This is a genomic window from Altericroceibacterium xinjiangense, from assembly GCF_003958635.1.
GTDB classification, from domain to species: domain Bacteria; phylum Pseudomonadota; class Alphaproteobacteria; order Sphingomonadales; family Sphingomonadaceae; genus Altericroceibacterium_A; species Altericroceibacterium_A xinjiangense.
In genome coordinates, this window is sequence record NZ_RSEK01000004.1 from 221627 (window position 1) to 302978 (window position 81352).

The 81352-nt window shown below is 65.4% G+C and carries 86 protein-coding genes and 1 tRNA gene (1 of these 87 only partly in view); 48 read left to right on the top strand and 39 right to left on the bottom strand.

What is annotated here, in order from left to right:
- From yidC to ELY13_RS06655, 6 genes are all read left to right on the top strand, one after another.
- Window positions 1–894, top strand: partial view of a membrane protein insertase YidC gene (yidC, locus tag ELY13_RS06630; RefSeq protein WP_126173098.1) — the 3' portion only. The gene continues 864 nt to the left of window position 1, outside the view; only the last 894 of its 1758 coding nucleotides appear in the window; its start codon lies beyond the left edge, outside the window; it ends in the stop codon at window positions 892–894.
- Complete coding sequence (gene yihA, locus ELY13_RS06635; protein WP_126173099.1) at window positions 891–1529, top strand: ribosome biogenesis GTP-binding protein YihA/YsxC; 639 nt, start codon at window positions 891–893, stop codon at window positions 1527–1529. The genes yidC and yihA overlap by 4 nt, the downstream gene beginning before the upstream one ends.
- Before the next feature lie 106 nt (window positions 1530–1635).
- On the top strand, window positions 1636–2730 hold the full coding sequence (locus tag ELY13_RS06640; protein ID WP_126173100.1) for an extracellular catalytic domain type 1 short-chain-length polyhydroxyalkanoate depolymerase: 1095 nt from the start codon (window positions 1636–1638) through the stop codon (window positions 2728–2730).
- 111 nt (window positions 2731–2841) lie between these two features.
- On the top strand, window positions 2842–3510 hold the full coding sequence (locus ELY13_RS06645; protein WP_126173101.1) for a glutathione S-transferase family protein: 669 nt from the start codon (window positions 2842–2844) through the stop codon (window positions 3508–3510).
- Window positions 3507–4640 (top strand): succinyl-diaminopimelate desuccinylase, encoded by a 1134-nt coding sequence (gene dapE / locus ELY13_RS06650; RefSeq protein ID WP_241233574.1) that lies wholly within the window; start codon window positions 3507–3509, stop codon window positions 4638–4640. The genes ELY13_RS06645 and dapE overlap by 4 nt, the downstream gene beginning before the upstream one ends.
- Complete coding sequence (locus ELY13_RS06655; protein WP_241233575.1) at window positions 4637–5947, top strand: dicarboxylate/amino acid:cation symporter; 1311 nt, start codon at window positions 4637–4639, stop codon at window positions 5945–5947. The genes dapE and ELY13_RS06655 overlap by 4 nt, the downstream gene beginning before the upstream one ends.
- Here the strand turns inward: ELY13_RS06655 and ELY13_RS06660 are convergent.
- From ELY13_RS06660 to dapB, 3 genes are read right to left on the bottom strand one after another with little or no spacing between them, the layout of a single operon-like run.
- A complete protein-coding gene (locus ELY13_RS06660) occupies window positions 5944–6363 on the bottom strand; it encodes a hypothetical protein (protein ID WP_126173103.1) in 420 nt (139 codons plus the stop codon). The genes ELY13_RS06655 and ELY13_RS06660 overlap by 4 nt on opposite strands.
- 25 nt (window positions 6364–6388) lie before the next feature.
- Window positions 6389–7072, bottom strand: coding sequence for an endonuclease III (gene nth / locus ELY13_RS06665; RefSeq protein ID WP_126173104.1), 684 nt, complete (start codon window positions 7070–7072; stop codon window positions 6389–6391).
- 10 nt (window positions 7073–7082) lie between these two features.
- Window positions 7083–7811: a 4-hydroxy-tetrahydrodipicolinate reductase gene (gene dapB, locus ELY13_RS06670; RefSeq protein ID WP_126173105.1), complete on the bottom strand. Its 729-nt coding sequence runs from the start codon at window positions 7809–7811 to the stop codon at window positions 7083–7085.
- Window positions 7812–7915: 104 nt separating this feature from the next.
- Between dapB and ELY13_RS06675 the strand changes: the two genes are divergently transcribed.
- Window positions 7916–8638, top strand: a complete 723-nt coding sequence (locus ELY13_RS06675) for an NAD-dependent deacylase (RefSeq protein ID WP_126173106.1) — start codon at window positions 7916–7918, stop codon at window positions 8636–8638.
- A gap of 19 nt (window positions 8639–8657) precedes the next feature.
- Here ELY13_RS06675 and ELY13_RS06680 read toward each other — a convergent pair whose 3' ends face one another.
- From ELY13_RS06680 to mutM, 4 genes are all read right to left on the bottom strand, one after another.
- Complete coding sequence (locus ELY13_RS06680; protein WP_126173107.1) at window positions 8658–9425, bottom strand: HesA/MoeB/ThiF family protein; 768 nt, start codon at window positions 9423–9425, stop codon at window positions 8658–8660.
- 24 nt (window positions 9426–9449) lie between these two features.
- Window positions 9450–10910, bottom strand: a complete 1461-nt coding sequence (gene dnaA / locus ELY13_RS06685; protein ID WP_206436002.1) for a chromosomal replication initiator protein DnaA — start codon at window positions 10908–10910, stop codon at window positions 9450–9452.
- Window positions 10911–11354: 444 nt separating this feature from the next.
- Entirely contained in the window at window positions 11355–11615 is a 261-nt protein-coding gene (gene rpsT, locus ELY13_RS06690; RefSeq protein WP_126173109.1) for a 30S ribosomal protein S20, read from the bottom strand.
- A gap of 187 nt (window positions 11616–11802) precedes the next feature.
- Window positions 11803–12618 carry a bifunctional DNA-formamidopyrimidine glycosylase/DNA-(apurinic or apyrimidinic site) lyase gene (gene mutM / locus ELY13_RS06695; protein WP_126173110.1) on the bottom strand — a complete coding sequence of 272 codons (816 nt, stop codon included), beginning with the start codon at window positions 12616–12618 and terminating at the stop codon, window positions 11803–11805.
- A 104-nt stretch (window positions 12619–12722) separates the two neighbouring features.
- Here mutM and ELY13_RS06700 point away from each other — a divergent pair, with 104 nt between their 5' ends.
- From ELY13_RS06700 to ELY13_RS06730, 7 genes are read left to right on the top strand one after another with little or no spacing between them, the layout of a single operon-like run.
- Window positions 12723–13661, top strand: a complete 939-nt coding sequence (locus tag ELY13_RS06700) for a DMT family transporter (protein WP_126173111.1) — start codon at window positions 12723–12725, stop codon at window positions 13659–13661.
- The gene (locus ELY13_RS06705; RefSeq protein WP_126173112.1) at window positions 13658–14401 is read left to right on the top strand and encodes a class I SAM-dependent methyltransferase; all 744 of its coding nucleotides are present in this window, start codon (window positions 13658–13660) and stop codon (window positions 14399–14401) included. Before ELY13_RS06700 ends, ELY13_RS06705 begins: the two co-directional genes overlap by 4 nt.
- Window positions 14402–14405: 4 nt before the next feature.
- Window positions 14406–15962, top strand: coding sequence for a 2-polyprenylphenol 6-hydroxylase (gene ubiB / locus ELY13_RS06710; RefSeq protein ID WP_126173113.1), 1557 nt, complete (start codon window positions 14406–14408; stop codon window positions 15960–15962).
- Window positions 15963–15966: 4 nt separating this feature from the next.
- Window positions 15967–17166: a bifunctional phosphopantothenoylcysteine decarboxylase/phosphopantothenate--cysteine ligase CoaBC gene (gene coaBC, locus ELY13_RS06715; RefSeq protein WP_126173114.1), complete on the top strand. Its 1200-nt coding sequence runs from the start codon at window positions 15967–15969 to the stop codon at window positions 17164–17166.
- A complete protein-coding gene (gene dut, locus ELY13_RS06720) occupies window positions 17153–17617 on the top strand; it encodes a dUTP diphosphatase (RefSeq protein ID WP_126173115.1) in 465 nt (154 codons plus the stop codon). Before coaBC ends, dut begins: the two co-directional genes overlap by 14 nt.
- Window positions 17618–17677: 60 nt before the next feature.
- A complete protein-coding gene (locus tag ELY13_RS06725) occupies window positions 17678–19012 on the top strand; it encodes a TrkH family potassium uptake protein (protein ID WP_126173116.1) in 1335 nt (444 codons plus the stop codon).
- Window positions 19002–19673 (top strand): potassium channel family protein, encoded by a 672-nt coding sequence (locus ELY13_RS06730; protein ID WP_126173117.1) that lies wholly within the window; start codon window positions 19002–19004, stop codon window positions 19671–19673. Before ELY13_RS06725 ends, ELY13_RS06730 begins: the two co-directional genes overlap by 11 nt.
- Window positions 19674–19748: 75 nt before the next feature.
- On the opposite strand, the gene ELY13_RS06735 is transcribed toward ELY13_RS06730, so the two are convergent.
- The 4 genes from ELY13_RS06735 to secB form a co-directional block, all read right to left on the bottom strand.
- Entirely contained in the window at window positions 19749–20465 is a 717-nt protein-coding gene (locus ELY13_RS06735) for a DUF4136 domain-containing protein (protein ID WP_126173118.1), read from the bottom strand.
- Between the two features lie 214 nt (window positions 20466–20679).
- Entirely contained in the window at window positions 20680–21696 is a 1017-nt protein-coding gene (trpS, locus tag ELY13_RS06740) for a tryptophan--tRNA ligase (RefSeq protein ID WP_126173119.1), read from the bottom strand.
- Window positions 21697–21749: 53 nt separating this feature from the next.
- Window positions 21750–23336: a murein biosynthesis integral membrane protein MurJ gene (gene murJ / locus ELY13_RS06745; RefSeq protein ID WP_126173120.1), complete on the bottom strand. Its 1587-nt coding sequence runs from the start codon at window positions 23334–23336 to the stop codon at window positions 21750–21752.
- Between the two features lie 28 nt (window positions 23337–23364).
- On the bottom strand, window positions 23365–23892 hold the full coding sequence (gene secB, locus ELY13_RS06750; RefSeq protein ID WP_126173121.1) for a protein-export chaperone SecB: 528 nt from the start codon (window positions 23890–23892) through the stop codon (window positions 23365–23367).
- Between the two features lie 216 nt (window positions 23893–24108).
- Between secB and ELY13_RS06755 the strand changes: the two genes are divergently transcribed.
- Both ELY13_RS06755 and ELY13_RS06760 read left to right on the top strand, forming a co-directional pair.
- Window positions 24109–24771 (top strand): Tim44/TimA family putative adaptor protein, encoded by a 663-nt coding sequence (locus ELY13_RS06755; RefSeq protein WP_126173122.1) that lies wholly within the window; start codon window positions 24109–24111, stop codon window positions 24769–24771.
- 93 nt (window positions 24772–24864) lie between these two features.
- Window positions 24865–25428: a Smr/MutS family protein gene (locus tag ELY13_RS06760; RefSeq protein ID WP_126173123.1), complete on the top strand. Its 564-nt coding sequence runs from the start codon at window positions 24865–24867 to the stop codon at window positions 25426–25428.
- Between the two features lie 4 nt (window positions 25429–25432).
- Here the strand turns inward: ELY13_RS06760 and ELY13_RS06765 are convergent, their stop codons facing one another.
- The 3 genes from ELY13_RS06765 to ELY13_RS06775 all read right to left on the bottom strand — a co-directional run bounded on the left by ELY13_RS06765 (window position 25433) and on the right by ELY13_RS06775 (window position 27375).
- On the bottom strand, window positions 25433–25798 hold the full coding sequence (locus tag ELY13_RS06765) for a hypothetical protein (protein WP_126173124.1): 366 nt from the start codon (window positions 25796–25798) through the stop codon (window positions 25433–25435).
- 52 nt (window positions 25799–25850) lie between these two features.
- A complete protein-coding gene (locus ELY13_RS06770; RefSeq protein ID WP_126173125.1) occupies window positions 25851–26768 on the bottom strand; it encodes an SDR family NAD(P)-dependent oxidoreductase in 918 nt (305 codons plus the stop codon).
- Window positions 26769–26850: 82 nt separating this feature from the next.
- Window positions 26851–27375 (bottom strand): nuclear transport factor 2 family protein, encoded by a 525-nt coding sequence (locus tag ELY13_RS06775; RefSeq protein WP_164549725.1) that lies wholly within the window; start codon window positions 27373–27375, stop codon window positions 26851–26853.
- A 214-nt stretch (window positions 27376–27589) separates the two neighbouring features.
- Between ELY13_RS06775 and ELY13_RS06780 the strand changes: the two genes are divergently transcribed.
- The 7 genes from ELY13_RS06780 to ELY13_RS06810 all read left to right on the top strand — a co-directional run bounded on the left by ELY13_RS06780 (window position 27590) and on the right by ELY13_RS06810 (window position 36037).
- The gene (locus ELY13_RS06780; protein WP_241233576.1) at window positions 27590–29002 is read left to right on the top strand and encodes an MFS transporter; all 1413 of its coding nucleotides are present in this window, start codon (window positions 27590–27592) and stop codon (window positions 29000–29002) included.
- 148 nt (window positions 29003–29150) lie between these two features.
- Window positions 29151–30581, top strand: a complete 1431-nt coding sequence (locus tag ELY13_RS06785; protein WP_126173127.1) for an NAD-dependent succinate-semialdehyde dehydrogenase — start codon at window positions 29151–29153, stop codon at window positions 30579–30581.
- Between the two features lie 2 nt (window positions 30582–30583).
- Window positions 30584–31642 carry an amidohydrolase family protein gene (locus tag ELY13_RS06790; RefSeq protein WP_126173128.1) on the top strand — a complete coding sequence of 353 codons (1059 nt, stop codon included), beginning with the start codon at window positions 30584–30586 and terminating at the stop codon, window positions 31640–31642.
- A 12-nt stretch (window positions 31643–31654) separates the two neighbouring features.
- Entirely contained in the window at window positions 31655–32512 is an 858-nt protein-coding gene (locus ELY13_RS06795) for an SDR family oxidoreductase (protein ID WP_126173129.1), read from the top strand.
- Window positions 32513–32601: 89 nt separating this feature from the next.
- A complete protein-coding gene (locus ELY13_RS06800; protein ID WP_241233577.1) occupies window positions 32602–34236 on the top strand; it encodes an MFS transporter in 1635 nt (544 codons plus the stop codon).
- Complete coding sequence (gene mdlC, locus ELY13_RS06805) at window positions 34236–35783, top strand: benzoylformate decarboxylase (RefSeq protein ID WP_126173130.1); 1548 nt, start codon at window positions 34236–34238, stop codon at window positions 35781–35783. The genes ELY13_RS06800 and mdlC overlap by 1 nt, the downstream gene beginning before the upstream one ends.
- 95 nt (window positions 35784–35878) lie before the next feature.
- Window positions 35879–36037, top strand: a complete 159-nt coding sequence (locus ELY13_RS06810) for a DUF1328 family protein (RefSeq protein ID WP_126173131.1) — start codon at window positions 35879–35881, stop codon at window positions 36035–36037.
- Between the two features lie 60 nt (window positions 36038–36097).
- Here ELY13_RS06810 and ELY13_RS06815 read toward each other — a convergent pair whose 3' ends face one another.
- Both ELY13_RS06815 and ELY13_RS06820 read right to left on the bottom strand, forming a co-directional pair.
- Entirely contained in the window at window positions 36098–37057 is a 960-nt protein-coding gene (locus tag ELY13_RS06815; protein WP_126173132.1) for an alpha/beta fold hydrolase, read from the bottom strand.
- A 65-nt stretch (window positions 37058–37122) separates the two neighbouring features.
- Window positions 37123–37584: a DUF3237 domain-containing protein gene (locus tag ELY13_RS06820; protein ID WP_126173133.1), complete on the bottom strand. Its 462-nt coding sequence runs from the start codon at window positions 37582–37584 to the stop codon at window positions 37123–37125.
- A gap of 95 nt (window positions 37585–37679) precedes the next feature.
- Here ELY13_RS06820 and ELY13_RS06825 point away from each other — a divergent pair, with 95 nt between their 5' ends.
- Window positions 37680–39338, top strand: coding sequence for a GMC family oxidoreductase (locus ELY13_RS06825; protein WP_126173134.1), 1659 nt, complete (start codon window positions 37680–37682; stop codon window positions 39336–39338).
- Between the two features lie 162 nt (window positions 39339–39500).
- Window positions 39501–40043: a DUF1097 domain-containing protein gene (locus ELY13_RS06830; protein WP_164549726.1), complete on the top strand. Its 543-nt coding sequence runs from the start codon at window positions 39501–39503 to the stop codon at window positions 40041–40043.
- A gap of 45 nt (window positions 40044–40088) precedes the next feature.
- Here the strand turns inward: ELY13_RS06830 and ELY13_RS06835 are convergent, their stop codons facing one another.
- The 3 genes from ELY13_RS06835 to ELY13_RS06845 form a co-directional block, all read right to left on the bottom strand.
- Window positions 40089–40862 carry a potassium channel family protein gene (locus ELY13_RS06835; RefSeq protein WP_126173136.1) on the bottom strand — a complete coding sequence of 258 codons (774 nt, stop codon included), beginning with the start codon at window positions 40860–40862 and terminating at the stop codon, window positions 40089–40091.
- A 100-nt stretch (window positions 40863–40962) separates the two neighbouring features.
- Window positions 40963–41427 (bottom strand): hypothetical protein, encoded by a 465-nt coding sequence (locus ELY13_RS06840; RefSeq protein ID WP_206435994.1) that lies wholly within the window; start codon window positions 41425–41427, stop codon window positions 40963–40965.
- A 150-nt stretch (window positions 41428–41577) separates the two neighbouring features.
- Window positions 41578–43056, bottom strand: a complete 1479-nt coding sequence (locus ELY13_RS06845; RefSeq protein ID WP_126173137.1) for a lignostilbene-alpha,beta-dioxygenase NOV2 — start codon at window positions 43054–43056, stop codon at window positions 41578–41580.
- A gap of 107 nt (window positions 43057–43163) precedes the next feature.
- Between ELY13_RS06845 and ELY13_RS06850 the strand changes: the two genes are divergently transcribed.
- The gene (locus tag ELY13_RS06850; RefSeq protein ID WP_241233578.1) at window positions 43164–43715 is read left to right on the top strand and encodes a MarR family winged helix-turn-helix transcriptional regulator; all 552 of its coding nucleotides are present in this window, start codon (window positions 43164–43166) and stop codon (window positions 43713–43715) included.
- Entirely contained in the window at window positions 43712–44149 is a 438-nt protein-coding gene (locus ELY13_RS06855) for a nuclear transport factor 2 family protein (protein WP_126173138.1), read from the top strand. The genes ELY13_RS06850 and ELY13_RS06855 overlap by 4 nt, the downstream gene beginning before the upstream one ends.
- 52 nt (window positions 44150–44201) lie before the next feature.
- On the opposite strand, the gene ELY13_RS06860 is transcribed toward ELY13_RS06855, so the two are convergent.
- Both ELY13_RS06860 and ELY13_RS06865 read right to left on the bottom strand, forming a co-directional pair.
- Window positions 44202–45452, bottom strand: a complete 1251-nt coding sequence (locus ELY13_RS06860) for an MFS transporter (protein ID WP_126173139.1) — start codon at window positions 45450–45452, stop codon at window positions 44202–44204.
- A gap of 105 nt (window positions 45453–45557) precedes the next feature.
- Complete coding sequence (locus tag ELY13_RS06865) at window positions 45558–46418, bottom strand: DUF8021 domain-containing protein (protein WP_126173140.1); 861 nt, start codon at window positions 46416–46418, stop codon at window positions 45558–45560.
- A gap of 115 nt (window positions 46419–46533) precedes the next feature.
- Between ELY13_RS06865 and ELY13_RS06870 the strand changes: the two genes are divergently transcribed.
- The 4 genes from ELY13_RS06870 to ELY13_RS06885 are packed head-to-tail and all read left to right on the top strand — an operon-like array spanning window position 46534 to window position 49952.
- On the top strand, window positions 46534–47289 hold the full coding sequence (locus ELY13_RS06870; protein WP_126173141.1) for an SDR family NAD(P)-dependent oxidoreductase: 756 nt from the start codon (window positions 46534–46536) through the stop codon (window positions 47287–47289).
- Window positions 47290–47299: 10 nt separating this feature from the next.
- Window positions 47300–48862, top strand: coding sequence for an FAD-binding oxidoreductase (locus ELY13_RS06875; RefSeq protein ID WP_126173142.1), 1563 nt, complete (start codon window positions 47300–47302; stop codon window positions 48860–48862).
- Complete coding sequence (locus ELY13_RS06880) at window positions 48859–49413, top strand: c-type cytochrome (protein ID WP_241233579.1); 555 nt, start codon at window positions 48859–48861, stop codon at window positions 49411–49413. The genes ELY13_RS06875 and ELY13_RS06880 overlap by 4 nt, the downstream gene beginning before the upstream one ends.
- Window positions 49410–49952, top strand: coding sequence for a hypothetical protein (locus ELY13_RS06885; protein WP_126173143.1), 543 nt, complete (start codon window positions 49410–49412; stop codon window positions 49950–49952). The genes ELY13_RS06880 and ELY13_RS06885 overlap by 4 nt, the downstream gene beginning before the upstream one ends.
- Window positions 49953–50008: 56 nt before the next feature.
- Here ELY13_RS06885 and ELY13_RS06890 read toward each other — a convergent pair whose 3' ends face one another.
- The gene (locus ELY13_RS06890) at window positions 50009–50503 is read right to left on the bottom strand and encodes a nuclear transport factor 2 family protein (RefSeq protein ID WP_126173144.1); all 495 of its coding nucleotides are present in this window, start codon (window positions 50501–50503) and stop codon (window positions 50009–50011) included.
- A gap of 130 nt (window positions 50504–50633) precedes the next feature.
- Here ELY13_RS06890 and ELY13_RS06895 point away from each other — a divergent pair, with 130 nt between their 5' ends.
- Entirely contained in the window at window positions 50634–52850 is a 2217-nt protein-coding gene (locus ELY13_RS06895) for a PQQ-dependent dehydrogenase, methanol/ethanol family (RefSeq protein ID WP_126173145.1), read from the top strand.
- 20 nt (window positions 52851–52870) lie between these two features.
- Window positions 52871–54352, top strand: a complete 1482-nt coding sequence (locus ELY13_RS06900; RefSeq protein WP_164549727.1) for an aldehyde dehydrogenase — start codon at window positions 52871–52873, stop codon at window positions 54350–54352.
- A gap of 96 nt (window positions 54353–54448) precedes the next feature.
- On the opposite strand, the gene ELY13_RS06905 is transcribed toward ELY13_RS06900, so the two are convergent.
- On the bottom strand, window positions 54449–54721 hold the full coding sequence (locus ELY13_RS06905) for a hypothetical protein (RefSeq protein WP_126173146.1): 273 nt from the start codon (window positions 54719–54721) through the stop codon (window positions 54449–54451).
- 195 nt (window positions 54722–54916) lie between these two features.
- On the opposite strand from ELY13_RS06905, the gene ELY13_RS06910 reads away from it, so the two are divergent.
- The gene (locus ELY13_RS06910) at window positions 54917–55438 is read left to right on the top strand and encodes a DUF1440 domain-containing protein (RefSeq protein ID WP_206435995.1); all 522 of its coding nucleotides are present in this window, start codon (window positions 54917–54919) and stop codon (window positions 55436–55438) included.
- Window positions 55439–55689: 251 nt separating this feature from the next.
- On the opposite strand, the gene ELY13_RS06915 is transcribed toward ELY13_RS06910, so the two are convergent.
- Window positions 55690–56400 carry a hypothetical protein gene (locus tag ELY13_RS06915; protein ID WP_126173148.1) on the bottom strand — a complete coding sequence of 237 codons (711 nt, stop codon included), beginning with the start codon at window positions 56398–56400 and terminating at the stop codon, window positions 55690–55692.
- A 526-nt stretch (window positions 56401–56926) separates the two neighbouring features.
- Window positions 56927–57451: a nuclear transport factor 2 family protein gene (locus ELY13_RS06920; protein WP_241233580.1), complete on the bottom strand. Its 525-nt coding sequence runs from the start codon at window positions 57449–57451 to the stop codon at window positions 56927–56929.
- Window positions 57452–57659: 208 nt separating this feature from the next.
- Between ELY13_RS06920 and ELY13_RS06925 the strand changes: the two genes are divergently transcribed.
- The 3 genes from ELY13_RS06925 (at window position 57660) to ELY13_RS06930 (ending at window position 61296) form a co-directional block, all read left to right on the top strand.
- Window positions 57660–59705, top strand: a complete 2046-nt coding sequence (locus ELY13_RS06925) for a TonB-dependent receptor (protein ID WP_241233581.1) — start codon at window positions 57660–57662, stop codon at window positions 59703–59705.
- A gap of 204 nt (window positions 59706–59909) precedes the next feature.
- Window positions 59910–60080 carry a hypothetical protein gene (locus tag ELY13_RS14975; RefSeq protein ID WP_164549728.1) on the top strand — a complete coding sequence of 57 codons (171 nt, stop codon included), beginning with the start codon at window positions 59910–59912 and terminating at the stop codon, window positions 60078–60080.
- Window positions 60081–60165: 85 nt separating this feature from the next.
- Window positions 60166–61296: an aminotransferase class V-fold PLP-dependent enzyme gene (locus ELY13_RS06930; protein WP_126173149.1), complete on the top strand. Its 1131-nt coding sequence runs from the start codon at window positions 60166–60168 to the stop codon at window positions 61294–61296.
- 106 nt (window positions 61297–61402) lie between these two features.
- Here ELY13_RS06930 and ELY13_RS06935 read toward each other — a convergent pair whose 3' ends face one another.
- Entirely contained in the window at window positions 61403–61765 is a 363-nt protein-coding gene (locus ELY13_RS06935) for a hypothetical protein (protein ID WP_126173150.1), read from the bottom strand.
- Window positions 61766–62150: 385 nt separating this feature from the next.
- A tRNA-Ser gene (locus ELY13_RS06940) sits at window positions 62151–62243 on the bottom strand.
- Window positions 62244–62447: 204 nt separating this feature from the next.
- Between ELY13_RS06940 and ELY13_RS06945 the strand changes: the two genes are divergently transcribed.
- The 3 genes from ELY13_RS06945 to ELY13_RS06955 are packed head-to-tail and all read left to right on the top strand — an operon-like array spanning window position 62448 to window position 65052.
- Window positions 62448–63206, top strand: coding sequence for a DUF1134 domain-containing protein (locus ELY13_RS06945; RefSeq protein WP_206435996.1), 759 nt, complete (start codon window positions 62448–62450; stop codon window positions 63204–63206).
- A gap of 59 nt (window positions 63207–63265) precedes the next feature.
- Window positions 63266–64441: an amino acid aminotransferase gene (locus tag ELY13_RS06950; protein ID WP_126173152.1), complete on the top strand. Its 1176-nt coding sequence runs from the start codon at window positions 63266–63268 to the stop codon at window positions 64439–64441.
- A gap of 2 nt (window positions 64442–64443) precedes the next feature.
- On the top strand, window positions 64444–65052 hold the full coding sequence (locus ELY13_RS06955; protein ID WP_126173153.1) for a GNAT family N-acetyltransferase: 609 nt from the start codon (window positions 64444–64446) through the stop codon (window positions 65050–65052).
- On the opposite strand, the gene ELY13_RS06960 is transcribed toward ELY13_RS06955, so the two are convergent.
- The 6 genes from ELY13_RS06960 to ELY13_RS06985 all read right to left on the bottom strand — a co-directional run bounded on the left by ELY13_RS06960 (window position 64991) and on the right by ELY13_RS06985 (window position 68900).
- Window positions 64991–65608, bottom strand: a complete 618-nt coding sequence (locus tag ELY13_RS06960; protein WP_126173154.1) for a riboflavin synthase — start codon at window positions 65606–65608, stop codon at window positions 64991–64993. The two genes, ELY13_RS06955 and ELY13_RS06960, sit on opposite strands and share 62 nt — an antisense overlap.
- Window positions 65593–66576, bottom strand: coding sequence for a bifunctional diaminohydroxyphosphoribosylaminopyrimidine deaminase/5-amino-6-(5-phosphoribosylamino)uracil reductase RibD (gene ribD, locus ELY13_RS06965; RefSeq protein WP_126173155.1), 984 nt, complete (start codon window positions 66574–66576; stop codon window positions 65593–65595). The genes ELY13_RS06960 and ribD overlap by 16 nt, the downstream gene beginning before the upstream one ends.
- Window positions 66566–67048 carry a hypothetical protein gene (locus tag ELY13_RS06970; protein ID WP_126173156.1) on the bottom strand — a complete coding sequence of 161 codons (483 nt, stop codon included), beginning with the start codon at window positions 67046–67048 and terminating at the stop codon, window positions 66566–66568. Before ELY13_RS06970 ends, ribD begins: the two co-directional genes overlap by 11 nt.
- 63 nt (window positions 67049–67111) lie before the next feature.
- Entirely contained in the window at window positions 67112–67885 is a 774-nt protein-coding gene (locus ELY13_RS06975) for a M48 family metallopeptidase (RefSeq protein WP_241233582.1), read from the bottom strand.
- Window positions 67831–68313 (bottom strand): YcgN family cysteine cluster protein, encoded by a 483-nt coding sequence (locus ELY13_RS06980; protein WP_126173157.1) that lies wholly within the window; start codon window positions 68311–68313, stop codon window positions 67831–67833. The genes ELY13_RS06975 and ELY13_RS06980 overlap by 55 nt, the downstream gene beginning before the upstream one ends.
- A complete protein-coding gene (locus ELY13_RS06985) occupies window positions 68301–68900 on the bottom strand; it encodes an SCO family protein (RefSeq protein WP_241233583.1) in 600 nt (199 codons plus the stop codon). The genes ELY13_RS06980 and ELY13_RS06985 overlap by 13 nt, the downstream gene beginning before the upstream one ends.
- Window positions 68901–69003: 103 nt before the next feature.
- On the opposite strand from ELY13_RS06985, the gene ELY13_RS06990 reads away from it, so the two are divergent.
- From ELY13_RS06990 to ssb, 5 genes are all read left to right on the top strand, one after another.
- A complete protein-coding gene (locus ELY13_RS06990; protein ID WP_338142322.1) occupies window positions 69004–69624 on the top strand; it encodes an ankyrin repeat domain-containing protein in 621 nt (206 codons plus the stop codon).
- On the top strand, window positions 69624–70292 hold the full coding sequence (locus tag ELY13_RS06995; RefSeq protein ID WP_126173160.1) for a COQ9 family protein: 669 nt from the start codon (window positions 69624–69626) through the stop codon (window positions 70290–70292). Before ELY13_RS06990 ends, ELY13_RS06995 begins: the two co-directional genes overlap by 1 nt.
- Window positions 70293–70343: 51 nt before the next feature.
- On the top strand, window positions 70344–70586 hold the full coding sequence (locus ELY13_RS07000) for a FeoA family protein (RefSeq protein ID WP_126173161.1): 243 nt from the start codon (window positions 70344–70346) through the stop codon (window positions 70584–70586).
- A complete protein-coding gene (feoB, locus tag ELY13_RS07005) occupies window positions 70583–72436 on the top strand; it encodes a ferrous iron transporter B (RefSeq protein ID WP_126173162.1) in 1854 nt (617 codons plus the stop codon). Before ELY13_RS07000 ends, feoB begins: the two co-directional genes overlap by 4 nt.
- A 91-nt stretch (window positions 72437–72527) precedes the next feature.
- The gene (ssb, locus tag ELY13_RS07010) at window positions 72528–73073 is read left to right on the top strand and encodes a single-stranded DNA-binding protein (RefSeq protein WP_126173163.1); all 546 of its coding nucleotides are present in this window, start codon (window positions 72528–72530) and stop codon (window positions 73071–73073) included.
- A gap of 58 nt (window positions 73074–73131) precedes the next feature.
- Here ssb and ELY13_RS07015 read toward each other — a convergent pair whose 3' ends face one another.
- Both ELY13_RS07015 and ELY13_RS07020 read right to left on the bottom strand, forming a co-directional pair.
- Window positions 73132–73641 carry a YceD family protein gene (locus ELY13_RS07015; RefSeq protein ID WP_126173164.1) on the bottom strand — a complete coding sequence of 170 codons (510 nt, stop codon included), beginning with the start codon at window positions 73639–73641 and terminating at the stop codon, window positions 73132–73134.
- Window positions 73638–74168, bottom strand: a complete 531-nt coding sequence (locus tag ELY13_RS07020) for a ubiquinol-cytochrome C chaperone family protein (RefSeq protein WP_126173165.1) — start codon at window positions 74166–74168, stop codon at window positions 73638–73640. The genes ELY13_RS07015 and ELY13_RS07020 overlap by 4 nt, the downstream gene beginning before the upstream one ends.
- 158 nt (window positions 74169–74326) lie before the next feature.
- Between ELY13_RS07020 and ELY13_RS07025 the strand changes: the two genes are divergently transcribed.
- The 3 genes from ELY13_RS07025 to hslU all read left to right on the top strand — a co-directional run bounded on the left by ELY13_RS07025 (window position 74327) and on the right by hslU (window position 76860).
- On the top strand, window positions 74327–74794 hold the full coding sequence (locus tag ELY13_RS07025) for an outer membrane protein assembly factor BamE (protein ID WP_126173202.1): 468 nt from the start codon (window positions 74327–74329) through the stop codon (window positions 74792–74794).
- Window positions 74795–74878: 84 nt separating this feature from the next.
- Entirely contained in the window at window positions 74879–75466 is a 588-nt protein-coding gene (gene hslV / locus ELY13_RS07030) for an ATP-dependent protease subunit HslV (RefSeq protein ID WP_126173166.1), read from the top strand.
- A 92-nt stretch (window positions 75467–75558) separates the two neighbouring features.
- Window positions 75559–76860: an ATP-dependent protease ATPase subunit HslU gene (gene hslU / locus ELY13_RS07035; RefSeq protein ID WP_126173167.1), complete on the top strand. Its 1302-nt coding sequence runs from the start codon at window positions 75559–75561 to the stop codon at window positions 76858–76860.
- A gap of 3 nt (window positions 76861–76863) precedes the next feature.
- On the opposite strand, the gene ELY13_RS07040 is transcribed toward hslU, so the two are convergent.
- The 4 genes from ELY13_RS07040 to ELY13_RS07055 form a co-directional block, all read right to left on the bottom strand.
- The gene (locus tag ELY13_RS07040; protein ID WP_164549729.1) at window positions 76864–77394 is read right to left on the bottom strand and encodes a cytochrome c; all 531 of its coding nucleotides are present in this window, start codon (window positions 77392–77394) and stop codon (window positions 76864–76866) included.
- A gap of 99 nt (window positions 77395–77493) precedes the next feature.
- On the bottom strand, window positions 77494–78063 hold the full coding sequence (locus tag ELY13_RS07045; RefSeq protein ID WP_126173169.1) for a cytochrome c: 570 nt from the start codon (window positions 78061–78063) through the stop codon (window positions 77494–77496).
- 100 nt (window positions 78064–78163) lie between these two features.
- A complete protein-coding gene (locus ELY13_RS07050) occupies window positions 78164–79984 on the bottom strand; it encodes an ABCB family ABC transporter ATP-binding protein/permease (protein WP_126173170.1) in 1821 nt (606 codons plus the stop codon).
- Between the two features lie 93 nt (window positions 79985–80077).
- On the bottom strand, window positions 80078–81028 hold the full coding sequence (locus ELY13_RS07055) for an aspartyl protease family protein (protein WP_126173171.1): 951 nt from the start codon (window positions 81026–81028) through the stop codon (window positions 80078–80080).
- Window positions 81029–81352 lie beyond the last annotated feature (324 nt).

Here is an 81352-nt window from a genome sequence, read left to right on the forward strand (position 1 = left end):
GGCGATGCGTACCGGGCCGACGTGCTGTACCAGCCGGTAACCGTGCCTGCAGGGCAGGCGGTGACCCGCACGACCGGGCTGTTCGCCGGGGCGAAGGAAAGCGCCACGCTTGACGCCTATGAAGATGCCGGGATCGCCAATTTCGGCCTTGCGATCGACTGGGGCTGGTTCCGCTGGTTCGAAAAGCCGATTTTCTGGCTGCTGCGGACGCTTTACGAATTGTCCGGCAACTTCGGCGTCGCGATCATCCTGCTGACGCTGATCATTCGCCTGCTGATGTTCCCCATCGCGCAGAAGCAGTTCGCTTCCATGGCTTCGATGCGCGCGATCCAGCCGAAGATGAAAGAGCTGCAGGACCGCTACAAGGACGACAAGCCCAAGGCGCAGCAGGAGATCATGGCGCTGTACAAGAAGGAAGGCGTCAATCCGCTGGCCGGATGTCTGCCGATCCTGGTCCAGATTCCGATCTTCTTCGCGCTGTACAAGGTGCTGATGCTGGCGATCGAAATGCGCCACAAGCCGTTCGTGCTATGGATCCGCGACTTGTCCGCGCCCGATCCGGCAATGATCCTGAACCTGTTCGGCCTGCTGGACTTCACGCCCCCCAGTTTCCTGGCGATCGGTATCCTGGCGTTGCTGCTTGGTCTGACCATGTTCCTGCAATTCCGCCTGAACCCCAGCGCGATGGACCCGGTGCAGCAGCAGATGTTCATGATCATGCCGTGGGTGCTGATGTTCGTGATGGCGCCGTTTGCCGCCGGACTGCTGCTTTACTGGATCACGTCCAACATCCTGACGCTGGCCCAGCAGAAGTACTTGTATTCCAAGCATCCGCAGCTGAAGGCCGCGCAACCCGCGCCCAAGGTTGAGCCGAAAGCGAAGGTGAAGGGATGAGCGAGGAACCCGATCTCCTCACGCAGGCGAACCGGCTGTTTTCCGGGCGAGTCGAATTCCTTTTGTCCGCGCCGGAGCTGAAGTTCCTGCCGGAGCCGGAAGCGCCCGAAATCGCGTTCTGCGGCCGGTCGAACGTCGGCAAAAGCTCGCTGCTCAACGCGCTGACCGGGCGCAAGGCGATTGCGCGCGCTTCGGTAACCCCCGGCCGCACGCAGGAGCTGAATTTCTTCGAGGTCGGCGATCCCACGCTGTTCCGGCTGGTGGACATGCCCGGATACGGCTTTGCCAAGGCACCGATCAAGGTGGTCGACAAGTGGAAGCGGCTGGTGCGCGACTACTTGCGCGGGCGTCCGGTGCTGAAGCGCACGCTGGTGCTGATCGACAGCCGCCACGGGGTGAAGCCGACCGACATCGACATGATGCGGATGCTGGACGAAGCGGCGGTCGGCTATCGCCTGGTGCTGACCAAGGCGGACAAGGTGAAGGCGAGCGATCTTGCCGAAACCCGCGCGGCGGTGGAAGCCGAGGCGCGCAAGCATTCGGCCGCGTTCCCGGTGATCCACGTCACGTCGTCCGAGAAAGGCATGGGGATCGAGGAACTGCGCGCGGCGGTGCTGGCTGACGCGATGATCTGACGCGGCGATCCGAAGCCTCCATCCGGTTTAAGGGCTTTGCCCCCGGGCAGCGGTAGAATATGTTGCACTGCAGCAACCAAACCGCTCCCCGCTCGTTCAATGGCGCATGAGCTACAACTGGATGAACATCATGCGTCTTCCTTACGTCGGACTGCCGACTGGCGGCCTTGGCCTTGCCGGGGAAACCTCGACGCGCCTGCGTCCGCTTTCCCGTTTCGGGTCCAATCCCGGTCAACTCGGCGCCTTGTTCCACGCGCCGGAAGAGGCGGATCGGCCTTGCCCGCTGGTGGTCGTGCTTCACGGGTGCACCCAGACGGCTGCCGGCTACGACACCGGCAGCGGCTGGTCGGAACTGGCCGAGGCTTACGGATTCGCCGTCCTGTTCCCCGAGCAGCAACGCAGCAACAACCCGAACATGTGCTTCAACTGGTTCGACCCGGCGGATACGCATCGAGACCGGGGCGAAGCGCTGTCGATCGCGCAGATGATCGATACGATGATAGCCGAGCACGGCGTTGATCCGCGGCGGGTGTTCATCACCGGATTGTCGGCGGGCGGGGCGATGACTTCAGTCATGCTCGCTGCCTATCCCGAAAAGTTTGCCGGCGGGGCCATTCTCGCCGGACTGCCTCACGGTGCAGCGGCGAGCGTGCAGGAAGCGTTTCAGCAGATGCGCGGGCATAGTCCCACGGTCCGCACCAGCGGGCAATCGATCCGCGACGCTTCCCGTCACGCGGGCGACTGGCCAGTGGTTTCCATCTGGCACGGCACCAATGACACGGTGGTGGACCAGTCCAACGCCGACGCGATCCTGCAACAGTGGCGCGAAGTGCATGGCCTTCCCAAGGAGCCCAGCGAAACGGACCAGATCGACGGGCACCCGCACCGCGCGTGGCGCGACGCCGACGGCAAGCTGCTGATCGAGGAATACCGTGTCGCGGGGATGGGGCACGGCACGCCGCTATCGACCAAGGGTGAATGCGGCTGCGGCGAGCCGGGGGCCTTTATGCTGGAAGTCGGCATTTCCTCCACGCTCCACAGCGCCAAGGTCTGGGGTTTGCTGCAGGGAGAGCCGCGCATCGTGCGCCAGCCTGCGGACGTCCAGACGGAAACGGGAGCCGACGCCCCTCGTTTCCCGGACAGCGGCGGACCGCAAAAGATCATCGAGGACGCGCTGAGGGCGGCCGGATTGCTGAAATAGCGGCCACCGCGGCCCTTTCCGGGGCGTAAAGCACCGATTTTCCCCGATCAGCCTCGACAGCGTGCGGGCGAATTGACTACGGACGGGGGAGGCAACGGGGAAAACGCGCGGATGAAGCTTATCATCGGCAACAGGAACTATTCGAGCTGGAGCTTGCGCGGCTGGCTTGCGGCCAAGCAGTCGGGGCTTTCGTTCGAGACGCTGACCGTCCACATCGCCGGGGACGACTGGCAGGAGACGAAGCGGCTCGACGGCGAGTTTCTGCCGTCCGCGGGCAAGGTCCCGGTCCTGTGGGACGGGGAAACCGTCGTCTGGGACAGCCTGGCGATCATGGAATACCTCGCCGACAAGGTCGGGCGGGACCGGTTCTGGCCCAAGGACGATGCCGCGCGCGGCATGGCCCGGGCGATGGTTGCCGAAATGCACAGTTCCTACCTCGCGCTGCGCCGCCAGTGCCCGATGAACGTCCGCCGCCACGTTGAAGGGCACCACATCGGTGATGACGCCCGGCGCGACATCGTCCGCATCCTGCAACTGTGGGCGGAGGCGCGGGCGCGGTTCGGCAAGGGCGGTCCGTTCCTGTTCGGTACGTTCAGCGCGGCCGATATCTTTTACGCTCCGGTTGCATCGCGCTTCCGCACTTACGGCATTCGGGTGCCCGGCTTCGCGCAAGCCTACATCGACGCGGTGTGGGAACACGAATGGCTGCAGGACTGGGTTGCCGGTGCCGAGGACGAGGAATGGGTGATCGAACAGTTCGAGGTGGAGCCCACCGCTTGACCGGGCTTGCCGCCGAGCTGGCCGAACAGCTGATTGCCTGCGAAAGCATCACCCCGGCCCGGGGGGACGTGTTCGATTGCCTCCAGGCGATGCTGGAGCCGCACGGCTTTGCGATCCATCGCTTTCTGGCCGGCCAAGGGGCCGAGGCGGTCGAGAACCTGTTCGCGATCCGCGAAGGACCAGCCGGTTCGCGCCACTTCGCCTTTGCCGGACACGCCGACGTCGTCCCCCCGGGTGAGGGATGGAGCGGGGAGCCTTTCACGCCTCGGCGTCACGGCGATTTGCTTTACGGCCGCGGCGCCGTCGACATGAAGGGCGCGGTTGCGGCGATGGCGGCGGCAGTCAGGGACATTCCGGCCGATGCAGGCACGCTCAGCTTCATCATCACCGGGGACGAGGAAGGCGAGGCGATTCACGGCACTCGCGCGCTGATCGACTTCATTCGCGCGCGGGGCGAGGCGCCCGACGTGTGCCTTGTGGGGGAGCCGACTTCGGTTCACCGGCTCGGCGACATGATGAAGATCGGGCGGCGCGGATCGATCAATATCTGGCTGGAGGTTGAGGGCACGCAAGGCCACGTTGCCTACCCGCATCTGGCCGACAATCCGCTGCCCCGGCTCGTCGCGATGCTCACGGAGCTTGAGGGTTTGAAGCTGGATGATGGGACCGAGTGGTTTCAGCCGTCCAACCTCGAGATTACCGACATCGCGGTCGGCAACCCGGCCACCAACGTGATCCCGGCGAAGGGCACGGCGCGTATCTCAATCCGTTTCAACGACTGCCACAGCGGGGCCGAGCTTGCCCGGCGGATCGCCGACGTCGCCACCCGCCACGGCGGCCGTGCCCGGCCGGTCATCTCCGGCGAACCGTTCCTGACGCCGCCGGGTGCGTTTTCCGCGATGGTTGCCCGGGCGGTGGAAGCGGAGACGGGGCTCGACCCCGAACCGTCCACCACGGGCGGAACGTCCGACGCGCGGTTCCTCAAGGACTTGTGCCCGGTGATCGAATTCGGGTTGCTCAACGCGACGATGCACAAGCGCGATGAGGCTGTCGCGCTGGAGGACCTCGAGACGCTGACCCGGATCTATCGCCGGATTGCGCTGGCCGCGCTGGAACAGGACGGACAATGACCGACGCAGCCGAAATGGCAGAGGAAGCCGCGCCGATCGGGCACGGCAAGCTGCAATGGCGCATCCTGATCGGCTTCGTGGCCGGGCTGGTTGCGGGTCTGCTGGCCTACACCTTCGCCCGCGACGCCGCCTGGGTGGAGACGGTGATCACTTATGTCACCGGGCCGATCGGGCAGATTTTCCTGCGCCTGCTGTTCATGCTGGTGATCCCGCTGCTGTTTTCGGCGCTGGTCGTCGGCATTGCCGAAATGGGGGAGATCCGCGCGCTGAAGCGAGTGGGAATCCTGACGCTGATCTACACCGTGATCGTGTCCGGCATCGCGGTTGCGGTCAGCATCGGGCTGGTCAACCTGCTGCGCCCCGGGCGCGGCGTGGACCCGGCGGCCGCGCAGGACCTGCTGGCCCAGGGAAGCCAGGGCGCGTCCAGCATCGTTGCCGCCTCGGCCGAAAGCGAGGCCGGGGTCAACCAGCTGATCGCGATCGTGCCGTCGAACGTGATCAGCGCGATGAGCAACAACGACATTCTGGCGGTGATGTTCTTCGCGCTGTTCTTCGGCATCGGTCTGCTGCTGGTGAACACCCGCCGCACCGAAACCCTCAAGGACGCGATCGAAGGCGTGTTCGAGGTGTCGATGCGGCTGATCGGCATCGTCATCCAGCTCGCCCCGCTGGCGATCTTCTGCTTCATGTTCAACCTTGCCGCGCAATTCGGCTGGGACTTGCTGGTCAAGCTTGCCGCGTTCGTCGGGGTGGTCCTGCTCGCGCTTGGCGTCCAGATGTTCGTGGTGTTTCCCCTGCTGCTGAAGTTCGGCGCGGGGCGCAGCCCGATCGCCTTCTTCAAGGGCACGCGGGAAGCGAGCCTGATGGCGTTTTCCACCGCCAGTTCCAACGCCACCCTGCCGACCGCCCTGCGGGTGGCGGACAAGGAGCTGAAGCTGCCGGGCCGCGTCGCCCGTTTCGTCCTGACCATCGGCGCCACCGCCAACCAGAACGGGACCGCGATGTTCGAAGGCGTGACGGTCCTGTTTCTGGCCCAGTTCTTCGGGGTCGAACTGGGAGTCGCGGATCAGGTGTTCGTGATGCTGATCTGTATCCTGGCCGGGGTCGGCACGGCAGGGGTTCCCGGCGGATCGCTGCCGGTGATCGCGCTGATCCTGGGCGGGGTCGGCGTGCCGCCGGAGGGCATCGGCCTTATTCTGGGAGTCGACCGCTTCCTCGACATGTGCCGCACGACGCTGAACGTGATCGGGGATCTGGTCGCCGCGACGGTGATCAGCGCCCGCAGCGGGGAAGCGCAGGCCATTTAGGACGCGGGGCGGACCACCGGTTCGGCACCGGGTTCCTGGCGGATCACCCGCACCGGAAGAAATTCGCCCAGCCCGCAGCCGGGGCCGCGACGCCCGTCGGAATAGAGCACGTTGACGATATCGGTGCTGCACAGCCGGTTGATCGACGTCGCGTAGCCGAAGCGCCGTTCAAACCCCAGGCTGTAGCACTGCCGGGGCAGGGTGTTGCGGTAGGTCTGGCCATCGACCGTCTCGAAATCGATCGTGAAGTCGTCATGGACCGTCGTGTCGCGGATGCGGTTCAGGGGCAGGCAATTGACCGGCTCTCCCAGTGCCTCGATCCCCGGCGCTCGGGCGATCGGCTCCCGCTCCATTTCGGCGCTGCAGGCGCTGGCGGCAAGGACGGCGGGAACGAGCAGGAACGGACGCAGGCCCATGGCATCTCCTAACGCAGGCCGCGGATCAGGACTTTAAGGCCCGCTTTCCTTTTCCAACAGATCGCGATGCGGGCGGTTCCAGCACTTTGGACTTGTAGGCGCAGAGATCGACCACCGGGCAGCGCCAGCATTCAGGCAGCCGCGCCTTGCAGACGTAGCGACCATGCAGGATCAGCCAGTGATGGGCGTGCAGGCGGAACGGCTGCGGCACCCGCTTGTCCAGCTTCGCCTCGACATCGTCCGGGGTCTTGCCCTTCGCCAGACCCGTGCGGTTGCCGACGCGGAACACGTGAGTGTCGACTGGAAAGACTTCCTCGTTGAACGCGCAGTTGCGCACCACGTTCGCCGTCTTGCGGCCCGCGCCGGGCAGGCTCATCAGATCATCGAGCGCGCGCGGCACTTGCCCCCCGAAGTCGCTCACCAGCTTCTGCGACAAGGCGATGACGTTCTTCGCCTTGGTGTTGTGGAAGTTGATGGTGCGGATGTAGTCGCGCAGGCTGTCTTCGCCCAGATCCAGCATCTGCTGCGGGGTCTCGACGTGGGCGAACAGCGGGCCGGTTGCCTTGTTGACCCCGGAATCGGTCATCTGCGCGGACAGCACCACCGCCACCAGCAACTGGTATTCGTTGCTGAACACCAGCTCCGTTTCAGGCGACGGGTTTTCTTCCGCCAGGCGGCGGAAGAATTCGAAGATCGCGTCCTTCTTCAAGCAAGGCCTCTCACAGACCCAGCACTTGCTGCATCGTGTAGCGACCGGCCGACTTGCCGATCAGCCATTCGGCGGCCTTCAGCGCGCCGTGGGCGAAGATCGCCCGGTCCTCGGCGGAATGGGTGAGGGTGATCCGTTCGCGTTCGCCGGCAAGGATTACCGCGTGTTCGCCCGCGACGGTGCCCCCGCGCAAGGCGGCAAAGCCAATGGCGCCTTCGGCCCGCGTTCCGGTGTGGCCGTCGCGCCCGCGTTCGCTGTTCGCGTCGAGATCGATACCGCGTCCCTTGGCCGCCGCGTGGCCGAGCAGCAGCGCGGTGCCCGACGGGGCATCGACTTTCATTCGGTGGTGCATTTCCACGATCTCGATGTCCCAGTCCGGGCCGAGGCGGGACGCCGCTTCGTACACCAGATGCGCCAGCAGCGTGACGCCGAGCGAGGTGTTCCCGGTCTGGAGCACCGGGACGGCTTGCGCAGCCCGGTCGATCGCCGCGTGGTGGGATTCCTCCAGCCCAGTCGTGCCGATCACGATCGGGATGCCGGCACCGATCGCGGCGTGGAGATTGGCCTCGAGCGCCTGGGGGGCGGAGAAATCGACCAGCGCGTCGCTCCGGTCCGCCAGCGCCGCCGGGTCTTCTCCCCGGTCCGTGCCTCCGGCCGGATCGTGCCGCGATTCGTCGAGCGCCTGCATCAGGGCATGGCCCATACGCCCCGAGCTGCCGATAATTCCGATACGTGCCAAAGTTGTCCGCCTGTCCTGAGCTTGTCGAACGACCGTCTTTCCTTCTACGCCCTGCAAAAGCAAGAAAAGCCCTTCGGCAGCACCGCAAGGCAGGGGAGAGGATCATGGATCGTCAGGGCAACATCGTCATCCTTACCGGCGCCGGGATCAGCGCCGAAAGCGGCCTCAGGACCTTCCGCGCCGAAGACGGCTTGTGGGAAGACCACCGGGTGGAGGACGTGGCGACGCCGCAGGCGTTCCGCCGCGATCCCGACCTTGTCCAGCGCTTCTACGATGAGCGGCGGGCGAACATTCTGGCCGCCGAGCCGAACGCCGCGCACCGGGCGCTGGCGCGGCTCGACGCCGAATGGCCACAAGACGGGAGCGGCAGCCTGCTGATCGTCACCCAGAACATCGATGACCTGCATGAGCGCGCGGGGGCAAGCCGGGTGCTGCACATGCACGGGGAAGGACTGGCCGTCTGGTGCACGGCCTGTGACGCGCGGCATTCCTGGCACGGGACCTTGCGCGACGATCCGCCGTGCCCGTCCTGCGGGGAAACGGCCCTGCGGCCGGACATCGTCTGGTTCGGCGAGATGCCGTACCGAATGGAGGAGATCTTCGCTGCGCTGTCCCGGGCCGACTTGTTCGTGTCGATCGGCACTTCGGGCGCGGTCTATCCGGCAGCGGGCTTCGTCCAGCAGGCCAGCGGCCACGGCGCGCGCACGCTGGAGCTGAACCTTGACCGCAGCGCTGGGTCGCAGTGGTTCGACGAGACCCGGCTCGGCCCTGCGAGCGAGCTTGTGCCGCAATGGGTGGACGAAGTGCTGGGCCGTGCCGGAGCGTAAGCTCCGCCGGCGCCTGAGGCTAGACCATGCAAGCCTTGCACTTGGGGTCCTTGGCGATGCTCAAGGTGCGCATCCCGGGCTTCAGGCCGTCCAGCAAGTGGAGCTTGCCCCATTGGGGATCGCCCAGGGCGCTGTGGCCGTCCAGCAGCACCCGGATCGCCTGCAGCGCGGCGAAGGTCCCGGCCCAGCCGGCCATCGCTCCCAGCATGCCGTCTTCGGCGCAGGTGTCGCAATCGTCCGCGTCGAACGCGTCTCCGACATAGCAGCGGTAGCAGGAATGGCCGGGGCGGTGGCCGGCGAAGGCCGCGACTTGGCCCTGGAACCGTCCGACCGCTGCGCTGACCAGCGGGATGGCTTGCGCCACGCAGGCGTCCGACACTGCCAGCCGGGTGGCGAAGTTGTCGCAGCCGTCGAGCACGAGGGTGGCTCCGGCAATCAGCCCGGCGGCGTTGTCCGCGGCAATTCGCTGCCGCACGGGGCGCACGTCCAGCGCGGGATCGAACGCGCGGACCCAGTCGGCGGCCCGCTCGGCTTTCGGCTGACCGGTATCGGCTTCGGCGTAGATCGTCTGGCGCTGGAGATTGCTTGCGTCCACCCGGTCATCGTCGATCAGGGTCAGCGTCCCGATGCCCGCGCCTGCAAGGTACTGCAGCGCGGGCGCGCCGATCCCGCCGATTCCGACCAGCACGACGTGGGCATCGGCCAGCGCGAGTTGCCCGGTGCCGCCGATTTCCGGCAGGACGATGTGGCGGGCGAAACGATCGAGACGGTCAGGGGCAAGGGACATCCTGTGCCCCTTACCCCATCGGTGTCAGGATTCCAGCTGGCGCAGCAGGCTGCGCACGTCGCCATCCATGTCGGCGTCGCGCTTGCGCAAGTCCTCGATCAGGCGAACCGCGTGGATCACGGTCGAGTGGTCGCGTCCGCCGAACTTGCGGCCGATTTCCGGATAGGAGCGGGGCGTCAGCACCTTGGACAAGTACATCGCCACCTGACGTGGGCGCACCACCGCGCGGGCGCGGCGCTTGCTCGACATTTCGGACCGGTCGACCCGGTAGAACTGGCAGACGGTGCGCTGGATCTCGTCGATCGTGATCCGCCTGCGGTTGGCCGACAGGATGTCCGTCAGCTGTTCCTCTGCCAGCTGGAGCGAGACTTCCTGCCCGGTCAGCTGGGCATAGGCGATCAGCTTGTTCAGACCGCCGACGAGTTCCCGCACGTTGCGGTTGATCGTCCGGGCGAGAAACTCGATCACGTCGCCCGGCACTTCGAGCGGGGCGAACCGGGTCAGCTTCGATTCGAGGATCGAGCGGCGCAGTTCGATGTCCGCCGGCTGCATGTCGGCAACCAGACCCATCGACAAGCGGGAGAGCAGCCGCTGTTCGACGCCGTCCAGCGCCTGCGGCGCGCGATCAGCGGCAAAGACCAGCCGCTTGCCTTCGGCCAGCAGGGCATCGATCGTGTAGAGCAATTCCTCCTGCGCGCTGGCCTTGCCGATGATGAACTGGATGTCGTCCACCAGCAGCAAGTCGAATCCGCGCAGCCGGGCCTTGAACTCGATCATCTCGTTCTGGCGCAGGGCCTGCACGAATTCGACCATGAACCGTTCCGCCGAACAGTAGAAGATCCGCGCGCGGGGATTCACCTGCAGGTAGGCATGCCCGATGGCGTGCAGCAGGTGGGTCTTGCCCTGTCCGGTCGAGGCCTTGAGGTACAGCGGCGAGAACTGCGGCTTCTGCGCGCTCGCCATGCGCTCGGCGGCGTTGCAGGCCAGCACGTTGGTGGTGCCGGTCACAAAGGCGCCGAATGTCAGCGATGGGTCGAGCCCGACCGAGGAGGTGAAGCCCTGGTCCCCGATCGAGCCGAGCACGCCCGCCGCTCCGCGCGGGGAGGTGTCGTTCGCCGGCGCCGAGGCGGCGCGCAAGTCGATGTCGGCCAGCTTGCGGCGGCCGGGGTGGACCTGGATGCGGACGTTCTTCACTTCGCTGCGGGCGATCTTCCACGCCAGCGACAGCCGGTCATGGAATCGGTCCTGGACCCAGTTGGCGGAAAAATCGGTCGGCAGGAACAAGTCCAGCGTGCCGGTTTCCTTGCAGAAGCTGCCCAGCTGGATCGGCTTGATCCACTGGCTGTGAACCTGCTGGCCCAGATCCTTGCGCAAGCCCTGGCTGATGTCGGCCCAGTCGGCGGCGAGGTCCAGGGCTTCCTGGTCCTCCGTCGCGTCCCCGGCGTTGCTGCTGGCCGACGTCGGCCGGCCGGCTTGCGGTCCCATACGTATCATCGTCTCCGCTCCAAATCGCAACAGGCCAGCTGCCGCATCCCCCTTGCGACGGCCCCGGGGCGCCAAAGGCAAACCCCTCCTGTCCGCCGGTGTCGCATATCGGACCCGGCGCCCTGAATACTGTTACATCGTGATGCCGGGCCGGTGTGGCTCAGCCCGTGTGCGAGGTTGTATGAACCGCGCTCCAATATCAGCAAGAGCGGCTGGGTAAAAAATCTGAAATAATGCGGCTTGACTTCAATGTGGCCCGCAGGGGTGCGTCTAACCGGCTGAAACTGCATGAATTAGTAGGTTACAGTTATGCGAATCGCGGGTTTTCCTTGCTCCGGCCTGGCGGCTTGCCGACGTCTCTTGCGGACGCAAAAAAAGCCGGCGGTTTTACCGCCGGCCTCGTTCCAATTCCGTTCTGATCGTCCCCCTGAAAAGGGGGGCGACTCACATCGCCGAAACGCGCTTGCTGAGTCGGCTCATCTTGCGTGCGGCAGTGTTCTTGTGGAGCACGCCGCGTGCCACGCCGCGCGCGAGTTCCGGCTGGACTTCGTGCAGCGCGGTCTGGGCCGTCTGCTTGTCGCCGCCGGCGATCGCGGTTTCGACTTTCTTCAGAAAGCTGCGGATGCGGCTGACGCGGGCGCCGTTGATGGCGGCGCGGGTCTCGTTGCGGCGGATGCGCTTGCGGGCTTGCGGCGTATTGGCCATGTCTGTCCTTCGTTGCGGCAGCGCGTGCTGGCGCCGCTCTGCTCTTGCTTGAAATATCCGTAAGGCGCGGTTTTCCGGTAACCGGACCGCGGCGAAGGGCGGCCCTTAGCGACAGGGGGCCGAATCGTCAACGTTTTAGCGCACGGGGCACGGCTGGCCGTGCCGTTCCCCGGTCCGGCCGGGCTGCCTACTTCTGGCACCGCGGGCAGAACCAGGAACTGCGCCCGCCCTGCGCGATCCGCTGGATCGCCCCGTTGCCGCAGCTCCGGCAGGGCTCCCCTTCCCGGTCGTACACATCGAACCGGGTGGAGAAGTAGCCCAGCTGCCCGTCGGGGGCAGCGTAGTCGCGCAAGGTGGAGCCGCCCGCCTCGATGGCTTCCAGCAGGACGGCGCGGATCTCCGGCACGAGCCGGCCAAGCGCTGCCGCCGAAACCGCGCCTGCCGGTTTGCGCGGATCGATCCTTGCCCGGTGCAGCGCCTCGCAGACATAGATGTTGCCCAGGCCGGCGACGATCCGCTGGTCGAGCAGCAGCAGCTTGATCGCCTGCTTGCGGCCGGAGAAGGCGGCGCAAAGATGTTTGCGCGTCAAATCGTCTCCCAGCGGCTCGGGCCCCATGGTCAGGAACGGCTGGAACCGGTCCAGCGCATCGCTGGCCACCAGATCGACCGAGCCGAACCGGCGCGGGTCGCACAAGGCGAACCGGTGCGCCCCCGTCTCGATCATCAGGTGATCGTGCTTCCCAATGTCTCCCGGATCGATCCGCCAGCGCCCGCTCATGCCGAGATGAAAGACCATCGTATGGTCGCGGTCTGTGTGGACGAGGCCGTACTTGGCCCGCCGCCCCATGGCGGTGATCCGCGCCCCGGTGAGCACTTGCACGAGATCAGGGGGGAACGGGCGGCGCAAGTCGGGCCGGTTGACCTGAACGCGCGTTACCCGCTCTCCTTCGAGCAGGCGGGCGAGACCGCGGACAGTGGTTTCGACTTCGGGAAGTTCGGGCATGGCGGGAAGATAGGCACGCGCGGCCTGCCTGTCATCGCGGCGCTCTCATCGCGGCGGTGTCATCGCGGCTCGCCAATCGGAAATCGGGTGCCTATGGGATCGCGATGTCACTCGATCGGAGCCACCTACGCGCCCACGCCCTGCTCGGGCTCGTCATGCTGCTGTGGTCCGGCAATTCCATCGTCGCGCGGGCCGTCCGGTTCGACGTTCCGCCGTTCACGCTGGCGTTCGGCCGCTGGACGGGCGCCCTCATCGTGCTGCTGCCATTCGCGGCGGGGACCGTGTGGCGGGAACGGGATGCGATTCTCAAGGCATGGAAGCCGATCCTGCTGCTGGGCCTGCTGGGCATCGCGGCGTTCAACGGCTTTCTGTATTCGGGCCTGCAATACACCACCGCGACCAAGACCCTGCTGCTGGAAGCGGCGATCCCGCCAATGGTCCTGCTGTTCGACCGGATGCTGTTCAGGCAGCGGGCGAATTGGCAGCAATGGCTCGGTGTGACGTTCTCCGTGGTCGGGGTGGGAATCATCGTGTTCGAGGGCGATCCGGCCAAGGCGCTGCGGCTCCACTTCGGGAAGGGTGACGTGCTGGTGCTGGCCAGCGTGGTCGTCTGGGCGCTTTATACCGTCTATCTGCGGCTGAAGCCGAAGATCGCCCCGATGAGCTTCATCGCGGTGACCTTCATGATCGGCGCGGTGGCGATGGCCCCGCTGGCAGCGATGGAGTGGATGAGCGGCCAGACCGTGCGGTGGAATGCGCAAGTCGTCGGCGCGTTTGCCTATGTCGCGCTGCTGCCGTCGCTGCTTTCCTACTTCATCTACAACGCGGCGACCGAGCAGATCGGCCCCGCCCGCGCGGGCCAGGCAATCACGCTGATGCCGCTGTTCGGGGCGCTGCTGTCCTCCCTGCTGCTGGATGAGCCGCTTTTCGCCTATCACTTCGCGGGAATGGCGCTGATCCTGGTCGGGATCGTCACCGGCGCCTTCTCTGCGCGAGAGTCCGCTGGCGCGGCCGATGCCCCGCCGCTAGAGCAGCGACCATGAGCAAGCAGGTTTCCTTCGGCTACGAAGACGTAGCCCCCGAGGAAAAGACCCGGCGCGTCGGCGCGGTCTTTTCCCATGTCGCGGCTAAGTACGACATCATGAACGATGCGATGTCGGGCGGCATGCACCGCGTGTGGAAGGACCGTTTCGTCCGCCGGGTGAAACCCCGCCCGGGCGAGGCGATCCTCGACATGGCGGGCGGCACCGGCGACATCGCCTTCCGCCTGGCCGAACGCGGGGCCAGCGTGACCGTGTCCGACATTAACCAGGACATGCTCGACGTCGGGATCGAACGGGCGATGGACCGCGGGATCGCCACAGGTTCCGGGGGCCTCGTCTGGTCGCGCCAGAACGCCGAGGAACTGAGCTTCCTCAGCCGGACATTCGATGCCTACACCATTGCCTTCGGCATCCGGAACGTAACCCATATCGACAAGGCGCTGGCCGAGGCGCACCGCGTGCTGAAGCATGGCGGGCGGTTCTTCTGCCTCGAGTTTTCGACCACCGAATGGCCCGGCTTCAAGGAAGCCTACGATGCCTATTCCCACAAGCTGGTGCCGCAGATCGGCAAGGTGATCGCAGGCGACGCGGACAGCTATCGCTACCTGATCGAATCGATCCGCCGCTTCCCGCCGATGGAGGAATTCGAAGGCCTGATCCGCAACGCCGGGTTCGCGCGCACGAAGGTGGAGCCGATCATGGGCGGGCTGGTCGCGATCCACTCGGGGTGGAAAATATAAGCCGGTGACTCGTCCCGCGAAGCATATCGCCCGGTTGCTCCGGTGGGGCCGCACACTGGCCCGGCACGGAGCACTGCGCGGGATCGAGAACGATCTCCGCACCCCGACGCCGGTGCGCCGGCTGGTGCGGGTCGCCCGGTTCGGGACGAAGCAGCCGGCAGAGCCCGACTACGCCGCCGCCTTCCGCGAAATCGGTCCGGCGGCGATCAAGCTGGGCCAGACGCTGGCGACCCGGCCGGACCTCGTCGGCCCGGACGCGGTGCGCAACCTGCTGTCGCTGCAGGATCGCCTGCCGCCCGTCCCGTTCGATCGGATCGCGGCCGAGATCGAAACCAGCTTCGAACAGCCGATCGAGGCCCTGTTCTCGGAGATCGACCCGGTCCCGGTCGGCTCGGCCTCCGTGGCGCAAGTATACAAGGCGACCACCACCGACGGGCGCGTGGTCGCGGTCAAGGTCCTGCGCCCGGGCGTGCGCGAACGCTTTGCCAAGGACATCACGACATATGAGTGGGCCGCGGCCCATCTCGAGGCGTTCGGCGGGGAAGCGCGGCGGCTGCGGCCAAGCCTGACGATCGCCAACTTCAAGCGCTGGACCAACCGGGAACTGGACCTGCGGCGCGAGGCGGCCTCTGCCAGCGAACTGGCCGACGCGATGCGGGGGTACGAAGGGTACTGCATCCCTTCGATCGACTGGGACCGGACCAATGGCCGGGTGATGACGATCGAATGGATCCAGGGCGTCAAGATCAGCGATATCGAGGCGCTGAAGGCAGCGGGGCACGACTTGCCGCTGCTGGCCCGGCGGCTGGTGCTCGCGTTCCTGACCCAGGCAATCCGCGCGGGATTCTTCCATGCCGACATGCACCAGGGCAATCTGTTCGTCCGGCCGGACGGGACGATCGTCGCGATCGACTTCGGGATCATGGGCCGGATCGACCGCCGCGCACGGCAATGGCTGGCGGAAATCCTTTATGGGCTGACCACCGGCAATTACCGGCGGGTGGCCGAGATCCACTTCGAGGCGCAATACGTGCCGAGCTACCATTCGGTAGAGGAATTCGCGACCGCGCTGCGCGCCGTGGGGGAGCCGATGCGCGGCAAACCGGTGAGCGAGCTTTCGGTCGGGCAGATGCTCGACGGCTTGTTCGCGATCACGCGCGATTTCGACATGCAGACCCAGCCGCACTTGCTGCTGCTGCAAAAGACGATGGTGATGGTCGAGGGGATCGCCACCCAGCTCGATCCCGGCATCAACATGTGGGACGTTTCCGGCCCGTTCGTGCGGGAATGGGTCCGCGACGAACTGGGTCCCGAAGCCGCGCTGGCCGAGCGGATCCGCCGCGATACCGCGACCCTGCTGCGCTTGCCGGAACTGATCCGCCGGATAGAGGACCGCTACCCGGCTCAGGGCGGCGCGCCCGAAGCACCTCCGCTGCCCGAAATCGAATTGTTCTGGGAAGCTCCCCGCGCCCGGCTCGGCTTGTGGCCGGGTTACCTCGGCGCGGCGGCGTTCGGCGGGTTCCTGGTCTGGGCCGGGGCGATGGTGGGCTTGTGGGCCTGAGGGCATGAGCGGGCCGCGAATCCTGCTGATCGTCGGCGGAGGGATCGCCGCCTACAAGGCGTGCGAGCTGGTGCGCCTGATCCGCAAGGGCGGCGGAGATGTCACCTGCGTGCTGACCGAGGGCGGCGCGCATTTCGTCACGGCGATGAGCCTGGCTGCGCTGTCCGGCAACGAAGTCCACACGTCCTTGTGGAACCTCAAGGAAGAGGCCGAGATGGGCCATATCCAGCTCAGCCGGCAGGCGGATCTGGTCGTCGTCTGTCCCGCCACCGCCGACTTGCTGGCGAAGATGGCTGCCGGTCTTGCGGGCGATCTTGCCACGACGCTGCTGCTGGCAACCGACAAGCCGGTGCTGGCCGTTCCGGCGATGAACGTGCGCATGTGGCAGCACCCTGCGACGCAGCGTAACCTCGGCTGGCTTGAACAGAGCGGTGTCCACGTGATGCAGCCGGATGAAGGGGAGATGGCCTGCGGCGAATTCGGCCCCGGGCGCCTGCCTGAACCGGAAGCGATCTGGCGCAGGATCGAGGCGCTGCTGAAGCCTGCCTCCCGCCCGCTGGCCGGAAAGCACGTGCTGGTGACGGCCGGCCCGACGCATGAGCCGATCGACCCGGTGCGCTACATCGCCAACCGTTCTTCTGGAAAACAGGGTTTTGCGGTTGCCGAAGCGGCCGCCGAAGCCGGGGCGCGAGTGACGCTCGTGTCAGGGCCGGTGACGCTCCAGACTCCTGCGGGGGTGGAGCGGATCGATGTCGAAACCGCCCGGCAGATGGCTCACGCGGTCGAAAGCGCCTTGCCGGCCGATGTCGCGGTGCTGGTGGCCGCGGTCGCCGATTGGCGCGCGCGCGATCTGGCGTCCGAAAAGATCAAGAAGACGGACTCCGGCCCGCCGGCACTGGCGCTGACAGAGAACCCCGACATCCTGCGCAGCCTCGCCGCAAGTGCGCAGCGGCCCCGGCTGCTGGTCGGCTTTGCCGCCGAAACCGAGAACGTGATCGACCACGCTACGGCGAAGCGGCAGCGCAAGGGTGCCGACTGGATCGTCGCCAACGATGTATCGACCGGAGAAACGGGAAGCGTGATGGGCGGGGCGGACAACACCGTTCATCTGGTGCGCGAGGCCGGAGTGGAGAGCTGGGACACGATGAGCAAACAGGACGTCGCCCGCAAGCTGGTGGAACGGATCGCCGATGCCCTCCTCTGATCCCGTGCCGGTAAGGATCCGCCGCTTGCCTCACGGCCAGGGGCTCACCCTGCCGGCTTATGCCACGCAGGGCGCGGCCGGGATGGACGTGCTTTCGGCCGAAGATGTCACGCTTGCCCCCGGCGCGCGCCACGCGGTGGCGACCGGGTTGGCGATGGCGATCCCGGAAGGGTACGAAATTCAGGTGCGCCCGCGTTCCGGCCTGGCGCTGAAGCACGGGATCAGCGTGCCCAACACGCCCGGCACGATCGATTCCGACTATCGCGGCGAGTTGAAGGTGATCCTCATCAACCATGGGGCCGAGCCGTTCGCGATCCAGCGCGGGGACCGGATCGCGCAGCTGGTGCTTGTACCGGTGACGCAGGCCGCATGGCAGGAAGTGAACGAACTGGACGAAACCGGGCGGGGTGAGGGCGGCTTTGGCTCGACTGGCGTGAAACGGCCCGGATAGGCCGATGCGGCAAGGGCGATCCGGTTGGCACGGCAGCGTGAGCAAGGTAGCGGTTCCGGCGTGAAGTCGAGTGTTCTCCGGCATCCCGTCCGGGTCGTCCCGCTGTTGTTCCTGGCGACGATCGCCATCGGGACCGTTCTGCTGCTGCTGCCGGTATCCCGGGCAGGGCCGGGATCGGCATCGCTGCTGGATGCCGTGTTTACCGCCACCTCTGCGGTGGCGGTGACCGGCCTCGCCACCGTCGATACCGCCACGTACTGGTCGTTCTTCGGTCAAGCCGTCATCCTGCTGCTGTTGCAGATCGGCGGGTTCGGCATCATGACCGGCGCGGTCGTGCTTGGTCTGGTCGCCGGGCGCGATTTCCGCCTGCGGGACCGGCTCGCGACCGAAGTGGAGCGCAATCGGCTGCTCGGCAGCAGCGCGCGTTCGGTGCTCTACCTCGCCTTTACGGTGACGCTGGTGGTGGAAGCGGGGATCGCGCTGGTCCTGATCCTGCGACTTCGGCTGGCCCACGGGGAAAGCTGGGGGCAGGCAGTCTGGAACGGCGTGTTCCATTCCGTATCGGCTTTCAACAACGCAGGTTTCTCGACGTATTCCGATAGCGTGATGGGTTTCCAGGCCGATTTCTGGATCCTCGGGCCGATCATGTTCGCGGTCGTGCTGTCCTCGCTCGGATTTCCGGTGATCCAGGAACTGCGCAATCGCCCCTTCGCCTTTCGCAGCTGGAGCCTTCACAGCAAGATCACGTTCTTGGGTACGCTGTTCCTGCTGGCGGCGGGCTTCGTCGGGGTGCTGGCGGCGGAGTGGAGCAATCCGGCCACTCTCGGGCCAATGCCGTGGAGCGCCAAGACGCTCAACGCCGCGTTCCATTCCGTGATGCCGCGCACGGCTGGGTTCAACAGCCTCAACGTTGGCGATTTCCGGGTCGAAACCCTTGGGATCAATTATGTGCTGATGTTCATCGGCGGCGGCAGCGCGGGGACGGCAGGAGGGATCAAGATCACCACCGTATTCCTGCTGCTGCTGATCGTCTGGGCCGAAATCCGGGGACAGCAGGACACCAACGTGATGGGCCGCCGGGTCGGCAGCCGGGTGGAACGCCAGGCGCTGGCGGTGGGCGTACTGGCCGGCGTGCTGATCGCGGTTGCCACCCTGGTGTTGGTCTCCATCAGCCATATGCCGATGCAGGATATCCTGTTTGAGGCAATCTCCGCCTTTTCGACTGTCGGCTTGTCCACCGGGATAACCGCCGACTTGCCGCCCGCCGGTCAAGTGGTGCTGATCGTGCTGATGTATCTGGGGCGCGTGGGAACCATCACCGTCGCCACCGCGCTGGCCTTGCAGCACAACCAGAAACGCTATCGTTATCCGGAGGAGAACCCGATTGTCGGCTGATCGCAGAAAGCCCGTTCTCGTGATCGGCCTGGGCCGGTTCGGCGGCGCTGTCGCCAGCTCGCTGATGCGCATGGGGCATGAGGTGCTGGGTGTCGATGCCGATCCCCTGCTGGTGCAGGCAATGGCGGACCAGCTGACCCAGACGGTGCAGGCCGACACCACCGACATCGATGCCCTGAAGGCAATCGGCGCGGGGGATTTTTCCTCCGCCGTCGTCGGGATCGGCACCGATATCGAAGCCAGCGTGCTGACCGTGCTCGGCCTTTCCGACCTTGAGGTCCCATCGATCTGGGCCAAGGCGACCAACGACAATCATGGCCGCATCCTGCAACGCACGGGCGCCCATCACATCGTCTATCCCGAAGCGCGAATGGGGGAGCGCGTCGCCCACTTGCTGAACGGGCGCCTGCTGGACTTCATCCAGCTTGCCGACCGGTTCGCGATCGGCAAGCTGCAGGCGCCCGCGCCGATCGTCGGGGCGACCCTGCAGATGACCGATGTCCGGCAGAAGTACGGGATCACCGTGATCGGGATCAAGCGGGCGGAGGAAGACTTCGTCTATGCCGTTCCGGACACCTGGATCCTGCCCGAGGACATCATGATCATCGCCGGATCGGTCGAGAATATTGAGCGGTTCGCCGCCCTGCGAGGACCGGCGTGAGCCGAAGCCCCGGTGCCGATACGAAAAAGGCGGGCCCTCGCGGACCCGCCTTTCCTGGTGATTTCTGAACCGGCCTTAGTTGCTGCGACGCACCGGCTGCCGTTCCGGGGCGACGGAAATGCGCACGGTCTCACCGGAATTTCCGGGGAAATCCGTGAACATCGCCTCAACCAGGTTGGGCACGAGGTACTGGAGCCGGTTGGACGTCGAAACCGCTTCGGCGCGGCCTTCGAACAGCGGCTGGCCATCGACTGCTCGATCGATCTCCAGCTCGATACCGCTGGTGTAGACGGTATAGCTGTTGATGTTCGGACCGCCGAAGAACGGATCGTGCCAGCCATAGCCCCATGCCCCGCCCGGCGCGTAGCCAAACGGCATTCCAAAGCCGGAATAGCCGAAGCGGGAATAGCCGAAGGGCTGATAGCCGTACCACGGCGAGAAGAACGGATCGCGGAAGCCCGGCGTGCTGCGGATCCGCTCACGCCCGTTGCTGACGCCATAGTCGAACTTCACCAGCAGTGTGGCATCCTGAGGCGTAGCGGCCTGGGCATAGCCGAGGCGCTGCATCTGCGCCGCAACATGACGGGCGTACGTGGCGAATTCGAGCCCGCCGGCCTCTGCCGGATCTTCGGACACGACATAGAACGATTCGCCCTGCGGAGCGGGCAGCTGGGTGGCAAACCGCGACACGTCGGCATTGAACGGGGTGGCACAAGCGGCCAGGCCAGCCAGAACCAGCGGAATCGTCGCCATCTTCAGCGCGCGCCCGAGGCTCTTTTTCTGGGTGCTCATTGGTTTTCTCTCCAAAAGAACGTTGCGCAGCGCAGCCTGTTTTCGAAAACCGGGCGTGAGCAATCTGGATAAGGCGTGTTCTACCCACGGCGGGCTGAACCCGACTTGAATGTCCTTCCGGAAAATTGTGCGTTTTTAAGTGCTTGCACCTATCCGGCCGCCCGCCGCCCGGTGCGGATCCAGCCGCCCGGCGGCGCAGATCCTGCCTTCTGCCCTATCCGCGGACAAGCCCCAGCGCGCGGTAGGCCTTGTTCAGCGTGGGCCGCCCGATTTCGCGCGCTTCGGCCGCACCCCGGGCAAGGATCGCGTCGAGCGCTTCGCGATCGGCCTTGAGTTCGGTGAAGCGCTGCGTGATCGGGCCAAGCGTCTCGATCAGCAATTCGCCCAGCGCAGGCTTGAACGCGCCGAACCCCTGGCCGCCGAACTCATCGAGCACTGACTGGACGCTCCGCCCCGACAGCGCGCCGTACAGGGAGACGAGGTTCACGGCCTCGGGCCGGCCTTCCAGCCCGCCCGGCTCGCTCGGCAAGGGTTCGGGATCGGTCTTGGCCTTCTTGACCTTGCGCATCATCGTGTCGGCATCGTCCGACAAGCTGATCCGGCTCATCTCCGACGGGTCGGACTTGCTCATCTTCGCAGTGCCGTCGCGCAAGGACATGATCCGCGCGGATTCCGGCGGGATGATCGGTTCGGGCAGGGTGAAGATTTCCTCACCGCCGCCGAAATCGTGGTTGAACTTCTGCGCGATGTCGCGGGCCAGTTCCAGATGCTGCTTCTGGTCCTCGCCCACCGGAACGTGGGTTGCCTGGTACAGCAGCACGTCGGCCGCCTGCAGCACGGGATAAGTGTAGAGCGCCACGCTGGCGCCTTCACGGTTCTTGCCGGACTTGTCCTTGAACTGGGTCATCCGGTTCAGCCAGCCGATCCGCGCGGTGCCGTTCAGCAACCACTGCAATTCCGCGTGGGCGGGAACCTGCGCCTGGTTGAACAGGATCGAGCGTTCGGGATCGATCCCGCAGGCGACCAGCGCGGCGACCATTCCCAGCGTGTTGGCGGACAATTCCGCTGGATCGTGTGGCATGGAAATCGCGTGCAGATCGGCCAGGAAGAACAGGCACTGCCCGCCTTCGCGGCCGACTTCGTCCTGCATCCGCACCCAGTTGCGGATCGCGCCGAGGTAATTGCCGAGATGGAGATTGCCGGTGGGCTGAATGCCGGAAACGACGCGCATGGAGGTCACCTGTAAAAATGCCGGAGAGTTGAACAGCGAAACGCCCGATGGCCTCAGGCGGGGCGGCGCAGCAGTTGGTTGATCGTCTTGCGGTCGAGGACCTTCAGCGCGAACGCGGCGACGAGGAACACCGTGCCGCCCAGCGCCACCAGTCCGACGACGGAGGCAATGCGTTCGAAAAGCGAGCCCGCGTACCAGCCGGTTCCGTAAGGCAGGGCATACCACAAGGCCGCCCCCATCAGCGCGCTCGCAAGTCCGATCCGCAAGATACGCCCCAGCGCCAGCGGAGTAAGGTGGTAGAACCCGCGCAGGCTGAGGATGGTGTAAAGCCCGGCGCAGTTGATCCACGCCGCGGCCGATCCTGCCAGCGCCAGTCCGACCACACCGAGGCGGGGCACCAGCAGGAAGTTGAGCGCGATGTTCACCAGCAGCGATCCGCCCGCCGTGTAGACCGGCGTCCGTGTGTCCTTGCGCGCGAAGAAGCTCGGCATCAGAACCTTGATCAGCACATAGGCCGGGAGGCCAAGCACCAGGGCCGAAACGACCGCCCCGGTCTGGAGGGCATCGGCGTACGTGAAGGCGCCGCCGACGTAGAACGCGCGGGTGAAGGCGCTGCCGACGAAGAACAGCGCCACGGCCGCGGGCACGGTCAGCAGCAGGGCCAGCTCCACCGCATTGCTTTGCAGCCGGAACGCGCCTTCCTGATCGTCTTGCGCGACAAAGCGGGAGAGCGAGGGCAGGATCGCGGTGCCCAGGGCGATCCCGATGATCCCCAGCGGCAACTGGTTGAGCCGGTCCGCCATCGCAAGGAAGGTATAGGCGCCGTCCGGCAGGGTGGAGAGAAAGAACAAGTCGATGAAACGGCTGATCTGGTAGACCCCGGCGCCCAGCACGGCGGGAAGGATCAGCATGCCCAGTTCCCGTACGCCCGGCGTGATACGAGGACGCCCCAGGCCGATCCTGAACCCTTGCCGGTGCGCCCACCATCCGAGCCAGAGCATCTGCAGGAACCCGGAAACCGTCACCGCGATCGCCAACCAGAAGCCGATCTGGCGCCGCACCTCGATTGAGTCGCTTTGCAGGATGCCGATTACCAGCACGGTGAGCATGCACAGGTTCAGCAGGATCGGCGCGGCGGCCGCGGCGGCGAACCGGGAAAGGCTGTTGAGGATGGAGGCGAACACCGTCGCCAGGCTCATGAACGCGAGATAGGGGAAGGTCAGGCGCGCCATCAGCACCGCGAGGTCGTAAAGCTCGGGGTCTTCCTCGATCCCTTCGTTGGCGAACAGGCCGGCGATCCACGGCATCGCGATCAGCGCGAGGGCGGAAAACACGATCAGGATCGGGATCAGCACCGCCAGCACTTCGCCGGTGAAGGCTCGCGCGTCCGAAAGGTCAGGGTCCAGCAGGTCGCCCTTTGCCGACATCCGGCGGTTGAACAGCGGCACGAAGGCGGAGGCGAAGGCGCCTTCGGCAAACAGGCGGCGGAAGATGTTGGGCAGCTGAAACGCCAGCTGCCAGGCATCGGCCACCCCGCCGGCGCCGAGCGTCCGCGCCAGCAGGATGTCGCGCGCGAAGCCGAACACCCGGCTGACCAGCGTCAGTCCGCCGATCGTGCCGACATTGCGGATAAGGCTCATGCGGGGAACCTCCCGCGCGGGAAGGGTGTCAGCCTTCGCCGCCGAAGATGGAGGTGTCCGATTCCGCCTGACGGTTCTGCAGGTTCTGCAGATAGATGCCGTTGAAATCGATCGGGTCGAGCACGAGCGGCGCAAAACCGGCGTCGCGCGTCGCGTCGGCGACTACCCGCCGGGCGAACGGGAACAGCAGCCGCGGCCCTTCGGCGTACATGAAGGCGTGCTTCTGGTCCTCGGTCATGTTGCGCATGCCGACAAGGCCGCAATAGGCAAGCTCAACGATGTAGAAGCTGCCGGCCTGGCCCTTGGCGTTGACCGAGATCTTCAGCTCGATCTCGCTGACTTCCTGGTTTACCGCGCGGGCGCCGATGTTGAACTGGACATCGAGCTGCGGCTGGTCCTGCCACTGGAAGCTTTCCGGAGCCTTCGGGTTTTCAACCGACAAGTCCTTGATGTACTGGGTGATGACCCCGGCCACCGGCTGGGTGTCGGCGCCGTTGCCGCCCATCGCCCCGTTGGACGCGTTGGTGAGATCGGGGGTGTCGCCCTGGTCGGCCATGATGAATCTTTCGGCTTGAGTTCACGGGAAATCGAAGGCCTGCGCGCCTAGCACCGTGCCGCGGTGCCCGCAACGGCCACGCGAACCGGGCCGAAATTGGGAACGGGAGCGATTTTGCCCGTTGTTCGTTTGTAATTGCGTCCTATCTCAGGCACGTTGCCAAGAACCAGAGTGCCGAAGTTGTATCGGGATTCGACCGGAAATTCAGGAAGTCGCGTGATCGTTGAAATTGTCATTCTGGCCATGATCGCAGCCTTTTTGGGCCTGCGGCTCTACTCCGTGCTCGGCCGCCGTGCCGAGCATGAGGAAGAGCCCGTGCCCACGCGGTTTGAGCCGAACGACAGCGCGTCCGCACCGCGCCAGATCGCGCCTTCGGCGACTAACCAGCCGGCCCTGCGGCCCAGCCGCGAAATCGTCGGGTTCCCGCCCGCGATCGAAAGCGGCCTGCGCGATATCGCGGCCGTCGATCGCCGCTTCGACTTGCTCGCTTTCCTGGAGGGCGCGAAAAGCGCCTACGCCATGATCCTCGAAGCTTTCTGGCGCGGGGACAAGGAAGAACTGCGCCAGCTTTGCGACCAGGACGTGTACGAAGGATTCGTCGCAGCCATCGACGCGCGGGAAGCCGCGGGTGAACGGCTGGATAACCGGCTGGTGCGGATCGAGGATACCACGATCCATTCCGCCAGTCTGGACGGGCAGATCGCCCACATCACCGTCCGCTTCGTGGCCGACATCGCTGCCGTGACGTATGACCGCGACGGCCACATGGTCGCCGGATCGCTGGACGATGCGGTCGAAAGCCGCGACATCTGGTGTTTCTCGCGCGATGTCCGCTCGGCAAGCCCGGACTGGGTGCTCGACGAAACCGACGAAGATTGATCCGCCGATGCGGCGGGCCTCGACGCCAGTCGCCGGGGTGCTGTTCGCCGCGCGGACACGCCAGGGTTTTGGGCCCAGCAAGGGTTATTAGTGATGAAGGCTCCGCGTGGCCTGACGATCGAGGAAGCCGCGCTCTGGTCTCAGGTGACCGCCACGGTGAAGCCGCTGCGCGAAACGCCGCGTCCGCCGACAAAGGCCATCGCCCCCTCCGCCACGGTTGCGCCTGATCCTCCGAAGAAGGTCGCTCCCGCCCGGCGGCTTGTCCGTTCGTCGCCTCCTGCTCCGCCTCCACCTCCACGCCAGCGAGAGGAGCCGGGACTGGACTCTCATTGGGACCGGCGGCTCAAGGGCGGTGCGCTCGGGCCGGATTTCACGCTGGACCTTCACGGGCATACGCTCGACGCGGCGCACCGGCGGCTGGAACACGGGCTGAGCCAGGCGCGAGCGATGGATGCGCGGCTGGTGCTGGTGATCACCGGCAAGCCGCGTCCCGCCGATCCCGCCGACCGAGGCAATCGCCGAGGGGCGATCCGGGCCAAGATTCTCGATTGGCTGGCTGCCGGGTCGTATGCGTCGGACATCGCCGCAATTCGCGGGGCGCACCGCCGCCACGGGGGCGAGGGGGCGCTCTACATCGTACTCAAGCGGCGGCGGTAGACCCCTAGAGGCCCGACGCGGCTAGCGAGAGCAGGCAGTGCGGCATCACTTGCGACAGCGTGTTCTTGCCGGAAATGTCCTGGGCCTCCGCCGAAAGCACACGCGCAATCGCTTCCCGGTTCATCCCGGTCTGATCCATGATCTCGGCCGAGGCGCGGATGAAATACTCGCTGCCCCGCTCCTGCAAGGCTGGCCACGCGAGGGCTTCCTGGTTGCCGGCCTGCTGCCGGTTTGCGGCCAGCGCGAACGCTGCCGAACACCGTACCAGCATGCGCTGTTCCATCGAAAGCGCCGGCGAAGACTGCGGCGCGGCCGGCTGGGCAAAAACGGCGGCCGGTACGAGAGCGAGGACAAGGACGAGGCGTTTCATGGCCGCCGGCCTAACCGCCCCAAGCTGAACCGGACCTGCGTCCGGCGCAGCATCACTTCATCTCCCGCGTCTTCTTGCGCGTCGCGGCAAAGCCGTCGCGGCGCATCTTCTCGAAGCCGACTCGCTGCTCGAAGCCGGGGTCCTGCGGATAGTCGCGGTAGTCGGCGAGGGTCTCCGAGAACAGTTCCTCCACTTCGTCCTTGTGATCGGGGTGGGTGAAGATGTTCGCCCGGTTTTCGCGGATGCCATCGAGGATCCGCGCGCCGATGATGTCCGGCTCCATGCCGAATTCGTGGACCCCGGCCAGCCGCTCGACCATGGCCGTGTCCACCGGCTTCATCTCCCCTTTCAGGGTATCGGGGCGGATGTCGTCGCTGGCGTAGATATAGCTTTTCACCAGTCCCGGATGGACCACGGACACGCCGATCCCGTACTCCACCATCGAGTGGCGCAGCGAATAGCTCAGCCCGCGTACCGCGAACTTGGCGGTGTTGTAGATGCCCGGCGCGCCTTGCGCGATGAAGGAAGCCATGCTGGCGGTGTTGGTGATGTGTCCGCCGGTGATTTCGCCGGAAAGCGCGCGCTTCTTCATCCGCGGGGCGAACGTCATCACCCCGTTGATCACCCCGTGCAGGTTGACGCCAAGCAGCCAGTCCCAGTCGTCGTAGGAGGAATCCTCGATCGTCTGGAAAAGGTTCACCCCGGCATTGTTGAACAGCAGGCTGACAGGGCCGAACTCGGCTTCCACCTTGTCCGCTGCCTCACGAAAGCCCTCCCGGCTGGCAACGTCGAGCTGGACGCCCATCACTTCCCGGTTGTCGAGGCTGGCGAGCGCGCGGTCGATCGCATCCTGACGGATATCGGCGATCGCGACCTTGCACCCCTCGTTCAGCAGGTTGCGGACAATCCCGATGCCGACGCCGTTGGCGCCGCCGGTGACAAAGGCCGTGCGGCCCGCAAGATCGATCATGGTTGTCCTCTTCCGGTTTTTTCGTTGCGCGCAGTCTGGCCACCCTCATCCTCTCCCGCAAGCGGGAGGGAGAGTTTTTCGGCTACTTCGCCGCGGCGGCAGCCCGCTCCATCCCGAGCACCGGATTTTCCGGGCCCGACTGGCGGCCCGTGAGAAATTCATTGAGGATGCGCCGCTTGGTGAACAGCCAGCGGCCGTTCTCCTTGCGCAGTTCGTCTTCATAGATCCCGAAGGTGCCCATCTTCAGGCTGTTGCCCGGGCCGTTGTTGGCCATTTCGTACCAGAAGGACCGGCTCCATGCGTGGTCGCCTTCCACCTGAATCGCACTATGGGCCAGCACGTGGCGCAGGATCGCGGGGTTTCCCTCCTCGTCCGTGTAGACGGTCGCGATGCGTTCCTTGAAGCTTTTTGCCGTCGCCCGGATGTTGTCGCGCCCTTTGGTGGCGCCGCTGGCAAATTCCAGTTCTGCGTCTTCGGTGAAGGTGGCGGCGTAGGAATCGAAATCGTTGTAATCCATGGCGAACAGATAGCGCGCCATCAGGTCCTCTATCTCGGCGCGGTCCTGCGCATAATCGGCGGAGTAGGTGGGCAGGGCAGGGGAAGGCATGACGGCAGGCTCCGGTACAGGAAGGGCGCAGATGGAAGAAAGCGGCGCGTGCGGCCGCAGGCCGGATCGTTTCGATTTCTTTCGCGTGTCGCCCAGCCGATGAGACAGATTGTTACACGATTTTGCTTCGCCTATCTCTATTCGGCTCATACAAAAGCCCGCAAGCCAATTCGAAAACAAGGCTCCCCCAAGAGGAGCCGAAAGGGAGCAAGCAATGGCGATCGCGCCGAATGCGTTCGAGAGGGCGGGCGGAACGGAGGCAGAGCCGCCGCACGCCGAAACGATGCCCTGGCCGTCGGAAAAGGCCGGGTACTACGCGCTGTTCTGCATTATTTTCGCGACCTTCCTGACCTTCTTCGACCAGACCGTGTTCGCGATGCTGGCGCAGAAGATGAAGCTCAGCTTCGGCTTGTCGGATTCGGCACTTGGCTTCGTTCTTGGGCCCGCAAGCGTGGTTGCCTTCGTGTTCGTCGGGATCCCGCTGGCGCGGCTGGTCGATATCTATCCCCGCAAGTACGTGCTGTCCGCCGGCATCGCCGTCCTTGGCCTGATTACCGCGCTGGGCGGGCTGGCGCAGAGCTTCGGCCAGCTGGTCGCCACGCGGCTGTTCGTCGGCGCGGGCGGATCGGCCAACGGGCCGGGCTCGTATTCCATGCTGTCCGATTTCTTCCGGCCGGTTCGCATTCCGCTGGTGTTCGCGCTGCTGCAGCTGGGTTACATCCTCGGCAGCTCGGTCGGGACGTGGGGCGGCGGTCAGCTGATCGCCTGGACCGAAAGCTGGCCGGAAACGACCGAGTTCCTCGGCCTGACGATCTTCAACTGGCAATGGGTGCTGATCATGATCGGCCTGCCGGGCCTGCTGGCGGCGGTCCTGTTCCTGTTCGTGAAGGAGCCGGCCCGCCGAAACGCCCCCGATGCAAAGCCGCTGGTGCCGGAAGATGCCACGCTGGGGCGCAAGCTGCTCGCCTTCACCGGGTTCGACGCCATTCGGGCGATCAACATGCGCGGCGCCACGTTCTATCCGCTGTTCGCCGCCCTCGCGCTTTCCGCGATCGAGAGCCAGGGCCTGCCCGCCTGGCGGGTGCCGTTCATCTCCCGCACCTATGGCTGGAGCGAGCAGGAGATCGGCAACCTTCTCGGCCCGTTGCTGCTGGTCGCGAACCTCACCGGCATCATGGTCGGCGGGCTGTTCGTTTCTTGGATGAACAAGCGGTACAAGGACGCGAACATTCGCGCGACCGCGATGATCTTCACCTGCACCACGGTTTTCGCCATTGCCGCGCCCCTGATGCCGACCGGCGAACTGGCGCTGGCCTGCATGGCGCTGACCAGCTTGTTCGGCCTGGCCGGAGCGCCCGCGCAGAACGCGGCGATCCAGCGCATTGCCCCCAACGAGATGCGCGGCCAGGTGACGGCGCTCTATCTTTTCATGTTCACTTTCTTCGGCGCGCTCGGCAGCTTCGTGATCGGGATCGTGAGCGACGTGATCGTGGGCGATCCCCAAAAGCTGTGGCAGGCGCTGCTGATCGTCGCCGCAGTGTTCATGCCGATCGCCACCTTCTTCATGTGGCGCGCGATCCGGCCCTACCGCGCGGAAGTCGAGCGGCTGGAGGCAGTGGGGCGCTGAAACCTTAGGGTGAAGCCGACTGGAGCGCTTTGCGTTGGCCCAAGGGCTTTACGTTGACCCAAGGGCTTCACATTGACAATGTCCATCGACCACCCCAGTCGTGTGGGCCACAGAACACATCGCGCACACAGCGGACGGAGAGGACTTGATGGCTGAATACCCCTCGCTCCACATGATCATCAACGGCGAGAAAGTCTCTGGCGGAGGCCGGCGCACGTTCGATGTGGTGAACCCCGCCACCGGAGAGACGATCGGCGCGCTGCCGCTGGCGGGAGCGGCCGATCTCGACCGGGCGCTGGAGGTTGCGAAGGAGGGCTTTGCGATCTGGCGCAAGGCCAGCGCGGCGGAACGCGCGGCGGTGCTGCAGGGCGCGGCCCGGCTGATGCTGGAACGGCGGGAAGAACTCGCCCGCATCGCGACGATGGAGCAAGGCAAGCCGCTGGCCGAAAGCCGCATCGAAGTGATGATGAACGTCGGCTTGTTCCAGTTCTACGCCGGGGAATGCCAGCGCATCTACGGACGCGAACTGGTCCGCCCGGAAGGGCAGCGCTCGGTCGTGCGGTATGAGCCGGTCGGTCCGGTGGCGGCGTTCGCGCCGTGGAACTTCCCGATCGGCAATCCGGGGCGCAAGCTCGGCGCCCCGATCGCGGCCGGTTGCTCGGTCATCATGAAGGCGGCAGAGGAAACGCCGGGTTCCGCGCTTGGCGTGCTGCAGTGCCTGCTGGACGCGGGGCTGCCGAAGGAAGTGGCGCAGGCCGTATTCGGCGTACCGGACGAAGTCAGCCGTCACTTGCTCGGCTCACCCATCATCCGGAAGCTGTCGTTCACTGGCTCCACCGTGGTCGGCAAGCACTTGGTGAAGCTGGCGGCCGACAACATGCTGCGCACGACGATGGAATTGGGCGGTCACGGGCCGGTGCTGGTGTTCGGGGACTCCGATCTCGACAAGGCGCTCGATACCGCGGTCGGCGGCAAGTACCGCAACTGCGGGCAAGTCTGCGTTTCGCCCACGCGCTTCATCGTCGAGGAAAGCGTGTTCGAGAAGTTCCGCGACGGCTTCGTCGAACGGGCAAAGGCGGTGAAGGTCGGCGATGGGCTTGAAGAAGGCACCCAGATGGGCCCGATGGCCAATCCCCGACGGCCCGAAGCGATGGACCACCTGATCGGCGACGCGAAGAGCAAGGGCGCAAAGCTGCACATTGGCGGGGAGCGGATCGGCAACCGCGGGTTCTACTACGCGCCCAGCGTGCTGTCCGAAATCCCGCTTGACGCGACGATCATGAACGAAGAGCCGTTCGGCCCGGTTGCGCTGATCAACCCGTTCCGGGGCGAGGAGGCGATGATCGCCGAGGCCAATCGCCTGCCTTACGGCTTGGCCGCTTACGCCTGGACCGGCGACGCCCAGCGCCAGCGCCGCCTGGGGCGGGAGATCGAATCCGGGATGATCGGCATCAACAGCCACATGATCGGCGGGGCGGACGCCCCCTTCGGCGGGGTCAAGTGGTCGGGCCACGGCAGCGAGGACGGACCGGAAGGCGTGCTGGCCTGTATGCACCTGAAAGCGGTTCACGAGGGATAACCATGGCAAATCACGAACTCAAGACCGGCGGCGACCGCGGATACCTGCGGATCGCGACCGAGGAAGCCTTCGCCACCCAGGAACAGCTCGACGCGATCCTGCGGCTGGTGAAGGAAGGCCGCGCCGACAAGGGCACCGTGTCGCTGTGGGGCTTTTACGGCACCGCCCAGACCGAACGCACCAACTTCATCCGCGAACGGTTGCTCGATCTCGGAGAACTGCGCCTGCAGGCGATGGACGAAGCGGGGATCGACAAGGCGGTGCTGGCGCTGACCAGCCCGGGCACTCAGTCGATGCACGATGCGGACGAAGCCAGGCGCATTGCCCGAAATGCCAACGACCAGTTGAAGGACGCGTGCGAGAAGCACCCGGACCGTTTCTACGGCATGACCGCGATTGCCCCGCTCGATCCGGCATGGTCGGCCGAGGAACTGCGGCGCGGCAAGGAGGAACTTGGCTTCAAGGGCGTGCAGGTGAACAGCCACACGCATGGTCACTACCTGGATGAGGAGCAGTTCGATCCGATCCTGCGTGCCTGCGCCGATCTCGACCTGCCGCTTTACATCCATCCGCAGGGCCTGCCCGACAGCATGATCGGCGACATGGCCGGGGCAGGGCTGGACGGGGCAATCTTCGGCTTCGCGGTTGAAACCAGCTACCACGCGATGCGCCTGCTGACGACCGGCGTGTTCGATCGCTATCCGTCCCTCCAGTTGATGCTGGGCCACGGGTGCGAAGGGCTGCCGTACATGCTGCACCGGCTGGATTACATGCACAAGGCGGGCATTCGCTCCAACCGCTACCCGCGGCTGAAGCCGCTCCAGCACGACTTGTTCCACTACATGCGCACCAACGTGCTGGCGACCAACAGCGGCCTGCCGTTCGGCCCGGCGGTCAAGCTGATGATCGACGTGATGGGCGAAGACCGCGTGATGTACGCGATGGACTACCCCTATCAATACGTGCCGGACGAAGTCCGCATGATGGACGATCTCGACATTCCGCACGACCAGAAGAAGAAGTTCTTCCAGACCAACGCGGAACGCTGGTTCAAGCTTTAGGAGAGACTTGCGATGACGACTTATGCCGTGACCGGGGCATCCGGGAAGCTCGGACAACACGTGCTGGATGAATTGCTGGAACGCGTGGACGCGAAGGATATCGTCGCGATCGTGCGGGATCCGGCCAAGCTGTCCGATTATTCCGGCAAGGGGATCGACGTTCGCCAGGGCGATTATGACGATCCCGCCAGTCTCGGTGCCGCGCTGGAAGGCGTGGACCGGCTGCTGCTGATTTCCGGCAACGCGGTGGGTGAACGCGAACGCCAGCACGGCAACGTGATCCAGGCGGCGAAGAAGGCGGGCGTGTCTTATCTCGCCTACACCTCCATTCTTCACGCTGACCGTTCGCGCCTCGCGCTCGCGCCCGAACATGTCGCGACCGAAAAGCTGCTGGAAGGCAGCGGGCTCAGCTACGATCTGCTGCGCAACGGCTGGTATTCGGAAAACTACACCGGGTCGCTCCAGACCTCGATCGAACAAGGGGTGATCCTCGGTGCGTCGGGCGAAGGGCGGATCTCGACCGCTACCCGCCGGGATCTCGCAGCGGGCGCGGCGGCCGCGCTGGTGAACGGCAAGGGCGGCGACACGTACGAACTGGCAGGCGACACCGGCTTCACCATGGGCGAATTTGCCGATGAAGTTTCAAGCCGCGCGGGCAAGCCGGTCGAATTCCGCAACCTGAGCGAAGACGAATACGCCAAGGTGCTGGAAGGGGTCGGGCTGCCGGCGCCGATCGCGGCCATGCTGGCCAGCACCAGCGCGCTTTCGGGCGAAGGGGAGCTGGAGGAGAACGGCCGCGATCTCAGCCGCTTGTCCGGCCGTCCGACGACCCCGATCAGCGAAACCATCGCCCAGGCGCTCAGCCAGTAATCGGGCCAGCCGTAACGAGAAAGCTCCCGTTCTGGTGCGCAGCCGAAACATCGGCGCGGCCAGACGGGTGAACTAAAAGGGAGAGGATCATGGCCACGAGTGCAGCGATGGGAGAGCCGCCACGGCCCGCCGCAAAGGTTACCCGCGCGGGCTGGTACGCACTGACCCTGGTGTCCGCTGCGCAGGCCATGAGCCTGCTGGACCGGCAGATACTCTCCATCCTCGGCCCCAGCATCATCGCCGATCTCGGCATCGGCGCATCCGAACTGGGGCTGCTCTACGGCACCGTCTTCGCCTTGTTCTATGCCCTGTTCTCCCTGCCGCTGGGGCGGCTGGTGGATGGCTGGGTGCGGACGAAGCTGCTGGGCATCTGCGTGTGCCTCTGGTCGATTTCGGCCGGGATGGCCGCGTTCGCCAGCAGCTTTGCCTTGCTGGCGGTGTCACGCCTGGGCGTGGGGATCGGCGAAGCGGCGGCGCAGCCGTCGGCGAACAGTATCATCTTCGATGAGTTCCCGCGGGAAAAGCGCGGCACCGCGATGGCGGCGCTGGGCATCGCGGTCGCGCTCGGGCTTGGCTTGTCGATGGTGCTGGGCGGCATCGTCGCGCAGTGGTGGGACAACCGCTATCCCGCGGGCGACGCGCCGCTCGGCTTTGCCGGGTGGCAGTTTGCCTTCCTGGTCGCCTCGCTTCCCGGCTTGCCGCTCGCCTGGCTGATCTACCGCATGAAGGAGCCGAAGCGCGGCGCGATGGACGGCATCGTCTCGCCGGAAGACCCGCACCCGTTCAAGGCCAGCGCGGAAGTGCTGGCGGCGGTCACTCCGGGCGCGAACTGGTGGATGCTGTGGCGCCGGGATGCCGGGGCAAAGCAGTGGACGATCAACCTGATCGGCCTGGCGGTGATCCTGGCTGTCTGCCTGACTCTGGTCGAGGTCACGCAGGCGTTCTCTCCCCGTCCGCCGATCCAGGCGCTGGGCCTCTCGATCGATGCCCACGTGCTGCAGTGGTTCGTTGCCGGATTTGGCGCGTTCGTGATCCTGAACCTGTTCCAGTCGCTGAAGCTGACCGATCGGGCGACCTACAACGTGATCCTTTCGCCCTCGCTGATCCTGCTGATGGTGGTCGGCGGCCTGCAAACCGCGATCAACTATGGCGTCATGGGCTTCACGCCCACGTTCCTGGTCGACAACTACGGCTTGTCGCAAGCCGAAACCGGGTTGCAGTTCGGCCTCTTGTCCGCCGGTCTCGGAATTCTCGGGCCTGTAATCGCCGGACCGCTGTCGGACTGGCTGACGGTCCGGCTGGGCGGCAAGGGCCGCGTGCTGCTGACGCTCGCTTCGCTGGGGATATCGCCCCTGTTCGGCATCTGGACGTACAGCGCGGACGACGCGACCAGCTTCTATCTGCGCTTTTCAGTCTACAGCATCATCCTGACCCTGTGGCTGCCGCCGATCTATTCCCTGATGTACGATCTGGTCCTGCCGCGGATGCGGGGGATCACGTCCTCCACCTACATCATCATTTCCACCCTGCTGGGGCTTGGCATGGGGCCGTACTTCGTCGGCATCGTTGCAGACCAGAACGGCGGGGACTTCGGCGACGCGATCATTTCGATCAACTGGGTCGCACCGGTAATCATCGTCCTGCTGCTGATCGTACTGATGCGCATCAAAAGGGATGAGGAAGGCATGAAGGACCGGGCCCGCGCGGCAGGAGAATCCGTCTGATGCGCCTGACCGTGCGCGAAGCGGCGTTCCGCATCTTCCAGCACTTCGGGGTCGATCGCCTGTTCGGCAATCCCGGATCGACCGAGCTGCCGATGCTGAAGGCGATGCCGGAAAGGTTCGACTACGTCCTCGGCCTCAACGAAGCGGTGGTGGTCGGGATGGCCGATGGCTTTGCCCGGGCAAGCGGGAAACCGGCGCTGGTGAACCTGCACAGCGCGGCCGGGACCGGCCATTCGCTCGGCAACCTGTTCACCGCGTTCCGCAACAACGCCCCGCTGGTGGTCACGGCGGGGCAGCAGGCGCGCAGCATCCTGCCGTACGATCCGTTCCTGTTCGCGGAACGGGCGACCGAGTTCCCGCGCCCCTATGTCAAGTTCTCCATCGAGCCGGCACGGGCCGAAGATGTCCCCGCCGCGCTGATCCGGGCGTTCCAGACCGCGCTGACCCCGCCAATGGGACCGGTGTTCATTTCCATCCCGGTGGACGACTGGGATCGGGAGTGCACGATGCCAGGCTTGCCGGACCTCAGCTTGCGTACCCTGCCGGACCCGCGGGGGATCGACCGCCTGGCGGAACTGCTGGACGGCGCGAGCGCGCCTGCGCTGGTGCTCGGCACCGGGGTCGCCAATTGCGGCGGGTGGGACGCGGCGATTGCCCTGGCCGAACAGAGCGGCGCCAGCGTCTGGTGCGCGCCTTATGCGGCGCGAGAGGTATTTCCCGAAGACCACCCGCAATTCGCCGGGTTTCTGCCGGCCTGGCGGGACCAGTTGCGGGACTTGCTGAATCCGCACGACGCGATCCTCGTCGCCGGCGCCCCGGTGTTCACCTGGCACGTCGAAGGCTCCGGCCCTCACTGGCCCGAACATGCGCAGCTGCTGGCCCTGAGCGAGGACCCGCAGCACCTTGCCGCCATGCCCGGCGGCGGCGGCGTGCTGGGCGATGTCGCCGCCGGCCTTGCCGCGCTGGCCGAACGCGTAAAGCCGCGCTCGTTCGCGGGCAAGAGGCACCGCCTGGCCGATCCGCAAGCCGCGATGACCGACAGCTTCGTCCTCTCCCGCATTCACGCCTTGAGGCCGCAAGATGCGGTAGTGGTGGAGGAAGCGCCGACCGCCCGAACTCCGGTGCACGACAACCTGCCGATCACGCGCGAAGGGGGCTTCTTCACCTGCGCCAGCGGCGGGCTTGGCTATTCGCTTCCCGCCGCGGTCGGCGTGGCGCAAGCGGCCGGAGACAAAGTGCTCGCCATCCTGGGCGACGGAGCGGCGATGTACACGATCCAGGGCCTCTATTCGGCCAACAGGCTGGGCGCGAACGTCAGCTTCCTGATTCTCAACAACGCGGCCTATGCCGCGCTGCAAGGGTTCGCCGGGGAATTCGGAATGAACGCGGTTCCGGGCACTGACCTGGGCGGCCTCGATTTCGTGAAGCTGGCCGAAGCGCAGGGCATCCCAGCGCGGCGGGTGGATTCGCCCGGCGCAATCGACGCAGCGCTGTCCTGGAGCTTCGGCGAATCCGGGCCAACGCTGGTCGATCTCCGGATTGCCTAGCTCAATCCTCCGTCCCGCGATGGAACCTCGCGCTTCCTCTGTCGTCTGAAAGGAGGACAATGCCGGATTTCCGGCGAACATGAGGGAGATTGCTGATGCTCGAATGGATTCTGATTCTCTTGGCCGTTGCGGCGCTTGCCGGCCTGCTCGGGTTCGGCCGCTTGTCTGGCGCTGCTTTGAGCGGCGCCAAGATCCTGATCGGGATCGTAATGATCCTGTTCATCCTGGTGTTGCTTGGCGTGCTGGTCCTTTAGAGACCGGCACGAGCCGGGCGGCTGTGGCGCAGCCGCCCGGCGCCAGCATTCCGATATGCCTTAAAGCACCTGCACCGCGTCGATGGCGGCGGCCACTTGTTCCGGCACCGCGTAGTGCAGCATGTGACCCTGTCCGTGGATGAGATCCAGCCGGGCGCAGGGGACCTGGCTTGCAAACGGCTGGGCGTGTTCATCCGCATGGGTGATGAGATCGCCGTCCCCGGCCATGACAACGATTGGTAGCCGTAGTTCGTCGTATCGGCGGCTGAGGCGGATGGCGGAGGGGATCATCAGGGCGGTGTCGGACGCGCTGGCCTGCACTTGGCCGGGGCGCAGGCTCATCGCCAGCGGGAAAGCGCCGAACCGGTCTGGGACCGGCGCGGGAGCGAAGGGTGCCTTGAAGCCCGCAGGTCCGAGCGCCCGACCGGCAAGCGGGGCCAGCGTGTGCGCCAGCAAGGGCCCGATCAGCGGGATCGCGGGGGCGGAGCCGGCCAGCACGTCGGGCCGCGCGGTTCCGAAGTAGTAGCCGGAGATCAGCACCAGCCCGGTGGTCCGGTCCGGGTGGTTGAGCGCCATCGCCAGCGCGACCATCGTGCCCCAGCTGTGGCCGACGATCACCGCGCGCTCTACGCCGATCCGCTCGAGCGCCCGGGCGATCAGCCGCGCCTGCGCTTCCGGCGTCCACTTGGTTTCGTCCGGCCGGTCGCTGTAGCCGAAGCCCGGGCGGTCGAATGCGATGACGCGATTGTGAGCCGCTGCGAGGCCCGTCACGCCGCTGATCGCGAAGTCCTGCAGCAGCACGCCGTTGCCGTGCAACAGCACGACCGCAGGGCCGGTGCCCTGTTCGGTGTAGTGCAGCCGAACTCCGTCAACCTCCACGAACGTGCCGGCTGGCGGCGTGTCCGCTTCGGCCCGGCGGGCGCTCGCCCGGTTGAACAGGGCGCTGCCAGCAAGGGCGGCCGCCGCCGCGCCCGCTGCGATCCATCCGCCTTTCGCGGAGCCTTGGTTCTCAGATGCCATGCCGGTCGAACTCACGTGCGCGGCAAAAGGTTGCAGCCTATTGCAAGACCCTGCGCAAAGCGCCGTCAGGTCACTCGCCACACCCACAGCTTGATGCCGGAGGCATAGCGCGCGCCGGAGCAGACGAAGATCGACCGGTTCAGCCAATCATACGGCCCTTCCGGGGCAATGAATTCGGGCACGGTGCGGAAGTAGTACTCCGCCGGATCGACTTCCTCCCCCCGGCGCAGGCGGTCCATAACCTCCGCGGGGCCATGGCGCAGGCCCTTGTTGCGGATCTGGATCAGCGCGCCGTCGTCCGTCTCGATCGCATAGATCGCATCGGCCACTGTGACGCCGTCGCCGCGGGTCAGTTGCCAGTCGGCCGAATTGCCCATCAGGCGCCCGGAGATCTTCGGCCCCTTGACTGACCCGCCCTGGATGATCGGGATGATCCGGCGCGCTCCGTCATAGGTTTTCCCGATTTCGCGGGGCGGCTCCAGGTCGCCGCTGGCTTCGTAGACAAATTCCAGTTCGGGCTTGATCATCGCTTGTTCCACGTCAATCTGTCAGTAAGGCCAATAGGCTATAGCTTGCGCCGAATTGCCAGACGAATCGAAGAAAATTACGATAGGAGAGAGGAATGGCTGCGGATCTGTACGCGGACTTTGTCATCATCGGGGCAGGCAGCGCGGGCTGCGTGCTCGCCGCCAGGCTGACCGAAAGCGGTGAGCACAAGGTGGTGCTGCTCGAAGCCGGCGGCGATGACCGCCCGACCAAGGAGCCGAGCCAGTTCGTTTCCAACCTGATGATCCAGACGCCGATCGGCTTCGGCAAGACGCTGAACGATCCCAAGGTCAACTGGCTCTATGAAACGGAGGTCGACGAAGGCTCCGGCAACCGCACGCACAAGTGGCCCAAGGGCAAGGTGCTGGGCGGATCGTCTTCGATCAACGGACTGCTTTATGTCCGCGGGCAAGCGGCCGATTACGACGGCTGGGCGCAGATGGGCGCACGCGGCTGGAGCTGGGACGATGTCCTGCCCTACTTCCGCAAGAGCCAGAACCAGGAACGCGGCGAGAACGCGCAGCACGGGGTGGGCGGTCCGCTCAACGTCTCTGATTTCCCGGAACGTCACCCGGTCAGCGCGGCACTGGTTCAGGCCTGTGTCGAAGCGGGCATTCCTTACAAGGAAGACCTGAACGACGGAAACCAGGAAGGCGTCAGCTTCTTCCAGATTACCGCGAAGAACGGCAGGCGCCACTCGGCGGCGGTCGCCTATCTCCACCCGGCGATGAAGCGGCCGAACCTGACGGTCGAAACCCGGGCAATGACCACACGCATCCTGTTTCAGGGCAAGAAGGCAGTCGGGGTCGAATTCAAGCAGCACGGCCAGACTCGCCGCGTAATGGTCGGGCGCGAAGTGATCGTGGCCGCAGGCGCGGTGGAAAGCCCGAAGCTGCTGGAAATCTCCGGCGTCGGCCAGGGCGGCCTGCTGCAGGAACTCGGCGTTTCGGTGGTGCACGAATCCCCGATGATCGGCGAAAACCTGCAGGATCACTACATGATCGGCTGCCAGACCTACCTCAAGGAGGAGGAGCATTCGATCAACCAGCTGTCCCGCGGCACCAAGCTGCTCGGGCAGATTGCCAAGTACGGCACCACGCGCAAGGGCCTGCTGTCCTATGCGGTCGCCCATGGCTGCGCATTTGCGAAAACCCGGGATGAGCTGGAATACCCGGACGTGCAGATCCACGTGATGGCTGCGAGCATGGATCTGGAGTACCTGAACCAGTATCAGGGCCTCAGGCTGGACAAGGAGCCGGGCCTTGCGTCCAATCCCTGCCAGTTGCGCCCCGAATCCCGCGGATCGATCCACGCGAAATCGCCGGACGGCACGGTGATGCCGCGGATCGTGCCGAACTACTTGTCCGATCCGATCGACCGGGAATCGGTGGTTTCCCAGCTGAAGCTGATCCGCAAGATCTGGCAGCAGCCGGCGATCAGCCCGTACCTCAAGGCACCGGGCGATCCCTTCGGTGAGACGGACGACCAGATGATCGAATACGCGAAGCTTGCGGGCGGCACGCTGTACCACGCGGTCGGCACGGTCGCGATGGGCGATGAACGCTTCCCGCTCGATCCGCAGATGCGGGTGCGAGGGGTGGAGGGCCTGCGGGTGATCGACGCTTCGGTCATGCCCAAGATCGTTTCCGGCAACACCAACGCCCCCACGATCATGATCGCGGAAAAAGGCAGCGCGATGATCCTGCAGGACGCGAAGGAAGCCCTCGCGGCGTAAGCCGGAAGCAAAAACGCGGCGTAAGCTCAGTAAAAGGCGCGGCGGGAGAAATCTCGCCGCGCCTTTTCCTTGCTTCGCTATTGCTGGACGACCTTGCCGCCGTGACGTAGCTTCCCTGCAACAGCCGGCGAGCAAATGACCGGCAGTTACGGAGGGATGCTTATGTCTGCTTATCTTGCACTGGCCGTGTCCGTCGGCCTTCTCGCCTTTGTCGATACCTGGCTTTACGTCGGCCCGCTTGAAACGACGGCGCTGGCCGGTCTGGTGTGGATTTCGTTTATCGCCTGGGGCTGCCATTTCCATTCCGGCGGCGGCACGAAAGGCAGTCTCACTACCGTCGCCTGCATGACCTTCGGCGCGCTGGTCGGGATGGTCGCGGTCATGCTCGCCAGCGGCGTGTTCGCCGACACCGGGGTGCTGGCTGCGCCGATCGCGGTCGGCCTTGGCGCCGCGGTAATCTGCCTCGCCAGCCGGGTGTCGCTGCTCGGGACCATTCCGGCGAGCGTCTATGGCTTCGCCTCCATCGCCGGGCCGATCCTGTTGAAGGGGCTCACCCCGGCAGAGGCGTTCATCCCGGTAGTGCTGTCGATCATCATCGGCGCCGCGTTCGGCTATGTCTCGGAAGCGCTCGCCAACGCGCTCACGCGCAAGGCTGCGCCGGTGGACGCGGAAGCCGCCGCGCTCGGGGAAACCAGCGCCGTCTGACCGGAAGCTTCCGAATCGCGACAGGGGCGGGCTGCGGCTCGCCCCTCAGTCCGAAATCCGGCCGGACCGTTCCAGCGCAAGCCGCAGGGCTTGCAGTTCCGCTTTCAGCTCCGCCATTTCGCCGCTCCCCGCGACGGGCCCTTCCGGCTGCTCCGCGTCGCGGCCGATGAAGAAGCTGGCGAGAGTCGCCGTCAGGTATCCGAACACGGCAAAGCCGTAGATCGACAGCAGCACGCACAGCAGGCGCCCTTCGGTCGTGACCGGCCAGTATTCGCTGCCGATGCTGGTCAGCAGCATTGCCGTCCACCACAGCGCATCCCAGTAGGAGATAAAGCCCCCTTCGACCTCGCCGGCCGATTCGAAGCTCAGCATCCCGGCCGATCCAAGCGCGATCACCAGCATCGTCAGTCCGGCGACATAGCCGAACCGCCGCCGCGCCAACGTAGACCGCAGCGCGTTCATCCCGCGATTGGCGGTGCCGACGATCCGCACCAGCCGCAGGCCGCGCAGCAGCCGGGCCGCGCGCAGGATGGCGAAGACCCGCACAAGCCGCAGGGCGGGAACCACCAGCGCAATGATCGTCAGCCAGTTCGTCCGCAGAAACGGCCGCTTTTCCGGGGCGAGGGCAAAACGGATCAGGAATTCGATGATGAAGACGATCCAGATCATCGTTCCAACAGTTGTCAGCAGTTCGTTGGTTTCGCCGATCAGCTCCAGCACCACGATGACCAGCCAGCCGAAGCTGAGCACCAGCATCGGCGTGCGGAGCCAGCGCTCCAGCTCATCGAGCTCTATCCAGCGTTCGTCCTGCGTCACCATCCCGGCTCCTTGCTCTGAGGCAAGAGACGCATGAACGCTGCCTCCGGTTTCGTCCGTGATCAGGCGTCCTGCCCGAGTGCCGCCGCGGTGACGGCGTCGTTCAGCGGCCGGGCAGCCGCGAATCCAGCGAATGATCCGGCTCGCCTTTCCAGATGAACAACGGCCAGAACCAGGCGCGCCAGGGCCAGGTGATGATCGCGGTGAGGATCACCGTCAGCGCGGCGAAGGTGTACTCGACCAGCCCTTCGTCCAGCACGACATTCCAGTAGACGATCACCACGTTCAGAACCACGACCGCGATAATCGTCAGCGGCATCGCGCGGTTCAGCAGCAAGGTGATCCCGGTCACCACCTCGATCACCTTGACCCAGTCGAACAATCCGCTGGCCATCAGGGCCTTGGTGAAGGCGATCGCTTGCGGCGTGTTGCCCAGCGGCTGCATCCACGGCCAGAAGAAGTGCCACAGGCCGGAGAAGAGGAACCACGCGCCGAACACAACCCGGCTGACATGGTAGGCGATCCGGAAAACCGGGCTGGAGGTTGCTTGCACGGTGCGTTGCCTCATCGGGTGCGCGCGACAATCCGGCAGGGCCCCGCATCAGGGCCGCGCCGCGCCGGGTCGGCCGCGCGCGGGCAGCCGGTTCCTGCTTGTTCCGCCCGCTCCCGCTTTCGTCGCGGGATCGAAAGGGGGAGGGGCGGAAGAAGGATCAGAAGGTCAGGGCTTGACCTTGCTGGCGTTCAGCCGTTCGCGGCCGACCCAGGCGCCGTGGACCTGGCTGCGCAGCGCGATCCCGGTCTTCACCTTGGCGATCGGGCCCTTGGCCGGGTTGTCCGCTTCCACGATCCACAATTCGGAGGAATAGTCGTGCGGCGCGGGGCTGTTGGGGATGTCGACCACGCTCAGCAGCCATCCGCCATGGCTGGAATCGGATGAGGGCACGTGTGCCGGCTCACTGATCCCGGCGCCCGGGGGCACGGCCATCATTTCGACGCGGCCATTGCCCGGCTCGATCCGGACCAGCGCGTTGAAGTTGGCGCCGACCGGTCCGCCAAGCAGCGGCGGGCCCTTGGCTTCCGGGTTCATCGAAAGATACCACGCGGCGCGGTAGGGGCGGCCCTGATCGGCATCCGGCAGGCGCGGCAAGTCTCCCGGAGGGCCGAGCGGACGCTCCTGGATTTCAGGATCGGCCTTGCTCATGTCGATCGTCCAGCGAGTCAGCGCTCCCTGGATTTCCTGCTGGGGCTTATCGATGCCGCCGGCCTCACGCATGAAGGCGAACGCGTTGGTCTCCGACAGGCACAAGTCGATATGGACCAGATCGCCATCGTCGTAGGCGTTGACTTCGTGGAACACGGAAACGCCGACCGGCCCCTTGATCCACTTCATCTCCTCCACCTTGCCATAGCGGGGCATGATGCCGACCCAGCTTTCCAGATCCTGCTGATGCGCCCAGTGCGCGCCGCCGGACTTCAGCCGGTCAAGATCGGCCGTGGTCGGGAAGATCGGGAAAATGGCGTATTTCTCGGTGATGACGAAGTCGTGGATGGTCGAGCAGTACGGCTGCTTGAACCACTGCTCGGACGTCAGGTTGCCGTCCTTGTCGGCGATGCCGTAGGCGATATCCAGGCTGCACAGCCCGCCCGCTTCATAGCCGAAGAAGAACAATTCGCCGGTCTGGGGATCCACGCGGGGATGGGCGGTGAAGGTTTCCGATTTCAGCGCGCCGTAATAGTCCCACTTGCCCACGGTTTCGAGCGTGTGAGGGTTGATTTCATACCCCCGGCCGTCCTCCTTGGTCATGAACAGGCGGCCGCCGTGCCAGACGGGGGTGGTGTTGGCGAGGGTGCGGTCCACGCCTTCAACCGAAGGATCATCGGTGAACGGGTTGCGATACCGGCCGAACAGCGCGCGCCGCGCGTCTTTTTCCGCCTTGTAGCGCTCCGTCTCGACATAGCGGATGTCGTAATCGACCGCGCCCTTTTCGAAGTTGAAGCGTGCGATCATCCCGTCCGCGTTCAGCGCGATGTCGTCTTCGAACATCGGCGCGTGCGCGTTGTCGGGAACGGCGCGGAAGAACGCGCCTTCGATCTCGGCCGGGATTTCGCCTTCCACCTCCAGATTGCGGACGGACAGCTCAAGCCGCCGCGGGGTGTTGGTGCCGATGAAGTGAATGCTGTTCGGAAACGCGCCCATGACGTGAATTCTCTCCCTTCGATTCTGAAATGACGGTAACACCTGTTAGGATTGCGTCCAACCGGCTTGTGCTGGATAGACCGGCGAAACACGGCGAAGGGGGATGCGTGCAGGCAAGCGAAGGCATGATGATCGAAGCGGAGGACGACATGGCGGCGCCCGCGGCCTCGCCGGACGGCGACCGGGCACCGATGCTCCACCGGCTGCTGAAACTGACCAACCGACTGATGGCGCCTTTTTCCATCCATCTGGAAAAGCAGTACCGGATCACCCTCAACGAATTTCGCCTGCTGATGACGATCGGGCATCTCGGCACGTCCGCCAGCCACGAACTGGCCGAACGCACCGGGGTCAACGTGATGAGCGTCAGCCGGGCAGTCTCCGCGCTGGAGAAGCACGGCCGGATCAGCATAGAGCGCGATCCCGACAATCGCCGCCGCAAGCGTCTGACGCTGACGGACGAAGGGCGGCGCTTGTACGAAATCATGCGCCCGCGGACGGAGAAGGTGTCCGATTACTTGTTCGCGGGGCTTTCGGCGGAGGACCTTGCCGCGCTTGACCGGATTCTTCACACGATGACCGCCCGGCTGGAAGCCAAGGACCAACAGGGCCGCTCCCTCTTCCTTGAGGAGACGCGGCCGGAGGACGGAGACGAATGACGATGGACATCACCCAGCGGCTGGAAATCGAGGCGCAATGCACCCGCCTGATCAACCACTACGCCAACCTCAACGATGCGCAGGACTGGGATGCGGTCGCGGAGCTTTATACCGAGGATGCGCGCTTCGGACGGCCGAGCAAGCCGGGGGACCTGGTGACCGGGCGCGAGGCGATCCTCGCCAGCTTCAAGGCGCGGCCACCGCGGGCGCAGCGCCACGTCATCGCGAACGTCGTGGTCGATGTGGAGGACGCGGACAGCGCCCGTGCCTTCAGCGTGATCCTGCTGTTTCAGGGCGAAGCGGCGGCCGAAGGCGAACTTCCGGCGATGAGCGCGAATTCGCCGCTCGTCGGCACCTTCCGGGACAGGATCGTCCGGACGAACGAAGGCTGGCAATTCGCCGAGCGGATCGGCGGGCTCGACTTTCGCCCCTGAACACGCCCGCCTGAACTCGCAAGCCCGAGTTGGCAGGCCTGAAATCAGCGCGTCACGCGGGAACGGCGGCTGCACCGCCGTCCCGCGCCCGCATCGCCAGCGGCACCAGCAAGGCCAGCCCGCCGCAGATCGTGACCGGGATCACCAGCGTCAGGAAATACCCGCTCGCGGAAATGCCTGCGTCGATCAGCGCCGCGCCGACCAGCGGGGCAGCAATCGCACCGATCCGCGATATCGCCACGGCGGCGCCGATCGCGGTGGACAGCACGTGCGACGGGAACAGCTTGGGGCTGAGCGCCATCAGCGCGCCGTGAATCCCCGTCACCCCGCCGCCGGCCACCAGCAGCAGCAGGCTCCAGCCCAGCGGATCGGCCGGAGTGGCCCAGATCGCCAGAAAGGCGAGGGCGATCACCGCGTAGCCGATTGCCAGCGTCGGCCCGGGCTTCCACTTGTCGATCAGGAACGCGAGTCCGATGCTGACCGGCAGGCCCATGCCCTGCATCAGGCCCTGGATGCGGGACGGCAGGCTGTCCCCGAACACTTCGGCCGGAAGCACGATCGGGGTCCAGCGGACCAGCATGTACAGCGCCACGGCGTTGATCATGTAGGCGCACGTGAACACGGCCAGCGGGAAGGCGAGGGGCGGACGCAGCAACTCGGCGAAGGGCGTCCGCGCGCCCGCTCGCCGTTCCCTGGTTGCGCCTCTGCCTCCCGGCAGGATCGCCAGCAGGCCCAGGCCCAGCAGCAGGGCAAGCACGGCAGGAACCCAGAACAAGCCGCGCCATCCGGCCCAGCCGACCAGTTCCGGCGCGGTGAACCCGGCCAACATCGCCCCAATCGCGATCCCGGCGGACACTACGGCCATGATCGTCGAGCGCCGCCCTTCCGGCGCGACTTCTGCGGACAAGGCGGAAACGTTGGCAAGGCATGCGCCCAGCGCGATGCCGGTCAGCAGGCGCCAGATGGCGAACCCGGCGATGCTGCCCGAAAGTGCGGTCGCGCTGGTTGTCGCGGCGATGGCGAAGCACCCCGCCACGATCAGCGGCTTGCGGCCCAGCCGGTCCCCCAGCGGCGCGATCAGCAAAGCGCCGATACCAAGCCCGAGCAAGTCAGCCGACTGGACGATGGAAAACGCGGTCGGCTCCACTCCCATTTCGGGGGCGAGCCAGCGGATCGCCAGCGCCATGGCGTTGAGATCGTATCCGTCGATCACCATCACCCCTGCCAGCAGGAGCAGCGCGGCCATCCGGCGTCCCGGCGTCATGGTCGGGGCACTCGGCGCACCCGTGGCAGTCGCGTCCATAACTCCCCTCCCGCTTGCAGGAAGGGGCTCGCATGGCCTCTCCCCTCTGTTCTGCACCCGCTTTTGCCCACCCCTGACCTCACCCGCAAGCGCGAGGGGAAAAGATCAGCCTTCTCGCCCGTCCCACGGGCTGGGCATGTGGTACGGCACGGTGATGAAATCCGCCTCGATCTGCTCGATCGCCCCGGCGCGGATCTTGAAGGCCTCGGTCAGGTAATAGGTGTGCGGCCGGCGGATCGGGCTGGAGACCTTGGTCCCGTCGGTCAATTCGTAATCGCCGATCTTCCCGCAGTGGTCGATGAAGCCGTGGGCCAGCACGATCCCGCGCTCCAGATCGACCAGCGGAAACCGCCGCCCGCGCAGCCGGTCGTCGTAGAGGTAATTGCCGAGCCGGAATTGCTCCTCGCACCCCAGCCGCGCCACCGGGACCACGAAATCGGGGTTGTTGGTGGTCTGCAGCCCGTTCTCCACCCGGTTGCAATCGGGATGGAAGCGCGTGTGAATGGTCCCGTCGTTCTGTTCGATGGTTTCGAAATAGCCGTCGGCCAGCGCCAGCAGTTCCTCACGTGTGGAGCGTTCCTCCGGCGGGACCATGGCTTCCATTACGGGCTTGGGCTCAAAGGTCTGGGGAGAGAACGTCAGCCCTTCATCGGCGTTGCGGGCGATGATCCCTTCGGCTTCGGTCACGCGGCCGTCCTTCAGGCCCAGCCGGAACGCGGCGGGAGAGACGGCGTTCGTTTCCTCCACGCAGGTGAACAGCGCCACCTGGTCCGTGTCCTCGTCGGCGAAGCGCAAGTCATAGGGGCCGAGCGCGGTGATCGTGTTCCACAGCCCGTCCCCGGGGATCAGCGCCACGTTGTTCTCCGTGTAGAACACGTCGTTCGCCCACGGCACCTGCGCGGGATCGCGCGCCCGCAAGCCAGCGATGAACGTGTCGAGCGCGGCGTAAAGTTCCTTCCGGACCATATCTTCCCCCTTTTTCATGCGGTCATAGCGGCTCGTTTCCGGCGCCGCTTGACCTTGCCCCGGTGCTAGACCAAAAGTAACGACCGTTAAAGTCATGACAACGCGGGAGAGTGGGATGGATCCGGCAGGCAAGCAAGCCGTCGTCACCGGCGGCAACTCGGGCCTTGGGCAAGCGACCGTGGAAGCGCTGGTCGCTGTCGGGGCGAACGTCGTCTCGCTCGATCGTTCGGGCACGGCGCCCAAGGGCGCGCGGCACATCGTTTGCGACGTGACGGACGAATCGTCGGTCAAGGCCGCGGTCGATCAGATCGAAGGCGGCATCCACATCCTGGTGAACAGCGCCGGGATCGGCGGGATGGGGCCGATTGCCAGCGCCGAAGGGCCGGGCGATCTCGCCGCCTTCCGCCAGGTGATCGACGTCAACCTGACCGGCGCCGTCACCGTCGCGGCCCATGTCGCGCACCGGATGATCGGCAACGCGCCTTCCGGAGAGGACGAGGAGCGCGGGGTGATCGTCAACGCCTGCTCCATCGCCAGCTATGAAGGGCAGGAAGGCATGAGCGCCTACACTGCGTCCAAGGCGGCGCTCGCGGCCCTGACGCTGGTCTGGGCACGCGACTTGTCGCGTCACGGCATCCGCGTGATGGGCGTTGCCCCGGGCTTCATGACCACTCCGCTGGTGTCCGGCTTGCCGGACGATTTCGTGGCCGAATTGCTGAAGGGCGCGGAGTTCCCTAAGCGCGCCGGACGCGCCCGTGAGTTCGCCGACGTCGTTCAGTTCATCGTCAGCACGCCTCTTCTAAACGGTGAAGTAATCCGGCTAGATGCGGCAACACGACCGCCTGCCCGAACCTTGTGGTCGGCCGGCTGAGAGAGGATTTATGGCAGACATACCCCTTCCCCCGGGCTTCACCGTCCAGAAGCTGGCCGAAGTCCAGCGCGCGTTCGAAAGCGCGCTTGGCGCCGATCAGGTGTTCTTCACACCGCTCGACCGCGCCAGCTACAACGACAAGTTCTGGGTCGATCCCGTGGGGCACAATCCCTCCGGCGCGATCGCTCCCGAAAGCGTGGAGCAAGTCCAGGCCGCGATAAAGATCGCCAACCAGTACAAGATCCCGCTTTGGCCGATCAGCCGGGGCAAGAACCTTGGCTACGGCGGCAGCGCCCCGGTCCTGTCCGGCACCGTGGTGATGGACTTGTCGCGGATGAAGAAGATCGAGTTCGACCCGGAGACCGGCACCGCGGTGGTTGAGCCGGGGGTCAGCTTCTACGACCTCTATGACTATCTCAAGGCCAACAACCTCCCGTACTGGATCTCCACCCCCGGCAACAGCTGGGGCTCGGTGATGGGCAACGCGCTCGATCGCGGGGTCGGCTACACGCCTTACGGGGAGCACACGAAGCGGATCAACGGGCTGGAAGTCGTCCTGCCGACGGGCGAGCTGGTCCGCACCGGCATGGGCGCGTTCACCGGCGCGCCGACCTGGCAGGCCTACCCCTTCGGCTTCGGGCCCGGGTGGGACCAGATGTTCGTCCAGTCGAACTTCGGCGTCGTCACCAAGATGGGCATGTGGCTGATGCCGGAGCCGGAATCGCTGATGGGCATGGACGTGGAGTTCGACCGTCCGGAAGACCTCAAGGCGATGATCGACACCATCGGCCCGCTGCGCCGCGAAGGCGTGCTGCAGCAGAGCCCGTCGATCGGCAACTGGCTGCGCGCCGCCGCCGTGCTGACCACGCGCGATGAATGGACCGACAAGCCCGGCGCGCTGGGCGAGGACGTGATCGACGCGATCCGCAAGCGCTTCAACATCGGCTGGTGGGGCGTGTCCCTGCGGCTTTACGGGCGGGAATCGGTCAACAAGGCGTCCTATCGCATTCTTGAAGACGCGATGAAGTCGATCAACCCGATGCTGATCAAGCCGACCAGCTGGGTGCGCGGCGAACCGATCGAGCACACCGGCTGGACCGGAACCCCGATCACCTTCCCGATGCAGAACGTCAACTGGTACGGCGGGCGGGGCGGCCATGTCGGCTTCTCCCCGATCCTGAAGCAGGATGGCGACGCCGCGCTGGCCCAGTTCAAGCGGACCTACGCCCGCTATCAGGAATGGGGCATGGACTACCAGGGCAGCTTCGCCTTCGGGGAACGGCACCTGACCAACGTCAACGCGATGATCTTCAATCATGACGATCCGGAGATGATGGCCAAGGTCGATCCGTTCTTCCGCCAGCTGGTCGCCGACGCCAAGGAGCACGGGTACGGCGAATACCGCACCCACCTCGATTACATGGACCTTGTCGCGGCTACGTATGATTTCAACAACCACGCGCTCTGGCGGCTGAACCAGACAGTCAAGGACGCGCTCGATCCCAACGGCATTCTCGCCCCGGGCAAGAGCGGCATATGGCCCAGCGGAATGGGACCGAGGACGGACGCATGACCATGAAGAATCTTCTGCCGCTCGTCGCGCTGGGCGCGCTTGCCGGATGCGCGCAAGCTGCGGGCGGCGATCTCGGGGAAGGGCAACCCGTGCCCGTCACGGCCGGATCGTCCGCTGCCGGATCGACCGCTGCCGCAACGGCCAACACTCCCGCGCATCCCGCTGCCCCTCCGGTGGCCATGCCGCCGCAGGGCGGAATGCCGCCGGGCGGTCCGATCGGGCAGCAGGCGCAAGGCGGACCGCCGCCGATGCCCGCACCCGTCACCGCCTCCGCCCGGATCAACGCGACCGGGGGCGAAAAGCTGTATCTCGAATACTGCGGCATGTGCCACACCGCGAACGGGATGGGCTTCGGCTTGCTCGGCCGCCGGCTGGATGAGCCCGATCTCGAAAAGCGCACCGATCTGGTCGATGCGTACATCACCCTCGCGGTCCGTCGCGGGATCGGCAACATGCCGCCCGTGCCGCGCGGGGAAGTCAGCGACGCGCAACTCGCCGAAATCACCGAGTACCTGCTGCGCAACAACCCCGACGCGGGAGGCGCGAAGTGATCCGCGCCACCCGCCGTCAGGCGATGGGCGGGCTGGCAGGCGCGCTGGCGGTCCCGACCGTCGCGGGTCTTGCCGGATGGCGCTGGCAGCGTGGAGAAGGCTCCCGCCTGATCCACGATCCCGCGCTGGAAGCGGGCCGCCGCTTTGCCGCTGCCGGGGCCGCTCGCGGCTCCCGCGTGCAAGCGGTTGAGGGTGACCGCATCCGCTTTGCCCGGACCCTGCTGGAAGAAAATCCTGCGCTGATCGCCGGGGTCACTCGTCACGCCGATGCCCTGCTGATCGCGGATGTCGCGCGGGAAGCGGGCTACACCAGCGTGGCGACGCTGCATGGCCGCGCCGGGGCCTGCACCGGCAACGAATGCGCCCCCGGCTGGACCGCGCTGGGGCGCATGGCGCAAGCGGCGGACTCCAACTGGGTTGAAGCGCTGGCGGATTATGCCGCGAATCCGGAAATGCGAGCCCAGACGCTGGCCTCGGCTTCAGCAATGCCGCGGAGCGATCGCGGGCTGGTGCTCGGCTGGGTGCTGGCGCGGGCCTAGCAGGTATTCGGGCTGCCCCTGCCCCTCCCGCTGGCGGGAAGGGCAGGGGCAGGCTCTTACTTCTTGATGATCAGCGAATCCGGCCGCTTGCGGGCAACCCACTGGCCGCGTCCGGGGAAGTTCTTCAACACTTCGCCGTCCCACAGCCGCACGATGCGGCGCTTGAAGCGCCACTTGCCGTTGGCGCCCTTGACCGCGTGATCGTCGTACCAGCCGGTAAAGCGCAAGGTATAGGGCGGTTCGCCCTCGCACTCGGTGACGAAGGCGAACCCGCGCATCTTCACTGATCCATCGTCCTGCGGCATGTACTGCACTTGCGTGACGTGGTGCTGGCGGCCGGGAAAGCCAGGCGCGTTGGCGTAGTGACGCACCAGGCCGCGAATGCCATCGTGCCCTTCCCAGATGTCAGGGTCCTCGAAAACTTCCTCGCTCATCAGGCAGTCTTCGGTGAAGCACTCCACCAGCGCGTCCGCGTCACCCATGTCCAGCGCCCAGCTGTAGGCGGCGATCAGGTCCTGCAGGGCAAGACGGTCCTCAATTGAAAGCTGCATTCAAATCCTCCCAATTCTTGCCTCAACCGTAACACCCGTTATTATTCCCCGCAAGCAAGGGCAGTTCAGCCCGGGAGAGGGATCGCGTGAAAAAGATCATCGTGACCGGCGCTTCGTGCGCCACGTGGGCATGACCCGCCTGACGTTCAGGATCGCTCTCGCCTCGGCCGCGCTCGCGGTCGTGGCCGCCTGCACGCAGGGGATTGCCGGGCCGACGCAGGAAGCCGGCCGCATCGGCGCAGCCGATGACTGGAACAATCCCGGCGGCGACTGGGCGGAAAGCTATTATTCCCGCCTGACCCAGATCGATTCGGGCAATGTCGGAAAGCTCGGGCTGGCCTGGGAATACGACCTTGGCACCACCCGCGTGCAGGAAGCGACGCCGGTGGTGGTGAACGGGGTGATGTACACCTCGGGCAACCTCGGCCGGGTCTACGCGCTCGATGCCGCGACGGGCCGGGAGCTGTGGACGTTCGAACCCGACGTCGACATGCAGGCGAACCGCTATGCCTGCTGCGATCAGGCCAACCGCGGCGTTGCGGTGGCGGGCGGCAAGGTGTTCGTCGGCGCGCTCGACGGCTGGCTCTACGCGCTCGACGCGAAGACCGGCAGCGTGGAGTGGAAAGTTGATACCATTGCCGACCGCAGCCGCGGCTACACGATCACCGGCGCGCCGGAAATCGCCGGCAATCTGGTGGTCATCGGCAATGCGGGCGCGGAATACGACGCGCGCGGCTACGTCACGGCGTACGACATCTCCAGCGGCGGGGAGGAATGGCGCTTCTGGACCATCCCGCACGATCCGAAGGAAGGCCCGCAGGAAAGCCCGGAACTGGAAGCCGCGCTGAAGACCTGGGACCCGAACAGCCGCTGGGACATCGGCGGCGGCGGCACGGTGTGGGATGCGATCACCTACGATCCGCAGTTCGACCAGGTGATCATCGGCGTCGGCAACGGCGGCCCCTATCCGCAAGCGACTCGCTCGCCTGCGGGCGGGGATAATCTCTATCTCGATTCGCTCGTCGCGCTCGATCGCAAGACCGGGCGGATGAATTGGCATTTCCAGGAAACCCCGCAGGACAGCTGGGATCTCACCGCCACCCAGCCGATGATCCTGGCGAGTCAAACGGTGGACGGGCAGGAACGCCCCGTGGTGCTGCATGCGCCGAAGAACGGCTTCCTGTTCGTGGTCGACCGCGAAACCGGCAAACCGGTCTCCGCCAGCCCGCTCGTGCGGATGAGCTGGGCCGATGGCTTCGACAGCGAAACCGGGCGGCCAAAGCTGACGCCGGAGTATTCCGAGTATTCCAAGGGCGCGAAGATCGTGTTCCCGGCCTCCACCGGCGCGCGCAACTGGCACCCGGCAGCCTACGATCCGGAACGCGATCTCTACATCGCCTCGGTGGTGGACATGGGCAACCTGATGTTCATCCCGCCGGGGCAGGAAAACCCGGTACACAAGGCCCGGGGGCTCAACGCGGGCGCGGCGCTGATCTTCACCCCCGATCTGGAAGAGGCGCTGCCCAGCCTGCCGCCGCCGATCCAGGAACAAGTGAAGGCGCTGCCGCAGTGGCAGTGGGTCAAGGACAACCCGTGGTCCAGCCAGGTCCGCGCCATCGATCCGCTGACCGGCAAGGCCAGGTGGGCGGTGGACCGCGAAGGCTGGCAGGATCGCGGCGGCGTCATGGCGACGGCCGCCGGCCTGGTGGTCTACGGCACGCTGTCGGGTAAGCTGGTGGTACGCGATGCGGACGACGGCAAGCTGCTGAAGATGATCGAGACCGGCAGCGCGATCCTCGCCGCGCCGATGACCTACCGGGTGAACGGCGAACAATTCATCGCCGTGCAGACCGGCTGGGGCGGGGGCGGGTGGGGCTTCATCCCCAGCTATTCCGCCGCCTACAGCCGCGAGAACACGAACCGCCTGCTGGTGTTCAAGCTGGATGGCGGCGACGTCCCGCTGCCGCGTGAGCTGCCGCCGCTGGAAGTCGCGCCCAAGCCGCCGACCCAGCTGCTCAACGTCACTCCGGCAACGATCGGCTACGGACAGGCCCTGTTCACCGAAAACTGCTCTATCTGCCATTCCAACCAGCCGCGCGCGCCGCTGCCGGACTTGCGCCGGATGCCGCAGAGCGTGCACGACAATTTTGAGAAGATCGTGCTTGGCGGCCTGATGAAGCCGCTCGGCATGCCCGCGTGGGACGATGTGCTCTCGCCCGATCAGGTCAAGGCAATCCACGCCTTCCTGATCGACGAGCAAGGCAAGACCCGCGCGCGCGAACTGCAGCTGAAAGCGGAAGGAAAACCGCTCGACAGCCGCAGCCTGTCCATCCTGTCCAATTTCTGACCATTCACTGGAGAACAAGCATGACATCCACCCTGACCCCCGAAGGCGTCAACGTCCGCCATCCCGACCGGCTCTTCATCGGCGGCGACTGGGTCGAAACGCTCAGCGGGCGTGAGATCGAGATCGTCAGCCCCAACAGCGAGGAAGTCGTCGCCCGGGTCGCCGAAGCGGGCGAAAAGGACATGGACCGCGCAGTCGAAAACGCGCGCGAGGCATTCGACAACGGCCCCTGGCCCACCACGCCGCCGCAGGAGCGCGCCGCGTTGCTGATGAAGATGGCCGAATACCTCGAAACCCGCGTGCCGGAACTCGCCGCTGCGTGGACCGCGCAAGTCGGCGGCCTCGCCAGCTTCGCTCCGCAGATGCACGGCGGTGCGGTGATGGGCCTCAAGGGCATTGCCGCGCTCGGCAACACCTTCCCGTTCGTCGAAAAGAAGCCGAGCGTGATGGTCGATACCGCGATCATCGCGCGCGAACCGGTCGGCGTCGTCGCCGCCATTGCGCCGTGGAACGCCCCGTTCGGCATCATGGCGAACAAGGTGTTCTATGCCCTGGTGTCCGGCTGCACGGTGATCATGAAGCCTTCGCCGGAAACCCCGCTGGAAGCGTACATCATCGCCGAAGCCGGTGAAGCCGTGGGCCTCCCGGCCGGCGTGCTCAACCTGGTCCCGGGCGAACGCGAAGCATCCGATCACCTGGTCAGCAATCCCGGGATCGACAAGGTGACCTTCACCGGATCGACCGCGGCAGGCAAGCGCATCGGCGAAGTCTGCGCCAGCCGGATCGCCCGCTGCACGCTGGAACTGGGCGGCAAGTCGGCCGCGATCGTGCGCGACGATTTTCCGATCGAGGCAGCAGCCCAGATCCTCGGCAACACGATCACGATCATGAGCGGGCAGGTCTGCGCCATGCTGAGCCGCGCGGTCGTGACCAAGGACCGGCACGATGAACTGGCCGACGCGATCGCGGGCGTGATGAAGGGCATCAAGATCGGCCACAGCGAAGACCCGTCCACCCAGCTTGGCCCGCTGGCGATGAAGCGCCAGCTGGAACGCGTCGAAATGTACGTCGAGGAAGGCCGCAAGACCGCGGATCTCGTCACCGGCGGAGGCCGCCCGGCGCACATGAACAAGGGCTACTTCATTGAGCCGACCCTGTTCGCCAACGTCGATAACCAGAGCCGCATCGCGCAGGAGGAAATCTTCGGCCCGGTCCTGTGCCTGATCCCCGCAGAGGATGAGGAAGACGCGATCCGCATCGCCAATGAAAGCAACTTCGGCCTCAACGGCTCGGTGCTGACCAACGACGCCGACGCTGCCTACCGTATCGGGCGCCGCGTGCGGAGCGGCGGCTTCGGCCAGAACGGCATGAAGCTGGAATTCGGCCTTCCGTTCGGCGGCTTCAAGCAGTCGGGCATCGGCCGCGAAGGCGGTGAGGAAGGCATCTGGCCTTACGTCGAGACCAAGACCCTCCTGCTGGACGGCGAACCCACCAGCCTGTGATCAGGGTGCGGGCGGGAGTCTTGCGGCTCCCGCCCGTTGCTTCAGGATACCGGGTATCGCGAATGCCCGCTTGAGAACCGAAGGGCACCCGGGACGTTACTGCGGGGTTTCGTCCATCTCGTCGGCGGCGTTCTCAAGCGAATCCTTCAGCTGTTCGCCCTCTTGCGCGACGGCTTCGGCCTTGCGTTCGACGGCTTGCTCATCCGGCGCGCCCTGGGCGAACGCTTCCATCATTTCCGCGTCAGCTTCGGCAGCCTCATCCAGCGCAGTCGCCTGCTGTTCGACTTCGTTTTCCGCCTGGCTGTCGCAGGCCGCCAGCGCCAGGGAGGCGAACGAGGTAAGCAGCGCATTCCTGAAGATCTTCTGCATTGTCACTCCTGCTTTAGGCGCCGAACCGAACGACATCGTTGCAAGGACACTCGCTTACGGCGCCGACTTCAATGTGCCGCCTGGCCGGAGGTTCCTTGAACAGCGCGGTGTGAGCGGCCGGTTGCACTCGCCTGCCAGCGGAACGTTGCCGCGGGCAGGCCATTCTCCCGACAGGACGGCGGCAGGAGAGAGATGATGAACAGCGCGAACGATGAAAGCAATGTGGTGGTTGATGCGCTTATCGGCGCGGCGGCCGGCGCGGCGGCGGTCTGGGTGATGGGCCGGGTGGACTGGTTCAACTTCAAGCACGAAGACCCGGAAGCACGCAGGCGCACCCAGGCTGTCCGGCCCGGCGGCATGGATCCAGCCCACGTCCTGGCGGACAAGGCGGCCAGTGCGCTGGGGAAGGATCTTGAGCCGAAGGAGATGAGCGCCGCTGCGCTGTCGATCCATTACTCGCTCGGCGTTCTGCCCGGCGCGATCTACGGCGCGCTGCGGGCCCAGACGCCGGAACTGACCGCAGGACGCGGCACGCTGTTCGGGCTCGGCCTGTTTCTCCTGCAGGATGAAGGCCTGAACGCCGTCACCGGCTTGTCGGCAAAACCGCAGGACTACCCATGGCAGGCCCACGCGCGGGGGTTCGTCGCCCATGCCGTTTACGGGCTGGTCCTCGATTCCGCCTTGAGGCTGACCGACGGCCTGCGCGGCAAGGACTGAAGCCCAGCGGCGCCGGATACAGTGCGACAGCCGGCGGCAGAGAGGCCTCCTCCTGCCTTCGGCCAAGGTGTCTTGCTTGCACGCGCCCAGATACAGTCTCGCGACCCGGAGTGGATATCTACACTCGCCGGTCCGGTTACCCAGTCTGCTCGTGCATTAAGCAAGGCATGGAGCAATACGGGACAGCCGATGCGCGGATCGGAACTTGGCACTTATCCCGACGGCAGCGGCGCCGGGAATCCACCCATCGTTCAGTTGGCGGTGGCCGGAGCGGCCGCCGCCTCCGCGGCAGCTTTCGCTTCCCAGTAGAGCGCCTCCGAGAGGTACGCGGCGAGATTGGACTTGCTGAACTGAACCTCAATTCCGTCAAGCATGCATGGCCCCAACTTGGGTATGAGTGCTCTCAACGCGTTCTCGAACTGCGGTTCGCCTGGAATTCCGCCGACGAAGGCGCGGGCATTGGCCTCATCGGCCCGTACGATGCAGCTCGCGAAGTCGAGCATCGTTGCGATGGCTACCTGAGCCTGGTTTTCGCTGGCGACGAACTCGAAGTAGTTGATTGGTTCGGCGAACATCGTGGTGGGTCTGTCGGCCCAATCCTGCAAGTAGAACGCACGGAATATCGCACCGCGCATGAGCTGCATGGGTATCTGCAAGTTCGCGTTGCGCAGACAGTTCGGCTGTCTCAGCGCCTCCGATTGCCGTTCCGTCAAGGACGTCGGCTTCAGCGATAGCATGGGGCGCACCGCGTCTTCGTCGTTCTGCACGACGCAGCGAGCATACTCGAATGTCGTACGCAGCGCGCGGTCTTCATCCGAAAGACTGGCGTCGGTTGGCGGTTTGGCTGGGGCAGGTCGACCAACGCGGGACCCGGTCGGTATTTCGACCTGCGCGGCGGCTGGAACGCCGGTGGTGATGCACCCGACTGCCAGAACAGAAATCAACTGCCTTGCGAAAGCCATCGCCCACCCCCCTTGTATAGCAGGCCACTTGTTCAGGCCTTGCGCGTGTCTGTCGATGTCCCCCCAGACAGTCGTGCGATCTTCACCCTGGTACGAAGCCGAGTCAAGCAGGGGCTGCGCCGGATGCAATCGGGGACGGTGTGCCCCGGAAAAGCCGGCAGGAAGTAACTGGCTTGCAGGGAGAGAAGGGGCTGATCCTAGCTGGCGCTCGGGAGCGTTTCCCTACAGGCGTCCTTCTTGTCCTCCCCGCATGGGGAAGTCAGGCTTTCCTACACGCCCCGCGCCCCATCAGGTTCTCCCACCCGCTAAAGGAGGAACTCGCGATGATCCGCACCGTACCGCACTCGCCAGCCGGTGGATCGCGCCTCGTCCTCGAAACATTTTCAGGCAGCCGCGCGAAAGAATATTTTATTTTCTCACGACGCCCGGAATGTCATCCGTGAGGGGGCAGGCTCTTGTTTTCACAAGGAAAGCTGGCCCCGACACCGGAGGTAGGACATGTCAACCGTGTCAACCTCGCAGCCCGTCACAGCTTCTTGGTGTTCGGATCGATCCTGGCATCGGTCTTCAGCATCGGGTCCCAATGTTCGGCGACCTTGCCGTTCTCGATCCGGTAGAGGTCGAACCAGGTGGAGTAGTATGTTTCCCCGTTCGCGTCCTTCTCCGGGCGGACGAACGCGGTGGTGACATAATCGCCTTCCGCCATCAGGTGGATCAGCGGCATGTCCAGCACGTCCTTGATCGGCCGCTCGGGCCGGGTGGAGCGGACATAGTCGATCAGTCCGGCGCGCCCTTGCGCGGCGTTGGGATTGTGCTGGATGTAGTCCTCGGTGATGAATTCGTGCGCCCGGTCGGCAAGGCCCGCCTGCAGCACGATGCGGTACATGTCGTAAACCAGCCGCTTGTTCGCCGCGAGCTGCGGGTCGTCGCTGGCGAGCAGGGCTGCGTGGTCGCTGGCGACCGTCGGTGTTTGCGCCATGGCCGTGTTATCTCCCAATGTGGCGCAGCCGGCCAGCAGGACGGCCGCGGCTGCGCTGAAAATCCGCTTCATGTCTTTTCGTCCCGCAATTGCATCGTGCAAACCTTGGGCGATCTTGCGACGGGTGGAAACACCCCGCAACCGGAGCCGCGCAAAAAAGGGAATAACTTCGGGGGGGCCGGTCCAATGCCCGGTGCACCGCAAAGCCGCACCAAGGGGGTGACGGACCATGAAAGGCGGGCTAGGGCGATCTGGAAATGACTTTGTCCGGAAATTGGAAATGACTTTGTCCAAAATGACGCTCCGCTCCCGCTTGCTGACCTCCTTGCTGCTCTCGGGTACAGCCGGGCTGCTTGTCACCGCACCCGCTGCCGCGCAGGAGGCGGGATCGCCGGCCGAATCGATTATCGTCACCGGGCAGGGGCTTCCGGCCACCCCCGCGACTCCGGCATACGATACGGTCGTGCTCGATCGCGACCAGATCGTGTCCACTGCCTCCGGGCGGCTGGAAGACGTCCTGTCCTCCATCGCAGGCTTCCAGCAGTTTCGCCGTTCGGACAGCCGCTCCTCCAATCCCTCGGCGCAAGGGGTAACGCTGCGCGCGCTGGGCGGCAACGCCACCAGCCGGGCGCAAGTCCTGCTGGACGGGGTCCCCCTGTCCGATCCGTTCTTCGGCTATATCCCTCTGTCCGCCGTCGCACCGGAGCGGCTTGGCAGCATCCGGGTGACTCGCGGCGGCGGCTCCGGCCCGTTTGGCGCAGGCGCGCTGGCCGGGACGATCGAACTCGACAGCGCGGATGCCCGCACGCTCGGCTTGTTCAGCGGGCAAGCCCTGGTCGACCAGCGCGGCGATACCGAAGTGAGCGCAACTGCCGCGCCGCAAGTGGGCGATGGATTCGCCGTGCTCAGCGGGCGGTGGGACCGGGGGCAGGGCTTCTACACCACGCCGGAAGACCAGCGAGTCCCCGCCACCTCGCGCGCGAATTACGAAAGCTGGTCCACCTCGGCTCGGCTGGTCCAGCGGCTCGGCAGCAATACGGAACTGCAGCTGCGGGGGCTCGCGTTCAACGATGAACGCACCTTGCGCTTCGAAGGCGCGGATTCCTCCAGCGAGGGGCAGGACATCAGCGCCCGGCTGGTTGGGCGCGGCGACTGGAAGTTCGATGTTCTCGGGTATGCCCAGTGGCGCAACTTCACCAACACGGTGATCTCGTCCAGCAGCTACACGCGGGTGCTCGACCAGAAGGATACTCCGTCAACCGGGCTTGGCGGCAAGATCGAAGTGCGCCCGCCGGTGGGGGACGACCATGTGCTGCGCGTCGGCGTGGACTACCGCCGGTCGGAAGGCGATCTGGCGGAAGATCGCTACAGCGGCGGCACGGGAGCCTTGATTGGCCGTCGTTTCGCCGGGGGCGTCAATACCGACCTCGGCTTGTTCGTGGAAGACGACTGGCTGCTTGGCCCTGTGATCCTGACGGGCGGCCTGCGTGCCGACCGCTGGACGATCGAGGATGGCTATTTCCGCGACCTGACGGCCTCCGGATCCGTGGTCGAGGATAACCGCTACGACAGCCGCAGCGACTGGACGCTGTCCTATCGCGCCGGGATCGTGGTTCCGGCTACCGAGACGCTGCGGCTGCGGGCTGCGGCTTACAGCGGCCTGCGCCTGCCGACGCTGAATGAGCTCTACCGTCCCTTCGTCGTCTTCCCGGTCTTCACCAACGCCAACGCGCAGCTTCGGCCCGAACGGCTGGAAGGGTACGAAGCAGGGTTGGACTGGCGCGTGGCCCCCGGGGTCACGCTCGCGGTGACCGCGTTCGACAACACGGTGGAGAACGCCATTGCGAACGTCACTGTTGAGCGGAACACCCGCCAGCGGCAGAATCTCGACGCCATCGACGCCCAAGGGGTGGAATTCAGCGCCGCCGTGGAGCGCGGGCAGCTGAGCTTCGACGGTTCGCTGGCCTATACCGATGCAGAGGTTGAGGCGAGCGGGGTTGCCGCCGCACTCGACGGCAACCGTCCGCCGCAAACCCCTGAGTGGGCGGCCAGTGGCACGGTGTCCTGGCGCCCGCGCGCGCACACGCTGTTCGCCGCCACCTTGCGCCATGTCGGGGAGCAGTTCGAAGGCGATCTGGAAGACGATGTGCTGACCGCCGCGACCACGCTCGATCTCTTCGCGCAAGTACCGGTGCGGGGTGCGCTATCGCTTGTGGTGCGGGGAGAAAACATCTTCGACGAAGAAATCGTCACCCGCAACGACGGCGGTTCGATCGACCTGGGTGTTCCGCGAACGCTCTGGGCCGGCGTGCGGTACGGTTTCTGACGGGGCGGGAGCGCGCAAAGCCTCTATCGGGTGCGCTCCCTTGGCAGCTTTTCTTTGCGGAAATATTGCTGCCGGTGGGGGAACTACCTAGTTCGCGCGAAAAATATCCAAACTTTTGTTATCGCATTCCCACGTATGATGCGCGATACTCCCCCGTCTGTTGGGGGCCTTATGCAGAGCTACCGGCTTGTTTTCGGCAAGGGGTTGGAACCTCGCGAAATGGTGGAGTTCGAGGCAGCAAGCCTGTCGGCCGCGTTGCAGTTGGCCGACAGGAAGATCGGAGACCGCGCGGCGGAAATCTGGGAAGATGGCAACCGCCTCGCCCGTATCCGCAAGGCGCGCTCCCGCAATGGAATATTCTGGCAAATATCCTGAGGCCGATCAGGCACGCGCCCGCGTTCCGCAAGGGGTGTGACTGACGGTCAAATCGCGTAAACGGGTTGCAGACTAGGAGAACGCAATGCCCGCCTTACGCCCCGATATCGATCCGCAGGGACTTCTCGAGTATTCGGTGGTCTTCACCGATCGTTCCCTCAATCACATGAGCCAGGCCTTCCAGCAGGTCATGCGCGATATCCATACGGGCTTGTGCGAAGTGTATCGCGCGGACCGGGCCGTGGTCGTGCCGGGCGGCGGCACCTACGCCATGGAGGCCGCCGCGCGGCAGTTTGCCACCGGTCGAAAGGCAATGGTGATACGCAACGGCTTTTTCTCCTACCGGTGGTCCCAGATCTTCGAGGCAGGCGCGATCCCGTCCGAGGAAATCGTGCTGAAGGCGCGCCGAGTCGGCGACGAACCGCAGTCTCCGTTTGCTCCCCCACCGATCGCGGAAGTGGTGGACCGGATCCGGAATGAGCGCCCCGACGTCGTGTTCGCTCCCCACGTTGAGACGGCATCGGGCATCATCCTTCCCGACGACTATATCCGGGCAATCGCCGATGCGGTGCACGAGGTGGGAGGGCTGTTCGTCCTCGATTGCATCGCATCAGGCTGCGTCTGGGTAGATATGGCGCAGAGCGGAGTCGATGTGCTGATCTCGGCTCCGCAGAAGGGCTGGTCCGCTCCCCCCTCGGCCGGGCTGGTTATGATGCGCAGTAGTGCGCTGGAGCGCTGCCAGGCGGCTAAATCGACCAGTTTCGCCATTGATTTGGGCAAGTGGCTGGGGATCATGGAAGCGTATCTGGGCGGCGGGCATGCCTATCACGCGACGGTGCCGACCGATTCGCTGCGCGTGTTTCGCGATGCGATGCTGGAGACCCGCGACATCGGGTACGACAAGCTGTGCGCGGCCCAATGGGAACAAGGCAACGCAGTTCGCGCAATGCTCGCGGAACGCGGCGTAAGATCGGTAGCGGCCGAAGGCTTCGGCGCCCCCGGTGTGGTTGTGTCCTTCACAGCCGATCCAGAAGTGCAGAACGGCCGCAGGTTTGCGGAAACAGGCCTGCAGATTGCGGCCGGCGTTCCGCTGATGGTCGATGAAGGACAGGATTACCGCAGTTTCCGGATCGGCTTGTTCGGTCTCGACAAGCTGAAGAACGTCTCGGCGAGCCTCACCCGGCTCGAAACGGCGTTCGACCAGGTTTTCGGATGATGCAGCCTGTGGTCAGTGGGCGAATCTGCCTGCCGCTCTGGCTGCGGTAGGATCACGGCGCTTGGTCTGGTGCCGAGAGAGAATGCTCGGCAGAGGGAGTGCGTGATCAGGTCGTGCGGAAATCCACAATCTGTCCGTCGCTGCGAAAGGTGCAGGTGAACTGTCGCTCGTACCGGTCGTTTCCTGCAATGCGGCCATCCACGCGGACCGAATCCCTGCTCTGTTGCACGTTGGCGATGCTCACCCGGCCGTATTGCGATGCTTGCTGACCACACGCGTTAACGGCGGCGCGTTCAAACTCATTGCCGCTGGTCTGATTACTCGCCCCACCCAGGACGGAGCCGCCTAGACCGGAGCCGCCCAGCACGGAACCAAGGATCGCTCCCAGTGGGTCGCCGCCCATCCCGGACGCACACCCGCCGAGCAGCAATGTGCCGGCAACAACAGTGGGAAGAACTATCTTGCGCATTGAGGTCTCCGTCATGCGCCTCGTCACGGCGTCGTACCAGGTTCTAAGACTACGCGGGCAACAGAGGATCGTTCCATGTGCAGCGCCAGAGGGCGCGCCTCGCATCTGGTCCCAAGCCCTCGGGCTTACTGTGCAGTGTCCGCTTTCCACTGCGTGAGGGATGTTCGCAAACATGTCCTGGCTGCGGAGAGAATCGGATTGCCGAACACGGGAGTGATCCCGCGCGCTGCGGACCTTCGGGGCGGCGGGAAAGTCGGTGCATCCGCTATCCGATAAACCGTCTGATGGACGAATCGACGCCGCCGCCATTGATGCGCGTGCTGTCCGGAACGAGTTAGGGGCAGTCGCCGGATCACTACGACTGTCAGGCGAATGCAACGGTCGCTGGCGGAGACGGAGGGATTCGAACCCTCGGTAGGGAATTTATCCCTACGGCGGTTTAGCAAACCGCTGGTTTCAGCCACTCACCCACGTCTCCGGCTTGCGGCGGCGCTGCCTATAACCGCGGTGGGTTGACGCCACAAGTGGGGCAGACAAAAAGGTGCAAGGCAGATGCCGAGTCACTGCAAGAAACTGGCCTTCCACCGAAAGATGGCGCCGCACGCGATGGTCCTGCCGCTCAGCCGCAGTTCACGCGAATCGCATCAGGCAGGGACGAATGGAACCGATAGGACTGGAAAACATGATTAAGCATGGCGCTTTCCGCCGCCTCGCCATCAGCGGCTTGCTGGCTGCTTCGGTGGGCCTCGGCAGTATCCCGGTTGCCGCACAGGTGCGCACGATCGATCCCAATGCCGCGATCGACGGCGACCTTGCCCAACCGGAGTATTCCTCGCCCGTCATCACGCCTGCTCCGGCCTATCAACAGCCCGAGTTGCAGCCCGAGGCGCCCATCCCAGCGCCTGCGCCGCCTGCGCCCGCTGCGCCTGCCCAACCGGCTCTCACGGCATCCGCTGGAGAAACCTATCGCGAAGACGACCTGATCGGTGCTGCCGAGGGCGTGTTCGGCAAGGGGGCCGAAGGACTGGCCCGACTGATCGAGGATATCCTGCAGAAGCAGGGTGAGCCCAACGGCTACATCGTCGGGCGCGAGGCGGGCGGTGCCTTCATCTTCGGTTTGCGCTACGGGTCGGGCACCCTGTTCCACAAGGTGGAAGGGCAGCGGCCGGTTTACTGGACGGGCCCCTCGGTCGGCTTCGACGCGGGAGCGAATGCCGCCAACACCTTTGTGCTGGTCTACAACCTCTACGACAGCGAAGAGCTGTATGAGCGGTTTCCGGCCGGCGAAGGGGATGCTTACGTGGTCGGCGGGCTTACGGCCAGTTACCTGCGCAAGGGCAACCTGGTGCTGATTCCGATCCGGGTCGGTGCCGGGCTGCGGCTCGGCATCAATGCCGGCTACATGAAATTCTCCAAGGAGCAGAAGTGGATGCCGTTCTGAGCCGTTAACGCCCTCATTGGGGCTTGCGAGGTGTGCGCGCAGCGGCAATAGCGAGCGCCATGCTCGACAGACTCGAACAACAAGCCCCCGACGCGCTGCTGGCGCTGATCAAGCTCTACGATCGCGATGAGCGGCCGGACAAGATCGATCTTGGCGTCGGCGTCTACCGCACCGATGAAGGCGGAACCCCCGTGTTTTCCGCAATCAAGGCCGCGGAGCGCAAGCTGGTGGAGCAGCAGGATTCCAAAGCCTATCTCGGTCCTGAAGGGGACATGGGCTTCGTCCATGCGCTGATGCCCTACATCTTCGGCGAGAATCCGGCTCGCGGCGGCCGAATCGAAGGGATGCAGACGCCGGGCGGCACCGGTGCGGTTCGCCTTGCGCTGGCGCTTGCGCAGAAGTCCGACATCGGTCGGATCCTGATGGGCACGCCAAGCTGGCCGAATCATGCGCAGATCATCAAGGACCTTGGGCTGGAGCTGGTCGGCTTCGAGCACGCGCACGCAGACGGCAGCGCCGACCTGGAGGCGCTCAAGAACGCGTTGCAGAGTGCACGCAAGGGCGACGCCGTGCTGCTGCATGGCTGCTGCCACAACCCTACCGGCATAGATTACACGGCCGAGCAGTGGGACGAAATCGCCTCCCTGCTGACCGGAAGTCCGGTGCTGCCGATCATCGATCTGGCCTACCAGGGACTCGGTCAGGGCCTGGAGGAAGACGCACAAGGCATGCTCAAGGTGCTCGCGTCCGTACCGGAAGCGCTGATTGCCTACAGCTGCGACAAGAACTTCGGGCTTTACCGTGATCGCGTCGGTGCGCTGTACGCGATGACGGAAAGCAGCGATCAGATCGGTCCCGTGATGTCGAACGGCCACTCCCTCGCTCGCGCGAACTGGTCGATGCCGCCGGATCACGGTGCGGCCGCCGTGCGGCTGGTGCTGCGTGACGCCGACCTCACCCGCCAGTGGCACGAAGAGCTGGACCGCATGCGCGAGCGGATGCGTCAGGTGCGCGATCGTCTTGCCCAGGCCGGAAAGGCCGGAAACGTGGATCTGGCCCCGCTTGGCAAGCAGAACGGGCTGTTTTCGATGCTGCCGCTGTCCAAGGAGCAGATCCAGGCTCTGCGGGATGACCACGCAATCTACATGGCGGGATCCGGACGGATAAACATCGCCGGATTGACGATGGGCAACATCGACAAGTTCATCGCGGCCGTCGCAGACGTCAGCGCCTGACTGTGGACCGGCAGCCGGTCCTGGAAGGGGAGCGGCTGCTGTTGAGGCCGCTGACGGAACAGGATTGGGAAGCGCTGTTCGCGGTCGCGTCCGATCCGGAAATCTGGGCGGTTCACCCGGCGCACGATCGCTGGCAGGAGCCGGTGTTCCGCGCGTTCTTCGATGACGCGCTGGCTCAGGGCGGTGCCTTGGCGATCATCGATAAGGCAAGCGGCCGGGTGATCGGATCCTCGCGCTTTCAGGATTACGAGCCGTCCGGGGAAGGGCAGGTCGAGATCGGTTGGTCGTTCCTAGCCCGCGCGTACTGGGGCCACGGGTACAACTCCGAGTTCAAGCGGCTGATGCTCGTTCATGCGCTGGAGAGCGTCGGGCGCGTGCTGTTCGTGGTCGGTGCGGACAACGTCATCTCGCGCAAGGCCATGGCGAACATCGGTGGCCAGCTTACCGGAGCGACGAGAACCGTTGAGCGCGGGGGAAGAATGGTCGATCACGTGATCTTCGAGATCACGCGGGAAAGCTTCGCAACGGACCGCTGGCAAAGCTGGCGAATTAAGCCTGCAGTTGCCGCATCCGCTGCAGATAGCGAGCGACGGTATCGATCTCCAGATTGATCTGGCTGTTTTCGCGCAAGCGCCCGAGCGTGGTAACCTCGGCCGTGTGCGGAATGATGTTGAGGCCGAAGTGAACGCTGCCGTCCGGCTGGTCCTGAACCCGATTTACCGTCAGGGATACGCCGTCCACTGCGATGGACCCCTTTGGGGCGATCAGCGGCGCGAGTTCAGCGGGCGCAGCAATGGTGAGCCGGGTCGAAGCGCCCTCCTGCCCCGCACTGACGACGGTTCCGACTGCATCCACGTGGCCGGAGACGATGTGACCGCCCATTTCATCACCGAGCTTGAGTGACGGCTCCAGGTTGATTTGGCCGCCTTCGCGCCACATGCCCTGTGCCGTACGAGACAGCGTTTCGGCCGACACATCGACCGCAAACCACGCGTCGCCCGGCTCACCCCCGCGTTCGACTGCGGTTAGGCAGACGCCGGAACAGGCGATGGATGCGCCAATCGCGATGGCGGCGGGATCGAACGGGCAGGCGATCTCCACGCGCAGGTCGCCCCGCTGGTCGAGGCGGCGGATCGTGCCGACGGCAGTGACTATTCCGGTGAACATCGGAGGCGTTCGTAGACGTCCAGCGTGTCGCTGCCAAGCATGCGGCGATCGACCATGCGCCAGCGGCCATGCGCGGCTCCCAGATCAGTCAGGCCGATGTCGCCTACTCCCAGTCTGCCGGCGCCGATCAGGATCGGTGCGCGATAGATCAGCAGGCGATCCACCCGCTCGGCGGCGAGAAAGGCCGCCGCTGCCTGCGCGCCGCCTTCCACGAACAGGTGCTGGATTTCTGCCATTTCCCCAATCGCTGCGGGATTCGGCAGAGCGGTCCAGCCTTCAGGAAGTTCGCCCCTCGTCAGGACGAAGCGCACTGGACTGCGGTGTTCCAGCCCCGGCAACCGCACGTCGAGCAGGGGCAGGTCGGCCCGGAAGGTTCCGCCTCCCACAAGGATCGCGTCGGCCCGTGCGCGTTCACGATGGACGTGGGCGCGCGCTTCCGGTCCAGTAATCCACCGGCTTTCGCCTGATGCCAAGGCGATGCACCCATCGAGCGACATCCCCAGCTTCAGGGTGACATGCGGCCGCCCCAGTTCCTTCTGGCAAAGAAAGCCCGCAAGGCTGGCCCGGCAGGCGGATTCGTCGGCCAGTTCAACCGCCATGCCCGCATCACGCAGCCTTTGCAGGCCGCGTCCGGAGGTGCGCGGATCGGGGTCGCGCACCCCGACCACTGCCCGGGCCAAACCGGCACCCGCGACCCGGTCGGCGCAGGCCGGTCCGCGCTCGCTCCGATGTGCGCAGGGTTCCAGGGTGACGTAGAGCGTGCCCCCTCGCGCTGCGTCGCCTGCGTGGTCCAGCGCAACGGCTTCGGCATGGGGGCGCCCGCCAGGCTGCGTCCAGCCCCGGCCGACCACGGCTCCGTCGGACACGATTATCGCGCCGACACCTGGATTGGGGCGGCTGAGCGGACGGGCCCGTTCTGCCAGGGCAGCGGCGGCGGCCAGCCAGCGCCGGTCCCCGCTAGTCGGCAACCTGCGGGCTTTCCTGCGGTGCAATGCTTGCGGCAGCAGCTGGTGGAGCCGCTTCGGCCACCGTCGGCTCCGGTGCTTCGGCTGCGGCGCGGTCTCTTGCTTCCGCCTCGGCTATTTCCCGCTCCATCGCATCGACGTCGATGAAGGTTGCGCGGCCAAGCTCGCGGTAGATTTCCTTGCGGATCTCCTCTCGCCTCGCTTGTTCAGCAAGACGCTGTTCCTTGCGCTTGTGGGCGGCGAGGTTGGAGGCCAGGATCTCCGCGTCGCTGCGGCCGGATTCCCATGTAGTGATGTAGGTCACCTGCGGCGGGCGCGGCTCGACTCGTTGGCTTTCGGGCAGAAAGTTCCAGAAGATCACGAACGTGAGCGCGCCCGAGAGGGCGAGCACGCGCCAGCGGTACGGGTTTGCCCGCCACGCGAGGGCGAAGTCGCTAGCCGCGCCGCCAGGAGATACGTTCCGCCAGAATTTCATGCCGGCTAGATAGGACAGGGCAGGCCGCTTCGCCAGTCCCGCCCTCTCGCGTTCGTCACGTCTTCAGCCGAACGCGGAATAGAGGGACCGGCCTTCCTGCTTCAGCCAGCGATCGGCAGCGGACACGTCGTCCTCGAACACCTCGCGCAGCAAGGCGTGGAACGAGGGCGAGTGGTCGAAGTGGACCAGGTGAGCCACTTCGTGCGCCACCACCGAACGGCGTACCGCGTCCGGTGCCTGGATCAGCCGCCAGTTCACCCGGATCGTGCTGAGGCCCGACCGGGCGGAGGAGCAGCTGCCCCAGCGCCGCTGGGCGCGGGACAAGCCCAGCCGTGGCAGGGGCTGCCCGGCGCGGGCGCAGTAGTAGGCGAGGTCTTCCTCCATCAGCCGCAAGGCTTCGGCTTCCAGCCAGCGGCGCAGGCGAGGGGCCAGGCTTTCCGCCGGGCCGCCAATGCGCAGGATGTCCTCCTCGATCACTGGCTGACGGGAATGAACAGGGGCCCAGTCGATTTCCAGCGGACGGCCGCGAAAGACCACCGTGCCGCCCGGCGCTGGTGGGCGCGAAACGGGAAGCGCGGCCAACTGGCTTTCGAGCCATCGGGCGCGGCTGCGGGCAAACGCCAGCGCTTCGGCCGTGCGGCCCCAGGTCGGCAAAGTGATCCGGATCGCGCTGCCGTCAGGGGCAAGCCGCATGGTCATCCGCCGGGCCCGGGGATGACGGCTGATCGTCAGCGGCAGGTCGCGCTCCCCCAGACGCAGGACCGGCGGCCGGTGGCTCCGCTTCAGCCAGTCCATCGCCGGCCGGTCCTGCGCCGGTGTGTCGAATCGGCGTCCCATTCGACCATGTGATGCTCCAGCGGGCCGGCTTCGGTCTCGCTGATGACTCGTCCTGCTGCCGAGACGCCTGCGTGCTCCATCGCCTCGGTCGATCCGGTCAGCAGTGGGTGCCAGCCGGGCAGCGGGCGATCTTCGGCCCGGCGGCGGTAGGCGCAGGTTTCCGGCAGCCAAGGCACCTGTTTTACCAGCCGCAGGGTGAGGCGCAGGCAATCGGGAACCAGCGCCTTGCGGTTGCGGTAATCGCTGCAGCGCGCTGTTCCGGTATCGAGCAGTTTGCAGGCCACGTTCGTTTCCGCAATCGCGCCGGTGTCCTCATCCTCCAGCTTGTGCAGGCAACACCGCCCGCAGCCGTCGCACAAGGCTTCCCATTCGGCGCGCGCCAGATCGTCCAGCGGCCGCTCCCAGAAGCGGTCCCTCAGCTCACCCATTGTTCCAGTTCCGCGGCAACGGCTTCGGGGGTGGAGTCGATCGGCAGCAGTGCGATCGGATCTCCTTGCGGCCCCATCAGGTAGGCCGCACGGCTGTGATCCATCAGGTAGCTGTTGTTGCCGCCGTCTTCGCCCCTGCCGTAGTACGCCTTGAACGCCTTGGCCGCTTCGTCCACCTGCTCGGGCGTGCCGGTAAGGCCGACAAGGTCCGGAGAGAACGCGTTCGCAAACTGGCCCACCTTTTCCGGAGTGTCGCGTTCCGGGTCGATCGAGATGAAGATCGGCTGGACCTTGGCAGCAAGTTCCGGCTCCGCCTCCTTGAACTGGTTGTACCCCTTGATCATCCGGCTCACGTCGAGCGGGCAGGCGTCGGGGCAGTAGGTGTAGCCGAAGTAGACGATCCGGTACTTGCCATCGAAATCGGCCCACCGCACCGTTTCTCCCTCGCTGTTCTCCAGCGTGAAGGGGCCGCCGATGGCCGCTCCCGCCAAGGGGGCAGGTTCGGTCGGGGTGGCGGATTCGCCGCATCCGGCCAGCAGCAGGGCAGGCAGGGCAAGCGAGAGCATCGGGAAAAGGGGCTTCTTCATGGCGCGGCGGTTCATGCTCTGCTAACGCGCTGCCATCAAGGGATGAATTCGTCCGCCGTGCGGGCATTCGTCGCGTGTCGATGGGTTGATGGGAGAGCATCCAGTGCCAAGGGGCAGGTTTTCGAACAGGCTCGTTCTCGCCAGTGCAGCGGCCGCGCTGCTGCTGTCCGGAGCGCCGGCGGCGGCGCAGATGTATTCCGAAGGGTACAAGTTTCTCGAGGCCGTGAAGAAGAAGGACGGCACCGTTGTCCTGGATCTTCTGCGCACCCCCGGAAGCACGGTGATCAATACGCGCGATGTTTCGAGCGGGGAAACGGCGCTGCACATCGCGACGCAGCGCCGCGACCTGACGTGGCTGAACTTCCTGCTGGGCAAGAGGGCCAATCCGAATATCGCTGACAAGAAAGGGCTCACCCCGCTGATGCTGGCGGTGCAGACCAACTTCCTTGAAGGCGTGCAGGCGCTGACCGCTGCCGGCGCCAAGGTGGATGAAGCGAATTCCGCAGGTGAGACGCCGCTGATTTCGGCGGTCCACCGGCGCGACCTGCCGCTGATGCGCTTGCTGCTAGCGGCTGGGGCCGATCCCGACCGCAACGACAATTCCGGGCGGTCCGCACGCGATTATGCCGAGCTGGAAGGGGGCGCGAGCCCCCTCGTGGCGGAACTGAAGCGCCACGACGACACCAGGCGCACTTCCGGCAAGACGTACGGGCCGAGCTTCTGATGGCGGAGATTGCAGTCCGGCAAGCGGACCCGACGCTGGACGAAATCCGGCTCCAGCTGGCGCCGGAGATCGCGGTCGCCGCGGTGTTCGACGGATGGAGCGAGACGGCGCTCGACAGCGCGGCGCAAGCAAACGGGATCGATCCGGATGTCGCGCGGTTCGCTTTTCCGGATGGCGCAATGGGCATGATAGGGGCCTGGATCGAATCGATCGACCGGGCAATGGAGCGGGCCTTTACCCCTGAAACGATCGCCGCGATGCCAATACGTGAACGGATTCGCGCGCTGGTGCTGTTTCGGCTGAAAGAACTCGGCAAGGCGGAAGAAGCCCTGCGCCGGGCGCTCGCAATCCAGACGCTGCCGCAGAACATCGCGCAATCGGTGAAGAACGCGTGGTCGAGCGCGGACGTCATGTGGCGTCTCGCCGGAGATCGGGCGACCGATTACAACCACTACTCCAAGCGGGCGATCCTCGCCTCGATCTACGCTGCGACTCTGGCGGTGTTCGTCGAGGACGAAACCATGGACAAGGCGGAGACTCGCGCGTTCCTCGACCGCAGGATCGAAGGCGTGATGAGGTTTGAAAAGGCCAAGGCGCGCTTGTTCCGGGATCGGGAGACGTTCAGCGTCGTCCGGTTTCTGGGGCGTCTGCGCTACCCGGCTCGCTAAACTATTGCGAACCAGTTGCAATTAGATGGGGTTTCTGGCACCGCGCTAGCCGTGACCCTGGACACTCTTCCTCCGCGTACCCGCGCGCAGATCGTCGCCGTGGACTGGAGCCTTCTCGCCCCGGAGGAAGGCAAGCGGCTGCGCGCGCTCGGGCTTGATGAAGGAGCCGAAATCACCATCGCGCATCGCGGGATCTTCGCTGGGCGTGACCCCATAGCGCTGAGCGTCGGACGGATGACGATCGCGCTGCGCCGTACCCATGCCCGGGCAATGACGGTGAAGGAAATTTCATGAGCCGTTTGCGCACCGCCGCTCTCGTCGGAAATCCGAACGCAGGCAAAAGCGCGCTGTTCAACGCGCTGACCGGTGCGCGGCAGAAGATCGCGAACTATCCCGGCGTCACCGTGGAGCGAAAGGCCGGACGGCTGGTGCTGCCATCGGGCGAGCCGGTGGAACTGCTCGATCTTCCGGGAAGCTATGCGCTGGATGCCTCCAGCCCGGACGAGGAAGTGACCCGGCGAGTCGTGCTGGGGGAATTCCCGGGTCAAACGCAGCCGGAAGTGCTGATCCTCGTCCTCGACGCGGCGAATCTGGAGCAGCATCTGGTCTTCGCGCAAGAGATCATTGCGCTTGGCCGGCCGACGCTGGTGGCACTCAACATGGTCGATCTCGCCGAACGAGACGGGCTGAAGCTGGACCCGGACGCGCTGTCGCAGGCGCTGGGCGTGCCGGTGATTCCGACCGTGGCCGTTCGCCGGCGAGGGCTTGAAGAACTGAACGCTGCCGTTGCCGAGGCGGGCAAGCGCGTAGGGCAGGATATGCCCGTCCGCCGCCGTCCGGCCACGAGCTTGTCGGAACGGCGGTTGGCGGCGCGGACGATGGCGCGCGCGGCGGTCCTTTCCGAAACCTCGCAGCACCGGCTTCACGTAAGTCTCGATAAGGTCCTGCTGCACCCCTGGTTCGGCCCACTGATCCTGTTCGGGCTGCTGTTCGTCATGTTCCAGGCGGTGTTCGCCTGGGCGACTCCGTTTGCCGAGGCTTTGGAGGCTGTAGTGGCCGGGCTCATCGAGCTTGCCACGCGAGTGCTGCCGGACAACTTCCTGCGCGATCTGCTGACCCAGGGCGTGCTTGCCGGGGTCGGATCGGTGGTGGTGTTCCTGCCGCAGATCGTGATCCTGTTCGCCTTCATTCTGGTGATGGAGCAATCGGGCTACATGGCCCGGGCCGCCTTCCTGATGGACCGGCTGATGGCGGGGGTCGGGCTTTCGGGGCGCAGCTTCATTCCGCTGCTGTCGAGTTTCGCCTGCGCGATCCCCGGGATCATGGCGACGCGCAGCATCGCCGATCCAAGGGACCGGCTGACGACGATCCTGATCGCCCCGATGATGACGTGTTCGGCCCGGTTGCCGGTCTATGCCGTCATCATCGCCGCCTTCATCCCTCCGACCGACATCGGCGGCGGAATCGGGTTGAGAGGCCTGGTGCTGTTCTGCCTGTACGTTGCTGGCATTGTCGGGGCGATGGCGGTGGCGCTGGTGCTGCGCCGCTCCGTCACCCGAGGGGCTGCCAGCGGGTTCATCATGGAATTGCCGCGCTACCAGTGGCCGCCGATACGCGATCTGCTGATCGGACTGTGGCAGCGGGCCTGGATCTTCCTGCGCCGCGCGGGCACGATCATCTTTACGGTCACGGTGGCGCTTTGGCTGCTGCTGAGCTTCCCCCGCGCCGAACCGGGCGAAAGCCAGATCGATGCCTCTATCGCAGGGCACATCGCCAACGGGCTGGCGGTCGTGGTGGAGCCGATCGGCTTCAATCGTGACATGGCCTTGTCGCTGATCCCGGCAATGGCGGCGCGCGAAGTGGCCGTGTCCTCTCTGGCGACGACATACGCGGTGGCTTCCGATGACGAGGACCAGACCGCCAGCGCGCTGACCGACCAGCTTTCCGCCAAGTGGACGCTGCCGATGGCGCTGGCGTTTCTTGCGTGGTTCGTGTTCGCTCCGCAGTGCCTGTCCACCATCGCGGTCGCGCGGCGGGAGACGAACGGATGGAAGTGGCCCGCCTTCATGCTCGCCTACCTGTTCGCGCTCGCCTACATCTTTGCGGGCCTGACGTACTGGATTGCTGTGAGCCTAGGCTTGTAAGTTCTCCGCAGCGCAGAACGCCGCCGGGCTGGAAACTGCCGCCCCCTTTGGCTAGGGCAAGGCAAGACAGCGGAACAGAAGGCGAATTAGTATGGCAGGCAGCGTCAACAAGGTGATCCTGGTCGGCAACCTCGGAGCCGATCCGGAGGTCCGCAGCTTCCAGAACGGCGGCAAGGTCTGCAACCTGCGTCTTGCCACCACCGAATCGTGGAAGGACCGCAACAGCGGGGAGCGGCAGGAACGCACCGAATGGCATTCCGTCGCAATCTTTTCCGAAGGGCTTGCCGGAGTGGCCGAGCGGTTCCTGCGCAAGGGCAGCAAGGTCTACATCGAAGGCCAGCTGCGTACCCGCAAGTGGCAGGACCAGAGCGGGAATGACCGCTATTCCACCGAGGTGGTGCTGCAGGGTCCGGGCGCGGTGATGACCATGCTCGACAGCCCGGGTGGCGGTGGTGCTGGCGGCGGGGGCGGCGCACGCAGCGGCGGCAGCGGCGGCGGTGATTGGAATCGCGGCGGTTCGAGCGGGGGCGGCAGCTCTTCGGGCGGTGGCGCAGGCGCGGGCAGCTGGGGCCAGACGAGCGGCGGGTCGTCCGGCGGCGGCTTCGGCGACGACCTGGACGACGATATCCCGTTCTGATGGGCTAACGGCCCTCGATTTCAGTCAGGACGCTTGCTCTGCTGGAAGGATTGAGCGTTCAATCCTTCTTCAGGGCCGCCAGCGCGGCAAATGGACCGGCTGCGGCTTCGTCGATTACATGGCCTTGTTTGCGGATGTCTTCGGCCTGCGGGCCGGTGGCGTAGGGGTCGATGGCAAGGGCAAGGCTTTGCGCCACCGCCTCGCCCACGTCGAAGCGGTCGCCGGTGAACTCCATCTCGTCGAGTTCGCCTTCCTCCAGTTCGATTTCCTCCTCTTCCTCTACCTGTCGTGCAGGTACGAAGCGCAGGGCTAGCGGCTCGTCTATGCTCACCGGCAGATCTTCGCCGGAAATGGCGCAGCTTTGCACGATGTCTGCCTGCATGCGCCCGCTGGCGAGAATCGCGCCCTCATCGGGTTCGAGGGCGACATCCGCCACCAGGCTGTTGACTGCCACCAGTCCGAACCGGGCGGCCAACGCCGCGCGTTCGCCTTCGTTCGCTTCCAGGTGGAGCGGCTTTGCGTCGATGCGGCGGCGATCGATCGGCCGGGGAAATTCGCTGTCGCTCATAGCTCGATCCTTTCAGGCAATTGTGCGGAGAGGATTGCGGTACCGTCCATGACCGCAAGTTGCCGGGAATAAGCGCGCAGCCGTTCGGCCAGCGCTTCGGGACGTTTCCCGTCTTGCAAGGTGACATTGCGCCGCACCGCTTCGACCAGCGCGGCGTTGCCGTCCTGCGTCAGCCCGTCACGGTAGGCGCCAAGCCGTCCGCCGAGCACGCCCATCAATCGGCCCATGCGCTTGCCGACCACGGCATCGCCCACTCCGCTCTGCCGCAACTGCCCTTCCATGTCCTCCACGAACAATTCCGTCAGGAGGGCCGAGGGGGCGATCAGGGCCTCCTCCTGCTCCATCCGGATAAGGACGAGCGAGAGGACGGCGGTAATCATGTCGAACCGCCCGGCGACGCTGTCCGCCACGCCTTCGTCCGCGTACCAGTGTGCCTGGCGCGACACCTCCACGACCCGGTGCCACAAGGGGCGGACCGCTTCGCGGGGATCGGGCCGGGTACCGAACAATCGGGAGATCAGGGACATCGGAGGCTTTCGTTCATGGGCGATTAAATGGCCGGGGCGGATGCGCATTGCGAAGCGGCGCGCCAGCCCTTAAGGCACGCGCCGATATAGGCGCCTTGCGCTGCATCGCAATCGTGCCCGGAAACCCGGTGCACGGGGAATCGTGGAGAGTTTCGTTGATGGACAGGATAGCGCGGATCGCGACGATCGGGGCGCTGGCGGTATTGGCCGCCGGGTGCACGTCGATCCGGATGCATCGCGGCTATGTCGCCGATGAAACCCTGCTGCGTTCGGTCCAGCCCGGGATCGATAACCGGGAGTCGGTCGAAGGCACCCTTGGCCGGCCCAGCTTCACCAGCCAGTTCGGCCAGCCCACCTGGTACTACGTGTCCAGCTTCACGAACCAGCGGCCGTTCAGCACGCCCGAGATTGTCGCGCACACTGTGCTGGCGGTGCAGTTCGACCAAGCGGGCAATGTCGTTTCGGCCGAACGGTCCGGTCTCGACCAGGTCGTCCGCCTGAACCCCGACAGTGCCAAGACCCCGACATTAGGACGTGAGCGCGGATTCCTGAAGGATCTGTTCGGCAACATCGGCCAGGTCGGTGCGGCCGGGATGGGCGGCGGCGCGGGCCCGCCGGGAAGCTGATCCGCCGGGATCTGGCGATAAGCGGGGCGATATAGGCGGGCGGCTTGCTTGAAGGCGTGCGGGCGCGGTCCCATATGCTGCGCCATGGACGAGAGCAGATATTCGCACGCATCCGCGCACGGCCTGGTTCCCTGGCACGGCACCACCATCATCGGGGTTCGCAAGAACGGCAAGACCGTGGTCGCCGGGGACGGGCAAGTCTCCATGGGCAACACGGTGATGAAGCCCAACGCCCGTAAGGTCCGCCGCCTCGGCGCCAAGGACGAAAACGGCAATGGCAAGGTGATTGCCGGGTTTGCCGGGGCAACCGCCGACGCCTTCACCTTGTTCGAACGGCTGGAAAACAAGCTGGAGCAGTACAGCGGGCAGCTCTTGCGTGCCGCGGTCGAGCTGGCGAAGGACTGGCGGACCGACAAGTACTTGCGCAATCTCGAAGCGCTGATGATCGTCGCCGACGCGGAAAGCCTGCTTGTGCTGACCGGCAACGGCGATGTGCTGGAACCCGAGGCCGGGATTGCCGCAATCGGATCCGGCGGCAACTACGCCTTGTCTGCCGCACGCGCGCTCGACCCCTATGAGCAGGATGCGGAGAAGATTGCCCGCCGCGCGATGGAAGTCGCCGCCGAGGTGTGCGTCTTCACCAATGACCGGATCACGCTGGAAACCATTTGAACCCTGCCGACGTGGTGAGCCTGTCGATCCACGATGAACGCGGCCCCGCCCTTCGCCAGGCTCACGGCGAACGGTAAACTGCACCAGGACACATGATCGAAAACCTTACCCCAAAAGCCATCGTCGCCGCGCTGGATGAACATGTCATCGGCCAGAAGGACGCCAAGCGCGCTGTCGCTGTGGCCCTGCGCAACCGCTGGCGCCGTCAGCGCCTTTCGCCCGAACTGCGCGACGAGGTGACGCCGAAGAACATCCTGATGATTGGCCCGACCGGCTGCGGCAAGACCGAGATCAGCCGCCGGCTGGCGAAGCTGGCCGAGGCGCCTTTCGTCAAGGTGGAAGCAACCAAGTTCACCGAAGTCGGCTATGTCGGCCGCGATGTTGAGCAGATCGCCCGCGATCTGGCGGAGGAAGCGATCCGGCTGGAGAAGGAGCGCCGCCGGGATGCGGTGCGCGAATCCGCTTCCAAGGCCGCGATGGAGCGCCTGCTCAACGCGCTGGTCGGCGACAGTGCCTCTGAAGCCACGCGCGAAAGCTTTCGCCAGCGGATCATCCAGAACGCGATGAACGACGTCGAGGTGGAGATCGAAGTCGAGGAAGCGCCCTCGATGCCGATGGAGATACCCGGCATGGGCGGCGGCGTCGGCATGATCAACTTGTCCGACATGATGGGCAAGGCCTTCGGGCGATCCCCTATGAAGCGCCGCAAGTTGAAGGTGCCGGACGCCTGGGACAAGCTGGTGGATGAGGAATCCGAAAAGCGGATGGACCAGGACGATGTCGCCCGGGTCGCGCTCGCGAACGCGGAAACCAACGGAATCGTGTTTCTTGATGAAATCGACAAGATCGCGGTGTCCGACGTGCGCGGCGGCTCCGTCAGCCGGGAAGGCGTGCAACGCGATCTGCTGCCGCTGATCGAAGGGACGACGGTTTCCACAAAGTACGGGCCAATGAAGACCGACCACGTGCTGTTCATCGCGTCCGGCGCGTTCCATGTCGCCAAGCCTTCGGACATGCTACCCGAACTGCAGGGTCGCCTGCCGATCCGGGTCGAACTGAAGGCGCTGACGGAGGAAGACTTCGTTGCGATCCTGACCGACACCCGGGCGAACCTGGTGGCGCAGTACAAGGCGCTGATCGGGACCGAAAACGTGACGCTGAACTTCACCGAGGACGCGATTCTGCAAATCGCCAGGACCGCGGCGCAAGTGAACGAGAGCGTCGAGAACATCGGTGCCCGCCGTCTGCAGACGGTGATGGAGCGCTTGCTGGAGGAACTGAGCTTCGAGGCGGAGGATCGCCAGGGTGAAACCGTGACGATCGACGCCGTCTACGTGCGCGCGCGGTTGTCCGACCTCGCGCAGGATAGCGACCTCAGCAAGTACATCCTGTAAGGGTCAGGTCTCCGGATACCAGAACTTCTGGTGGCAGCTTTCGCACAAGGCATCGATCTGCCCGGCCGTCTCTCCGGCGCGCCGGGCATCCCGTTCCTGCGCTGCCTTCGCGAGTTCGGCAGCGGTTAGCGAAAGCTGCTGCGCCATCTCGCGGAAGGCAGCTGGGTCGGCGTCAATGAATCGCTGGATCTGTTCCGCACTGTAGGCGCTTTCGGCGATCGACTGCCCGGCTTCCCGGCCAGGCTGCACCACCTGCAGCTTCGGTTGGGCGGACAGCAGCGCCGCGTCGGAATGGAGCACGGAGGCTGCGCCGGCGAGCTTCTCCCACGCGGCATCGTCCATCAGCCTAGGGTCGAGTCCGCCATCATCGGCCAGCGCAGTGTTGGTGACGTCCCACACGGCGAGCGTTGCCGGGTTGATATGGTCAGCCATCGCTTCGCGGACGGAAATGCGGGGCAGGGCGGACTGGCTGCTCGCCGTCGCTGAGGTGAGCCCCATTCCCACGATCATCGCCGCTGCCATCCACCCGCGCATTTTTCCCATCCTTCCCTTACGATCCTGTCCTGCAATTCTGGACCCTATCGCCGGGCGGCCGCGCGGTCGTTGATGTGCCGCAAATTGGCGGCCAATCGCTTAGCGGATTTCGTTCTCGATCTGCTCGACCAGCGCCTTTTGGGATGGATACCAGAATTCCAGGTGACAGCTTTCGCATACGCTATCCAGCTGGTCGATCAACGGACCCGCCGTGGCGGCGTCCTGCGCCCGGGCGGCGGCGGCAATCCCGCCGGCATGGGCGGCGAGCGCCCGGGACATGTCGCGCATCAACTGCGGGTTGTCATTGATTTGCTGCTGGACCTGCGCTGCGCTGTGGCCGCCGGGCACGCCTTCGTCGAGAATAGTAACGCCGGGCCTTGCCACCACGATCGGGTCGAGTGAGGCAAGTTTGAGTGCCGCCTGCTGCAGATCGGTAGCGTGAAGAGCGAGCGCGCTCCAGCTCTCGTCCGTCATCAGGTTCGGGTCGAGTCCGGCCTGATCGCCGATCGCTGCGTTGCCGATCGCCCAGATCTCGTCTGCTTTCGGGTCGATCTCGTCTTTCATCACCTGATAAAGCGTCGGCTGCTCCACTTCGGGCGCCGGTTCCATCCTTGAGGAACACCCCGCCAGCACGAGCGCCGACACCACCAGAAATCCTCGCCATTTCATGAACGTGCTCTCCTTTATGTGCTCGGCGAGCTAGACCGCCGATGGGGCGGCGGCCAAGCGAATTACGGTGTCATGTAACGTTACATTGCGGAAAACAGCGCTACTCGGCAGCCTCATCCAGCAAATCCCGCTCATGCGCCTGGCGCTGCCACATTTCGGCGTAGAGGCCGTCATGCCGCAGCAGGTCCGCATGCGATCCGCTTTCGACCAGCCGCCCGGCATCCAGCACGAAGATCCGGTCCGCATCTGCGATGGTCGACAGCCGATGGGCAATCGCCAGGGTGGTGCGGTTCTCGGACACGCGATGAAGCGTGCCGAGGATATCCTGCTCCGTCCGGGTGTCGAGCGCGCTCGTCGCCTCGTCCAGCAGCAGGATCGGAGGGTTCTTCAGCAAGGTGCGGGCAATCGCGACCCGCTGCTTTTCCCCGCCCGACAGCTTCAGCCCGCGTTCGCCGACTTCGGTGGCAAAGCCTTGTGGCAGGCGTTGCACGAACGGCAGGATAGAAGCATCGCGAGCGGCGGCCTCGATCTCCTCCGCGGTTGCATCGCTGCGGGCATATCCGATGTTGTAGCCGATCGTCTCGTTGAACAGGACGCTGTCCTGCGGGACGATACCGATGGTTCGCCGCAGGCTTTCCTGGGTAACCTGGCGAATATCCTGCCCGTCGATCAGGATACGGCCTGACCAGGGATCGTAGAACCGGAACAGGAGCCGGCCGATGGTCGATTTGCCCGCGCCGGACGGGCCGACGATTGCGACATGTGCTCCGGCTGGTACCTCGAAGCTCAGTCCATGCAGGATTTCGCGCTCCGGATCGTAGCCGAACACGACGTTATCGAAGACCACCGTCGGCTGCGTAACGACCAGGGCGGGGGCGCCGGGCGCGTCCCGAACTTCCACCGGCGTATCGATCAGGCGGAACATCTGCGCCATGTCGATCAACCCCTGGCGGATCGTGCGATAGACCCAGCCGAGCATGTCGAGGGGACGGAACAACTGGGTAAGATACGTCTGGATCGCGACGAGGTCACCGACGGACAAGCGGCCCCGGCTCCACTGCCAGACAGTAAAGGCCATCGCGCCCAGCATCAGCAGGTTGGTGATCAGCGACTGCGCAACGTTGAGGAGCCCGAGCGAGTTTTCCGATTTGATCGCCGCCTCGGCGTAGGCGCGGGCAGACGATCCATAGCGCTCCTGCTCGCGCGCCTCAGCGTTGAAGTACTTCACCGTTTCATAGTTGAGCAGCGAATCGACTGCGCGGGAAAGCGCGTGGCCATCGAGATCGTTCATCTCTGCCCGCAGCTTCGTGCGCCATTCGGTGATCCAGCGCGTGACGGCAATGTAGGCGACGACCGTGGCCGCGGTCGCAATCACCAGTGGCAGGCCAAACATCGTGTAGAAAATGACGCCGATCGCGATCAGCTCCAGGATGGTCGGCGCGATGTTGAAGGCGAGGAAGTAGAGCATCGAATCAATGCTCTTTGTCCCGCGTTCGATCGTCTTGGTGACTTCTCCGGTCCGGCGGGACAGGTGGAAGCGCAGGGACAGGCGATGTAGCCGGCCAAAGACGTCTTCGGCGAGGTGCCGGGTCGCGTCCTGGCCGACACGTTCAAAAATGATGTTGCGCACGTTGTCGAACGCGGTTCCGGCGAACCGCCCGGCTGCGTAGGCAAACACGAACGCCAGTGCGACCCACATCTGCGCGTCGCCTTGTGTAGCCATCGTGTCGACCACCCGCTTGTAGGCAAGCGGAAGGGCGAGCGTGATCGCCTTTGCCACCAATACCAACAACAGCGCGCTGGCGATTCGCCAGCGCAAGTCGGGACGGTTCTTCGGCCAAAGGTAGGGCAGAAAGCGGCGGATCGTCGCCCAGTCGGCCGGATCGGCGGCGTTTCTCTTCGCTTGTTTTCCGGATTCCATCCCGCCTCAAATGGGGCGGTGCGCTGCAAACGGCAACTTAAAGCCTCGGAGCGGCCGATGCGAGCCTGACGGATCGAAAGCGGCTCCAGTCGCTCAGAAACGATCGTTGAGAGCGGACTGCCAGCTCGCGTCCGTCGGAAGGTCGAATAGGATGCGCTGGGCTGCAAAATCGATGGCGACCCTCCGGAACGCGCGCAAGTCCCGCATGCCAAGGATCAGCGCCGGCCGCTTGCTGAGTCCGAGGGCGGCGAACGGCGGCGCATCGGCGAAGAAGAGCGCCACTTGGCTCAGCCGGACCCGCCCGAGGTCAAAATTGCGGGCGAGCCGCATTCCGCCCGGCACCTGCACCCCGTTGACGTCGGTCAGGTGACTCTGGCCCAGCTCGTCGGCCCGGTGGAGACGGCGTAGCAGGGGCAAGTTGCCGACGCTGCCCTGCGCGCCTGTGTCAATCACCACGGCAACAGGGATTCCGTTCAGCCGGGCATCGGCAACAATCAATTGCCCCAGCTTCCGCCGGGCGCGGACGACGATCTCAAACCCGGAAACACCCCCCAGCGCTTCCGCATCCGCGACGGAAATCGTGTTCTCGACAAAATCGAGCATCACACGCTGGCCTTGTAAGGAATCCAGCCCAAGTATTCCGTCGGCGCCAATATTCTCCTGCTCCAGCAGCGGAGCGCTGCGGATCGGGAAGGTGCGGAGCCCTATGGTCAGCTGCGGAATCATAGCGGTGGTGACACGCTGCCGGCTAGCCATCCCTACGAGGAGGGCCGATTCGCGATCAAGCAACTGGAGCTGATCGGCAAGTGTCCTTGACAGGACTGTGGCCTGGGCGCCGGTGTCGACAAGGAAGCGATAAGGCCCGCCGGTCCCGATCTTCACCGGAACCGTCAGGCGTTCGTGCGGATCAGGCTCAAGCGCAAGGATCTCGGGTTCTGGCGGTGGCTCACTCATCGTGCCTGCCTGCGGGGTGTCTGCCGCTGCGACCGCCGAAGGGAACATGGCGGCAAGCGCCAATGCGCTCAGGATGAAGGGCAAGGCCATGGCTTCTCTCCCGTGCCCCGGCTTTGCGCCGTGACTACATGCCCATCATACCACCAACGCTCACGCTCGCTCATCGTTATCTTGAGCGAGGGGTGCGCGAAACGCACGGCACCCGTTGGGCCGGCGTTCGCACGCCGGGGCCGGCAAGTCCGTGCTGTCGGGTCTTGCAGCTGCCCGTTCGGATCCTATCTATCGGAAACTACGGACTTTCGACGGTTCGGTTTCGGATGAAACTTTTCGAAGATTTAGCCCTTGACCGAATCTTTGGTGGTCCATATATGGCCCTTACCGACGCGGCGCAGACGGTTTTGACAGTTGCTGCTG

Bases quoted from the DNA above. Each gene is read 5' to 3' on its own strand.
- ELY13_RS06790 (WP_126173128.1), top strand. From the start codon at position 30,584: ATGGCAAATCACGAACTCAAGACCGGCGGCGACCGCGGATACCTGCGG.
- ELY13_RS06895 (WP_126173145.1), top strand. From the start codon at position 50,634: ATGACCCGCCTGACGTTCAGGATCGCTCTCGCCTCGGCCGCGCTCGCG.
- ELY13_RS06870 (WP_126173141.1), top strand. From the start codon at position 46,534: ATGGATCCGGCAGGCAAGCAAGCCGTCGTCACCGGCGGCAACTCGGGC.
- ELY13_RS06815 (WP_126173132.1), bottom strand. From the start codon at position 37,057: ATGGCATCTGAGAACCAAGGCTCCGCGAAAGGCGGATGGATCGCAGCG.
- ELY13_RS06985 (WP_241233583.1), bottom strand. From the start codon at position 68,900: ATGAAGAAGCCCCTTTTCCCGATGCTCTCGCTTGCCCTGCCTGCCCTG.
- mdlC (WP_126173130.1), top strand. From the start codon at position 34,236: ATGCGCCTGACCGTGCGCGAAGCGGCGTTCCGCATCTTCCAGCACTTC.
- ELY13_RS06845 (WP_126173137.1), bottom strand. From the start codon at position 43,056: ATGGGCGCGTTTCCGAACAGCATTCACTTCATCGGCACCAACACCCCG.
- ELY13_RS06830 (WP_164549726.1), top strand. From the start codon at position 39,501: ATGTCTGCTTATCTTGCACTGGCCGTGTCCGTCGGCCTTCTCGCCTTT.
- ELY13_RS06760 (WP_126173123.1), top strand. From the start codon at position 24,865: ATGAAGGCTCCGCGTGGCCTGACGATCGAGGAAGCCGCGCTCTGGTCT.
- ELY13_RS06880 (WP_241233579.1), top strand. From the start codon at position 48,859: ATGACCATGAAGAATCTTCTGCCGCTCGTCGCGCTGGGCGCGCTTGCC.
- ELY13_RS06820 (WP_126173133.1), bottom strand. From the start codon at position 37,584: ATGATCAAGCCCGAACTGGAATTTGTCTACGAAGCCAGCGGCGACCTG.
- ELY13_RS06865 (WP_126173140.1), bottom strand. From the start codon at position 46,418: ATGGTCCGGAAGGAACTTTACGCCGCGCTCGACACGTTCATCGCTGGC.
- ELY13_RS06980 (WP_126173157.1), bottom strand. From the start codon at position 68,313: ATGGGTGAGCTGAGGGACCGCTTCTGGGAGCGGCCGCTGGACGATCTG.
- ELY13_RS07055 (WP_126173171.1), bottom strand. From the start codon at position 81,028: ATGGCCTTGCCCTTCATCCTGAGCGCATTGGCGCTTGCCGCCATGTTC.
- dnaA (WP_206436002.1), bottom strand. From the start codon at position 10,910: ATGGGACCGCAAGCCGGCCGGCCGACGTCGGCCAGCAGCAACGCCGGG.
- ELY13_RS06905 (WP_126173146.1), bottom strand. From the start codon at position 54,721: ATGCAGAAGATCTTCAGGAATGCGCTGCTTACCTCGTTCGCCTCCCTG.
- mutM (WP_126173110.1), bottom strand. From the start codon at position 12,618: ATGCCCGAACTTCCCGAAGTCGAAACCACTGTCCGCGGTCTCGCCCGC.
- ELY13_RS07045 (WP_126173169.1), bottom strand. From the start codon at position 78,063: ATGAAATGGCGAGGATTTCTGGTGGTGTCGGCGCTCGTGCTGGCGGGG.
- ELY13_RS06915 (WP_126173148.1), bottom strand. From the start codon at position 56,400: ATGGCTTTCGCAAGGCAGTTGATTTCTGTTCTGGCAGTCGGGTGCATC.
- ELY13_RS06705 (WP_126173112.1), top strand. From the start codon at position 13,658: ATGAGCAAGCAGGTTTCCTTCGGCTACGAAGACGTAGCCCCCGAGGAA.
- ELY13_RS07015 (WP_126173164.1), bottom strand. From the start codon at position 73,641: ATGAGCGACAGCGAATTTCCCCGGCCGATCGATCGCCGCCGCATCGAC.
- ELY13_RS06910 (WP_206435995.1), top strand. From the start codon at position 54,917: ATGAACAGCGCGAACGATGAAAGCAATGTGGTGGTTGATGCGCTTATC.
- ELY13_RS06875 (WP_126173142.1), top strand. From the start codon at position 47,300: ATGGCAGACATACCCCTTCCCCCGGGCTTCACCGTCCAGAAGCTGGCC.
- ELY13_RS06765 (WP_126173124.1), bottom strand. From the start codon at position 25,798: ATGAAACGCCTCGTCCTTGTCCTCGCTCTCGTACCGGCCGCCGTTTTT.
- ELY13_RS07040 (WP_164549729.1), bottom strand. From the start codon at position 77,394: ATGCGCGGGTGGATGGCAGCGGCGATGATCGTGGGAATGGGGCTCACC.
- ELY13_RS06735 (WP_126173118.1), bottom strand. From the start codon at position 20,465: ATGAGCACCCAGAAAAAGAGCCTCGGGCGCGCGCTGAAGATGGCGACG.
- ELY13_RS06855 (WP_126173138.1), top strand. From the start codon at position 43,712: ATGACGATGGACATCACCCAGCGGCTGGAAATCGAGGCGCAATGCACC.
- feoB (WP_126173162.1), top strand. From the start codon at position 70,583: ATGAGCCGTTTGCGCACCGCCGCTCTCGTCGGAAATCCGAACGCAGGC.
- hslU (WP_126173167.1), top strand. From the start codon at position 75,559: ATGATCGAAAACCTTACCCCAAAAGCCATCGTCGCCGCGCTGGATGAA.
- ELY13_RS06960 (WP_126173154.1), bottom strand. From the start codon at position 65,608: ATGTTCACCGGAATAGTCACTGCCGTCGGCACGATCCGCCGCCTCGAC.
- trpS (WP_126173119.1), bottom strand. From the start codon at position 21,696: ATGCGCGTCGTTTCCGGCATTCAGCCCACCGGCAATCTCCATCTCGGC.
- ELY13_RS07025 (WP_126173202.1), top strand. From the start codon at position 74,327: ATGGACAGGATAGCGCGGATCGCGACGATCGGGGCGCTGGCGGTATTG.
- ELY13_RS07020 (WP_126173165.1), bottom strand. From the start codon at position 74,168: ATGTCCCTGATCTCCCGATTGTTCGGTACCCGGCCCGATCCCCGCGAA.
- ELY13_RS06840 (WP_206435994.1), bottom strand. From the start codon at position 41,427: ATGAGGCAACGCACCGTGCAAGCAACCTCCAGCCCGGTTTTCCGGATC.
- ELY13_RS06785 (WP_126173127.1), top strand. From the start codon at position 29,151: ATGGCTGAATACCCCTCGCTCCACATGATCATCAACGGCGAGAAAGTC.
- ELY13_RS06810 (WP_126173131.1), top strand. From the start codon at position 35,879: ATGCTCGAATGGATTCTGATTCTCTTGGCCGTTGCGGCGCTTGCCGGC.
- ELY13_RS06780 (WP_241233576.1), top strand. From the start codon at position 27,590: ATGGCGATCGCGCCGAATGCGTTCGAGAGGGCGGGCGGAACGGAGGCA.
- ELY13_RS06795 (WP_126173129.1), top strand. From the start codon at position 31,655: ATGACGACTTATGCCGTGACCGGGGCATCCGGGAAGCTCGGACAACAC.
- dut (WP_126173115.1), top strand. From the start codon at position 17,153: ATGCCCTCCTCTGATCCCGTGCCGGTAAGGATCCGCCGCTTGCCTCAC.
- ELY13_RS06645 (WP_126173101.1), top strand. From the start codon at position 2,842: ATGAAGCTTATCATCGGCAACAGGAACTATTCGAGCTGGAGCTTGCGC.
- hslV (WP_126173166.1), top strand. From the start codon at position 74,879: ATGGACGAGAGCAGATATTCGCACGCATCCGCGCACGGCCTGGTTCCC.
- yihA (WP_126173099.1), top strand. From the start codon at position 891: ATGAGCGAGGAACCCGATCTCCTCACGCAGGCGAACCGGCTGTTTTCC.
- ELY13_RS06800 (WP_241233577.1), top strand. From the start codon at position 32,602: ATGGCCACGAGTGCAGCGATGGGAGAGCCGCCACGGCCCGCCGCAAAG.
- ELY13_RS06995 (WP_126173160.1), top strand. From the start codon at position 69,624: ATGGCGGAGATTGCAGTCCGGCAAGCGGACCCGACGCTGGACGAAATC.
- ELY13_RS06835 (WP_126173136.1), bottom strand. From the start codon at position 40,862: ATGGTGACGCAGGACGAACGCTGGATAGAGCTCGATGAGCTGGAGCGC.
- ELY13_RS06660 (WP_126173103.1), bottom strand. From the start codon at position 6,363: ATGGGCCTGCGTCCGTTCCTGCTCGTTCCCGCCGTCCTTGCCGCCAGC.
- ELY13_RS06930 (WP_126173149.1), top strand. From the start codon at position 60,166: ATGCCCGCCTTACGCCCCGATATCGATCCGCAGGGACTTCTCGAGTAT.
- ELY13_RS06920 (WP_241233580.1), bottom strand. From the start codon at position 57,451: ATGAAGCGGATTTTCAGCGCAGCCGCGGCCGTCCTGCTGGCCGGCTGC.
- ELY13_RS06860 (WP_126173139.1), bottom strand. From the start codon at position 45,452: ATGGACGCGACTGCCACGGGTGCGCCGAGTGCCCCGACCATGACGCCG.
- ELY13_RS06655 (WP_241233575.1), top strand. From the start codon at position 4,637: ATGACCGACGCAGCCGAAATGGCAGAGGAAGCCGCGCCGATCGGGCAC.
- ssb (WP_126173163.1), top strand. From the start codon at position 72,528: ATGGCAGGCAGCGTCAACAAGGTGATCCTGGTCGGCAACCTCGGAGCC.
- rpsT (WP_126173109.1), bottom strand. From the start codon at position 11,615: ATGGCCAATACGCCGCAAGCCCGCAAGCGCATCCGCCGCAACGAGACC.
- ELY13_RS06900 (WP_164549727.1), top strand. From the start codon at position 52,871: ATGACATCCACCCTGACCCCCGAAGGCGTCAACGTCCGCCATCCCGAC.
- ELY13_RS06825 (WP_126173134.1), top strand. From the start codon at position 37,680: ATGGCTGCGGATCTGTACGCGGACTTTGTCATCATCGGGGCAGGCAGC.
- ELY13_RS06640 (WP_126173100.1), top strand. From the start codon at position 1,636: ATGAGCTACAACTGGATGAACATCATGCGTCTTCCTTACGTCGGACTG.
- ELY13_RS06890 (WP_126173144.1), bottom strand. From the start codon at position 50,503: ATGCAGCTTTCAATTGAGGACCGTCTTGCCCTGCAGGACCTGATCGCC.
- coaBC (WP_126173114.1), top strand. From the start codon at position 15,967: ATGAGCGGGCCGCGAATCCTGCTGATCGTCGGCGGAGGGATCGCCGCC.
- ELY13_RS06775 (WP_164549725.1), bottom strand. From the start codon at position 27,375: ATGCCTTCCCCTGCCCTGCCCACCTACTCCGCCGATTATGCGCAGGAC.
- ELY13_RS06700 (WP_126173111.1), top strand. From the start codon at position 12,723: ATGTCACTCGATCGGAGCCACCTACGCGCCCACGCCCTGCTCGGGCTC.
- ELY13_RS06925 (WP_241233581.1), top strand. From the start codon at position 57,660: ATGACTTTGTCCAAAATGACGCTCCGCTCCCGCTTGCTGACCTCCTTG.
- ELY13_RS06970 (WP_126173156.1), bottom strand. From the start codon at position 67,048: ATGAAATTCTGGCGGAACGTATCTCCTGGCGGCGCGGCTAGCGACTTC.
- ELY13_RS06770 (WP_126173125.1), bottom strand. From the start codon at position 26,768: ATGATCGATCTTGCGGGCCGCACGGCCTTTGTCACCGGCGGCGCCAAC.
- ELY13_RS06950 (WP_126173152.1), top strand. From the start codon at position 63,266: ATGCTCGACAGACTCGAACAACAAGCCCCCGACGCGCTGCTGGCGCTG.
- ELY13_RS06935 (WP_126173150.1), bottom strand. From the start codon at position 61,765: ATGCGCAAGATAGTTCTTCCCACTGTTGTTGCCGGCACATTGCTGCTC.
- ELY13_RS07050 (WP_126173170.1), bottom strand. From the start codon at position 79,984: ATGGAATCCGGAAAACAAGCGAAGAGAAACGCCGCCGATCCGGCCGAC.
- murJ (WP_126173120.1), bottom strand. From the start codon at position 23,336: ATGAGCCTTATCCGCAATGTCGGCACGATCGGCGGACTGACGCTGGTC.
- secB (WP_126173121.1), bottom strand. From the start codon at position 23,892: ATGGCCGACCAGGGCGACACCCCCGATCTCACCAACGCGTCCAACGGG.
- ELY13_RS06945 (WP_206435996.1), top strand. From the start codon at position 62,448: ATGATTAAGCATGGCGCTTTCCGCCGCCTCGCCATCAGCGGCTTGCTG.
- ELY13_RS06675 (WP_126173106.1), top strand. From the start codon at position 7,916: ATGGATCGTCAGGGCAACATCGTCATCCTTACCGGCGCCGGGATCAGC.
- ELY13_RS06975 (WP_241233582.1), bottom strand. From the start codon at position 67,885: ATGGGACGCCGATTCGACACACCGGCGCAGGACCGGCCGGCGATGGAC.
- ELY13_RS06680 (WP_126173107.1), bottom strand. From the start codon at position 9,425: ATGTCCCTTGCCCCTGACCGTCTCGATCGTTTCGCCCGCCACATCGTC.